The following is a 115,343-nucleotide window of genomic DNA, read 5'->3' as shown; positions in this document are numbered from 1 at the left end:
TTTGAGGAAGCCGGTGGACAGCCTCGGCCCGGCCTCCACCATCACGCGGGTGATGCCCCGCGCCGCCAGCAGCCGCAGCGCCGCCTCGAGATCGAGCGCCCCGGCGGCGGTCATGCCGACCCGCATCACCTCGACGCCCCGCGCCACCAGCGCCCGCTCGGCTTCCGCCGGCGCCACCTCCCCGGTGATCACCCACACCGGAGCGACGTCGAGATTGCCGAGCAGCCGCGCGGTTTGCGGCAGCCGCAGAGAGCTGTCGAGCACCACCCGCACCGGCGAGCGGCCCGCCATGCCGGGCAGGCGGCAGGTGAGGTCCGGGTCGTCGGCGAGCACGGTGCCGATGCCGGTGAGCACCGCGTCATGGGTGGCGCGCATCATATGCACCCGCGCCCGCGCCGCCTCGCCGGTGATGGCGGCCGGGCGGCGGCCTTCCAGCCCGGCCTTGCCGTCGGCGGAAATGGCGAGCTTCAGCATCACATGCGGGCGGCCGCGCAGGATGCGGCTGATATGGCCGGCATGGGCCAGCCGCGCCTCGTCGGCGCCCGGCCCCACCGTCACCTCGATGCCGGCCGCGCGCAGGATGGAAAAGCCCCGCCCGGCCACCCGCTCGTCGGGATCGCCGATCGCCGCCACCACGCGGGCAATGCCGGCGGCGCGGATGGCGTCGACGCAGGGCGGCGTGCGTCCGTGATGCGAGCAGGGCTCCAGGGTGACATAGAGCGTGGCCCCGCGCGCCGCCGCGCCGGCCTGGGCGATCGCCTGCGGCTCGGCATGCGGGCGCCCGCCGGGCGCGGTGGCGCCATGGCCGAGGATGAGCGGATGTCGAGCGCCGTCGAACCGGGCGACCACGGCGCCGACCGCCGGGTTCGGCCAGGTCTGGCCGAGATGCCGGCGGCCCATGGCCAGCGCCGAGTCCATCAGCGCCGCATCCACCGCCCCCATATCCGCCGCCCCCATATTCGCCTTCACGGGGTCGGGGCGCGGCGCCGGGGCCGTCCCGGACGGCTCGGGAGGCGTGGCACGGTCACTCTTTGTCGGCGTCGGCATCATCGGGCAAACCGATCGGCTCGCGGGTCTGCAATTCGCCGATCAGCGCGTGGAAATCCTTGGCCTCGCGGAAATTGCGGTACACCGAGGCGAAGCGCACATAGGCGACGTCGTCGAGCTGCTTCAGGCTCTCCATGACCAGTTCGCCGATCTGCTCCGAGGTGATCTCGCTCTCGCCCTGGCTTTCCAGCCGGCGCACCAGGCCGGAGACCAGCCGCTCCACCCGCTCGGGGTCGACCGGCCGCTTGCGCAGCGCCACCTCGATGGAGCGGGCCAGCTTGTCGCGGTCGAACGGCACCCGGCGGCCGGAGCGCTTCAGCACGGTCAGTTCGCGCAGCTGCACCCGCTCGAAGGTGGTGAAGCGGCCGCCGCAATCCGGACAGATGCGGCGGCGGCGAATGGCGGCGCTGTCCTCGGTGGGACGGGAGTCCTTCACCTGGGTGTCGAGGCTCCCGCAATAGGGACAGCGCATGTCGTGACCTCTTGCCGCGAAAACCCTCGGGGGCCGGCCTCAGTTGTAGATCGGGAAGCGGGCGAGCAGCCCCTTCACCTTCTCGCGCACCGCGGCCTCGACGAGGCTGTCCTCGTCGGTGCCCTTCTGCGACAGCACGTCCAGCACCTCGGCGATCATGTCGCCGATCTGCTGGAACTCGGCGACGCCGAAGCCGCGCGTGGTGCCGGCGGGGGTGCCGAGGCGGACGCCCGAGGTCACGAACGGCTTCTCGGGGTCGAACGGGATGCCGTTCTTGTTGGTGGTGATGTGGGCGCGGCCGAGCGCGATCTCCGACACCTTGCCGGTGAGCTTCTTCGGCCGCAGGTCCACCAGCATCAGATGCGTATCGGTGCCGCCGGAGACGATCTCGAACCCGTGGCCCTTGAGGTTTTCCGCAAGCGCCTTGGCGTTCTCCACCACGTTCTTCGCATAGACCTTGAAATCGGGGCGCAGCGCCTCGCCGAACGCCACCGCCTTGGCGGCGATCACATGCATCAGCGGGCCGCCCTGGATGCCGGGGAAGATCGCCGAGTTGATCTTCTTGGCGATGTCCTCGTCATTGGTGAGGATCATGCCGCCGCGCGGGCCGCGCAGGGTCTTGTGGGTGGTGGTGGTCACCACATGCGCGTGCGGCACCGGCGAGGGATGCACGCCGCCCGCCACGAGGCCGGCGAAATGCGCCATGTCGACCATGAGATAGGCGCCGACCTGGTCGGCGATCTCGCGCATCTTGGCGAAGTCGATATGGCGGGGATAGGCCGAGCCGCCGGCGACGATCAGCTTCGGCTTGTGCGCCTCGGCCAGCTTGGCAACTTCGGCATAGTCGATGCGCTGGTCGTCCTCGCGCACGCCATAGGGCACCGCCTTGAACCACTTGCCGGACATGTTCACCGGCGAGCCGTGGGTCAGGTGACCGCCGGCGGCGAGGTTGAGGCCGAGATAGGTGTCGCCCGGCTGCAGCAGCGCGAAGAACACGCCCTGGTTCGCCTGGCTGCCCGAGTTGGGCTGCACATTGGCGAAGCCGGCACCGAATAGTTTCTTGGCCCGCTCGATGGCGAGGTTCTCGGCGACATCGACAAACTGGCAGCCGCCATAATAGCGCCGGCCCGGATAGCCCTCGGCATATTTGTTGGTGAGCACCGAGCCCTGCGCTTCCAGCACCGCCCGCGAGACGATGTTCTCGGAGGCGATCAGCTCGATCTCGTCGCGCTGGCGACCGAGCTCGGCGGAGATCGCCGAGGCGAGTTCGGGATCGGTCTCGGCAAGGCTGGCGGAAAAGAACGCGTTCGCCGGCTGCGCGGCGGAAACGGGCGACGACATCAGGGGCCTCCGTGGCTCCGGGCGCGACAGGCTTGGCGGAGAGAAGCGTGGCCGCACGCGCCCGTGCGAACATGCCGGGTCGCTTACCACAGCGGCAGCGGCGATTCAAAGCATGCCGGCGCAGGGCTGGCATGAAGACGGCACGTTGGCCGCGCCCGGCGGCGGCCTCACGTCTGCAGCACCCGCACGTCGGCGCCTTCCAGCGCCACGCAGCTCAGCCGCCCGGTCTTGTAGGCGCCGGTATCGACGTCGATGCGGTTCGGCCGGATTTCGACCTGTGCCACAGGCGTATGCCCGTGCACCACCCGCTTGCCGAAATCCGCGGTGGAGTTGAGGAAGGCGCGCCGGATCCAGATCAGGTCCTCGTCCGTCTGCCGCTCCAGCGCTACGCTTGGCCGCACCCCGGCATGGCAGAAGAAATAGCCGCCGAAACTGGCGCTGACCTCGAGCGCCGCCAGGAACGCGGCGTGCCCGGCCGGAATCGCCGCCTGCGCCGCCCGGCGCAGTTCGGCCTCGCGGTCGCGGCCGGCGAAGTCTTCCGCCCGCACGCCATAGGAGGCCAGCGCCGCCGCGCCGCCATTGTCGAGCCACCGCTCGAGCGGGCCGCTGCCGTCCAGCGCCGCGCGCATCATCGCCTCGTGGTTGCCGGTGAGGCAGATGGCGCCGCGCGCCGCCTTCAGCCCGGCCAGCCGCTCGATCACCGCCCGGCTGTCCGGGCCGCGGTCGACATAGTCGCCGAGAAACACCAGCCGCAGATCCGCATGGCCGGCCGCGTCGCGCTCCACCGCCGCCAGCAATTGTTCCAGCAGATCGAGGCGGCCATGAATGTCGCCGAAGGCATAGACCCGCAGCCCGTCGGGGATACGGTAGGGGGTTGTCCCGCTGCCAGCTCCGTCCACCCTGTTCTCCCGCGCCCGCTTCACGGCGCCCCGAGCAGTTCCGCCAGCCGGGCGGCGGCGCGGAAATCCCGCCAGCGCGCCTGCCGGCGCAACTCGGCCTCGCGATCGGCGCCCCAGAGCTCTTCCTGCACTTCCTCGTCGATATGCGCGGCGCGCCAGCCTGCCTCGGCGGATAGCTGTCCTTCAAGCACCGCGAGGGCGATCAGCGCCGAGCCGCTCAGCGTGGTCATCAAATTCAGCGCGGCGAGGCGCAGCGGATCGCCGGGCAGCCGCGCCGCCACGGCATCGAGCGAAGCCTGCGGCTGGGTGACGTGCATGACCCCCTCGGCGAGCAGGAACCGTGCGTCGAACCGCGCCTTCGCCCAGTCGAGCACCGGGTCCCATAGCTCCGCCTGCAGGGCCACCAGCTTCGCCGGCCCGTCGGTGCGGTAGCAGACCAGGTCGCTGCCGGCATAGCGCACGATCTCCGCCCCCACCGCCTCCATCGCCGCGGCAACGCCGTCATGCGCCGAATTGACCAGGCGGGTGATCGGCATGGAGAGGGGATCGATGGTCTCGCCCTGCCCCGCCCATTCGGCGGCGATCTCCTGCGCCAGTGCCGCGCCGGGCACGCTGAGCATGTGCCGGCCGGGCGTGCGCACCGGGCGGCCGTCCAGTTGCACCTGGAACCCTTCCGGGCCTGGCACCACGCTCACGTCCTTGTAGAAGCGCTTGATCGGCGCGGCGGCGCTGCCGAGGCTCATCGGCGAGCCCCCAAACTTTCCGCACCCAAACCTTCGGCGCCCGCGCTTTCGGTCCCCGCGCTTTCAGCCTCCGCGTTTTCCTGGGCCAATTGCCGCCAGATCTCGTCGAGCCCCCGCGCCAGGTCGCCGGCGCCGTTCACCAGCAGGTGCGCCCCGCCCTCCTCCAGCATTTCCGGCGCGTGGTAGCCCCAGGTGACGCCGATGGCGCCGACCCCGGCGGCCCGCGCCATGATCATGTCGTAGCTGGTGTCGCCGATCAGCACCGTCTCGTGCCGGCGCGCTCCCACCGCCGCCATCGCCTGCTGCACCATGGCGGGATGCGGCTTGGAGGGCGCGTCGTCGGCGGTCTGGATGGTGACGAACCGGCCTTCCATGCCGTGATGCCTGAGCACCGAGGCGACGCCGCGCTGCGACTTGCCGGTGGCCATGCCGACCAGCACGTCGTCGCGGAGGTGCAGCATCTCGATGAGATCGCGCATGCCGGGAAACATCGGCTCGGTGAAGTCGCCCTCGTCGCGCAGCTCATGGAACGCCGTGCGGTAGAGGCCGGCCAGTTCCTCGGCGGGAAAATCCGGCGCATTGTCGCCGAGCTTGCGCATCGCCTCCACCAGCGACAGCCCGACAATGCCGAGGATCGCCTCGCGCGGTGGCCGCACGATGCCGGCGCGGTCGAAGGCGCGGGTCATGGCGGAGACGATGACATGCTGGCTGTCCACCAGGGTTCCGTCGCAGTCGAAGAGGGCGAGTTTCACGATCTTTCCATCCGGCATCGCGCCGGCTCCGGCCGGTCGCGACCGCTCGCGACAGGCGTCGATGGTATGAAGGAAAGCCGATGGCCCCTGGCCTGCGGTATCGGCTCGCCGCGCGGCGCGCTGCGGCCGGTGGTGGGCGGTGACGGGCTCGAACCGCCGACCCTCTCGGTGTAAACGAGATGCTCTACCAACTGAGCTAACCGCCCTCGCCGACCCGCGGCCATGCCGCTGCGTGTCCGGGCGCTGCCGATGGCCGCCGCATTGGCGGCCGAGGACAGCACCCCGCCGGCCATGGCCGGCTCATGGGCGAGATAATCGGAATCAGCGGCCGCGTAAACGGTCTTGCCGCATATTCCCGCCGGATCGGCCGCGAAGGCAGCGGCCCGATGCGCGCCCGGAAGCAGAATGCGGCGCACGGCGTCCCGCATTTCCGGCAGCGGAGCACGATGCCCCGGTGCGGGAGCCTCCGCCGGACCAGGCGTCCGGCCGGAGGCGAACCGGAAACCCGCGGACCGGCTTCCCGCCGGACAGCCGGGCATGATGCCGGCTGCGGCGGGGCGCGCCCATTTGCGTGGCTGGCGCGCCCCGGTCCGCGCGTCCGAACGGCGATCAGCCGTTGACGGTTTCCTTCAGGCCCTTGCCGGGCGTGAACTTCGGCGCCTTGGAGGCCTCGATCTTCACCGGGTTGCCGGTGCGGGGATTGCGGCCCTCGCGCGCGGCGCGGGTGACGACGGAAAAGCTGCCGAAACCGATGAGCTTCACTTCCTCGCCGGCCTTCAGCGAAGCGGCAATGGCATCGAAGGTCGCGTCGACCGCGGCGGCAGCCGCCGCCTTCGTCAGCTTGGCCTGCTCGGCCACGGCGGCGACGAGTTCGTTCTTCGTGGTCATGAGACCGTTCCTTCCCTTGATTGCACAAGAATCGTCAGTGGAGTGCACGGACGACGGGCGCGTACCTTTCCCTAAATTGCGGCGATTGCAAGCACGATCGGCCTCAAAACCCGCATGAATAAACGGTTTTATGCAGTTTGCGGTATCATGATACATCAAGCATGAGATGTTTTGCACGCCTCCAATTTGAGCGTGGCAGCGCGTCCATCCGCCGCGCCGACTCAAGGCCGGTCGCCGACGGCTGCCGGCTCAAACGAAAACGGCCCCGGATGTCCGGGGCCGTTCGCATTTCAGGCGGTGGATCGGTCAGTGGGCGGCGGCGGCGCCGCCCTCCTCCCGCGCGATCACCGGCTCGACCGGCGTCGGGGCGTCGATCGGCTTCTCTTCCCACACGATCGGTTCGAGCTGCCGCACCAGCGCATGACGGAGCACTTCGTCCATCCGCGACACCGGCACGATCTCCAGCGCGTTCTTCACATTGTCCGGGATGTCCGCCAAATCCTTGGCGTTCTCCTCGGGGATGAGCACCTTCTTGATGCCGGCGCGTAGCGCCGCCAGCAGCTTCTCCTTCAGGCCGCCGATCGGCAGCACCCGGCCGCGCAGCGTGATCTCGCCGGTCATGGCGATGTCGCGGCGGATCGGGATGCCGGTCAGCACCGAGGTCAGCACGGTCGCCATGGCGACGCCGGCCGACGGCCCGTCCTTCGGGGTCGCCCCCTCGGGAACATGGACATGGATGTCCCGGCGCTCGAACAGCGGCGGCTCGACGCCGAAATCGACGGCCCGCGAGCGGACATAGGAGGCCGCCGCCGAGATCGATTCCTTCATCACGTCGCGCAGATTGCCGGTGACCGTCATCTTGCCCTTGCCGGGCATCATAACGCCTTCGATGGTCAGGATCTCGCCGCCGACTTCCGTCCAGGCGAGACCGGTCACCACGCCGACCTGGTCCTCGAGCTCGGCCTCGCCGTAGCGGAACTTCGGCGGCCCGAGATATTCCTCCAGCTGCGCCACGGTGATCCTCACGCTCTTCTTCTTGGTGAGCATGAGTTCCTTCACCACCTTGCGCGCGAGGTTGGAGATCTCGCGCTCAAGGTTGCGCACGCCGGCTTCCCGCGTGTAGCGGCGCACCAGGGTGAGCAGCGCCTCGTCGTCGATCGACCACTCCTCGGTCTTCAGGCCGTGCTTGGACAGGGCCTGAGGAATGAGGTGCTTCTTGGCGATCTCCGCCTTCTCGTCCTCGGTGTAGCCGGCGATGCGGATCACTTCCATGCGGTCCAAGAGGGCCGGCGGGATGTTCAGCGTGTTCGCCGTCGTCACGAACATCACGTTCGACAGGTCGTAATCGACCTCGAGGTAATGATCGTTGAAGGTCGAGTTCTGCGCGGGGTCGAGCACCTCGAGCAGGGCGGCGGAGGGATCGCCGCGGAAATCGGCGCCCATCTTGTCGATCTCGTCCAGCAGGATCAGCGGGTTGGCCTTCTTGGCCTTGCGCATGGACTGGATGATCTTGCCGGGCATGGAGCCGATATAGGTGCGCCGGTGGCCGCGGATCTCGGCCTCGTCACGCACGCCGCCGAGCGACATGCGCACGAATTCGCGCCCCGTCGCCTTGGCGATCGACTTGCCGAGCGAGGTCTTGCCCACGCCGGGCGGGCCGACGAGGCACAGGATCGGGCCGGTGAGCTTGTTCTGCCGGCTCTGCACCGCGAGATATTCGACGATGCGCTCCTTCACCTTGTCGAGGCCGTAATGCTCGGCGTCGAGCAGGCCCTGCGCATAGGGCAGGTCCTTCTTGACCTTGGAGCGGTTGCCCCACGGGATCGACAGCAGCCAGTCGAGATAGTTGCGCACGACCGTGGCTTCCGCCGACATCGGCGACATCTGGCGCAGCTTCTTCAGCTCGTGCGTCGCCTTCTCGCGGGCTTCCTTCGACAGCTTGACGGTCTTGATGCGCTCTTCCAGTTCGGCAAGCTCGTCGCGGCCTTCCTCGCCGTCGCCGAGTTCCTTCTGGATCGCCTTCATCTGCTCGTTGAGATAGTACTCGCGCTGGGTCTTCTCCATCTGGCGCTTGACGCGCGTGCGGATGCGCTTCTCCACCTGGAGCACCGAGATCTCGGACTCCATCAGCGAGAGCACCTTCTCCAGCCGGGCGGGGACCTTGAGGATCTCCAGCACCGCCTGCTTCTCGGGAATCTTCACCGCGAGATGCGAGGCGACGGTGTCGGCCAGCTTCGAGTGGTCCTCGATCTGGGTGACGACGCCGACGACTTCCGGCGAGACCTTCTTGTTGAGCTTCACATAGCTCTCGAACTCGCTGAGCACCGAGCGCCCCAGCGCCTCGGCCTCGATCTTGTTGCCGGCATCCTCCTCCAAAGCCACCGCCTCGGCCTCATACAGGTCGACGCGGTCGGTGTAGTGGCTGACCTTGGCGCGCGAGATGCCCTCGACCAGCACCTTCACGGTGCCGTCGGGCAGCTTCAGCAGCTGCAGCACCGAGGCCAGCGTGCCGATCTTGTAGATGGCATCGGTGGCCGGGTCGTCGTCGGAGGCGTTCTCCTGCGTCGCCAGCAGGATGAAGGTGTCGTTCCGCATCACTTCCTCGAGCGCGCGGATCGACTTCTCGCGGCCGACGAAGAGCGGCACGATCATGTGCGGGAAGACGACGATGTCGCGCAGCGGCAGAACGGGGAAGGTCTGGGGAACGCCGGGCGTGAGCGCGGTGCGAGGCTTCGGGCTCGTCATGGCTCTTTACCTTTCTGTTGACGGCCGGCCGCCGGAGCTTTGCGCAGGATGAAATCCGCGCAGCTTGCCGTGGGACCGTGCCGCAATGCGGCCGGAACGCGAACGAACTTTTGCTTGCGATTGCGGAAGGTTAGGCCGCGTCGGGCAGGTCGTTCCGATCGAGGACCGGGGGTTGAAGCTCAGATGGAGATGCCGTCCGGCTCCGTCAAGGGCGCCCTCGCCCCGTGGCAGAACCGCCGCCGCGCCCCGCGCGGCAACGCTGGCTCGGCTCCCCTGGGAAGCCTCGGCCGGGCCTTGGCGCCCGGCCGTATCCGTCCTTCGCGCGCCGTCAGGCACTCGCGCCCGCGTCGCCGGCAGCGGCACGATCCGCGTAGATGTAGAGCGGACGCGCATTCTGCTCGACGACCTCCTTGGAGATCACCACCTCCTCGACGCCTTCGAGGCCGGGCAGGTCGAACATGGTGTCGAGCAGGATGCCCTCCATGATCGAGCGCAGGCCGCGGGCGCCGGTCTTGCGCTCGATGGCCTTGCGGGCGATGGCGCCCAGCGCCTCCTCATGGATGGTGAGCTCGACATTCTCCATCTCGAACAGCCGCTGATACTGCTTGACCAGCGCGTTCTTCGGCTCGGAGAGGATCTTCTTCAGCGCCGCCTCGTCGAGGTCCTCGAGCGTGGCGATCACCGGCAGGCGGCCGATGAATTCCGGGATGAGCCCGTATTTCAGCAGGTCCTCCGGCTCCACCTCGCGGAACACCTCGCCCGGGCGGCGGTCTTCCGGGGCATGCACGACGGCACCGAAGCCGATCGAGGTGCCCTTGCCGCGCGAGGAGATGATCTTGTCCAGCCCGGCGAAGGCGCCGCCGCAGATGAACAGGATGTTGGTGGTGTCCACCTGCAGGAACTCCTGCTGCGGATGCTTGCGCCCGCCCTGCGGCGGCACGGAGGCGACGGTGCCTTCCATGATCTTCAAGAGCGCCTGCTGCACGCCCTCGCCCGAGACGTCGCGGGTGATCGACGGGTTGTCGGACTTGCGGCTGATCTTGTCGATCTCGTCGATATAGACGATGCCGCGCTGCGCCCGCTCGACATTGTAGTCGGCCGACTGCAGCAGCTTGAGGATGATGTTCTCGACATCCTCGCCGACATAGCCCGCCTCGGTGAGCGTCGTCGCATCCGCCATGGTGAAGGGCACGTCGAGGATGCGGGCGAGCGTCTGCGCGAGCAGCGTCTTTCCCGAGCCGGTCGGCCCGATCAGCAGGATGTTCGACTTGGCGAGCTCGACGTCGCCATGCTTGGTGGCGTGGTTGAGCCGCTTATAGTGGTTGTGCACCGCCACGGAGAGCACGCGCTTGGCGTGGAACTGGCCGATCACGTAGTCGTCCAGGACCTTGCAGATCTCCTTGGGGGTGGGAATCCCGTCGCGGGACTTCACCAGCGAGGACTTGTTCTCCTCGCGGATGATGTCCATGCACAGCTCGACGCATTCATCGCAGATGAACACGGTCGGTCCCGCAATCAGCTTGCGGACCTCGTGCTGGCTTTTGCCGCAGAACGAGCAGTAGAGGGTGTTCTTGCTGTCGCTGCCGCCAACCTTGCTCATGCGTCTCTCCGTCCGCTCGGCGGACCGGGGATGCCCGGCCTCGCCTCAGTCTCGCAGGCCGCCGCGGGCCTCCAAGAGGGAGAAACGCGACGGCATCAGGGCCGTCTGTCAGAAAGTGACCCGAGGGTCCGATCCGCCGGCAAGCCGACCACGCCTAGCCAACGCTCCTAGCCAAGCATGGGTCCGCCGGACCGATCAAGAAGGCAATCGTGCCGTCCCCGCTTTCACATGGACCGAACGCTGCCTGTCGTCACCTCGTCACACCACCTGATCAACAATTACGCACGCTGCCGCATCATGCAAATCGTCGCGACGCATGTCACCCATGCAAGCGCGATGCCGCCTTGTGCGCAAGTGCCGGTTTCCCGGACAGCCCGCCCGCCCTTCATATAGGGAGCCGGCGTTGCCCGGAAAACACGTTGTCACACGATAGTCAGGTTACGCGGCTCAGCCTTTGGCGGATGCGTCATCAGGACGCTTGTCGATCACTTTGTCGATAATGCCGAACGCCTTGGCGGCATCGGCGGTCATGAAGTTGTCGCGCTCGAGCGCTTCCTCGACCTTCTTGAGCTCCTGTCCGGTGTGGTGGACATAGATCTCGTTCAGCCGCCGCTTCAGGCTCTCGACCTCGCGGGCGTGGATCAGGATGTCCGTCACCTGGCCCTGATAGCCGCCGGAGGGCTGATGCACCATGATTCGCGCATTCGGCAGGGCGAAGCGCATGTCCTTCTCGCCGGCGGCGAGCAGCAGCGAGCCCATCGAGGCCGCTTGGCCGATGCACAGCGTGGAAACCGCCGGCTTGATGAACTGCATGGTGTCGTAGATGGCGAGGCCCGACGTCACCACCCCGCCCGGGGAGTTGATGTACATCGAGATTTCCTTCTTGGGGTTCTCGGCTTCCAGGAACAGCAGCTGGGCGACCATCAGCGTCGACATGCCGTCCTCGACCGGCCCGGTCAGGAAGATGATGCGCTCCTTGAGCAGGCGCGAATAAATGTCGTAGGAGCGCTCGCCCCGGTTGGTCTGCTCGACCACCATCGGGACGAGATAATTCATGTAAGTATCGATCGGATCACGCATATTTTATCCTCGGCGGATCGGCGCCACAGGGCACCACGAATCTTGTCCCACCCCACAATAGTGGGAAACGGCGTGCCGACCAGCCCGCCCGGCCATTAAGCCGCGGGCATCCCCGCATAAGCGGAAGCCGCCGGCCGGGGGGCCGACGGCTTCGCGAGATCTCGACGATCTGTCGAAAGCGTCAGGCCTTCTCGGCCGGCTTCTCGTCAGCGTCCTCGGCGTAGAGCTCCTCGCGGGTGACGGGGATTTCCTTCACCTGGGCGAGCTCCAGCAGGAAGTCGACGACCTTCTCCTCGAAGATCGGCGCGCGCAGCGTGGCAAGCGCCTGGGCGTTCTTGCGGTAGAACTCCCACACCTGCTGCTCCTGGCCGGGGAACTGGCGGGCACGTTCGACGACGGCGCGGGTCACTTCGTCGTCGGTGACCTGAATGTTGTTCTTCTCACCGATTTCCGCAAGCACCAGGCCGAGGCGCACGCGGCGCTTGGCGATCTTGTCGTAGTCGGCGCGGGCCTCTTCCTCGGTGGTGCCCTCGTCGGCGAAGCTCTTCTTCTGGGCTTCCATCTCCTGGGTCACCGAGCCCCAGATGCCCTCGAATTCCTGCTCGGCGAGGGTCGGCGGCACGTCGAACTGGTGCAGGCCGTCGAGCGCGTCGAGCAGGCGGCGCTTCACCTTGGCGCGGCTGGCCGCGGTGTGCTCCTGCACGATCCGGCTCTTCACCTGCTCCTTCAGCGCCTCGAGGCTGTCCATGCCGAGGGTCTTGGCGAATTCGTCGTCGACGGTCAGCTCGCCGGGAGCCTCGATCTTCTTGGCGGTGGTCTCGAACTCGGCATCCTTGCCGGCAAGCTGCGCGGCCTGGTACTCGGCCGGGAAGGTCACCTTCACCGTGCGGGTCTCGTCGGCCTTGATGCCGACGAGTTGATCCTCGAAGCCGGGGATGAAGCTGCCGGAGCCGATCACCAGCGGCACGTCCTCGGCGCTGCCGCCGTCGAACTTCTCGCCGTCGATCGAGCCGACGAAGGAGATGGTGACGCGGTCGCCCTTCTCGGCGGCGCCGTCCTTGTCGGTGAACGGACGGTTGGCCTCGGCGATGCGTGACACCGCCTCGTCGACCTCGGCGTCGGTCACGGCGAGCACCGGCTTCTCGATGGCGATCGACTTGAAGTCGCCGAGTTCGATCTTGGGCAGCACCTCGATGCCGACGGTGTAGGAGAGGTCCGCCTTGCCTTCGATGACGTCCTGCACCGCCGCCTCGTCCTGCGGCAGCTCGACCTTCGGCTGCATGGCGAGCTTGAAGCCGCCATCCTCGACGATCTTGGAGTTGGCCTCGTTCACCGCCTGGTCGATCACCTCGGCGAGCACCGACTTGCCATACATGCGCTTCAGGTGCGCGACCGGCACCTTGCCGGGGCGGAAGCCGTTGAGGCGGACCTTGTCCTTCATCTCGGCGAGACGGGCATTCGCCTTGGCGTCCAGTTCGGTGGCCGGCAGCACCACGCGATATTCGCGCTTGAGACCTTCGGCGAGGAGTTCGGTGACCTGCATTGTCGTTCGGCCTTCGTCGTGAGCGCCGCGTCGTGGCGCATCTGATAGCGTCGGTTGCGAGGATGGCGCCGCGCGGAGCGGCCCCTGCCCTCGACGATGGGGTTGGCTCGGCGGCAACGGACGGGGGCAAACCCTGGTGCGGGCGGAGGGGCTCGAACCCCCACGACTTTCGTCACTGGAACCTAAATCCAGCGCGTCTACCAGTTCCGCCACGCCCGCTTTGCACGCCGCCGCTCCGGTCATCGGCAGATGCCATCGACCAAGGCGCACGGACGCGCGCACCCGAATAGGTGCCGCCAGCCGGGTGCGGGCTTATAGCACGGACCTGCCGCCGCGCCAGCCCAAAATGCGCGTGAGCTTTGGGTTCAGGCCAGCCCGCCGAGCCGGGCGAACAGCCGCCGATAGACCGGCCTGAGTGCCTCGACGAGATCGTCGGCGACGAGGCCGGGTCCGGCCTCCCTGCCCGCCTCGCCATGCAGCCAGACGCCGGCGCAGGCCGCCTCGAAGGCCGGCATGCCCTGCGCCAGCAGGCCGCCGACCATTCCCGCCAGCACGTCGCCGGCACCGGCGGTGGCGATATAGGGCGGGGCGTTGGCAGCGATGGCGGCGCGGCCGTCCGGGCTCGCCACCACGGTGTCGGGTCCCTTCAGCAGCAGCACGGCGCCGGTGAGCGCCGCCGCGGCCCGCGCCCGCTCCAGTTTCGAGGGGGCCGCCAGCACCGAGGCTTCGTTGGCGAACAGCCGCGCGAACTCGCCGTCATGCGGCGTCAGCACCGCGGCGGGCGAACGGGAGAGGGCCGCCGCCAATCCCCGCGCGTCGCCGGCGTAGGAGGTGATGAGGTCGGCATCGACGACGAGCCGCCGGTCGGCCGCCACCGCCAGCTTCTGCCGCGTCTCCGGCCCCACCCCGGCGCCGGGGCCGAGCACCACCGTGCCGAGCCGGTGGTCGGCGAGCAGCTGCGCCAGCCCGTCGGCATCCTCGACGGCGCGCACCATCACCGCCGAGAGCTTCGCCGCGTGGATCGCCAGCGCCGCCTCGGGACAGGCGACCGTCACCAGCCCGGCGCCGGCCCGCAGCGCCGCCTGCGCCGCCAGCCGCGTCGCCCCGGTGGCGGAGGCGGGGCCGGCGACCGCGACGAGATGGCCGCGGCTATATTTATGCCCGTCCATCCGCGGCAGCGGAAATCGCGCCGCCCACAGTTCCGGGACGTTGGCGAAGGCGCGCGGGCCGATCGCTTGCAGCACCCCGGCGTCGATGCCGATATCGGCGATCTCCAGCCGGCCGGCCAGCATCCGCCCCGGCATCAGCACATGTCCGGGCTTCGGACGAAAGAAGGTCACGCTCGCGCTCGCCCGTATCGCCGCCCCGCGCACCGCGCCGGTGGCCCCGTCGATGCCCGACGGCAGGTCCACCGCCACCACCGGCACGCCGGCGGCGTTCACCCGCTCGACCAGGGCGCGGGCCTCGCCGTCGAGGTCGCGGGCGAGCCCGGCGCCGAACAGCGCGTCGATGATCAGATCGGCCTGCCGGACATCGGTTTCGGCCGCATCGTACACCGCACCGGTCCACAGATCGGCCATGGCAGCGGCGTCGCCGCGCAGGCCCAAGCGCGCCCCGAGCAGCGCCAGCGTGACGCGATAGCCCTGCCCGGCCAGCCGCCGCGCCGCCACGAAGCCGTCGCCGCCATTATTGCCCGGCCCGCACAGCACCAGCACCCGCCCGCCGGGAAGGCACAGCCGTGCCGCCGCCTGCGCCACCGCCGTCCCGGCCCGCTCCATCAGCCGCGTCCCCGACGTGCCGGCGGCGATGGTCAGGGCATCCGCCCGCCCCATCTCGCCCGGCGTCAGCAACTCGAACCCGGCCCCGTCGCCGGCCGCCCCTCGTGAGGCTGTGGACATCTCGCCTCTCCTGCTTCGGCCATCGGAAGCGGCAAAGCGACACACTTTGCCTAATTAAAGCGCAGCACCCGCGGCGAATCCGGGCCGATTTCCGCTCATTTCTTAATCATATCGATGAAGAAACGAGCAATACGAGGTCGCCGCTCGCCACGCTCGTCATACGCCGCTTCGCAACAAGCTGATATCATGCGGCTTTCAGCGCTGCTATCGTGCTTGGCATGGGTTCTGCTTTGACGCGGGTGGCTCGGCGGCGGTGACGGCCGGGCCAGGGAGACGAGATCAGATGAAGAAGATTGAGGCCATCATCAAACCCTTCAAGCTCGACGAGGTGAAGGAAGCGCTGCAGGAAGTCGGCCTGCAGGGCATCACCGTGACCGAGGCCAAGGGTTTTGGCCGGCAGAAAGGCCACACGGAACTCTACCGTGGCGCCGAGTACGTGGTAGACTTCCTGCCTAAGGTGAAGATCGAGGTCGTCGTAGGCGACGAGATGGTGGAGACGGCGATCGATGCCATCCGGCGCGCGGCCCAGACCGGCCGCATCGGCGATGGCAAGATTTTCGTCTCCAACATCGAAGAGGCGATCCGCATCCGCACCGGGGAGTCCGGCGTCGACGCCATCTGATGGGGTTGTGCCGGGCTCTTGAATCACGCCCGGCAATCCCCGCTGCCTGAAAAGGCAGGGCACATCAGAGGCAAGATACTATGACGACGGCCAAGGACGTCCTGAAGCTCATCAAGGACAACGACGTCAAATACGTCGACCTGCGCTTCACCGATCCGCGCGGCAAGTGGCAGCATGTCACCTTCGACATCACGATGGTGGACGAGGATTTCTTCGCCGAGGGGCAAGCGTTCGACGGTTCGTCCATCGCCGGCTGGAAGGCGATCAACGAATCCGACATGCATCTGCAGCCGGACCTCGATTCGGTCTGCATCGACCCCTTCTTCGCCGAGACGACGCTGGTCGTCGTGTGCGACGTGCTGGAGCCGACCACCGGCGAGCCCTATGGGCGCGACCCGCGCGGCATCGCCAAGAAGGCTGAAGCCTATATGAAGAGCACCGGTGTCGGCGACACCGTCTATATCGGCCCCGAGGCCGAGTTCTTCATTTTCGACGACGTCCGCTTCAAGGCCGATCCCTACAATACCGGCTTCAAGCTCGATTCGAGCGAGCTGCCAACCAATGGCGACACCGACTATGAGGGTGGCAATCTCGGCCACCGCGTCCGCACCAAGGGCGGCTATTTTCCGGTTCCGCCGGTCGACAGCGCCCAGGACATGCGTGGCGAGATGCTGGCGGCGATGGCCCGCATGGGCGCCAAGGTCGAGAAGCACCACCACGAGGTGGCTTCCGCCCAGCACGAGCTGGGTCTGAAGTTCAACACCCTCGTCACGATGGCCGACCAGCTGCAGATCTACAAGTACTGCATCCACCAGGTCGCCAACGTCTACGGCAAGACCGCCACCTTCATGCCCAAGCCGGTCTATGGCGACAACGGCTCGGGCATGCATGTGCACCAGTCGATCTGGAAGGACGGCAAGCCGCAATTCGCCGGCAACAAATATGCCGACCTCAGCCAGGAATGCCTGTGGTACATCGGCGGCATCATCAAGCACGCCAAGGCGCTGAACGCCTTCACCAACCCGCTGACCAACTCCTACAAGCGCCTGGTCCCGGGCTATGAGGCGCCGGTGCTGCTCGCCTATTCGGCGCGCAACCGCTCGGCGTCCTGTCGCATCCCCTACACCACCTCGCCGAAGGCGAAGCGCGTCGAGACCCGATTCCCCGACCCCGGCGCGAACCCCTACCTCGCCTTCGCCGCGCTGCTGATGGCCGGCCTCGACGGCATCCAGAACAAGATCGATCCCGGCCCCGCGATGGACAAGGATCTCTATGACCTGCCGCCGCGCGAGCTGAAGAAGATCCCGACCGTCTGCGGCTCGCTGCGCGAGGCTCTGGTGTCGCTCGACAAGGACCGCGAGTTCCTGAAGAAGGGCGGCGTATTCGATGACGACTTCATCAACGCCTATATCGAGCTGAAGATGACCGAGGTGATGCGTTTCGAGATGACGCCGCACCCGGTCGAGTTCGAAATGTACTATTCGGTCTGATCCGATCGCGGGCTGCACGCCCCGGACGACTGCCGCGAAACGGAAAAGGGCGCCATTCGGCGCCCTTTTTCACACGGGTCTGTTCGGCCGCATGTTTGCCGGCGCGGCTGCCTCACGCCTCCGGACGGTTCGCCGCCGCGCTCAGCCCGGCGCCCGGCCGTTCCACGCCATGGTCAATGTGCAGCATCACCCGGTCGCGCCCTCCCTGCTTAGCGGCATAGAGCGCCATGTCCGCCTGCGCCTGCAGCGCCGCCAGCGCCTCGCCCGGCGCGAGGGTCGGCAATTGTCCGGCCGCGAGGCCGATGCTGGCCGACAGCCGCGTCTCGCGCATCGGCAGCCCCTCGCCCGAGCGGCGGAAGGCGATGCGGATGCGCTCGGCGATCTCGCGCGCCACCGCCGTCTCCGCTCCGGGCAGCACCACCCCGAACTCCTCGCCGCCGAGCCGCCCGACAATGTCGGTACCGCGCAGATTGTCGCGCAGCACCCTGGCGAACAGGCGCAGCACGTCGTCGCCGGCGGCATGGCCATAGACGTCGTTGATGGTCTTGAAGCGGTCGAGATCGAGAGCCAGCACCGCGACCGGCCCGCCACGGGCGACGGCGTCGCGGGTACGGGTCAGAAATCCGCGCCGGTTCAGCAGGCCGGTCAGGTCGTCGATCAGCGCCGCCTCTTCGAACTGGCGCTCCCGTCGCTCGCGCACGAGGCCGATGACGCAGAAGGCCATCAGCAACTGGAACGCCACGAGTTCGAAGGCATAGACGATAAGTCCTGGATCCCGCAGGATAGTGCCGCCGGCATCGATGGTGGTGAACCCGAACAGCAGCAGAGATGGCCGCGCCAGCAGCGCAAACAGATGCAGCGACAGTAGCCCGATCGCCAGCCAGCGCGCCACCAGCCCGTCGGCGCGGCGGCGATAAAGCTCACGCATGCTCAGCAGCACCAGCAGGCTGGTAAAGGCCAGCATCACCCACATGCGCGGCACCGCATCGTCCCGGAGCGAGGGCAACTGGCAGATGGCGAGCCAGATCGCGATCAACACTGCCGGCAGAAGAAACACCGGCCGGCGGCGGTCGAAGGCGCGAAAGCCGTTCCAGCCGAGCCCCCAGGCCAGCAGCAGACCCGCATTGGCGAGCTCGACGGAAATGAAGGCCGGCACCACGCCGCGCGCCGCGAGGCCGGCGAGGCTCATGGTCGTCACCACGAAGGCGATGCCCCAATAGCCGAGCGCGCTCTCTCCCGGCCACATGACCCAGGATACCAGCAGCACGCCGGCGATGAGCAGCGTCGAGAACGTTGTGAAGGACCAGATCGTCAACGGGTCGTAGAACATGCGTCCTGCACCGAACGGGGCGGTTCCCCTGCCCTCCGAGATAGCGGAACGGCGCCTTCCTGCCTAGCAACCTTCCGAGCCCGGTACCGTCTGGCGGCGGGGACGGCAAACAAAAAGGGCAGGCCGCGAGGCCTGCCCTTCGATGCGATGGCGGATGAAGACGCCGATCAGCGCTTCGAGAACTGGAAGCTGCGGCGGGCCTTGGCGCGGCCGTACTTCTTACGCTCGACGACGCGCGAGTCGCGGGTCAGAAATCCGCCCTTCTTCAGCGGGCCGCGCAGCTCGGGCTCGTAATAGGTGAGCGCGCGGGAGATGCCGTGACGCAGCGCGCCGGCCTGGCCGGAGAGGCCGCCGCCGGAGACAGTGCAGACCACGTCGTACTGGCCGGTGCGGGCCGCCGCGGTGAAGGGCTGCTGGATGATCAGCCGCAGCACCGGACGCGCGAAATAAACTTCGAGCGCGCGGTCGTTGACGATAATCTTGCCGGTGCCGGGACGCACCCACACGCGGGCGACGGCGTCCTTGCGCTTGCCGGTGGCATAGGCGCGGCCGAACTTGTCGAGCTTCTGGACGTGCTTGGGCGCCTCGGGAGCCTGCGGCTTCAGGGCGTCGAGGGCGTCGAGGGACTGGAGAACCTCGGCCATGATCAGTTCCTCACATTCTTGCGGTTCAGCGAGGCGACATCGAGCGCCACCGGCTGCTGGGCCTCATGCGGGTGAGCCGGGCCCTTATAGACGCGCAGATTGCCCATCAGCTTGCGGCCGAGAGGACCGCGGGCGAGCATGCGCTCTACCGCCTTCTCCACCACGCGCTCCGGGAAGCGGCCGTCGAGCAGGAACTTCGCGGTCCGCTCCTTGATGCCGCCGGGGAAGCCGGTGTGGTGGTAATAGACCTTGTCGTTGCGCTTGTTGCCGGTCAGCGCCACCTTCTCGGCGTTGATGACGACGACATTGTCGCCGCAATCGACGTGCGGGGTGTAGATCGCCTTGTGCTTGCCCTTCAGGCGCGTGGCGATGATGGTCGCGAGGCGGCCGACCACGAGGTCGGTCGCGTCGATCACCACCCACTTCTTCTCAATGTCGGCGGGTTTTGCCGAAAACGTCTTCATGGGATTGATCCATATACGTAAGGGTGCGGCCATGCGGCTGCACTTCACTTGGCGCGGCTTCTAACCGAGCGGCGCGTGCGCGTCAATCGCACGACGTTCAAATTAATACAGCGAAATCAGCTACTTACAAAATAGGTATAAAAATACCTCGAAATAAGCCCCTCAAATCCCACGCGGCGGGATGGAATAGGTGGTCACGGCATGGGCGCAGAGCTCGTCGTCCGCCTCTCCCGTCAGCGCCACCTCGCACACGGCAAGCCGCTTGCCGAGCTTCAGCAGGCTCGCCTGGGCGAGCATCGGCCCCGGCGCCGGCCGCCGCAGGAAATTGATGGAGAAGTTGGTCGTCACCGCCAGCGGCACCGGGCCGATGGCGGCGAGGATGGCCGCATAGGCGGCGATGTCGGCAAGGCCCATCATCGTCGGCCCGGAGACGGTGGCGCCGGGGCGCAGATGCTCGTCGCCGGCGACCAGCCGCACCGTCACCCCTTCCGGGCCGGCACCGGCCACCTCGTGCGGCCGGCCGGGACCGAAGGCCTGCGGGAACTCGGCGACGAGATAGGACTGGAGCTGCGTGGCCTCCAGGCCGGCATCCGGCTGGCGGCGGACCCCGGTGCCGACCTCGCGCTGCGTCACATCCATTGCATCCTCCCTTGCCTCGTTTGCCGCAGTATCGCCCCCGCCGGCGCTCCCGTCAGCCGGCGGTTCGAAGCATAGATTTCATGCCATCCATCACCATATGCGATCGGAACCCATCGGGAGCCGCCGCATGAACCACGACACCTATTCCGACGCCTATATTGCCGAGCAGCTCGGCCGGGTGCGCACCATCGCCGTGGTCGGCGCCAGCCCGAATCCGGCGCGGCCCAGCCACGGCGTCGCCCGCTATCTCGCCTCGCAAGGCTTCACGGTGTTCGCCATCAATCCCGGCCAGGCCGGCCGCGACATTGCCGGGCTGCCGACCTATGCCCGCCTCGCCGACGTGCCGGAGCCGATCGACATGGTCGACGTGTTCCGCGCCCCGGAATATCTGCCGAAGGTGGTGGAGGAGGCGCTGGCGCTCGTCCCGGTGCCGAAACTGATCTGGTCCCAGCTCGGCGTGCGCGACGATGCCGCGGCGGCCCGCGCCGAGAAAGCCGGCGTCGCCGTCATCATGGACCGTTGCCCGGCCATCGAGATTCCGCGCCTGCGCTTCGCGCGGACCGATAGCTGACGCGCAGCAGCACCGGCCAGCGCAGCCGGCTCAGCGATAGCTGTAGAAAAAGATCTCGAAGGTTCTGAACTGCGGATCCCGCCTGGGGAGAACCGCGCCCTGCAGAACCTGGCTGGCCGGCACCAGCGAAGCCTGGAGCTGGCAGGAGGACAGGAAGGCGTCGAGGATCGATTTCACGAAGTCGGCGCGCAGCTCGGGAAGGTCGTCATTGGCATAGCTGGGGCCGATCGGCCGCGCCAGCGGCTGGCGGTCATAGACCAGCATTGGCGGCGTCAGGGTCGGCAGATAGGCGAGCGTGCTCGGGCTGCCCGCCGGCACCGGCCGGCTGAAGCGATCCGATTGATCGGCGAAGCCCCGGACGAGAAGCCGGAACTGTCCGTAATCTTCGTTGAGCGCGAAGTCCCACAGCGAGAGCGCCACGTAGAAGATCGACGTCAGCAGTTCCGCGGCATTCTGCACGGGAATATCGATCCCTCCCGCACCGGCCGAGCCTCCGGGGCTGAACTGCGGCACAAGAAATCTGGCGTTCTGCTGGCGGCGCTCCCGCACGAATTCCTGCGCCATGCGGCAGAAATAGGCACCGAAGGCAAAGGTGTCGGTCGGGTAGTAGCGAAACTGATAGTGTTCGGAGGCGAAGAGCTCGCCGAACTGCGGTCGCCCGGACGGCGTGATCTTGAATATGAGAGGATCGGCATCGCCGCGGATGACGGGCGCGTCGACCGAGGTGACTGTCAGCGCAGGAAACAGGCGCGTGAGCGCGGCCGCCATGTCGAGCCGCTCCTGCTGCGTGAAGCTGCGCTGCGGCGAGGAAATGGTCTGCGCATCGGCAAAAATGATCGCGCCGACGAGCCAGAGCATCGTCGCCGACAGGCGAGAGAGCAGCACAGCAACCCGAAACGCCGCCATAGGTCGCACCCCCGTGCGATCCCGATCCAGCCTACGATTCCACCGCGTGTCACCAATGTCCAGCAGCAAACCGGGCGCCGTCACCCACCGCCATCCCGGCGCCTACCCCTGACCGGGCCCGGATTACCCATATTCACAGCATAAAAATGGCCTTACGACTGGTTCACGTCCATCTTGCGTTTTTTTGGGACCCGGCGTGAACTGGCGATCAACACGCCTTAACTCCGAGGAACGCCACGTGACCGATACATCCCAGCCACAGACTCCCGGCTTCGCCACCCTCGCCGTCCATGCCGGCGCCGCGCCGGACCCCACCACCAAGGCGCGCGCCACGCCGATCTATCAGACGACGTCCTTCGTCTTCGACGATGTCGACCACGCCGCCGCCCTGTTCGGGCTGAAGGCGTTCGGCAACATCTATACGCGCATCGGCAACCCGACCAACGCGGTGCTGGAGGAACGGGTGGCGGCGCTCGAAGGCGGCACCGCCGCGCTGGCGGTCGCCTCCGGCCATGCGGCGCAGTTGCTCACCTTCCAGACCCTGCTGTCTCCCGGCGACGAGTTCATCGCCGGCAACAAGCTCTATGGCGGTTCGATCAACCAGTTCAACCACGCCTTCAAGAGCTTCGGCTGGAACGTGGCGTGGGCCGATGTCGACGACGTCGCCTCGTTCGAGCGCGCCATTTCACCGAAGACCAAGGCGATCTTCATCGAATCGATCGCCAATCCCGGCGGCATCGTCACCGACATCGCCGCCATATCGAAGATCGCCAAGCGCGCCGGCGTGCCGCTGATCGTCGACAACACGCTGGCGACCCCCTATCTCATCCGGCCCTTCGAGCACGGCGCCGACATCATCATCCATTCCGCCACCAAATTCCTCGGCGGCCACGGCAATTCCATCGGCGGCCTGATCGTCGACGGCGGCAGCTTCAACTGGCTGCGCGAGGGGCGCTACCCGTTCCTTTCCCAGCCGCGGCCGGAATATGAGGGCATCGTTATCGGCGAGGCGTTCGGCAATTTCGCCTTCGCCATCGCCGCCCGCGTGCTCGGCCTGCGCGATCTCGGGCCGGCGCTGTCGCCGTTCAACGCCTTCCTGATTCTCACCGGCATCGAGACGCTGCCGCTGCGGCTCCAGCGCCACAGCGACAATGCGCTCGCCGTGGCCAAATTCCTCGCCGAACATCCGAAGGTGGAATGGGTCAGCTATCCCGGCCTGCCGGGCGACCGCTATTACAACCTCGCCCAGCGCTACACGCCGAAGGGCGCCGGTGCGGTGTTCACTTTCGGGCTGAAGGGCGGCTTCGATGCCGGCGTGGCGCTGGTGTCGAACGTCAAGCTGTTCTCCCACCTCGCCAATATCGGCGACACCCGTTCGCTGATCATCCATCCGGCCTCGACCACCCACCGCCAGCTTTCCGATGCGCAGAAAGTGGCGGCCGGCGCCGGCCCGGATGTGGTGCGGCTCTCGGTCGGCATCGAGGACGTGGCGGACATCATCGCCGATCTCGATCAGGCGCTGGCCGCAGCGTGAGTGCAGCGCAGCAAAGGCCAGCCGTGCAATTATGAATGAATTATGGGCGTCTTATGCACGCCGCGCATGGCTGGGATGCCACATACATCCTACTGGATAAGCATGCTGTCGAATATATAGGCAGGGAAATGATTACGGAGCGTGCAGCCAAACCCGGTGGCCGCTCCGCTTTCGCAACCTGATGGAGACTTAATATGCTGCTCTGGGGCTTTATTGCCAAGCAGATCCGCCGCTGGCAGGCGTATCGTCGTACCGTTGTCGAACTTTCTCAGCTCGACGACCGCACCCTCGCCGACATCAATGTGTCGCGTTCGGACATCTTCCGCGTGGCGCGTCAGGCCGCTGCTGCGGCCTGATGGCGGTTCACCCCGCCTGCGGATCTTCTGAGAACGCGGACTGAGCGGCCCCGGCCTTCCGGGGCCGTTTTCGTTTGTGCGGGAGCCTTGCCGGCCTCTGGCCTTGCCGGCCTCTGGCCTTGCCGGCCTCTCATGGGTCTCCGGCCAGCTGCCCGCCCCCGTTTCCTGCCGATATGCGCGTGCGATAGTCCTGCGCCCGGCCACGATCCGTGCTAAGGGGCCGCCCGGAAAAGCGGACCCGACCGAGCATGAGCCTGAACACCCCTATCCCTGTCCATATCGTCGGCGGCGGCCTTGCCGGCTCGGAAGCCGCCTGGCAACTCGCCCGCCGCGGCGTGCCGGTGGTGCTGCACGAGATGCGCCCCGTCCGCGGCACCGATGCCCACAAGGGCGACGGCCTCGCCGAGCTGGTCTGCTCCAACTCCTTCCGCTCGGACGACCACACCTCCAATGCGGTCGGCGTGCTGCATGCGGAGATGCGCCGGCTGGGCTCGCTGATCATGGCCTGTGCCGATCGTCACCAGCTGCCCGCCGGGGGCGCGCTGGCGGTGGATCGCGACGGCTTCTCGCAGGCGGTCACCGAGGCGGTCAGCTCGCATCCGCTGATCACCGTCGCCCGCGAGGAAATCGCCGGCCTGCCGCCGGCGGAGTGGGACAACGTCATCGTCGCCACCGGCCCCCTCACCTCTCCGGCGCTGGCGGAGGCGATCCGCGCCCGCACCGGCGAAGGCGCGCTGGCGTTTTTCGACGCCATCGCGCCCATCGTCCATTTCGATTCCATCAACATGGAAATCGCCTGGTTCCAGTCGCGCTACGACAAGCCAGGCCCCGGCGGCACCGGCGCCGACTACATCAACTGCCCGATGAACAAGGCGCAGTACGACGCCTTCGTCGCCGCGCTGATCGCCTCCGACACCGTGCCCTTCCGCGATTTCGAAGCCAACACGCCCTATTTCGATGGCTGCCTGCCGATCGAGGTGATGGCCGCGCGCGGCCCGGAAACGCTGCGCCACGGCCCGATGAAGCCGGTCGGCCTCACCAATCCGCGCAGCCCCGAGGTGAAGTCGCACGCCATCGTCCAGCTGCGGCAGGACAATGCGCTGGGCACGCTGTTCAACATGGTGGGCTTCCAGACCAAGGCCCGCCATGCCGAGCAGGTGCGCATCCTGCGCATGATCCCCGGGCTGGAAAACGCCGAATTCGCCCGCCTCGGCGGTTTGCACCGCAACACCTATCTCAATTCGCCGCGCGTCCTCGATGGCACGCTGCGGTTGGCGGTCGAGCCGCGCCTGCGCTTCGCCGGCCAGATCACCGGCTGCGAGGGCTATGTGGAAAGCGCCGCCATCGGGCTGATCGCCGGCCTGTTCACCGCCGCCGAGCGGCTGGGCCAGCCGCTTCCGCCGCCGCCGGTCACCACCGCCCATGGCGCGCTGCTCGCCCACATCACCGGCGGGCATATTGAAACAGTCGAACCCGGCCCGCGCTCCTTCCAGCCGATGAACGTCAATTTCGGCCTGTTCCCGCCGCTCGACGCCAATCCGACCCGCGACGCCGAGGGCAACCGCCTGCGCGGCACCCAGAAAACCGTCGCCAAGAAGCAGGAAATGGCCCGCCGCGCCCTGCGCGACATCGACGAATGGGCGCGCAGCGCCGTCCCCGGCGGTGGCGAGGTGGCCGCGTGACCCGCCGTTTCGCCGATCCGCCGATGCCGACCGCCCGTTCCTCGGGCGGCCGCTTCGAGCTCGACACCGTGCTCAAGCGGGACATCTTCTCCACCATCGAGCGTGGCGTCTGGCACGATGCCGCCGGCGAGCATCCCGCCGTGCGCCGGCACTATGCCGGCGTGAAATGGTGGGTGAAGCCGCTCGCCCGTCACTTCGCCCGCCGCGAGGCCCGTGCCCTGCGCCGGGCCACGGGCAGCGGCCACACCGTGCCGGTGTTCGCGCTGGAGGAAGGCTGGCTGGTGCGCGGCTTCGTCGATGGCCTGCCGCTGCAGATCGCCCGCCCGGTCGGCGATGCCGCCTGGTTCGCCGCCGCCCGCGAGGGGCTGCGCGCCATCCACCGCCGGGGCATCGCCCATAACGATCTCGCCAAGCCGCAGAACTGGCTCCATGCCGCCGATGGCGGCGCGGTGCTGATGGATTTCCAGCTCGCCGTCTGCTTCTCCCGGCGCACCAAGCTGTTCCGCATCGCAGCTTACGAGGACATCCGCCACCTCCTGAAGCACAAGCGCAGCTTCTGCCCGGAGGCGCTGACCGCGCGCGAAAGGAAGATTTTGGCCCGCAAGAGCCTGATCAACCGGGTGTGGATGGCGACCGGCAAGCAGATCTACATCTTCGTTACCCGCAAGCTCCTGAACTACCACGACACCGAAGGCCGCGGCCCGCGGGCGATGGAGGAAGGCCCGCGCATCGCCGCGGCGCTGGCCGCCGCGCCGGGAGTGAAGGCGGCGCATATCACCGACTTCCCCACCCCCGGCGGCAGTTTCGGCCTCTATGCCTTCGTCGAGGCGGGGCCGGAGGTCACCGAAACCGCGCTTCGCGCCCATCTCGCGAGCAGCCTTCCCGGCCACAATCCGCCCGAGCATGTCCAGCTGGCCGCCGAGCTGCCGCGCGACGAATCGGGCGAGGTGCGCGACGACCTGCTGCGCCTGGTCGCGCTCAATCAGCTCGACCAGATGGAGCAGCTGCCGCGCACGCCGGCGCAGCAGACGGCGCTCGACGCCATCATCCGCGACCGCAGGAACCTCAGCGACCGCGTGCGGCGCGGGATCTGAGCCTCGGCGCGCGTTCCGCACTTTCTGTCTTGTCCTCTCCCCGGTGGGGAGAGGTGGCCCGCCAAGCGGGTCGGTGAGGGGACGCGGCCGGGAAGCGAAGAGCCCCCTCGCCCCAGCCCTCTCTCCATTGGGGGAGAGGGAGCAGCCCACCTCCCGGATCCAGCTTCCGCGGCGGCCGGCCTCTAGCCCGCCGGCTCCGGCGGCACGCTTCCCGCCACCGCCCGCAATTCCCGCACGAAGGCGTCGATCAGCGGCCGCTCCCCCTTCAGCCGCCGCGTGGCGACGAAATGCGCCGATTCGAAGCCGTAGCTTTCCGGGCGGATCACCCGCATCTGCCCGCGCCGCACCCAGTCCTCGCCGATATGGCGCGGCAGGTAGCCGATGAAGTGGCCGGAGAGAATCAGCATCACCTGCGCTTCCATCTGCACGATCGAGGCGCTCGCGCGCGGATGGTTCACCCTGTAGAGATCGTCGAAATGGCGATAGCCGCGCACGCTGAACAGCGCCGCCTCGATGTCCGCCTGGCCGATTTCCCGCGCCGGCCGCTCGAACAGTTTATGGCCGCGCCCGCAATAGAGCGCCTGCGGCTCGCGATGCAGCGGGATATAGGCGATTCCCGGCACCTTCTGCGAGAAGGCGCCGATCACCACGTCGCGCTCGCCGTCGAGCAATGCCTGCTCCAGTTCCTGCGGCGTCCCGAGCACGAGATCGACGAACACATCCGCCGCATAGTCCATGTAGCGCGACAGCGCGGTCTGCAGGCCGAGATGCGGATTGGTCACCACCCCGTCGAGAATGCCGATGCGCAGCCGCCCGACCAGCCGGTGCCGGTCCTGGCCGATGCGGGCGTGAAAACCCTCGATGTCGTCGAACAGCCGCCGCGCCGCCGCCAGCGTCGCCTCGCCGAAAGGGGTGAGCCGGAACCCGGAACGGCCGCGCTCGCAGAGCTGGCCGCCGAGCTTGCGCTCCAGCGCCGCCAGATGGGTGGACAGCGTCGATTGCGAGAGGTTCAGCGCGATCTGAGCGTCGTGGAAGCCGCCCTCATCGGCCAGCACAACGAACACCCGCAGCAGCCGCAGATCGATATTGTCGAGGCGGCGCATCGGGGCTCCAGGCATCACATCGATGATTATCGATACAATCTTCCATTAAACGTGATTTCTGTGAATGTGAAACTGCGCCAGAATCGTCGGGGAGCTGGGAGAAACGCATGCCCGATATCGGCCTCTCCGGCCTTGCTGGCCGCACCGTCCTGGTGACCGGCTCCAGCCGTGGCATCGGCCTCGGCATCGCCCGCGGCTTCGCCGCCGCCGGCGCCCGGCTGCACATGCTCGCTGACGACCCGGCGGTCTTCGAGGCCGCCGAGCGGCTCGGCGCCACCGGACACCAGTGCGACATCACCGATTCCGGAGACGTCGCGGCGCTGGCAGCGCAGCTGCCGCGCCTCGATGTGCTCGTCAACAATGCCGGCCTCGAGCTGATCACGCCGCTCGACGATGCCAGCGAGGCGAACGAGGTCACCTTCCGCCGCGTCGTCGAGATCAATGTCGTCGGCACCTTCCTCGTCACCCGCGCCCTGCTGCCGGGCATGGGCGCGGGCGGGCGCATCGTCAACACCGCCTCGGTATGGTCGCGCGGGGCGGAAGCGCTGTTCGGCGCCTATGTCGCCTCCAAGCACGCGGTGATCGGCCTCACCAAGAGCTGGGCCAAGGAACTCGGCCCGCGCGGCATCACCGTCAATGCCGTCTGCCCGGGCTGGGTGCGGACGGAGGCCTCGCTGCGTTCGCTCGATCGCATGGCAGACGCCCGTGGCATTGCGCCGGACGACCTCCTCAAGGAGATCGTTTCGGCGCAGATTCTCCCCGGTTTCATGGAGCCGGACGATATGGCCGGCACCTACCTGTTCCTGGCGTCCGATCTCGCAGCCAACATCACCGGCCAGAGCCTCGGCGTCGATCGTGGAGAATTCCCATGGTAGCGCCGCACAAGGATTTGCGGGTCGTCATCACCGGCGCGGCAAGCGGCATCGGCCTTGCCAGCGCCAATGCGCTGGCCGCCGCCGGCGCCAAGGTGGTCGGTTTCGATCTGCACCCGCCGGAGGTGGCGAACTGGCCGACCATCCTCACCAATGTCGCCGACGAGGCGGCGGTCATCGGCAGCATGGAAGCCGCGGCCGCCCATCTCGGCGGGCTCGACGTCGTCGTGAACTGCGCCGGCATCTGCATCGAGACGCCGCTCGCCGGCTTCGATATCGCCGCCTATGAGCGCATGGCCAGCGTCAATATTCGCGGACCGATCCTGATGGCGCGCGAGGCTCTACGTTATTTTGCCGGCGAAGGATCAGCAAGGGGCCGCATCATCAACATCGCCTCCGAACTCGCCTTTCTCGGGCGGGCCGGCTATTCCGGTTATGCCGGCACCAAGGGCGCCCTTCTCACCCTCACCCGTTCCTGGGCGCGCGAGCTCGCCCCGCACATCCAGGTCAACGCCATCGCGCCCGGACCGGTTGATACGCCGCTGCTCGACTTCGAGAACCTGTCGGAGGAGCTGAAGCACATGGAGACCGCCAACCCGTTCGGCCGCGTCGGCCGGCCGGATGAGGTGGCACAGGCGGTGCTGTTCCTCGCCAGCCGCGCGACAGGTTTCATCACCGGCCAATGCATCAGCATCGATGGCGGCGCGGCAATGCACTGACCTCGACAGATCACGCCTGCCTTTTCCTCTCCCCGGTGGGGGAGGTGGCCCGCGCAGCGGGTCGGTGAGGAGGAACGAATTGGGAAGCGTTGCTCCCCCCTCACCCCATCCCTCTCCCCGCCGGGGAGAGGGAGTATCGTCCCTCTCTATGACAACAGCCGGAACACAGAGGAAATCATGGTCGACAGCGTCCGTCTCGACGAACTGAGCTGGCCGGAATTCGCGGCGAAGGTCGCGGCCGGCGCCCCGGTATTTCTGCCGCTCGGCTCCACCGAGCAGCACGGCCCGCATCTGCCGCTTGGCGTGGATGTGGTGCTGCCCACCGGCGTGTGCGAGCGGGTGGCGAAAGCGGTCGGCGGCATCGTCGCTCCCACCGTCAATTACGGTTGCAAGTCGATGCCGCGTTCCGGCGGCGGCGAGCACTTCCCCGGCACGCTCAGCCTCGATGCCAATACCTTCGCGCTGGTGCTGCGCGACGTCATCCGCAACCTCGGCCGGCAGGGCGTGCGGCGTCTAGTCATCGTCAACGGCCATTACGAGAACCTCTGGCCGTCGGTCGAAGGCCTCGACCTCGCGCTGCGCGAATTGAAGCGCGACGGCATCGACGACATGCAGGTGATGCGCCTGGAATATTGGGACTTCGCCACCCGCCCTACGCTGGACAAGCTGTTCCCGGACGGCTTCCCCGGTATCGAGCTCGAACATGCCAGCCTGTTGGAAACCTCGCTGATGCTGCTGTTCCGGCCCGATCTGGTGGAGATGGACAAGGTGCCCACCGACGGCCCCGCCACCTTCCCGACCTATGACCGCTTCCCGGTTCCCGCCGATTTCGGCCTGCCGCCCTCGGGCGTGCTGGCGGTCGCGGTCGGTTCCACCGTCGAGAAGGGCGAGTTGCTGATGGCCGACTACCTCACGCGCATCTCCGCCGTCATCACCAAGGAATTCGGGCTCTGAGGCCCGCGTCGAGGCAATCATGACCACGCAGTTCGAGCCGCTCGATTCCGGCGCCGTGCCCCGCTATGCCGGCATTCCCACCTTCATGCGGCTGCCGCAGGCCGAGCCGGCCGAGGTCGATATCGCCCTGCTCGGCATCCCCTATGACGGCGGCGCCACCAACCGCGTCGGCACCCGCCACGGCCCGCGCGAGATCCGCAACCAGTCGAGCCTGATGCGCCGCGTGCATCACGTCACCGGCCTGTCGCCCTATGACCGCGCCCGCATCGCCGATTGCGGCGACGTGGCGGTCGATCCGATGGACCTGATGCGCACGCTCGACCTCATCTCGGCGCATTATGCCGGGGTGAAGGCGGCCGGCACCCTGCCGCTCACCGCCGGCGGCGATCATCTCGTCACCCTGCCGATCCTGCGCGGGCTGGCCGCGGACGGCCCGGTCGGGCTGATCCAGTTCGACGCCCATTCCGACACCTATGACAGCTTCTTCGGCGGCAGCCGCTACAATCACGGCACGCCGTTCCGCCGCGCCATCGAAGAGGGGCTGGTCGACCCGACGCGCTTCGTCCAGATCGGCCTGCGCGGGGCGATCTCGGATGCGGCGAACTACGACTTTGCCAAGGCCGCCGGCATCCGCATGATCTTCATCGAGGAATTCGCCGAGCGCGGCGTCGCCGAGGTGATGGCCGAGGCCCGCGCGATCGTCGGCGACAAGCCGACCTATGTCACCTTCGACATCGACGGCATTGATCCCTCGCAGGCGCCGGGCACCGGCACGCCGGAGATCGGCGGCCTTTCTACCCGCGAGGCCCAGCTTCTGGTGCGCAGGCTCGATGGGCTGAACCTGATCGGCGCCGATGTTGTCGAGGTCGCCCCGCCGCTCGATCCGTCGGGCCTCACGGCGCTGACCGGCGCCACCATCCTGTTCGAGCTGCTCTGCGTGCTCGCCGGCGTCGTCGACGCGAAAGGAGACAAGTGATGGCCCATGGTTATGAAGGCGGCCGGCTCGACTTGCCCTTCGTCGGCATCTGCACCTTCGGCAAATACCCGCTCCAGCTCGACTGGGACACGATCGACGCCGACGTCGCGGTGCTCGGTGCGCCCTTCGATCTCGGCACCCAGTGGCGCACCGGCACCCGTACCGGGCCGCGCGCCATCCGCGAGGCCTCGACGCTGTTCTCCTTCGGGCACGCGGGTGCCTATGACCATGAGGACGACGTCACCTATCTCGCCGCCGAGAACACCCGCATCGTCGACATCGGCGACGCCGATATCATCCACACCGACACGGTCGGCAGCCACGCCAATATCGAGGCCGGCGTGCGCGCCATCCTGAAGGCGGGGGCGATCCCGGTGGTGCTGGGCGGCGATCACTCGATCAACATCCCCTGCATCAACGCCTTCTCGGACCAGGAGCCGATCCACATCGTCCAGTTCGACGCGCATCTCGACTTCGTCGACGAGCGGCACGGGGTGCGCTTCGGCCACGGCAACCCGCTGCGCCGCGCCGCCGAGAAGGACTACGTCACCGGCCTCACCCAGCTCGGCATCCGCAACGTGTCCTCCACCGCCCGCGAAGGCTACGAGGCGGCGCGCGCCATGGGCTCGGACATCCTCAGCGTAAGGCAGATCCGCAAGCTCGGCACCGAGGCGGTGCTGGCCCGCATTCCGGAGGGCAGGCGCTACTATGTCACCATCGACATCGATGGCTTCGATCCCTCCATCGCGCCGGGAACGGGCACGCCGAGCCATGGCGGCTTCGCCTATTACGAGGTGCTGGAACTGCTGGACGGGCTGACCAAGCGCGGCACGGTGGTGGGCGTCGACCTCGTCGAGGTGGCGCGCGAATACGATGCCGGCGGCATCACCGCCATCCTCGCCGCGCAGGTGCTGCTGAACTTCATCGGCCGCATCCTGCACAACCGCCGGGCCTGAGCTTCCTCGGGCGGGCCGCTGCGGCAGATCGTTGCGGCAGATCGTTGCGGCAGATCGTTACGGCAGATCGTTACGGCAAGCGCCTACCGCTTAAACCGCGCGCTGTCCGCCCGATTTCCTCTGTATCGAAGCCGGGCGGGGGTGGTCTCCCGCGCACCGGCGGTGCCAAGATGCGCCGCCGGGTTCGTCAGTGAGAGAGAGGCGACATGCATTCGCACAAAACCAGCAACGATCTTCCGTCCAACGCCAAGAACGTGGCCATCGACCTGCTCAACAGCAATGTCGCGGCCTCCATCGACCTTGCCCTCGCCACCAAGCAGGCGCACTGGAATCTCAAGGGACCGCAGTTCATCGCGGTGCATGAGATGCTGGACGGTTTCCGCACCCAGCTCGACGATCATGTGGATACCATGGCCGAGCGGGTGGTCCAGCTCGGCGGCACCGCGCTTGGCACCACCCAGACGGTGGCGAAGGCAACGTCGCTCGATCCCTACCCCACCGACATCTTCAAGGTGAAGGCGCATCTGGAGGCGCTGATCGCGCGCTACGCCAAGGTGGCGAACACCGTGCGCAAGGCGATCGACGAGGCCGACGAGGCCGGCGATCCGACCACGGCCGACATCTTCACCGCCGCCTCGCGTGATCTCGACAAGGCACTGTGGTTTCTCGAAGCCCACCTCCAGGAACCCGGCTGAGATTCCCCGCCGCCTCGGCCATCGCCGCGTCGATGGCCGAGATTGGAGCGGGCTCGTTGCATCCGGCCCCGCACGGCGGAACCCGCCGGCGGGAATGCTTCCGGGCAGGCGGGACACATCGGCAGCAAGAAACCGCTGCGATCTGCCCGCCACTGCTTGGCATCACTTGCCGGTGCGCAAGCAGCCGGGGACCCTCTCCTCACATTTGTCTTTTTCGCATCAGCATTTAGGATCCAACCGCTAAAGAATCGGTGCGGCACCTTGCGGGTGTGCTGGAAAACCGCTGTATTGCGTTGGCAAGAGGGGATGATACCGTATGGCTGGTAACGCGGCTTCGCCCGGCAAAACGCCGGAGAACGAGTTTGATCGCGACATCATCCCATCGGATCCGCAAGGGTCTCACGATGTGACGGGTGATTCTGTCATCACCCATCTGGAGATCGCGCGGCTGATCGAACGGGCGCACCGGCGCTTCCTCGATCTTTTGCGCATGGAACTCACGCGCCTGTCCACCGACGACATCAGCCCCTCGCAGGTCATGCTGCTGTTCACCATCGGGGCCGACGAACTGTCGGTGCGCGACCTGTTGGAGCGCGGCCATTATCTCGGCTCCAACGCCTCCTACAATCTCAAGCAGCTCGTGGATGCGGGCTATGTGAACCGCACGGCATCGCAGCGTGATCGCCGCTCGGCGCGGTTGAGGCTGACCCCCAAGGCGGTCGAGCTGTGCGACCGCATCCGCGCCATCCATGATTCGGTGCACCGGCAGAACGTGCGCGACGATGCCGACGCCCGTGACCTCGTCACCGCCTATAACGTGCTGCGCCGCCTCGAAATGTTGTGGACAGGTTCGCTGCGCTACGGCGAGGGCAACTGAGCCGCCCTCCGCGCAAGCCGGACAATAAAAGGGCGCCCGAGGCGCCCTTTTCTTTTCTCGAAGCGCGCATCGCCTTCAGGTGATCACGTCCGGCGCGCGGCGCCCGGTACGGCCTTCGATGTCCGGCAGGCTGCGCGAGATGGCGATCAGGTCGGCCAGCGCCGCCTGCGTTTCCAGCTCATGCCGGCCGGCGTCCGGCTCGAAACGCTCGATATAGACGCGCAGCGTTGCCCCGGCGGTGCCGGTGCCGGACAGCCGGTACACGATGCGCGACCCGTCGGTGAAGAACACCCGCACGCCCTGCTTCGTCGTCACCGAGCCGTCGACCGGGTCATGATAGGCGAAGTCGTCCGCCTTCTCCACGGTGAGCCCGCCGAGCACCTGCCCGGCCAGCCCGTCGAGCCGGCCGCGCAGGTCCGCCATCAGCCCGTCGGCGGCGGCGCTGTCGACCTCCTCATAATCGTGGCGCGTATAGTAGTTGCGGCCATAGGTCGCCCAATGCTCGCGGACGATCTCGGCCACGCTCTGCTTGCGGGCGGCGAGGATGTTGAGCCACATGAGCACCGCCCACAGCCCGTCCTTCTCGCGCACATGGTTGGAGCCGGTGCCGGCGCTCTCCTCGCCGCAGACGGTGGCGAGGCCGGCATCGAGCAGGTTGCCGAAGAACTTCCAGCCGGTCGGCGTCTCGTAGCAGGTGATGCCGAGCTTCTCGGCGACGCGGTCCGCCGCGCCCGAGGTCGGCATGGAACGGGCGATGCCGGCGATGCCCGCCTTGTAGCCCGGCGCCAGATGCGCGTTGGCGGCGATCATGGCGAGCGAGTCGGATGGCGTGACGAACTGGCCGCGGCCGATGATCAGGTTGCGATCGCCGTCGCCATCCGAGGCGGCGCCGAGATCGGGCGCCTTGTCGGACATCAGAAGGTCGTAGAGGTCCTTGGCGTGGACCAGATTCGGGTCGGGATGGTGGCCGCCGAAATCCGGCAGCGGCTCGCCATGCACCACCGTGCCTTCCGGCGCGCCGAGTTCGCCTTCCAGAATCGCCTTGGCATAGGGGCCGGTCACCGCGCTCATGGCGTCGAAGCGCATGGAAAAGCCGCCGGCGAACAGGTCGCGAATGGCGCCGAAGTCGAACAGCTGCGCCATCAGCTCGGCATAGTCTTCCACCGGATCGATGACATCGACCACCATGTCCTCGACGCGGGCAAGGCCCGGCACGTCGAGGTCGATGTCGTCGGCATCGGAGATCTTGTAGGCGGTGATGGTCTTGCTGCGCTCGAAGATGGCATCCGTGATGCGCTCGGGCGCCGGCCCGCCATTGCCGATATTGTACTTGATGCCGAAATCGCCGTGCGGACCGCCGGGATTGTGGCTCGCCGACAGCACGATGCCGCCGAAGGCCTCGTGCTTGCGGATCACGCAGGAGGCGGCCGGTGTCGACAGGATGCCGCCCTTGCCGACCAGCACGCGGCCGAACCCGGCGGCGGCGGCCATCTTGATCACCGTCTGGATCGCCTCGCGGTTGAAGTAGCGCCCGTCGCCGCCGATGACGAGCGTCTCTCCCTCATAGTTCTCCAGGCTGTCGAAGACCGACTGGATGAAATTCTCGACATAGTGCGGCTGCTGGAACACGGGCACCTTCTTGCGCAGGCCGGATGTACCCGGCTTCTGCCCGTCGAAGGGCGTGGTGGCGACGGTGCGGATCATTTTACCCCCAAAGGATACGCCAATGCATGGAACGCGAATGGGCGGAAAGATCAGGCGGCGGGCGCGCCCAACGCGCTGAGATGCTGCAAGAGTCCGGCCGAGGACCCGCTCAGCGAGGGTGGCGCGACACCGCTCTCCACGGCCGGCAGCAGCGTGTCGGCGAGTTCCTTGCCCAGCTCCACCCCCCATTGGTCGAAGCTGTTGATGTCCCAGATCGCCCCTTCGACGAAGACCCGGTGCTCGTAGAGCGCGATGATGCGCCCCAGCGCGTACGGATCGAGAGTGCCATAGGCCAACGTCACCGACGGCCGCGAGCCGGGGAACACCCGGTGCGGCGCCAGGCGATCCGCCTCTTCCGGCGCCACGCCCTTGGCGAGCAGCTGGCTCCGCGCCTCCTCCAGCGTGCGCCCGCGCATCAGCGCCTCGGACTGGGCGAGGCAGTTGGCCATCAGCATGGTGTGGTGGCGCTCCAGCCCCGGCTCGTGGCCGCGCGCGGCGACGAGGAACTCCACCGGGATCGGGCTGGTGCCCTGGTGGATCAGCTGGAAGAAGGCGTGCTGGCCGTTGGTGCCCGGTTCGCCCCAGACCACCGGTCCGGTGTCATGGGCGACCGGCTTGCCCTCGCGGGTGACGCGCTTGCCATTGCTCTCCATGTCGAGCTGCTGGAGATAGGCCGGCAGCCTTGCGAGATGCTGGTCATAGGGGATCACGGCACGGGTGGCGTAGCCGCAGATGTCGCGGTGCCAGATGCCGGTGAGCGCCAGCAGCACCGGCAGGTTCTCCTCCAGCGGCGCGCCGGCGAAATGCGCGTCGAGATCGGCGGCGCCATCGAGGAAGGAACGGAACGCCTCCGCCCCGATGGCGATCATCAGCGGCAGGCCGACCGCCGACCAGATCGAGTAACGCCCGCCGACCCAGTCCCAGAAGCCGAAGACGCGATCGGGAGCGATGCCGAACGCCGCCACCTTGTCGAGCGCGGTGGAGACGGCGGCGAAATGCGAGCCGACCGCCGCCTCGCCCAGCGCCCCGGCCAGCCAGGCGCGCGCCGAGCGGGCATTCGCCATGGTCTCCTGGGTGGTGAAGGTCTTGGAGGCGACGATAAACAGCGTCGTCTTCGGGTCGAGCGACTTCAGCGTGTCGTAGAGATGCGCGCCGTCGACATTGGAGACGAAATGCAGCCGCGGCCCGTCATGATAGGGAGCCAGCGCCAGCGTCGCCATGGCCGGTCCGAGGTCCGACCCGCCGATGCCGATATTCACCACGTCGGTGAAGCGTTCGCCACCCTCACCGGTCACCGTACCGGCCCGTACGCCCTCGGCGAAGACGCCCATGGCGGCGAGCACGCCGACGACCTCCGGCATGACGTCCTGCCCGTCGACGAGCACCACCTCGCCCGCCCGCCGGCGCAGCGCGGTGTGGAGCACGGCGCGGTTTTCGGTGATGTTGATGCGCGCGCCCGAGAGCATGGCGTCGCGCTTGGCCTCCACCCCGGCGGCACGGGCGAGGTCGAGCAGCAGCGCACGGCTAGCGTCTGTCAGCGAAGTCTTTGAATAATCAAGAAGAAGATCGTCGAGCCGCAGCGAGAACCGGCTGAAGCGATCGGGATCGGCGGCAAACAGGCTAGCAAGTGTGGCGCCCTTTTCCCGGGCATGGCTGTCGTTGAGGGCGTTGAAAATCCGGTCGAGGTCGGCGCTCATAAATATCTCCGGCTCTGGCAATCCATGGCAGCCTACGATGTCGGCGCGAGGCTGTCCTTTACCGCTTCGATCAATTGCTTCAGCGTAAATGGCTTCGGCAAAAAGCCGAAATCCGCACCTTCGGGCAGGTTTTTGGCGAAGGCCTCCTCGGCATAACCCGACATGAATATGACTTTTATGTCGGGATAGGAGACCCGCAACTCCCGCAAGAGGCTCGGCCCGTCCATTTCCGGCATCACCACGTCGGAAAGCACGAGTTGCACCGCGTTGCCATGGGCCTCCATCACTTCCAGCGCTTCAATGCCGGAGCCGGCTTCCAGTACCTGATAGCCGCGCGAGGCGAGTGCGCGCGCCGCGAAGGCGCGTACCGCTTCCTCATCCTCGACCAGCAGCAGCGTGCCGCGCCCGGTGAGGTCGGCCGGCTTGGCGGCCACCTCCGGTTCGGGCACTTTCGCCGGCGCGTCGTCCACCTCCGGCACATGGCGCGGCAGGAACACGCGGAACACCGTGCCGCGGCCCGGCACACTCTCGAGATCGATGGTGCCGCCGGTCTGCTTGACGATGCCATACACCGTCGACAGACCAAGGCCGGTCCCCTTGCCGACCTCCTTGGTGGAGAAGAACGGCTCGAAGATCTTGTCGATGATCTCGGAGGGAATGCCGGAGCCGGTGTCCATCACCTCCACCAGCACATGGTCGGCCGCCGGCAGGCCGGCGCGGGCGTAGGGCTCCGTCTCCGCCGCCGTGACGTTGGCGGTGCGAATGGTCAGCGTGCCGCCGTCCGGCATGGCGTCGCGGGCGTTCACCGCCAGGTTGACGATCACCTGCTCGAACTGGTTGAGGTCGGCCTTCACCGGCCAGAGGCCACGCCCCTCCTTCACTTCCAGCTTCACCCGCTCGCCGAGCAGGCGCCGCAGCAGCATGGAAAGGTCGCTCATCACGTCGCCGAGGTTCAGCACCTGCGGGCGCAGCGTCTGGCGGCGGGAGAAGGCGAGCAGCTGGCGCACCAGGCCGGCGGCACGATTGGCGTTCTGCTTGATCTGCATCACGTCCTGGAAGGACGGATCGGTCGGCCGCGCATTGGCGAGCAGAAGGTCGGAATAGCCGATGATGGCGGTGAGCACGTTGTTGAAGTCGTGCGCCACGCCGCCGGCCAGTTGGCCCACCGCCTGCATTTTCTGGCTCTGCGCGAACTGCGCCTCCAGCGTGCGCTGCTCGGTGGTCTCGATGGCATAGACGATGGCGGCCTCGGCCTCCTCGCCGCCATCCTCGACCGGTGCGAGGTAGAAGCGGGCGGAGCGGGCGCTGTCGCCGGCGAAGCCGACATCCACCGGGCCCGGTGGCGCATGGCCGGTGAGCACCTGTTCCAGCCCGGCGACGAGAGCCGGCCGAGAGTTCTCCGCCGCGGCCTCGACGAGCCGGCGCGCCTGCCCGGTGTCGCCGCCGCCGCCGAACTGGCGGGCGAACATGGCGTTGGCCCGCACGATCCGCCCCTTGCGGTCGATGGTGGCGATGGCGATCGGCGAATTGTGGAAGAACCGGGCGAAACGCACCTCCGCCGCCCGCAGCGGATCTGCCTCGTTGTCGGCGCGGGAGCGGTTCACCACCAGGGTGCGCGAGGCTCCCGGCGAGCCGTCGGCGGCAAAGGAGACGCGGTGCCACATGCGCACCGGCAGGCGCTGACCGTTCTTGCGCTTCAGGTCGAGGTCGAACACCTCGGTGCGCACCCCGCCGGGCGTCGGCGTCATGCCGGTCAGCAGCGCGGCGGAAGGGCCGGGCACGATATCGGCGACGGTCAGCCCGCCCGGCCCGAACTCGGCAAGGTCGTAGCCGAGCCAGTCCACCAGCGTGGCATTGATGTAGTGGATCGCTCCGCCGGCCGCCGAAAAGAACCCCGCCGGGGCGTGGTCGAGATAGTCGATGACGTGCTGGAGCTCGAGAAAGGCGGTCTCCTGCCGTTCCCTTTCGCGGGTGAGATCGGTCACCGTCCAGATGACCGCCCGGCCCGGCGCCGGACGGGCCCCGAGCCTCAGCCAGCGCACCGCCCCTCCCGGCAGGCTGGCAATGCGCACTTCCTCGGAGACCGCGCGGCCGTCGCGCACGCCCTGCGCCAGACGATAGACCGCTTCCGAGGCGTCGGGATCGGCGGTGAACAGCCGCTCGACCGGGCGGACATCATCCATGGAGCTGGCGCCGGTAATGGCGAGGTAACTGGCATTGGCGTGCAGCACGCGGCCAAGCGCATCGACGATGCTCATGCCTTCCGGCGCGCCATCGACGATGCGGCGGGCGAGTTCGTCGGAGGGGTCGGGCATGCCGAAGCGCAGCAGCCCGGCGGCATAGGCGAACAGGGCGAAGACGCCGATCACCGCCAGCGCGCTGAGCAGGCCGACGATCCAGGGGTCGGCATTCTCGCGTCCGAGCAGCAGCAGCGACACCACCGCGCCGACGAGCGCCAGCGCCACCGCCAGCACCAGGCGGATGCTGCCGCCGATTTCACGACGGTCGAGAAGGTGATCGTCGGGTCCGCTGTCCGCCATGTCCATGCCAGAAGCCGTCCTGCATCCGCCGGCGCGATAGAGCCTCCGCCGATGCCTCGGAAGGCGAGTCACTGATTCCCTTTGGTGCCCGAGCGCGCCCGCAGGGGCAAGGGCGGATTTGGCCCGGCACCAGATTTGCCCCAGTGGGGGCGTAGGACGGAAAGGCGCTTGAACGCGAGCCAGGGTTGCCGCAGCCCCGGTTCCGCTCCAAAAAGAGGCGAGCGATGCCGTCGGCGGCCGTCAGCCGGCCCCGCGGCACCAGGGAGACAAGCTTTATGTTCGACACGCTCTTCGCTAATGGCAGCCTCACCGGCACCGGCGTGCTGGCTGCCATAGGCATCGGCCTCATCCTTCTCGTCGTGCTGGTGATCCGGCTCGGCCGGCGCAACCGCCACCGTCCCGTCACCGTCGGCGGCCTTCGCCTGGCGGTGCTCGACCAGATACCCATCGACGAGACCCGGCGACTGGTGCTGATCCAGCGGGACGATGTCCAGCACCTCGTCATTCTCGGCGGCGGCAGCGATTTCCTGGTCGAGGCCGGCATCGGCCGTCCCCCGACCCGGCAGGCCGTTGCCCCGGCGGAACCGGCGCCCGTGGCCGAGCGCGCGCCGCCGGCCCCTTCCAAGCCGGTGCCGGCTCCCCGTCCGGTGGCCCCGGTGCGCGAGGCGACTCCGGTGCGCGAGATGGCCCCGCCTCCGACAGTCCCGGGCACGCCCGCGACCGGCGCGCCCAGGCCGGCGGTTACAGCGGCAGCGGCATCGGTGGTCGCCGCCGCGGCCACCGTCCCGGATGCCCGGCCCAAGCCGATCAAGCCGGCCGAGCCGCCGGTGCCGGTCTTCGACGCGACCGAAATCGTACCGGAGCCCGCCCCTGCCGAGCCGCCGGCCGCCGAAAACCGGCCCGCCGCGGCGCCCCCGACCGAAGAGACGCGCGCGCCCGGCGGCACCGGCCGCGTGGCGGTGAAGCTCGACCCGCATTTCGCCGGCATGGTCGATCAGCTGGAAGCGACGCTGCGCCGCCCGACGGCGGAGGCGACTTCCCGCGCCGCGCCGGCTATCGGGCCGGCGGAAGCTGCCGTCGAGAACCCGCGCGCCGAGGTACCGCCGGTGCAGCCGGCCGAGCGCCCCGGCGTCGTCGATCCGGATTTCGAGGCCGAAATGGCAAGCCTGCTCGGCCGCAACCGCCGTCCGTAAAGACGGCCATCGGAATATGAAAAGAGCGGCTCGCCGGCATGGCGGGCCGCTCTTTTCGTCTGATCGGATCGCGCGGCGTGCGGATCAATCGTCGCGATAGACGCGCTCGCGGCGCTCGTGACGCTCCTGTGCCTCGATCGACAGGGTAGCAATCGGCCGGGCTTCGAGACGCTTGAGCGAAATCGGATCGCCGGTCTCTTCGCAATAGCCGTAGCTGCCGTCGTCGATACGTTCCAGCGCGGCGTCGATCTTGGCGATCAGCTTGCGCTGGCGGTCGCGCGCCCGCAATTCGATGGCACGGTCGGTTTCGGAAGAAGCCCGGTCGGCGATGTCCGGGTGATTCTGATTTTCGTCCTGGAGATGCTGAAGGGTTTCCTTCGCCTCGCGCAGAATGTCATCCTTCCACTGCAGCAGCTTGAGGCGGAAATACTCCCGCTGCCGCTCATTCATGAAAGGCTCGTCCTCGCGGGGGCGATATTCCTCGTCGATGACTACCGACATCGGCCTTCGTCCTCGTGTTGCAGGGTATGCCCCTTTCGGGCGCAGCTTATAGCGTTCCGAACCGCGCCGTACAACCGTCCTCATTGTCATCCACATGACATGAAATGGCGGATTTTTCAGCAGCTTGCGCGGAAATTGCAGGCAAGCCCCCCGTCCCGCCCTCCCCGGCCGGAAACAACGCCGCCTTCGCATCGGGACGGCCGCGGCCGGTGAATGAAAAACCACGGCAACAAACCCGCGGCTCGGGTCGAGCGCGGCGCACCGGGCTCGGCGGCAAAGGCGCAGGCAAAGCGCCCCACTACCTCCACGCATAGGCGCCCGCAAGCGTCATCCTCGCGGAATGGCGGAACGGGGAACGACGATCCGGAAAAACGAAAGGCCCCACCCGGCACTGCACCGGGCGGGGCCTTGATCATGCTCGGCTACGCCTGGCGAGGCGCAGGCTCACTGGATGCCGAGGAAGAAGGTGTAGGACAGCGAGACGCCAGCCTGGAACTGGTTGCGGTCGCCGTTCTGCACCACAAGCGGGCTGTCGGCGGCATCGCCGGTCAGATACTCGTATTCGGCGAAGATCGAGCCGGTCCAGTTGGGGTTGAAGCGTTTCATGACCTGGCCGCCGACGCCCACCGAATAGACGCCGCCGCCAGCCTGATAGGGAGCGAGATCGTTGCCCAGCGAGATCGCCGTGGCCGACTGTTCCGGGGTGATGCCGAAATAGGTGTCGACGAAGCCGGAACTCGCCATCTTCAGGCGCGGACCGCCGGAGACGGTGAGGCCGCCCCAGTAATCGGCGAAATGGATGGCATCGAGCGCGAAATCCGCCACCACGCCCTCATAGCCGCCAAAGCCGTAGCGCACCTCGGTGCGGAAGCGCAGCCAGTCGAGCGGATAGAATTGCAGGTAGCCGCCGACCTCGAAGGCGTAATCGATGTCGCCGAGGCCGCGCAGGTCGGACGAATCACCCTCGTCGCGCTTCCACACCATGTTGGCCACCGGGCCAAGCTCGAAGGTGCCGACATTGAACAGCGCAATGCTCGGGCTGTCGTTGAAGCTGCTGAAGCGGCTCAGCTCATTGGCGCGGTCGATGCTGATGATCGGCATGAAGCCGACCTCGTAGTTGCCCGAGCCCAGATATTCGGGCTGGCCCGTGACATAACCGCCCAGCGTCAGCGTCCACTGCCGATCGGTCGGCGTCTCCGTCTGGATGGTCACCGGCTGGACGGCCGACATGTCGGCAGCCTGCGCCAGCGTCGCGAATCCCAGCACACTCGCCGCGACTGCCAGTCCCGTTACACCGATCGACCGCATCTACCCAACCCTATGCCCGCGTTACCGCTCGTTCATAGACCAGCCTAGCCGAACTTTGGTTGCGGAAAAGTCACTTAACGGAAGTCGTTTGTCACAATATCGCATCGGCGGGCAATCGACCGTGCCACGCCTATATAGGTCTGTGTCATTCCTCTGGTTCGAGTTCACGCCATGCTGCGCCTCATGCTGTTCCGCCACGCCAAATCCGACTGGCCCGCCGGTGTGGCCGATCGCGAGCGCCCGCTCGCGCCGCGCGGCCGCAAGGCGGCGCCGGTCATGGGCACCTACATGGTGCGCTCGGGCCTCACCCCGTCCCAGGTGCTGGTCTCGCCGGCCCGCCGCACGCTGGAAACCTGGGCTGCCGCGTGCGATTCCTGGGCCTCGCCGCCGCCCACCACCTATGAGGAGGCGATCTACGAGGCGGCGCCCGAGATGCTGCTCGACGTCATTCGCCGGCGCGGCACCGATTCCCCGCTCATGCTGGTCGGCCACAACCCGGGCCTCGAATCGCTCACCGCGCGCCTGGTGGCAGCGGCCGACCGCGCGCGGCTGCCGGTGAAATTCCCCACCGGCGGGCTGGCGGTGATCGATCTGCCGGCGAAAGGCTGGGCCGAGGTCGGCCCCGGCACCGGCACGCTGGAGCGCTTCGTCACGCCGCGCAGCCTCGAAGCCGAGGAGGATTGAGGCTTTGCCGTCCTGGTACGAATCGCTGGTGGAGGAGGCCCGGCTCGCCGCCTTCACCCTGCTCGACCGCGCCGAGGAACTCACCAATCCGACGCTGCGCCTGGGCATCACCGGCCTGTCGCGTGCCGGCAAGACGGTGTTCACCACCGCCCTCGTCCACGCGCTGATGCGCGGTGAGCGGATGCCGGTGTTCCGCGCTATGCATGAGGGCCGCATCGCCCGCGCCAATCTGGAGCCGCAACCCGACGACGCGGTGCCGCGCTTCGACTATGAAGGCCACCTCGCCACATTGGTGGATGAGCGCCGCTGGCCGGAATCCACCCGCCGCATCAGCGAGCTGCGCCTCGCCATCGACTATGCGCCCGCCCGCGGCGGCCGGCGCAGCCTCACCCTCGATATCGTCGATTATCCCGGCGAGTGGCTGCTCGATCTGCCGCTGCTCCACCAGTCCTATGCCGATTTTGCCGCGCAGAGCCTGTCGCTCGCCCGCGCCCCGGCTCGTGCTGCGCTCGCCGCCCCCTTCCTCGCCGGACTCGCGACCGCCCCGCCGGAAGTCCCGGCCGACGAGGCTCAGGCGCGCCAGTTGGCGGCGCTGTTCACCGATTATCTCGCCGCCTGCCGCGCCGAGGCGGTGTCGATGAGCCTGCTGCCGCCCGGCCGCTTCCTGATGCCCGGCGATCTCGAAGGCTCGCCCGCCCTCACCTTCGCCCCGCTCGACCTGCCCCCGGCCACCGAGGCTGCTCCCGGCTCGCTGCACGCCATGATGGAGCGGCGCTTCGAGGCCTATAAGGAGCGCATCGTCCGCCCCTTCTTCCGCGATCATTTCGCCCGGCTCGACCGGCAGATCGTGCTGATCGACGTGCTGGCCGCGCTCAATGCCGGCCCGGCGGCGCTGGCCGATCTGGAGGCCGCGCTCGACGGCATCCTCGCCGCCTTCCGCACCGGCCGCGATTCGTGGCTCACCGCGTTGTTCCGCCACCGCATCGATAAAGTGCTGTTCGCCGCCACCAAGGCGGATCATCTCCATCACGCCAGCCACGACCGGCTGGAAGCGATCCTGCGCCGCCTCGTCGAACGCGCGCTGGCCCGCACCGAAGGCACCGGCGCCGAGATCGACGTGGTGGCCCTCGCCGCGGTCCGCGCCACGCGCGAGGCCAGCGTCAAGCGCGGCCGCACCGCGCTGCCCGCCATCATAGGTGTGCCGGAAGCCGGCCAGCACGGCGCCGATGCCTTTGACGGCCTCGCCGAGGCCGCCGTCTTCCCGGGCGACCTGCCGGAAAACCCCGCCGCGCTGTTCGATCCCAGTCTCGGCTTTCGCGGGCTGGCCGACGCCGAGGGCGGCGATTTCCGCTTCCTGCGCTTCCGGCCACCGCTGGTGACGCGTAATGCCGAGGGACGCTCCCTCGCCCTGCCGCATATCCGGCTCGACCGCGCCCTCGACTTCCTGCTCGGCGACCGGCTGAGGTGATCATGAGCGACAAGAGCCCCCGCCGCCCGCAAGCCTTCCGCCTCGACGACCCGGATGTCGTACTCGCCGAGGACGGCCGCGCCGCCCCGCGCGGCGCCATCGTCGTCACCCCCAGCCTCGCCCTGCCGGAACCGGACGAGACGCAGCCGCTGCCGGCCCCGCCGCCGAGCGCCTCGCGCTGGAGCACGCTGTTCTGGACCGGCCTTGGCGGCCTCGTCTCGCTCGGGCTCGGCCTTGCCGTCTCCAAGCTGATCGAAGACCTGTTCGCCCGCGCCGACTGGCTCGGCTACACCGGCCTCGGCTTTGCGGCGCTGTTCGTCGCCGGCGCCCTCGCCCTGCTGGGGCGCGAGGTGTTCGGCCTGATGCGCCTGCGAACGCTCAACGCACTGCGCGAGCAGGCGGCGGAGGCCATCGCCAAGGACGACCGCAGACAGGCCGAAGCGGTGACCCACGAACTCATGGCGCTCGCCAAGACCTCCCCTCGCCTGTTTCGTGCCCGCACCGAGCTTGCCGGTCATCTCGACGCCATCATCGACGGCGCCGATCTGGTGCGCCTGACCGAGCGCCATCTGATGGCGCCGCTGGATGCCGAGGCGACGCGGCTGGTGTCGGATGCCGCCAAGCGCGTATCGGTGGTCACCGCCGTCTCGCCGCGGGCGGCCGTGGATCTCATCTTCGTGCTGCTGACCGCGGTCGGCCTCGTGCGCCGGCTGTCGCTGCTCTATGGCGGGCGCCCCGGCACGCTCGGCATGATCCGGCTATTCCGGCAGGTGGTTGCCCATCTCGCCGTCACCGGGGGCATGGCGGCCGGCGATTCCATCCTGCAGCAGTTGGTCGGCCACGGCATCGCCGCCAAGCTGTCGGCGCGGCTGGGCGAAGGGGTGGTGAACGGCCTGCTCACCGCGCGTCTCGGCCTTGCCGCCATCGAGGTGACGCGCCCGCTGCCCTTCGCCGCCCTGCCGGCGCCGGCGCTTTCCGACGTCGCCTCCGGGCTCATCGCACGAAACGCTAAGGAAGGCGAAAAAGACGAGCCGAAACAAGGCTGAGCCCGCGGCAGCTGAATCGGATCGCGAGCCATTCCGCTGGCGTGCCCCGCCTCAAGGCGGCCCATGCGCGCCACCAAAATTCGTGGAAATCCAGCGGGATCGCACGGCGAGCGGAATCACTTCCTCAGCCCGCCGCGCCGCACGATGCCGTCCATCGCCCATGCCTGGATCAGGAAGGGAGCGGATGAATCCGGCTGTGAAGCGGATGAATCACCGCATGCGGAACTGCGGATAAGCCGCTGAAACGACTCACATCTCCCGGCACGGCCGGTGAGTTTCAGCCGCCGGCGAGGACGTCAGGCTCCCGGCGCGCCTCATCACCACCGCCGATCCGTTTACGGCCGGGCGGGCAATGCGCGGCGCATTTCGGCGACGATGCGGGACCCTCAGCCCTGATGGGCGGGCGTGCGCACCACGAGACCGTCCAACGCCTCGGTGATCTTGATCTGGCAGGAGAGCCGCGAGTTCGGCTGAACGTCGGACGCGAAGTCGAGCATGTCCTCTTCCATCGGTCCCGGCTCGCCGACGGTGGCAACCCAGGTATCGTCGACATAGACATGGCAGGTAGCGCAGGCGCAGGCACCGCCGCATTCGGCGTCGATTCCCGGCACGCCGTTGCGGATCGCGGCCTCCATCACCGTGGAGCCGACAGGCGCATCCACCGCCCGCTCGGTGCCGGCGGCGTCGATAAAGGTAATCTTCGGCATGGCTGACCGTTCGTGGAAAAAGAACAAATTCAGGTTAGGGTGACTTGATAGACTCGCTCGCCGGCGAAAGCCAGCCGTCCCGACCCTAGCCCTCCGTAGGGCTGCCGCGACGCAATGCTTTGAAAACAAGGCGTTAACAGGCATGGTGAACAGCCCGTTAACGATAACCACAATCAGCCGATCAACCCCAGTTCCATTTTCTTGTCCCACAAGCGTAGGATACGGGTGCGGTGAACTGCCGTTCCGACAAGGCTTTCCGGCGATTTGCCGGTCCAGCGCATGACGTGCGCCGGAAAACCCTGAAGGGAAGGCGGGGACCGCATACCCCGGCACGGCGGCGCGAGCCGTTCGGAGTTGCGTAAGGACCGGAGGCGACCGCCTATGTCGACGAGCACGAAAAAGGTGCATCAGGATCCCGCCGAAGCGGCGCTTTCGGCGATCGAGGAGGCCCTGAGCCTTGACCTCGCCGAGGAAGAGGTGCGCGCCCAACGGGCAGATCCTCCGCACGTGACATCGGGCGCCGAGGAAGCGGATGAAGCACGGCAGGAGGCCGGCGAGGCCGGTGCCCTCCCCGAGGCCGAGGCTGCCGACCTGCTGCCGGCCCGCGATCCCGAGGGTCCGCGGATCGAGGTGCGCTCGCGCGACGATTTCGACACAGAGATGGACTTCGACGCCGATGGCTCGCCCACGCGCGATGTCGAGCTCGGCGATTTCGACGCCACGCTGTCGGAGGCCGACGACGAGCCGGTGGCCAACCGCCTCGGCCCGCCACCAATCCTCGATATTCCGCGCCCGGAATTCGCCGAGCCGGCGCCCGCCCCCCGCGCCGCGGGCCGCAACGAGCTGTCCCCGGGCGCCGCGGCCGGTCCGCGTGCCGCCAATGACGACCGCCAGTCCATCGGCCAGCTGCTGGCGGCGCTGCAGCGCCGTCCGTCCGCCGCGCCCTATTATCTCGCCAGCGGGGTCTCGGTGGCCTGGATCGCGGCGGGCAGCGCGCTGGCGGCCACCGCGTTCCGCGGCACCGGCTTTGACGTCTCGCAGATGTTGACCTCGCCGGCCGCACTCGCCGTGGCGGCGGGCCTCATCGTCCCGCCGGCCTTCTTCTTCACCCTGGCGGCGATGTCGCGCCGGATGCAGGAGATGCGCATCGTCGCCCAGTCCATGGCGCAGGTCGCCATGCGCCTCGCCGAGCCGGCGGCGGTGCCGGCCGCCGCCGTCGAGGCCGCCCCGCCCACCCGCCTCCAGTCCGCCGTGCCGGCGGTCGACGAGGAGATCCATCGCAATCTCAGCCGCGCCAGCGAGCTGGAAATGCTGGTACGCTCCGAAGTCTCCGAGCTCGAGCGCGCCTATGAGGTGAACGAGACGCGCATGCGCCAGCTCATCGAGCGGCTGCAGGGCGAGCGCGAGATGGTGCTGTCGCATGCGGAACACGTCCGCGAAGCGATCGCCGCGGCGCATTTCTCCTTCACCCATGAGGTGGACGGCGTCAGCGAGCGCATCAACTCCACCGTTTCCGAGGCGGCCGACCGTGTCACCGCCACGCTGTCGGACAAGGGCGAGCACATCACCCTGGCGCTTGGCCGCGTCGGCGATACCATCATCGACGCGCTGTCCGACAAGGGCGGCGACCTGATCAACCGCCTGCAATCGACCGGCGCCGACGTCAACACCAACCTGTCCAGCGCCAGCGACAAGCTGATTTCCACTCTCGGCAGCCAGTCCGAGGAGATCACCACACGCCTGTCCGGCATTACCGGCGAGCTCGCCACCACCCTGGCGAGCCGCACCGACGAGATCGGCGACCGGCTGATGCGCACCGCCAGCGAGCTCTCCGACGTGGTGACCAGCCGCACCGACGAACTCGGCGCCAAGCTGACCGCCGCGACGCTGAATTTGACGGAAACGCTGAGCAGTCGCTCCAGCGACATCACCGATGCGCTGGTCGCCACCGGCACCCGCCTCGCCGACGAGATCGCGGTGCGGGCGGGCGAGGTGAACCAGACGCTGAAGAGCACTGGCGACGGGCTGGTGCTCGACCTGTCGGTGCGCGGTGGCGAGGTGGTGCGCAAGCTGGAAGAGACCGGCGCGCGTGTTGCCGACACCATCACCGTGCGCGGCGACGACCTCGCCGACCGCATCGCCGACACCAGCAATCGCATCTACGAAACCATCGAGGGCCGCGGCGGCGATCTCGAGCGGCTGCTGGGTGAGACCGGCGAGCGCGTCGTTCACCAGATCACCCTGGCCAGCGCCGGCGTGCACGACACGCTTGCGGCGTCGGCGGAGCAGTTCGGCCAGGATCTCGCGCAGCGCGGCGGCGCGATGAGCGAGCAGCTCCTGGCAGTCGGCAACGGGGTGGCCCAGACCATCGCCCAGCGTAGCCAGCGCGCCGACCAGCAGTTCCGCGAGAGCGTGGAGACGGCCACCTCCTCCCTCGCCTCGCGCAGCGACGCGGTGCGCGAGTTGCTCACCACCCGCATCAAGGCGATCGAGGAGACCCTCTCGGTGCGCGGCAACGAGCTTGCCGACCGCATCGGCTCCGACACCGCCCTGCTCGGCCGCCAGATCACCGATGGTCTGCGCGATTTCGATACCGTTCTGCAGACCCATGGCTCCGACATCGTCGAGCGCATCACCGAGCGGGTCGAGACCATCTCCCGCGCGATGGACGTCAATCTTACCGGCTTCGACGACCAGGTCTCGGCCAAGACCGAGCAGGTCACCGCCGCGTTGGACCAGCGCCTCGCCAATATCGAGGGCGTGCTCGACCGTGGGCTCGAAGGCCTCAACGACACGCTGTCCGGCCGCACCGTCGAATTCGCCAAGACCCTGACGGAAGGCGCCCAGCTCGCCACCGAGGCGATGGACAAGTCGCTCGGCACGCTCGACAGCTTCTTTGCCGACCGCGCCCGCCAGGTCACGGAGTCGCTCACCGAGCGCATGGATCAGGCCGCCCGCACCCTCGCCGATGGCGCGCAGTCGGCCAATGACGCCATGAGCCAGTCGCTGGCGATGCTGGACGGCTTCTTCGAGGATCGCGCCCGCGGCGTGACCGAGGAGATCGGGCAGCGCATCGAGTTCGCCGACCGCACGCTCGCCGACCGCTCGCGCGACATCGCCGAAGTGCTGGACGCCCGGGTCAACCGCTTCGAGGAAACCGTCGTCGGGCGGCTGGAAAGCGTCGCCACCTCGGTGGAAGTGCGCGGCGCCGCCATGGCCGATCTGCTCGGCCAGCGCGTCGGCGCCGTCGCCGGCCAGCTGCGTGGCGAGGCGAACGACATCGAGCAGAACCTCACCGTCCTCATCGATAATGTCAGCCGCACCCTGGCCGACCGCGCGGGTGACGTCGCCTCGCTGTTCGACGCGCGTACCGAGGAGATCGGCCGGCTGTTCGACGAGCGCGGCAATGGCCTGCTCGCGGCGCTGGAGGATCGCAGCGTCGGCATCACCAGCGAGATCGGCCGCAGCTCGACCGAGATGCTCGCCGCCCTCGACGATCACCGCGACACGCTGGTGCAGGCGATCGACCGCACCCGCACCGGTGCGATGGAAGACATCCAGCGGGCCAGCGAAGAGCTGCTGCACACGCTGGAATCGCGTTCCGGCGTCATCGTCTCCGCCTTCGAGGCGACCACCAGCGAGCGCTCCGAGCAGCTGATGCGCGTCAGCGACGAGGTGCTGAGCGCCGTCGAAGCCCGCACCGTCGGCCTTCTCGATGCCTTCCAGCGCTCCACGGCCGGTGCCGCCGGCGACATGGCGCGGGTCGGCGACGATCTGATCTCCAACCTGCGGAGCCAGAGCGGCGAGGTTGTCGCCGCCATGCAGCAGGCCGGCGGCCAGCTCACCGAGGAACTCAGCCGCAACTCTGCCGCCCTGGTCAGCGACATTGACGGCCGCAGCGCCCAGCTGGTCGAGGTGTTGCGCCAGTCGAGCGACGTCACCTCTGCCGAATTCCTGCGGCTCACCGAGCAGTTCGTTCGCGAGCTCGACGAGCGCGGTGGCACCATCGTCGAGACCGCCCGCCAGACGGCCGAATTCGCCGCCGCCGAGCTCGCTCGCGTCAGCGAGGACTTCGCGGTTTCGCTCGATGGTCGCGGCGACGCCATGGTTGGCGCCGCTCGCCAGACCGCGGAAGCGGCCACCGCCGAGCTCGCCCGTGTCAGCGAGGAGTTCGTCGCCTCCCTCGACGGTCGCGGCGAAGCCATGGTCGGCGCCGCCCGCCAGACCGCTGAAGCCGCAACCGCCGAGCTCGCCCGCGTCAGCGACGAGTTCGTCGCCTCCCTTGACGGCCGTGGCGAAGCCATGGTCCAGGTGGCCCGCCAGACCGCCGAAGCCGCCGCTGTGGAACTTGCCCGCCTCAGCGACGAGCTGGTGCAGGCGCTCGACGGGCGCAGCGAGTCCATCGTCGATGCCGCCCGCCAGACCACCGATTACGCCGCCGCCGAACTGGCCCGTGTCAGCGAGGCCTTCCTCGGCTCGATCGATGGCCGCGGCGAGGCGATTGTCGGCGCCGCCCGCCAGACCACCGAATATGCCGCCGCCGAGCTGGCGCGCATCGGTGACGAGCTGACCGGCACCCTGGACGGGCGCGGCAACGCCATCGTCGACGCCGCCCGCCAGGCGGCCGAGTTCGCCTCATCCGAACTGGTGCGCATCGGCGAGGAATTGGCCGGCACCCTCGACGGACGTGGCAATGCCATCGTCGATGCCGCCCGCCTAACCGCGGAAACTGCTGCCGCCGAACTGGCGCGCATCAGCGAGCAGCTGGTGAGCGACCTCGACGGTCGCGGCGGCGCCATCGTCGACGCCGCCCGTCAGACCGCCGACTTCGCGTCCTCCGAGCTGGCCCGCCTCAGCGAGGAGATCACCGCCACCCTCGATGGACGCGGCACCAGCATCGTCGACGCGATCGCCGAGAGCGGCCGCGCCGCGGTGGCCGAGATCGCCCTCACCAATGAATCGCTGCGCGGGGATGTCGTCGGCCTGCTGGAGCGGCTCGGCGACGTCAACGTCCAGCTGCAGGACGTTCTCGCCGGCTCCACGGCCAATCTGGCGGAAATCGAAAACTCGATCTCCGCGCGGCTTGACAGCTTCCGCTCCACCGTCGCCAGCATCGAGGAGACGAGCCAGCTCGCCTCCGGCCGCCTGGACGAACAGATTCGCGAGCTGCGTTCGGTTTCGACCGATGTGCTGCAGGATGTCTCGACGCTCACCCGCAGCTTCAGCGAACAGGCCGGCCTCATCACCGATGTTGCCACCGCCCTCGGCTCGGCCCACGAGAATCTCGACGAGACGCTCGGCGGCCGCCACGAGGCGCTGCTGACCCTCGCCGACACGTTGAAGGCCCGCACCGGCGAGATCGACGGCAGGCTCGCCGACTATGCCCGCGCGCTCGACGACACCTTCGCCCGGGCCGAGACCCGCGCTGCCGAGCTGGCGCGCAGCATTGTCGAGAGCGCCAGCTCTTCGGCCGATGCCGTCGTCACCCAGCAGGAAAAGCTGCGCCAGTCGGTCGAGAGCGAGCGTGAGCGCACTATCGCCGATCTCCACCGCACCTATGAGCAGGCGGTGGACGAGGTGAGCGCCCTGATGGCCAAGGCCCAGGAGAGCTTCACCGGCACCGCCGACGAGCTGCGCCGGTCCGCCAACGACATCCAGGGCCTGCTGGAGAGCACCCGCGACGAGCTGAAGCGCGGCATTCTCGTGCTGCCGGAAGAGACCGAGGCCAGCGCCGCAGCGTTGCGCCGTACGGTCAGCGACCAGATCAAGGCGCTGGCCGAGCTCAACGACATCGTCGCCCGCCATGGCCGGGCGCTCGATATCGACACCGGCGCGCGCAACCGTCAGACCGCCCCTGCGCCGGCCCCTGCCCCCGCCCCCGCCCCCACGCGGGCGGCCGAGCCCGCTCGTCGCGCCGAGGCCCCGCGTCCGGCAATGCCGGCGCGCACCGAAGCCCCCCGCTACGAGCCCGCCCCCCGCCCCTCGACTCCGGCCCCCTCGACTCCGGCTTCCGCGGCGCGGCCCCAGGCGGCTCCCCCCCTGCCGGTCCGCCGGCCGGCACCGACCCCGCCGCCCGCGGCACCGGATGCCCAGAGCGGCTGGCTGTCCGAATTGCTGGCCCGCGCCGACACGGAGGCCGCCGCTCCCGCGCCCCGTACGGCGCGCACGCCGACGCCCGCTCGTCCGGCCGAACCCCGGCCGCCGGTCAATGAGCGCCCGGTGCAGCACACCATCGAATCGCTGGATTCGCTTTCGGTCGATATCGCCCGGATGATCGACCACGAAGCGGCGGTGGAGCTGTGGGAGCGCTACAAGCGCGGCGAGCGCAATGTTTTCACCCGCCGGCTCTACACCATGCAGGGTCAGCAGACCTTCGAGGAGATCCGCCGCAAATATCGCCGCGACCTCGAATTCCGCGACACGGTGGATCGCTACATCCTGGAATTCGAGCGGCTGCTCGAGCAGATCTCGCGCGACGAGCGCGGCCAGGCGCTGACCAACACCTATCTCACCTCGGACACCGGCAAGGTCTATACGCTCCTCGCCCACGCCGCCGGTCGCTTCGACTGAGCGGAAGATCCATCGCGCTACAGGACGGGCGCCCGCGTGGCGCCCGTTCCGTTTTCAGAGGTGCGGAGACAGCGAGGGCGGCAGCGCCCCGCCGGCAGCGGTTCCGCCAGCCCGGAAGGTGAGAACCGGCAGTCCCAAGCCTGAGCTCGACCAAGCCGTCATTGGCTCTCACGGGGCCACGCATCCGGCGCTCGCCGGACGCCTCCCAGCCGGCGACGCCCCTCACCTCAGGGTCACGACCTGTCCGCAATGAGGCGGGCGGAGAAGGCAAGCTCCCGCCGCCTGCCATGGGCGCAGGCGCGCCGTTCTGTCGGACGCAGCGAGGGCAAAGCCGCCAGCCGAAAGGCACAGAGCCGCAGCACCAGCGGCGCCGGGCCGGATGGGCCGCGGCCATCGGGGACACGCCGAGGAAAATGCAGGAACATTCAAGCGATGGGTCGCCGCGCGTGCAGCCGCGCCACGCCGCCGGCCAGCCCCGCCAACCTGCACGCCAACCAGGCCGCCCGGACCTGCCGCGTGCTCGGCGCCCGGATCACGTCGCGGATCTGCTCCGCCTCGGCAGCCGCCCGGCGGACCGTCGGATTTCTCCCGGCCGTTCAGGATCGTGCTTGTCGATGGGCGCCCGTCGGGGACGACGCCGTCGCGGAACTCCCGTGAGCCAAATATCGCCCGGGCGAGTCGCAGCGCCTCGGCCCGCCGGCTCAGCGCCGGGCCGAGGCCCAGGTCACCAGCTCGGTGAGCACCTGATTGGATGCCTCGTCCAGCGCCCGCGTCGCTTCCGGCCCGCTGGTGCCGGCCGCCGCCGCCCGGCCGGTGAACACCCGCGCCGCCACGATGCGCCCGCTGGTGCCGGCGACGATGCGGGCGGAAATCTCCACCACCGCCTCGGTGCCGTCATGGGTCCGCAACCCGAAGGTGCGGATGTCGGTGAGCAGCTGATAATCGGCCACCACCCCGTCGCCGGCCCGCGTCACCCACCGCCCGCCGGTGCCGTTCTCGAAGGTCTCGATCAGCCGGGCCTGCAGCAGCGCCGGCAGCCGGTCGCTCCACTGGGCATCGCCGAGATAGGTGATCTGGCCCGGACGCGGTTCGACGACGATCTGCTGGGTGTCGAGCACCTGCAGCGCCGCCGGCGTGCTCACCGACAGCACGCCCGGCATGCTGCGCGGCGCCGTGAAGCCGGCCGGCGCCGAAAGATCGAAAGTAGGTATCGGCTTGCTGCCGAGCAGGGAGGCACAACCACCCAGCGACATCGACATCGCCAGCGCTACCGCGGCGCGGCGCAGCCGACGCCGTCCGTCCAGAACTCCCACGCGCAGGCCCCCACCCGTTTTAAATTCACGCCCAGCCATCATTACCGTCCAGTGTAGCTGGGAACCGACGACCCGCCAAAGATGAACTGGCGCGGGTTGCGTTCGAGATTGCGGAAAACCCGCTCGATCTCGGCCAGGGTGCGACGGCCGTCGGCGGCCAGCGCCTCGTATTGCCGCAGGCCGGGTCCGGTGAACTGGTTGAGGTTCTTCGTCAGTTCGGCGGTGCGCACGTCGAGATTGGCCGCCAGCTTCCGCACTTCGGCGGCAGCAGAGGAAATCTCGTTGAACATACCCTTGCCTTCCTCGCTGGTGGTCAGTGCGTTGACGTTGTCGAGAATGCTGTCGACCTTGTCCGACATGGTGCCGAGCCGCGAGGTGAAGCCGCTGATGTCGTTCACCGTCGACCGCACCTTTTCCGGGTCCACCGCCTGCACCGTCTTGTCGAGATTGGCCGCCAGCTGATCGATCCGCCGCGCCGCCGCGCCGACATCGGCAATAACGCCGTTGATGTTGTCGGCATTGTTGCCGAGCACGGTGGTGAACTTGTCGACATTGTCGATCACCGAGCCGATCTTGCCCTCGTTCTCACGCAGGAGGTCATCGACGCGACGCACCACATCGTCGACCCGGCCCATGATCTGCTTGGCCCCCTGCACGAGATCCTGCACCGCCCCGGCATCCGCCTCGATGCGCGGCAACTGGCCCTCCGCCGGGGGCTGCAGCGGCTCGGCGGATGCCAGGCCACCGACCAGTCCCACCGAGGCGAGGCCGGTCAGCACCTGGGCGTTGAGCTCGGCGCGGGTGTCCGATTTCACCGGCGTCGACGGCTGCACGGCGATGGTCGCCACCACCCGGCGCGGGTCGAGCGCATCGAGCCGCAACCCGGTCACCTCGCCGACGGGTATGCCGTTGAAGGTGACGGCCGAGCCGGTCTGCAAGCCGCTCACCGGGCCGTTGAACACCACGTCGTAGAGGGCGCGCGGCCCGCGCGAGGCCGAGCCGTTGAACCACCACACGAAGGCGAAGCCCGCGGCAACCACCAGGAGGGTAAACAGGCCGATGATTGTATAATTGGCACGCGTTTCCATCGTCCGGTCTCACCGTCCCTCGTCGTGGCCGTTCTGCGGGCCGATACCTGCCGCCCGCGCCCGCTTGCCATGGAAATAGGCATGCACCCAGGGATGGTCGGACTTCAGCATCGCTTCGATTGGTCCCACCGCGATCACCTTGCCGTCGGCAAGGGCCGCGATTCGGTCGCAGACGCTGTGCAGGCTGTCGAGATCGTGCGTTACCATGAATACGGTCAGGCCCAAAGTCTGCTGCAGCGTGGCGATCAGATCGTCGAACTCGCCGGCGCCGATCGGGTCGAGGCCCGAGGTCGGCTCGTCGAGGAACAGGATTTCCGGGTCAAGCGCCAGCGCGCGGGCGAGCGCGACGCGCTTGATCATGCCGCCCGACAGCTCGGAGGGCATCTTTTCCAGGACGTCGGGCGGAAGCCCCACCATCTCCACCTTGGCGAGGGCCACCTCGTTCATCAGCCGATGCGACATGGTGAGGAATTCGCGCATCGGGAACTGGATGTTCTGCTTCACGGTGAGCGAAGAGAACAGCGCCCCCTGCTGGAACAGCACCCCCCAGCGCTGCTCGACCTTGCGACGCTCCTCGAAGGTCAATTCATCGAGATCCTCGCCGAACACCTGCACCGTGCCGGAGGCTTTCGGCACCAGGCCGAGAATGGTGCGGGTGAGCACCGACTTGCCGCCGCCGGAGGCGCCGACGAAGCCAAGGATCTCGCCGCGCCGCACATCCAGCGACAGGCCCTTGAGGATCTTGCGCTCGCCGAAGGCGACCACGAGGTCGCGGACGCGGATGATCGCCTCGTCATTCGTTTCGGCATGGGAAGGGACGCGATCGGTCTCGAGCTGCATCGCCGGCCCCTACATGTCGATCGCGGCGAAGAACATGGCAAACAGGCCGTCCACCACGATCACCAGGAAGATCGCCTTCACCACCGAGGCGGTGGTGTGGGTGCCGAGCGATTCCGACGAGCCGCCCACCCGCATGCCCTCCATGCAGGCGATCAGGCCGATGATGGCGGCCATGAACGGCGCCTTGATCATCCCGACCTCGAAGGTGTTCAGCGAGATCGCCTCGCGCAGCCGGTTGATGAAGATCTCCGGCGAGATGCCGCCATAAAGCCAGGCCACCAGCCCGCCGCCGAACAGCGCGCACATCGAACCGATGAAGGTGAGCAGCGGCACGGCGATGATCAGCGCCACCAGGCGCGGCAGCACCAGCACCTCGTTGGGATCGAAGCCCATCACCCGCAGCGCATCGACCTCCTCGCGCATCTTCATCGCGCCGAGCTCGGCGGTGAAGGCGCTGCCCGAGCGCCCCGCGACCATGATCGAGACGATCAGAACGCCGAGTTCGCGCAAGGTGAGGATGCCCACCATGTCGACCACATAGGTGGTGGCGCCGAAACGGCGGAAATGGAAGATGCCCTGCTGGGCAATGATGCAGCCGATCAGGAACGTCATCAGCGCGATGATCGGTACCGCTCGCAGGCCGGCCCGCTCCAGATGGAACACCATCGAGGTCCAGCGGAACGTCGTCGGCCGCACCACCACCCGCAGCAATGCCGCCGTCACCGCTCCGATGAAGGAGAGAAACAGCAGCGAATCCTTGACGGTCGCCACCACCGTGCGGCCGGTCACATCGAGCCCACCGATGATGGGGTTGAGATGGCGCCGCGCCGGCGGCACCTCGTGGCAGCCCTGAGTGATTTCGTTCAACAGCGGCTGGAAGCGACGCTCGAGACCGACGAGACCGATCTTCGTTCCGTTCTCGCCGAGGCTGCGCACCAGCCTGTCGACCATCACCGCGCCAACCGTATCGAGGCTGCGCACGCCGGAAAGGTCGATCCGCACCGTCCCGGTGGCACCGCTGCCGGCCTCGGCCAGCACCGCATCCACCGCGCCTTCGAGGGCGGCGCTCTGCGTTGCGACCCATCGGCCGTTTCCGACGACCACCAGCTCGCGCCCGTTGCGAGCCGCGGCGAGCAGCGGTGCTTCAGCGGCTCCCAATTCCGGTTCCCCTCTTCCACGCGCGGCGCGCGCCAAAATGGCATCGCAGGAATCGGGCGGTCAGCCGCAAATTCCTGCTAACCTCTTATCCGCGCGAAGGTCCCGCTGTCGAGGGTACGGGTGCGGCCGCCCGGCGATTGGAGGTAATACTGTACAGTTGAACGATGGACGGCGCGGCACTGTGCTTTCCCTGTGACGCCCTGACGCCACATTTGGCGGCACACTCGAGCCCACCTTTGCCATGCGCCGATTCGCGCCTCTCGCTTTGCCGTTGACCCATGCCCCAGTTGCTCGTCCGCACCGAACGATTTCCCATTGCCGGGCGCTTCACCATCGCCCGCGGCTCCAAGACCGAGGCGGCGGTCGTCGTGGCCGAGATACGGGATGGTGCCCATGTCGGGCGCGGCGAATGCGTGCCCTATCCGCGTTATGGCGAGAGCGTCGCGGCCACGGTCGCGACACTGGAAGCCCTCGCCGATGAGATCGCCGCCGGCCTGGATCGCCACGCCTTGCAGCGGCGGCTGCCGCCGGGCGCCGCCCGCAACGCCCTCGACTGTGCCCTGTGGGATCTCGAGGCCAAACGGAGCGGTCGGCGCGTCTTCGAGCTCGCCGGCCTGCCGGCGCCGCAGCGCGTCGTCACCGCCTACACGATCAGCCTCGATACGCCGGAAGCGATGGCCGAGGCCGCCCGCGCCGCCGCCCGCCCGCTGCTCAAGCTGAAGCTCGGCGCTCCCGGCGATGCCGAGCGGCTGGCCGCCATCCGTGCCGCGGCGCCGGCGAGCGAGTTGATCGTCGATGCCAATGAAGGCTGGCGCGCCGAGGAGCTGGCCCTGCATTTCGATGCCTGTGTCCGCGCCGGCGTCACCCTGATCGAGCAGCCGCTGCCCGCGGGTGCCGACGCGGCGCTGGCCGATCTCCCGCGCCCCGTGCCGGTCTGCGCCGATGAGAGCGCGCATGGCCGCGACAGTCTCGCCGGGCTGGTCGGCCGCTACGACGCCGTCAACGTCAAGCTCGACAAGACCGGCGGGCTCACCGAGGCGCTGGCCTTGGCGCGCGAGGCCCGCGCCGCCGGGCTCGACATCATGGTGGGCTGCATGGTGGCGACCTCGCTCGCCATGGCGCCGGCGCTGCTGCTCGCCGGCCTCGCCCGCATCGTCGATCTCGATGGCCCGCTGCTGCTGGCGCGCGACCGCGAGCCGGCGCTGCGCTATGAGGGCAGCCTCGTCTTTCCGCCGGCACCGGAGCTCTGGGGCTGAGCCGCCGGGCCGCACCTCATCCGTCGTCGCGGGACCGCAGGCGATGGGTGAGCAGTGCCAGCACCGCGCCGACCCCGCCCAGCCCGGCCGCGAGGAAGAAGGTTGCGGCACCGACGCGGCTCCATAGCGGTCCGGCCGCCAGCGTGGTCAGCGCCACGCCGATCGTCACCCCCCAGGTCGCCATCGCCTGCAGGCTCGCCCCGCGACCGGCGGGAGCATGGCGCGCCACCAGCTCCACCATGCCGAGATAGGTGCAGGCGAAAGTGCCGGCGTGCAGCGTCTGCAGCAGCGGCAGCAGCGCCGCCGGCGGATCGAGGCCCATCGCGGCGAAGCGGATCACCACGCAGCCCCCGCCCAGGGCGATCAGCAGCGCCGGCCCCAGCCGCGCGGTCAGCCGGGTGCCGAAATGGAACAGCAGCACCTCGGCCATCACCCCCACCGCCCACAGTGCGCCGATGGCGGCGCCGCTCAAGCCCTGGGCCTGCCAGTGCAGCGACGAGAAGGCGTAGAGCACGCCGTGCGAGCCCTGCACCAGCGCCGCCGCGCCGAGGCCGAGCACCAGCACGGGCGGGATGCGCCCGCCGGCAACCTCGCGCCTTGCGCCCGGGGTCGAAGCCTCCTCCAGCGGCAGCGCCAGCAGCGCGCAGGCGAGGCATCCCGCCACGATCAGCCAGAGGATGCCGTCGCCGGGAAACGCGCCAAGCACCGCTCCGCCCACGAGGCTGCCGCCGATGAAGCTGATCGAGCCCCAGAGCCGCGTGCGGCCATAATCGAGGCCGATCGCCCGGCGTCGCGCTACCGTATAGGCATCGAGCACCGGCAGCGTCGGCTGCCAGAACACCGAGGCGAGGCCGAGCGCCGCCAGCATGGTCCAGGGTCCCGGTGCCGCCAGCACCGCAAGGAAGCAGAGCGCCGAGGCGAGCGAGTACAGGATCACCGTCAGCCGCGGCCGTCCGGTACGGTCGGCGAGGAAGCCGCCGAGCGGCTGGGTACACAGCCGCGCCAGCAGCGGCACCGACAGCGCCACGGCGATGAAAGCGGCGTCATAGCCCCGACCGGCCAGCCAGACCGGGAAGAACGGCAGATAGATGCCGATGCCGAAGAACAGCCCGACATAGACGCTGGCGATGATGCGGCGCTGGACGATCACGACGGCACGGGCGCAGGAACCGACTCGCGCGGAATGCGCGGCAGGCGCTGCGATAGCACCACCCGCCACCGCTGCGAATGCCCGCCCGCCGCCAAGACCCTTAATGGCCGCCTTTGCCCCACCAGGCGTGGAAATGGTGCACCGGCCCATGGCCGTGCCCGATCTCCAGCTGGTCGGCAGCGCCGATGGCGCGGGTGAGATAGGCTTTGGCCGCTTCCACCGCCGGGCGGAGCGCCAGGCCCCGCGCCAGTCCGGCGGCGATGGCGGAGGAGAGCGTGCAGCCGGTGCCGTGGGTGTTGCGGGTGGCGAGCCGCGGCGCCGACAATTCCAGGAAACCGGCATCGTCGAGCAGCACGTCGACGCTGTCCGGTCCTTCGCCATGACCACCCTTGATCAGCACCGCGCGGGCGCCGAGCGCGCGCAGCTTCTCGGCCTGCCGGCGCGCATCGGCAAGTCCGGCCGCCGGGGCCTCGTCGAGCAGCGCCGCCGCTTCCGGCAGGTTGGGAGTGATCAGCAGCGCCCGCGGCAGTAATTGGCGGCGCAGGCTGTCAATGGCTTCCGGTACCAGCAGCCGGTCGCCGGAGGCCGCCACCATCACCGGGTCGAGCACCACGGTGCCGAGCCGGTGCCGGTCGAGCCCCTCCGCCACCGTCTCGATCACTTCGGGGCGCGAGAGCATGCCGATCTTCACCGCGTCGACCTTGAGGTCGGAAAACACCGCATCCAACTGCGCGGCGATGAAGCCGGGGGGCACGTCGTGAATGCCGGTTACGCCCAGCGTATTCTGTGCGGTCAGCGCGGTGATGACGCTGGCGCCGTAGACGCCGAGTGCCGAGAAGGTCTTGAGGTCGGCCTGGATTCCGGCGCCACCGCCGGAATCCGAGCCGGCTATGGTCACGGCGATGGCGGTGGGTACGGTGTCGGCGGTGGTCGTCTGCTCACTCATTCGGCGCCTCCTGGCCGCCGAAGGCCGGGCGCGTCCGTGCGGGGCGCGAATGCCCCGTTGCGCGCGACCCGTTTCCTCCGCCGGCATGACCCGGATCAGGTTCGTGGGTTGGCACCGGAATTCCTCCCGGCATCGCCTCTCAGCCCCGCAGCTCGCCTGCGGGACACCCCAACGCGATCGTCGCCAATGAGTTAAGCGATGCCGTCGCCCGGCGCAAGGCGGCGAACGCTTCCCCGCCGGGGGTTGCGCCGGCGGTGCCCTTCTGGTCCTGTGGCGGCACACGTTCAGGCTACCGGAATCCCGCCATGGTCCCCTTCTTCATGCAGATCAAATGCCATCTCGGCCGCTCCTACGAGGTGGCCAATGCCCTTGCCGATGCCGAGATCGCGTCGGAAATCTATTCCACGGCCGGGGATTTCGACCTTCTGGTGAAGTTCTACGTACCTTCGGAAACCGATATCGGCCATTTCGTGAACCAGAAGGTGCAGACCATTCCCGGCATCCAGGACACCCGCACCATCATCACCTTCAAGGCGTTCTGACCGTCGTCGACGGTCAAACGAAACCGGGCTGCCGGACCGCCGGGCGGCCCGCATGTGGCGTCAGGTTACCGGACCGCCGGGCGGCCCGCGAGTGAAGTCAAGTCGCCGGACCGCCGGGCGGTCCGGCTGCGGCATCCTCCTCCCGCCTCACCCCGAGCTGGCGCTCGCGCAGGATGACGAACAGCCCGGCGCCGATGACGATCAGGCCGCCGGCCACGACCAGCAGCGGCGGTATTTCGCCGAACAGCACGAAGCCGAGCAGCAGCGACCACAGCATCGCCGAATAGTTGAACGGCGCCACCACCGAGGCCGGCGCAAAGCGGTAGCTCTCGGTGAGCAGGATCTGGCCCACGCCGCCGAACAGGCCGATGGTGATCAGCAGTGCCGCGTCACCCCAGCCCGGCAGCACCCAGCCCCAGGCCGCGGTGGCGAGGCCGGCAACCGCCGCCAGCGACTGGAAATAGAACACGATCGCCGCCGTGCTCTCGGTGGCGGTCAGACGCCGCACCTGCACCATGGCGCCAGCGGTGCAGAAGGCGCCGACCAGCGCACAGGTGGCGCCGATGGCGCTTTCGCGTGTCTCGAACCCGCCGCCAATATGCGGCCACAGCATCACCACCACGCCGGCAAGGCCCACCGCCACTGCCGCCCAGCGATAGAACTGCACCCGCTCGCCCAGCGTCACCGCCGCCAGCGCCACGGTGATCAGCGGCGCGGTGAAACCGATGGCGGTGGCGTCGGCGAGCGGCAGAAAGGCAAGGGCGGTGAAGGACAGGCTCATGGCCAGAACGCCGATGATGCCGCGCAGCACATGCCCGAGCGGATGGGCGGTGCGCACCGCCGCGCCGATCTCGTTGCGCAGGGCCAGCAGCGCCATCAGCGGGAACAGCGCGAAGAAGGAACGCGCGAACACCACCTCGCCGGTCGGAATCCGTTCCGAGACGATGCGGACCATGGCAGCCATGATGGTGAAGACGAAGGTCGCGCCGATCTGCAGCGCGATCCCCTTGAGCGCGTTCATGCGCGCCATGGAGCATGAGTCCCGCCTTGCGACAAGATGATCTTCCGCAGGGCGGGAATGCGTCAGGGAAAAGGATTTCCACCCGCGAGCGCGATCCCGCCGAACACGATCGCCGCCGATGCCGCAAGGCAGGCCAGCGCCGCCGCGATCGACCCCGGCGTCGCCGCCGCGCGATCGGCATAGGCGCTCGCCGGCTTGTGCCCGGTGATCATCGCCTTGACGAGGTTGTCGCCGCCGAACAGCGAATAGGCGATGTTGGCCACCACATGCAGGCCGATCAGCCCCAGCAGGATCGGATAGATGCGTTGATGCAGCATGGAGCCGAGCGAGATCGCCTCGCCGCTCGCCGCCGCCACCATCGGCCCGTCCACCATGATGTCGTCGGTGGTGTAGAGCCCGGCGATCGCCTGCCCCCCCACCGCCGCGAGCAGGGCGATGGTCATCCAGCCGCCCAGCGGGTTGTGGCCGAGATAGGCCACCTTCCTGCCGGTCACCAGCCCCCGCACATAGGAAACCGCCGCGACGGGCCCGCGCAGGAAGCCGAGGAAGCGCGCCGTGCTGCCGCCGACGACGCCCCACAACAGCCGGAACACCAGCACGGTCAGAATGGCGAGGCCGTTCCACATGTGCCAGACCAGCCCGACATCGCCGTAATATTTACTGGCGAAGGCGAGCCCGACCAGCGCCGCCAGCGTCCATTTCGCCAGCCGCGTCGGCAAGTCCCAGGCCAGCACCGTCACCTGCCTGGCCTGCGCGCTCCGCGACCTGCCGGAGCGGGCCGCCTCCGCCGGATACATTTCGGTTTGAGACATCTCAGCTCTTGGCGCGGAACGTCTGGTGGCAGGTGCCGCAGGTGCGGACCACGTCGGGGAAGTTCGCCTTGAAGCTCGCCTCGTCGGTGATCGCCGCCCGGGCGGCGGCGGCGTCGGCGCCGAACTTGACGAACAGCGCATTGAACTCGGCATTCTGCGTCCACACCGCCGGCAGCGCCTCGGTGGTGCCGCCACCCGAGCCGGCGGGGAATAGCGAGGGCATCGTGGCCGCATGCTTGGCGTAGCTGTCCAGGGCCGCCTGCACCGCGGCGAGGTCGAAAGGCTGGCTTCCCTTCAGCATGGCGCCGACCGGACGCGTCGCCTGGCCCCACTCCTTCATCAGCTTCTCGCGCTCGGCAATCGGATCCTGGGCGAGGACGGACGTGGCGGCGACGGCGGAAATCACGGCGGCGACGGCAAAGGCCGCCTTACGGCTCATCATGAATGCGCTCCCTGCAACACCGGGCGAACTGGGTATCCCGGCGCGCGCCAGATTAGTGCGGCTCCAATCTGCTGCAACGCAATACAAGGTGCATCGCGCGCTCGTGATCGCCTTTTCCACCCGCGGCGACGGCGGCGTAGAGCGCGACGGCGACACAGGTTTTCGCCGATCGTGGTTTACCTAATATTTTCCGGCGCCGGCGTGACGTAGCGTCAAAACACTGCGTGGGAAACGCCGACCGAAAGAAAGTGGAACCATGTCCATCCGCACCGTCCTTCTCCATGCCGCTCCCGATAGCGGCTTCGACGACCGGCTCGCCTATGCCCTGGCCCTGGCAAAGCAGGCGGGCGCCCGGCTGCTTGCGCTCTACACCCTGTATCCGGCCGGTGTGCCGCGGGTCGGCCGCGCCTTGTCCATTTATGTGAACGAGCTGAAGCGCGAGGCGCGCGAGAAGGAAACAGCGATCCGGGCGCGCTTCGATGCCGCCGTCGCCGCCGCCGGCGTCGCCGCCGAGTGGAAAGTGGTGGATGGCGAGGTGACCGGCGAACTGCGCGGCGCCGCCGATTTCGCCGATATAACGGTGGTGAGCGAGACCGTCTCCGGCACCACCGATGACGAGCTCGCCGCCATCCTGCCGGAGCATCTGGCCCTCACCTCCACCGCGCCGGTGGTGGTCGTGCCGACCGGCAAGAAGCTTTCGGCCCGCATCGGCCGCGTGGTGGTGGCGTGGAAGCCCTCGCGCGAGGCCGGCCATGCCGTCCGCCTCGCCCTGCCGCTGCTCGCCGCCGCCGATCAGGTGCTGGTGCTGACCGTCGGCGAGAACGGCGCCGCGACGTCGCAGAGCGGCGCGCGCCTTGCCGATTTCCTCAAGACCCACGGCGTCAACGTCGAGCATAAGCATGTCGAGGGCGACGCCGCCAAAGTGATCGCCGCGGAGGCCGCCGCCTATCAGGCCGATCTGCTGGTGATGGGCGCCTATAGCCGGCCGCGCCTCACCGAGCTGGTGCTGGGCGGCGTCACCGCCTCGTTAATCGCCGATCCGCCGCTGCCGCTGCTCTGCGCCCATTGAAGGTCGACCGGCGCGCCACCGCCGGCCGCGCATGATCCGCCGGGCGGCCCCCGCCGCCCGGCCGGTTCTCTCATCCCTCGAAGGGCACCACCTTCTGGCGCTGCTCGCCCAGCCCCTCTATGCCGAGCGTCATCACGTCACCCGGCTTCAGGTAGAGCGGCGGCTTCATGCCGAGCCCGACGCCGGGCGGCGTGCCGGTGATGATGACGTCGCCGACATCGAGCACCATGAACTGGCTGATATAGGACACCAGGAAGTCGACGCCGAAGATCATGGTCGCGGTGGAGCCGCGCTGGCGCCGCTCGCCGTTCACGTCGCACCACATGGCAAGCTTCTGCACGTCGTCGATCTCGTCCGGGGTGGCGAGGAAGGGACCGAGCGGCCCGAAGGTCTCGCAGCTCTTGCCCTTGATCCACTGGCCGCCGCGCTCGATCTGGAAGGCGCGCTCGGAAACATCGTTGGCGAGGCAGAAGCCGGCGATATGCGCGCGCGCATCCTTCTCCTCGACATAGCGGGCGCGCGAACCGATGACGATGCCGAGCTCCACCTCCCAGTCGAGCTTGGTCGAGCCCCTGGGCTGGATGACGTCGTCATTCGGCCCGACGATGCAGTTCGGCGCTTTGGAGAACAGCACCGGCTCGGCCGGGATCGCCATGCCGGATTCCTCGGCATGATCGGCATAGTTGAGCCCGACGGCGATGAAGTGGCCCGGCCGGGCCACGCAGGCACCGAGCCGCACGCCCGGCGGCGCCGCCGGCAACGAGGCCGGCTCGATCGCCCTGAGCCGCGCAAGGCCGGCAGGGCTAAGCTTAGCGCCGCCAATATCGTCCACCACCCCGCTCAGGTCGCGCACCACGTCGTTGGCGTCGAGCAGGCCGGGCTTCTCCTGTCCGGGAGCGCCGAAACGCACCAGTCTCATTCCGTCATCCTCACTTTGATCGGGCGGGCGCGGATCATCGTCCGGCCGGCGGCGCGAGGCAACCCGGCGCGGCTCCCTCTTCGCGTCGCCGGATCACATCCCGCTTTCGCGGGTCCGAGGTCGATTTCGGGTTGCGGCACGGCCCCGGCGCCACTAGCTGTGGCGTCGGCGGGCATGGCGCCGCCATCCCCAAGGTGTTCCCGTGAGCGTGCCGATCCTCTCCCTCATCCTGTTCGGACTCGCTGGCGGCATCACGCCCGGGCCGAACAACATGATCTCGGCCGGTACCGGCGCCGCTTTCGGCTTTCGCCGCACCGTGCCGCAGATCCTCGGCGTCGCCGTCGGCTTCGCCGTCATGGTGATCGCGGTCGGGATGGGGCTGGGTGGCCTGTTCGTCGCCATGCCGCAGCTGCACTGGATGCTCAAGATCGCCGGCGGCGCTTATCTGCTGTTCCTCGCCTGGAAGATCGCCGGCGCGGCGGGCGGCATCGGCAGCACCGCCATGGAGCGGCCGCCGACCTTCCTGCAATCGGCGCTGTTCCAATGGGTGAACCCCAAGGCCTGGGCCTTGGCGCTCGGCGTCATCCCGGCCTTCACCACGCCGGGCGGCGACCTCATCGCCGAAGTGCTGCTCATCGCCCTGGTGCTGGGCCTGCTCAGCCTGCCCTGCCTTGCGGTGTGGGCCGGCTTCGGCGTGCTCATCGGCCGGCTGCTCTCGACGCCGCGGCAGCACCGCATCCTCAATATCGTCATGGGGTCGCTGGTGGCGCTCAGCGTGGTCACGCTGTTCCTCTGAATTCCGCGAGGCGGCAATCGTCATAAAAGCGTGATCCGAGTCGGGCTATCTGCCGCCATGACCCTATGGAGCGCTGGCCCGGCCTTGTCGTGGCGCGCAGCGGGGAGGTCCTTCGCAGTGAACGACGCACCCGACGCGCGCCGCTACCGCACCATCTTCCTGTCCGACGTGCATCTCGGTACCAAGGGCTGCCAGGCGGACATGCTGTTGGATTTCCTGCGCTGGCACGAGGCCGATACCATCTACCTCGTCGGCGATATCGTCGACGGCTGGCGGCTGCGTACCGGCTGGTATTGGCCGCAGGCCCATAACGATGTGGTGCAGAAGCTGCTGCGCAAGGGCCGCAAGGGCGCGCGCATCGTCTATCTGCCGGGCAATCACGACGAATTCCTGCGCGACTATTACGGCAGCCATTTCGGCGGCATCGAAGTGGTGGAGACCGCCATTCACGAGGCCGCCGACGGCCGGCGCTTCCTCATCATCCATGGCGACGTCTTCGACGTCGTGGTGCGCCACGCCAAATGGCTGGCCTTCCTCGGCGACGGCGCCTACACCGCCGCTCTCGGCGTCAACACCTATCTCAACTGGATCCGCCGCAAGCTGGGTTTCCCCTACTGGTCGCTGAGCCAGTGGGCCAAGCTCAAGGTGAAGAACGCGGTCAATTTCATCGGCCGCTTCGAGGAAGCGGTGGCGAACGAGGCGCGCCGGCACAAGGTGGATGGCGTCATCTGCGGCCACATCCACCACGCCGTCATGCACGACCGCTTCGGTGTCGACTATCTCAATTGCGGCGACTGGGTGGAGAGCTGCACCGCCATCGTCGAGCATCCCGACGGCCGCTTCGAGATGATCGACTGGGCGCGCCGGTCCCGCGAAGGCGTCAGCGAGCCGCTGGCGCTCCCCGCCCCGAAAGTCGCCGCCTGATGCACATCCTCATCGCCTCCGATGCCTGGGCGCCGCAGGTGAACGGCGTAGTCCGCTCGCTGGAGCACACCGCACGCGAGGCCTCCGCCTTCGGCGCGCGCGTCTCCTTCCTGACGCCGCAGGATTTCCGCACCGTGCCGATGCCGACCTATCCCGAGGTGCGGCTGGCGCTGGCCACCCGCGCCATGGTGGCGCGGCGGATGGACGATATCGGTGCCGATTTCGTGCACATCGCCACCGAAGGCCCGATCGGCGTGCTGGCCCGCCGGGTCTGCCTCTCGCGCGGCCGGGTGTTCACCACCAGCTATCACACCCGCTTCCCGGAATATCTCGCCGCCCGCGCCCCGGTGCCGCGCGCGCTGTCCTATGCGTGGCTGCGCCGCTTCCACAATGCCGGGGCCGGCATCATGGTCGCCACCGCCACTATCGAGGCGGAGCTGCGAAAGCGCGGCTTCCTGCGGCTGATGCACTGGTCGCGCGGCGTCGATTCCGAGCTGTTCCGGCCGCGCGACGAGGCCGAGCGTGCCGCCGACCGCGCGGCCGACCCGCTGCTCGATCTGCCGCGGCCGATCTTCCTCTATGTCGGCCGGGTGGCGGTGGAGAAGAACATCGGCGCGTTCCTCGATCTCGATCTGCCCGGCAGCAAGCTGGTGGTGGGTGACGGCCCGGCCCGCGCCGAATTGCAGGCCAAGCACCCGGATGCCCGCTTCCTCGGCCTGCGCGAAGGCGCCGCGCTCGCCCGCGCCTATGCGGCGGCGGACGTGTTCGTGTTTCCGAGCCTCACCGATACCTTCGGCATCGTGCTTCTGGAAGCGCTGGCGAGCGGACTGCCGGTCGCCGCCTTCCCGGTCGCCGGGCCGCTGGATGTCATCGGCTCGGCGCCGGCGGACGCTCCGGTCGGCGTACTCGACACCGACCTGCGCCGCGCGGCACTGGCCGCGCTGGAAATCGGGCGGGAGGCGCCCCGCGCCTTCGCGCTTCGCCACAGCTGGCAGGCCTGCACCAGGCAGTTCCTCGACAATGTCGAGCAGGCGCAGACCGCCGCCGACCACGCCCGCGCATTGGCGGGGTGATCGGCGACGCGGCCGAACTTCCAGCGGGATGTAATCCCAAGGACCCGCCGGGAATTCTCATCCCATGAGACCCGTCATCGTGAGCCTGGCCCAGAACTCAGGTTTCACCGACGGCAACCTCATCCCGAGTGTCCGGCTCGCAAGCCCTCTCCCCGTTGGGGAGAAGTGACCCGCGAAGCCGGTCGGTGAGGGGCGACGCCATCGGGAGGCGAAGCAGATCCCTCACCCCGGCCCTCTCCCCGACCGGAAAGAGGGCGCTTCTTCATTCATTTAGCGCTTCTGGGTCAGCCCCTCAGGATGAGGGGCACGAGAAACCAGCCCTCGAAGTCGACGGCTCGATGGCCCTCGCCTCACGCCGGCCGGCTCGCCGCGAAATCCAGGCAGCGCTGGAACATTGCGGCGTCGACATTGCCGCCGGACAGCACCACCGCCGCCACCTTGCCGTCGAGGTCGATCTTGCCGGCCAGGACGGCGGCGAGCGCCACCGCTCCGCCGGGTTCCACCACCAGCTTCAGCTCCTCGAAGGCGAAGGCCACTGCCCGCATCACCTCTTCGTCGGTGGCCGACACACCTTCGCCGACCAGTTGCGAGGAGATCTGGAAGGTCAGCTGTCCCGGCGTCGCCGCCAGCAGCGCGTCGCAGATCGAGCCGGCGACGCGGTTGTTGCGCTCGCGCCCGCCGGAGCGGAAGGAGCGTGCGTGATCGTCGAAGCCGGCCGGCTCGGCGGTCAGCACCCGCGCATCGGGAAACATCTCCTTGACCGCCAGCGCGATGCCGGAGATCAGCCCGCCGCCGGAGGCGTTGGAGAGCACCACATCCGGCTCGAGGTCGCGCCCCGACAGGTCCCGCACGATTTCCAGCCCCACCGTGCCCTGCCCGGCAATGACATGGAAATCGTCATAGGGCGGCACGAACACCGCGCCGCGCTCGGTGGCGATGGCATGGGCGATGGCGTCGCGGTCCTCGGTTTCACGGTCATATTCGACCACCTCGGCGCCGAAGGCGAGGGTACGCGCCTTCTTCATCGCCGGCGCGTCCTTGGGCATCACGATCACCGAGGGCATGCCCATCAGCGTCGCCGCCGCCGCCACGCCCTGCGCATGGTTGCCGGAGGAGCAGGCGACCACGCCGCCGGTCTTCTGGCTGTCGGGCAGCCGCGAGATGCGGTTATAGGCGCCGCGGAACTTGAACGATCCGGTGCGCTGCAACGGCTCGGCCTTGAGGAAAACCCGCCCGCCGGTGAGCGCGTCGAGGCGCGCCGAGTTCAGCAGCGGGGTACGCACCGCTACGCCGTGCAGGCGGTCGGCGGCGGAAACGACATCGTCGAAATTGGGGAGAAGCGGCTCGGTCATGCCGGCAACTTACCCTCCCCCGAACGATTGCGCACCGTCCAAGTCGTTGCACCATTGGCTGAGCACAACATTGTTCGCCCCCTTGCTTCCACCGTCCCCGCGCTTGCGCCGCCGGGGGCCGCCGCCGTAAAATTCGGCTCCATAGAGGAAGGAAATACTATGTCAGGCCGCACGCGCAGCTTGGATCGTGGCGGCATGGAAGCCGGCGCCTTGGCGATCACCGGCCAGCTCGGCCGCACCATCCAGCGGCTGCGCAAGACCTACAATCTGTCGCTTTCCGAGCTCTCCGAGCAGTCGGGCGTGGCCAAGTCGATCATCAGCCAGATCGAGCGCAACGAGACCAACCCGACGCTGGCCACGGTCTGGCGGCTGTCGCAGGCGCTGGACGTCTCCATCGAGCGCTTCCTCGCCGCCACCGATGACGAGCCCTTCGTCGAGCACCTCACCCGCGCCGATACGCCGATCCTGGTGTCGGAGGATGGCAAGTGCCGCCTCACCATCACCGGCTGGATCAAGACGGTGGAATGGCTGCAATGGTTCGACTTCGTCGCCGAACCTGGTGGCGAGCTGGTGTCGGACGGCCACCAGCGCGGTTCCATCGAATGCCTGTCGGTGCTCTCCGGCGAATTGCAGGTGGAATGCGCCGATGTCACCGAGCTCGCCCGCGCCGGCGAGACGCTGCGCTATCGCTGCGACCGCCGCCATGTGATCCGCAACACCGGCACCGAGCCGGCGCATGCCACCATGGTGTGCCTGTTGAAGGCTGCCGTGCTGGACTGAGCCCGCGAGCCGCCCCGGCATGAAAAAGGCCCCGCTGCCGACGGCGACGGGGCCTTTTCTTTTGTCTGGCGACCGGCGTCAGTGCGCGGCGTTCGCCGCGGCCGCCTTCGCCTCTTCCCTGCGGGCACGCCGCTTCTCGCCGAAGCTCGCCAGCCAGCGGCACACCACATAGAAGGTCGGCGTGAACAAGAGGCCGAAGAAGGTCACGCCGATCATGCCGGAGAACACCGCGGTGCCGAGGGCCTGGCGCAGCTCCGAGCCGGCGCCGGTGGCGATCACCAGCGGCACCACCCCGAGGATGAAGGCCAGCGAGGTCATGATGATCGGCCGCAGGCGTAGCTGGGCGGCCTGGGTCGCCGCCTCGAAGCGGCTGGATCCCCGGTCTTCCAGCTGCTTGGCGAACTCCACGATCAAGATCGCGTTCTTGGCCGCGAGGCCGATCAGCACGATGAAGCCCACCTGGCTGAGGATGTTGTTGTCCTGGCCGCGGATGAGAATGCCCGCCACGGCCGCGATCAGACACATCGGCACGATGAGGATGACCGCAAGGGGCAAGGTCAGGCTTTCATATTGCGCCGCCAGCACCAGGAAGACGAACACCACGCCGAGCCCGAAGGCAAAGATCGCCGTGTTGCCCGCCCGCACCTGCTGGTAGGCCAGCGCCGTCCACTCATAGGAGAAGCCGTCCGGCAGCGTCTCGGCGGCGATCTGCTGCATCAGCTGGATCGCCTGCCCCTGCGAGATGCCGGCGACGTCGCCGTCGAGTTCGGCCGCCGGATAGAGGTTGTAGCGCGGCACGCGATAGGGACCGGAGATGTCCCGCACCGTGGCGAAGGAGCCGAAGGGCACCGTCTCGCCATTGGCGTTCTTCACCCTCAGCTTCAGCACGTCTTCCGGTGTCAGGCGATGGGGCGCATCCGCCTGCGCCTGCACCCGGTAGGTGCGGCCGAACAGGTTGAAGTCGTTGACATAGGTGGAGCCGATATAGGTTTGCAGCGTGGCGAAGGCATCGGCCATGTTGATGCCGAGCATCTGCGCCTTGGTGCGGTCGATGTCGAGGAACAGCTGCGGCGTCGAGGTCTCGAACAGCGAATAGACCTGCTTCAGCCCCGGCGTCTGGTTCGCCCGCCCCATCATGGCGTAGACGGCGCCCTGCAGCGCGTCGTAGCCGCGCCCGCCCCGGTCCTCGATCATCATGCGGTAGCCGCCGGCATTGCCGATGCCGTTCACCGGCGGCGGCATGACCACGATCATGAAGGCTTCCTGGATGGCGGCCAGCTTGCCGAACAGCGCGCCCTGGATCGCCACCGCCGACTGGCCGGGATGCTTGGCCCGCTCGTCGGCCGGGCCGAGGATCACGAACATGGCGCCGGCATTCGGCGCGTTGGTGAAGGTGGCGCCGGAGAAGCCGACGATGTTCACCACATGGGCGACGCCGGGCGTGGCGAGCACTTCCTTGGCCGCGCGGGTCATCACCTCATTGGTGCGCGAGAGCGCGGCGCCGCCCGGCAGCTGGGAGGCGACGATCAGATAGCCGCGGTCCTGCGCCGGAATGAAGCCCTGCGGCGTCGAGCGGAACATCTCGAAACCGCCGGCGAGGATGGCGCCATAGACGATCAGCACCAGCACCGCGAAGCGCATCAGCCGGCCGGTCAGCCAGGCATAGCCGTGCGACAGGCCGTTGAAGCCCTTGTTGAAGTAATGGAAGAAGCCGGTGATCGGCCGGGCATACCAGGCCGGCTTGTGGTCGGGGTCGTGCGCCTTCAACAGCAGCGCGCACATCGCCGGCGACAGCGTCAGCGACACCAGCAGCGAGATCAGCGTCGAGCCGGCGATGGTGAGCGCGAATTGGCGGTAGAACTCGCCGGAGATGCCGGTGATGAAGGCCGAGGGAATGAACACCGAGGCCAGCACCAGCGAGATCGCGACCAGCGCGCCGCCCACCTCGTCCATGGTCTTGTAGGCGGCGTCGCGCGGCGACAGGCCGGTCGAGATATTGTGCTCGACGCTCTCCACCACCACGATCGCGTCGTCGACCACGATGCCGATGGCCAGCACGAGGCCGAACAGAGACAGGTTGTTCAGCGAGAAGCCGAACAGGCTCATGATGAAGAACGTGCCGATCAGCGACACCGGGATGGCGAGGATCGGGATGATCGCCGCGCGCCAGGATTGCAGGAACAGCACCACCACGATGACGACCAGTATGATCGCCTCGAAGATGGTGTGCTCCACCGCGCGCACGGATTCGGCGATGAACTGCGTCGGGTTGTAGGCGGTCGAATAGGTGATGCCGGCGGGGAAGCTCTCGGCGATGCGCTTGATCTCCGCCTCGATCGCCTGGCCGGTCGACAGCGCATTGGAGCCGGGCAGCTGGAAGATGCCGAGCGCTACCGAGGGCTTGGAGTCGAAATAGGAAATCGAGGAATTGTCCTGGCCCTCGATGTCGATGCGGGCGACGTCGCGCAGCCGCACCACGGCGGCGCCGGACTGGCGCACCACGATGTTGCCGAACTCCTCCGGCGTCGACAGGCGGCCGAGCGTGCGCACCGCCACCTGGAAGGCGAGTTGCTTCTCCACCGGCGGGGCGTTCAGCACGCCGGAGGCCACCTGCACGTTCTGCGCCTGCAAAGCGGCGATGATGTCGGTGGGGGCGAGGTTGAGCGCCTGCAGCTTCTGCGGGTCGAGCCAGATCTGCATCGCATAGTCGCGCGAGCCGAACACGGTGATCGAGCCGACGCCCGGCACGCGTTGCAGCTGGTCCTTGATCTGCAGATTGGCGTAGTTGGAGATGAACAGGCTGTCGCGGGTATCATCCGGCGAGAACAGGCTCACCACCATTAGGATGTCCGGCGACGACTTCGCCACCGTCACGCCGATCTGCTGCACCTCCTGCGGCAGGCGCGGCGTCGCGGTGGCGACGCGGTTCTGCACCTGCACCTGCGCGATATCGAGATCGGTGCCGATGTCGAAGGTCACGGCGATGGAGAAGCGGCCATCGGCTGTGGAGTTGGAGGAGATGTAGAGCATCCCCTCCACGCCGTTGATCTGCTGTTCGATCGGCGAGACCACGGTATCCGCCACCGTCTCGGCCGAGGCGCCGGGAAACTGGCCGGTGACGTTCACCACCGGCGGGGCGATGTCGGGATATTGCGCGACGGGAAGCGAGATATAGGCGACCGCGCCGAGGATCATCACCACGATGGAAACCACCGAGGCGAAGATCGGGCGATCGATGAAGAAGTGCGAGAATTTCATGACCGACGCTCCCGCGCTCAGTTGGCGGGCTTGGCGGTGGTGCCTTCGCCCGCCGGGGCGGTGGCCGGCTTGGCCGGCTCCGGCTGTCCGATCACCTTGGCGCCCGGACGAATGCGCACCAGCCCGTTCACCACCACCAGGTCGTCCTTGTCGAGACCGCTGGTGATGACGCGCAGCCCGTCTTCCTGCCGGCCGAGGGTGACGTATTTGATCTTTGGCACCTGCGGCTCGCTGCCCGGCGCCATCACATAGACGAATTTGCGGGTCTGTTCGGTGCCGATGGCGACGTCCGGCACCAGCAGCGCGTCATGCGGCAGCGAGGCCGGCACGCGGATGCGGCCGAACATGCCGGGCGTGAAGGAACCGTCGGGATTGGCGAACACCGCGCGACCGCGAATGGTGCCGGTGTTCTCGTTGATCACGTTGTCGACGAAGTTCATCTCGCCCTTGTGCGGAAAGCCGCTCTCGGAAATGAGGCCGAGGCTGACCGGGATGGAGGCGATGGAACCGGAGGTGCGGCTGATCTTCTCCATCTGCTGGTAGCGGATGTAGGAAGCCTCGTCGAAGGTGAACTCGAAATAGATCGGGTCGGTCGAAACGATGGTGGCGAGCAGCGTGTTGGTGCTGCCGCCCTGCCCGCCGGTGACAAGGTTGCCGATGGAGACCCGGCGATCGCCCATGCGGCCGTTGACCGGCGAGGTCAGCGTGGTGAATTCGAGGTCGAGCTGGGCGGCCTGCACCGCCGCCTGGTTCGCCGCCACCTGCGCGCGCGCCGAGCGTTCGGTCTGCTGGCGCTGGTCGAAGGTCTGCTTGGAAATCGCCGTCGAGACCCGATCCTCGATCAGCGTCTGCGCCCGCTGCAGATCGGAGATCGCGAAGTCGAGATCCGCCTGCGAGCGCGCGAGATTCGCCTTCGCCTGGTCCAGCGCCACCTGATAGGGGCGCGGGTCGATGCCGAAGAGCTGATCCCCCTTCTTCACCAGCTGGCCGTCGGTGAAGTTGATCTTGTCGAGATAGCCCGACACCCGCGCATAGACCTGCACCAGATCCACGGCGGTGAAGCGCCCGACATATTCGTCATAGTCGGTGATCTGCTTGACCTGCGGCTTGGCGACCGTCACCGGCGCCGCCTGCGGCGCACCGCCCCCCTGCTGCTTCTGATCCGAGCAGGCGGCAAGGCCGAAGCCGAGGGCGGCGAGCACGAGAACGGGGGCAAAACGGCGAAGCGCAGGAAACGTCATGAGTTCAACTCCGGAACGTGTATCGGCAACGCGCTCGACAAACGCGTCGCGCCGTCCGACGGGGGCCGCCATCCCTCATCGACCGGCATTCGGGCTAGGCTGGTACCACAGTTTTGCTGCACTGCGTAAGCAATAAAACGTAATAAAGCTTTTACCGGCTCACGGCCGCAGCAGCGCTTTCAGCCGCCGCGGCCCCACCAGAAGGGCCACCAGCACCCCATAGGCGGCGCCGCCCGCCGCGATGCACAAGGCCAGCGTCGCCTCGTCGCGCAGGCTGGGCAGCGCGGCAATCGGCGGCGCGCCGAACCGCGCTGCGGCGAACAGCGCCGCCGCGACACCGAGCCCGATCAGGGCAAGGCGCGGCAGCAGCGCGACCAGCGCCGCATCGCCGCAGCCATAGCCGCGACGCAGCGCGAAGGCGATCAGCAAGGCGAGGCTGATCCAACCGCCGACCGAGGTGGCGAAGGCGAGGCCCACCTGCGCGAAATCGTCCATCAGCCACACCTTCAGGGCGATGTTCACCATCGCCGCCCCCAGCGTGGCGATCACCGGCGTGCGGGTGTCGCCGCGGGCGTAGAAGGGCGACATGAAGGCGCGCATCACCACGAAGGGAATGAGCCCGATGGCATAGGCCGCCAGCGTCTGCGCCGCGGCCCGCGCTGCCTCGCCGGTGAAGGCGCCGCGCAGGAACAGCCCGCGCATGATCTCCTCCGGCACGATGAGGCAGGCGGCGAGGAAGGGCAGCACCAGCAGCAGGATGAGCTCCAGCGCCCGCGCCTGGGCGTGGCGGGCGCCGGCCTCGTCGCCGGCGGCGAGGCGACGCGACATTTCCGGCAGCAGCACGATGCCGGCGGCGATGCCGATCACCCCCACCGGCAGCTGGTAGATGCGCTCGGCATAGAACAGCGCCGCGACCGCTCCCTGCGGCAGGAAGGAGGCGACGATGGTGTCGGCGAAGATGGCGAGTTGCAGCCCGGCCGAGCCGAGGATCGCCGGCCCGAGCGCGATGAGGAAGCGCCGGGTCTCCGGGTCGAGCCGCGGCAGCGCGAAGCGCGGACCCAGCCCGTGCCGCTCGGCGTCGAACACCAGCAGCCCGACCTGGAGGAAGCCGGAGATCAGCACCCCCCAGGCGGCGGCGTCGCCGGCGGTCGGGAACCAGCCGGCGACGCTCAGCGTGCCGACCATGGCGACGTTGAGCAGGATCGAGGCCGCCGCCGCCGCCCAGAAGCGCTCATTGGCGTTGAGCACGCCGCCCACCAGCGTCACCACCGCGATCAGCCCGAGATAGGGAAAGGTGATGCGGGTATAGCCGACCGTCAGCGCAAAGCGCTCCGGGTCGTCGGCGAGGCCCGGCGCCAGCGTCGCCACCACCAGCGGCGTTGCCATCAGCGCGAAGGCGAGCACCGCCAGTTGCACCACCACCACGCCCGAGAGCACGCCGTCGGCGAAGCGCGCCGCCTTGGCGTCGCCCTCCTGCGTTTTCACCCGCGCATAGGCGGGAATGAAGGCGGTGTTGAAGGCCCCCTCGGCGAAGATGGCGCGAAAATGGTTGGGCAGCCGGAAGGCGAGGTAGAAGGCGTCCGCCACCGGGCCGGCGCCGAGCACCGCCGCCATCATGATGTCGCGCGCGAAGCCGGTAAGCCGGGACAGCAGCGTCCAGCCGCCGACCGAGAAAATGCTGCGAATCATAGAATGTCCGGCGTCGTTGAGCGTCGCGGGAACCTAACGGAGCCCGCCCTCGCCCGCCAGCGGATCGGGGAAGGCGATGTCTTCATAGACCTCGGACATGGCGAGTTCGGTGCCGATGGCGCCGAGATCGATCACGCCGTCGTAGCCGTCGAACTGCACGATTTCCCACGCGCTGCCCGGCGCTCGCCACCACAGCAGCGCCCGTGGCAGGTCCGGCTCGACCAGCAGGATATAGGCGAGCGACGGCAGCGCCTTGTACTCTTCCAGCTTGCGCACGAGATCGGTCTGGCGTGTGGAGGGCGAAAGCACTTCGACGACCAGACGGGGCGATGTCGCCTCATAGGCGGTATCGGGCATCTCGCCGCAATCGACCGACACATCCGGCCGCCGGATATTGCCGTTCATCGCCGCCACGGCGATGTCGTCGGTAGAGGGACGGCAGGGCGACCCGCGCAGCTTCGACGTAAGGCTGGTCAGCACATTCACGACGATCCGGTCATGACGGCGGCTCGCCCCCGTCATCGCCTTGACGGGGAAACCATCCACCAGCTCGTAGCGGACGCCCTCCTCGCCCGGCCAGCGATAGAACTCTTCCGGCGACATGCGCTTCAAGGCGGGCGGCACCATGGACCGGCTCCTTCGGGACACCGGCCCATTCTATCGAACCCGACGACGCAGGGCTATTTCCCCGTCCCTCGCCGGACGGCGTTGGGTTACTTCCCCAGCGCCCGCCGCACGGCGGCGATCACCCGGTCCTGCGAGGCATCGTCGAGATAGGCGTGCATCGGCAGGCTGATCACCTCGCCCGAGAGCTTCTCGCTAACCGGCAGGCCGTTGCCGGCGGCAGGGTACTGCGCATAGGCCGGCTGCCTGTGCATGGGGATACGGTAATAAACCGCCGTCGGCACGCCTTCCTTCTGCAAGGTGGCGGCGAGATCGTCGCGCACGCCGGCGGCCAAGCGGATCGTGTACTGCGCCCAGATCGACGTCGCGCGCGGATCGACCACCGGCACGGTGCACACATCGGCCAGCGCCGCATTGTAGCGCTTGGCGGCACGGTCGCGGGCGGCGATCTCTTCCTCGAAGATGGCGAGCTTTTCCAGGAGAATGGCCGCCTGGATGGTATCGAGCCGTCCGGTCATGCCGATGCGGACGTTCTCGTATTTGTCGACGCCCTGGCCGTGCTCGCGCACGCTTTTCAGCACCGGCACGAGATCGTCGTCATCGGTGAACATCGCGCCGCCATCGCCGAAGCAGCCGAGCGGCTTGGCCGGAAAGAAGCTGGTGGCGGTGGCATCGCCGAAGGAGCCGGTGCGCTTGCCGTTCCAGGTGGCACCGAAGCCCTGCGCGGTGTCGCACAGCACCTTGAGATTGCGGGCGCGGGCAATGGCGCCGATGGCGTCCATGTCGGCCGGCTGGCCGAAAAGGTCGACCGGGATCACCACCCGGGGGGTAAGCCCCTGCCGCTCGGCGACCGCGATGGCCGCCTCCAGGCTCGCCGGGTCCATGTTGAAGGTGTCCGGCAGCACGTCGACGAATACCGGCGTCGCCCCGACCCACGGCACCACCTCGGCGGTGGCGCAGAAGGTGAAGGACGGACAGAACACCGCATCGCCCGGCCCGACGCCCCAGGCCATCAGCAGCATGGCCAGCGCATCGGTGCCGCTGGAGCAGGAGATCGCGTGGCGAGCGCCGGCGAACTCGGCCAGTTGCTTTTCGAGCTCGATCACTTCCGGCCCGTTGACGAAGCGGCAATGGGTGAGGACGCGGGTCACCGCCTCGTCGACACGGGTGCCGAGGCGGGCGCGCTGCGCGGCGATGTCGATGAAGGGCAGCGGCGCGGCATTGGTGGTCACATGGCTGTTCATGTCGGTCCTCGAACTAGCCGGCGGCGCGAATGCGCGCGGACGGGAGGGAGACCGGGCGCGCGGCCTCGGGCCCCTCCAGGCAACGGATGGCAGTGGCGATGCTGGCGACGCCGTCCTCGCCGGTCACCGGCGGCGCGGCTTCCCCCCGCACGGCGGCAAGGAAGCGCGACAGCTCGACGCGCAGCGGCTCGGCATAGGCGACGGGGAGATGGCGCATCGAATAGCTGCCATCCGGCTTGTAGTCGAAGCACTCGGTCACCTGTCGGGTGAGCAGGTCGCCGATCACGTATTTCTTGCGGGTGGCGACATGCACCGTGCGCGCCTTGAACGGCGTCAGCCAATTGGTGTTGATATGCGCCAGCACGCCGTTGGCGGTGCGGAACTGCAGGAGCGCGATGTCCTCGCGCTCGGCCACCGCCGCCTTCACCTGGGGCTGGATCTCGGCGATTTCCGAGCCGGTGAAATGGCAGATCAGGTCGATGTCGTGCACCGCGAGGTCGATCACGACCCCGACATTCGACATGCGCGGCGGAAACGGGCCAACGCGGGTGATGCCGATGGACAGGATCTCCTCGCCCTCGATCGCCTTCTTCACCGCCTCGACGGCGGGATTGAAACGCTCGACATGGCCGACCATCAGCGCGACGCCGCGCGCCTTGGCGGCTGCGACGATGGCCTCGCCTTCCGCGACGCTGGGAGCGATCGGCTTCTCCACCAGCACATGCGCGCCGGCACCGATGGCAGCCAGGGCGATGTCGTGATGCAGATGCGTGGGAGCCGCGACCACCACCGCGTCGACGCCGAGGGCGGTGAGCGCCTCAGTATCCGCTACGGCGGCACAGCCGAGCAGCCCCGCCACCTTGCTCGCCTGGGCGGCGTCGGGATCGGCGATGCCGACCAGTTCGGCTCCGGGCAGGTCGGCCAGCACGCGGGCATGGTTCGCGCCCATGACCCCGACGCCCACCACCCCGACACGAACCGGGCGAGGCGCCTCTTTCAGGCTGTTCGACATGCGACGATTCCTTGACTGCCAGCGTGACAAGCGCCGTCTAACATGCGCGTACCGGGCTGACGAGGCGCCGGCCAGCCGGAAGGCATGGACGGCGCTTCACTAATTGATTCCGCATGTTACCGCGGAGGCCCGCGGCGAAGGCGCGGCTATTCGGCCACCGGGGTCGCGTCAGCTTCCCGGGGGGCGCCGGCATTGAGGAAGCTCTTATAGATGAAGCCGCGCTTGCCGTCGGCGACGATCTCGCACCAGCTGTCGCATGCCACCAGTTCGACCTGCTGACCGCTCTTCAGAGTCTGCATCGCCGCCGCCCCCTTGTTCGGGCCGGTGCGCATGGTCACCGGTGAGCGGATCGTCGCGCCGCCGGTCGGCTCGGCGCCGGCCTCGGACGGAGCCGCATCGGCGGCATCGGCCACCTCATCGGCCGGCTTGGCAGCAGCCGTTGCGGGCGCGACGGCGGCAACGACAGCGGCGCGGCGCGGCGGGGCCGGCGGCGGCAGCGGCGCCTGGCGCGGCAGCTTGGCCTCCGGTGCCGCGGCCAGCACCGAAGGCTCCGGCGCGGCGAAGGCTGTCAGTCCCGGCACCGCGGGTCCCGGCTCGACGGGATCCGGCGCAAGCAGGGTACGGGCAGAAATCGAGGGCATTGCCGGCGGCGCCTGCACCGCTTCGAGGGCGCGCAGAGCCGCGGGGGCCGAGGGCGCGGCAGGCTCCGCCACCACGACACGAGCCGGCTCGGGCGCCGGCACGGCCGCCGCCGGCGCCGAAGGCGCTACCGCGGCGATGGCGGCATTGCCGATGACTTCCGGCGCTACGCGGGCCTCGTCGCGTCCGACCACGGACTGCAGAGCCACAGCGGCCCCGCCGACCGCCACGAAGCATACCGCCAGCACCCCCAGCCGCCGCCAGGTGAATGCCTCGCCGGAAGCGGCACGACGACGACGCGCGGCGGGCTCGCTTTCCGCGCGGCTAGCAGCGCCGAACATGCGTCGGCGGCTGGCCTGCGTCACCGCCGCAGCGTCCGAGGATACGGTGGAAGCATTGACCGTCGCCTCTGCTGCACTCGCGGCAGCCGGACGACTCGAAGGCATGATATGGCGCGCGTCGCTCAGCGCCGAAAGCTTGCTGCGCAGTTCGGCGAAACCCAGCGGCGCGGGGCGGGATGGGGACGGCGCGGCGGGGCGTAGTGAACGGATCACCGGCTCGGCCATCGTCCGCTCGGACGAACCCGCGGCTTCGGGAGAGGGTGAGGCCTCAAAGGCGGAAGGCGGAAGCTGCGGCCCCTCCCCTTTGGTTTGCTCCAGCGAGCTGATCATGGCGCGATAGTCGCGCACCAGCGAAGCGGATAGCTCCGAAGCGGACCTTCCCTGCGAATTGGTCGTCATGGCGAATTCAGCCTTTCAACCGACGCAGGATACGAAGGACGGAAGCCTGAGACGGAAAACAGCGAGGCGAATCGGAAAGACCATCTTCACGATAGCCGCTTGCGGCCATTGCGCCCGTCTGCCCGAACCCGCGGTCAAAACCGTTCATCATGCGTTACGCTCAACTCTTTCCAACAGGGCTCACATGCCCCGCACTGATTCGTCCGCCCTGCATCGATTCGCCAGCCGGCCGCACAGTAGCGACAGAAGGTATCTTGATGCAAGAAAGACACACGACTGAATTTTCACCATGAAGACGGATTGCGGCAACTCTTGGCCAAGCTTTCTATGCACCCCCTTTAGTCGGTACCTAAAAACCTCCCTGCATCGGTTATCCTCAGCCCGCCTCACACCAGAATTTCGCGCTCGGTCTGCGCGGAGACGTGGAAGACCCGCTTGTAGCGGGCGATTTCCTCGGCCGGTCCCATCGCCTTGGTCGGGTTGTCGGAGAGCTTCACGGTGGGCCGCCCATCGGCCGAAATAACTTTGCAGACGATGGAAATCGGATCGAGGGCGCCATCGGCGACGAAGCCGCGGAAATCGTTGGTGAGCAGCGTTCCCCAGCCGAAGCCGAGCTTCACGCGCCCATGGAAGTGGCGATGGATGCGGACGATATCCTCGACGTCCAAAGCGTCGGAGAAGATGGCAAGCTTCTCCCTCGGATCCTGGCCACGGGCGCGCCACCAGGCGATCGCCTCCTCACCTCCGGCGATCGGCTCCTTGCTGTCGATTCGGATGCCCGTCCATTTGTCCGCCCAGTCCGGCGCTGCCCCGAGAAAGCCGGTGGTGCCGAAGGTGTCGGGCAATATGACGCGCAGATTGCCTTCGTAGTCCTGCTGCCAGTCGAGCAACACCCGATAAGGCGCCTGGGCGAGTTCCTCGTCGGTATCGGCCAGCGCTGCATAAACCATGGGCAGTTCGTGCGCGTTGGTGCCGGTCGCCTCCACCTCCCGCCGGAGAGCGATCAGGCAATTCGAAGTGCCGAGGAAACTATCGCCGATTCCTTCGATCATTGCCTGCACGCACCAGTCCTGCCACAGGAAGCCGTGACGACGGCGGGTGCCGAAATCGGCGACGTTCACCCCTTCGAGCGCGCGCAGCCGCTCCACCTTCTCCCACACGCGGGTCATGGCGCGGGCATAGAGCACCTGCAGCTCGAAGCGCCCCATGCCGCGCAGCACGGCCCGCGAGCGCAGCTCGTTGATGATGGCAAGCGCCGGCACCTCCCACATGGTGGTCTCGATCCACGGCCCCTCGAAGGTCAGCTCGAACTGACCGTCGCGCTTCTCGAGGTGATAGGGCGGGAAACGGAAACTCTCGAGCCAGGCGATGAAGTCCGGCGAGAACATCTGGCGCTTGCCGTAGAACATGTTGCCGCGCAACCAAGTGGACTCGCCGCGGGTCAGCTTCAGCGTCCGCACGTGATCGAGTTGCTCGCGTAACTCGCTCTCGTCGACGAAGTCGGCGATGCGCACGCAGCTGGTGCGGTTGATGATGCCGAAGGTGACGCGGGTATGAAAATGGCGGCGATAGATCGTCTGCGCCATCAACAGCTTGTAAAAATCCGTGTCGAGCACGGACCGGACGATCGGATCGATCTTCCAGGTATGATTGTAGACGCGCGATGCGATATCGATCATGAGCCCCGCCCGGTTCCGGCGAGCCTCTTCTAGAACACATTTGGCACAGATCGAAATGACCCCAACGGCAACAATATGCTCAAACCGTTGAAGTTGGAGTCCTTCCAATAATCGCCTGGAACAGAATGGTCGCCTGGCAAATCCGCGCAGAACCGCTTGTCGCCGCCCTGGAAGCCGGGAAGGCGATCAGTCGAGCACCTCGACATGGCCGTCGCCGGCCGATGCGCGCGACGGCGCCTTCATGATCAGCAGCAGCAGCGCGGTGGGCAGCGTCACAAGCATCATGAATTTGAAGTCGTCGACATAGGCGATGGCCGTGGCCTGCTTGGTGATCTCCGCATTGAGAGCCGCCAGCGTCGCCGGGTTGGCGATGTTCCAGAACTGGTAGGCGCCGCCGCTCTGCACCATCGGGTTGAACGGCGTAATGTGCTCGGCGATTTGCGCATGCATGATCTGGGTGTTCTGCGACAGCAGGAACGAGGTGATCGACACCCCAATGGCGCTGCCGACATTGCGCACCAGGCTGAACAATGCGGTGCCGTCGGTGCGCAACTCCGGCGGCAGCGTGGCGAAGGCGACCACGGTGAGCGGCGTGAACACCAGGCCGAGCCCCGCCCCTTGGGTGATGCTGTTGATGATCATCGAGCGGGTATCGATGTCCGGCGTCCAGCCGGTCATATCCCACAAGCTCCAGGCAATCAGCGCAAGGCCGCAGAACATGACGATCCGCGGGTCCATGCGCGACACCAGCCGGCCGCCGATCATCATCGCGACCATGGTGCCGAAGCCGCGCGGCGCCATCAGCAGGCCGGCGGTCTGCACCGGATAACCGCCGAGCCGCTGCAGATAGGGGGCGAGCAGTGCCGATGTGGCAAGCAGCACCATGCCGATGGCGAACATGATCACCAGCCCGGCGGCAAAATTTCGGTCACGAAACAGGCGCGGGCTGAGGAACGGCCTGTCGTGGGTCACCATGTGGACCGTGAAGAGATAGAGGCCGAGCCCGGCCAGCACCGTCTCCACCACGATCTCGGTCGAACCGAACCAGTCGAGTTGCTCGCCGCGATCGAGCATCATCTGCAGCGCCCCGATGCCGAGCGCCAGCACGGCGAAGCCGGTCCAGTCGAAGCGCAATGCGTCGTTGCGGCCCTCGTCCTTCATGAAGATCACGAGGCCGGCGGTGGCGATGATGCCGAATGGCAGGTTCACGTAGAAGACCCAGCGCCAGTTGTAGGCATCGGTCAGCCAGCCGCCGAGCGTGGGGCCGAGGATCGGCCCGAGCATCACCCCCATGCCCCACACGGCCATCGCCTGGCCGCGCTGGGAGGCCGGATAGATGTCCATCATGGTCGCCTGCGACAGCGGCACCAGCGCCGCCCCGAACACGCCCTGCGCAAGGCGGAAGATCACCATCTGCGTAAGCGATTGCGCCACGCCGCACAGCATGGAGGCGACGGTGAAGCCGATCAGGCTGGCGAGGAACACGCTCTTGCGGCCGAAACGCGCCGAGAGCCAGCCGACCGGCGCCGTCATGATGGCGGCGGCAACGATGTAGGAGGTCAGCACCCAGGTGATCTGGTCGGCGGTCGCCGACAGCGACCCCTGCATATAGGGCAGCGCCACATTGGCAATGGTGGCGTCGAGCGCCTGCATCAATGTCGCGGTCATCGCGCAGACGGTGATGATGGTTCGCGTGGCGCCGATGGGATGGGCGGCATCGGCCGGTGGCGTGGCGGTGGCGGAGGTTGCGGCGGACATGGCGTTGGCCTCGTGCTCCGGTCATCCGGGCCGGAATGCAGTGAGACGGGCGGGATCGTGGATCTGCGGATCCAGTTCCCGCCCGTCTCGGCCGGCTGCCTTGGGGGGCGGAAGCAGCCGGATTGGGAAAATCAAAGAATGTCGCGCAAGCGACGCGAATGCCCGGTGTCGATCTCGACATAGGCGCTCATGCCCGCCCGCAGGATCGGATCATTGTCTTGATGGTTCACCTGAATGCGGACCGGCACCCGCTGGACCACCTTCACCCAGTTGCCGCTCGCGTTCTGCGCCGGCAGCACCGAAAACTCGGCGCCGCTCGCCGGCGCGATGCTGCCGACGGTGCCGGTCCAGCGATGGTCGGGATAGGCGTCGATGGTCACGTCGACCGTATCCCCGGGCTTCAAATAGGTGAGATCGGTTTCCTTGACGTTGGCCTCGACCCACATGTCGTCATTGGAGATGAGGCCGACGGCGCCCTGATTGGTCAGCGCCGCGGTCGCGGCGACGAGGTAAAGTCCGGGCTGCAGGTTGTCGACCTCGGTGACCGTGCCGGAAAACGGTGCGCGCACCGTCGCATGGTCGAGCTGGCGCTTCGCTTCGTCCAGCGCCGCCTGCGCCTGGAGATAGAGCGGGTGCCGTTCGACCGCGAAGTCAGCGTCGCCACCTAGCTTGGCGAGCAGTACCGCCGCCTGCTGCTTGATGGAATCGAGCTTGGCCTTGTCGGTCTGGAGCGTGAAGCGCGCCTGGTCGTAGGTCGCCCGCGAGAGAGCGGCGGCGTCCTTCACCAGCACCTCGTAGCGGTCGAAGGTCGTCTGGTCATTCTCCACCGTCGCGGCGGCGGCCGCAATGTCGCTCGCCATGCGCTGGTAATCGACCTTCATCGATTCCAGCGTCAGCCGGGTCTGGTCGAGATTGGCCTGCGCGTTGCGCAGCGCGATCTCATACTGGCGCGGATCGACGCGGAACAGCACGTCGCCGGCCGCGACCTGCTGGCCTTCCTTGACATCGACGTCGCTGACAATCCCTGACACGTCGGTGGAAACCATGAGCTTGCCGGCGCGCACATAGGCGTCGTCGGTCGACACATAGCGCCCGCCGGTCAGCCACACATAGAAAGCGCCGATCGCCACCACGGCAATGCCGCCGAGCATCAGCGACGCCCGCAACCGGCTGCGCCGCTTCGGCACCGGGGCCGGCTTGGCCGCCGCCGGCGGTGCGGGCTTCGCGTCGGCATTTACGGTGGAGGGCTCTTTGGTTCGATCAAGCATGGCACGGTCTCACGAGGCGGCATCCGGCGGGCATGCCGCGCGGCTATCGCAGGACAGATTCGCCTTCATCAGGCCGAGGGTCGCCTCGATGCCGGCGAGCGCCTCCGGCGTCACGCTGGTCCCGATCAGCTGGCTCACCATCTCTTTGCGAGCACGGGCGATCTCTTCGAGGATCGGGTCTGCCGCCGGCAGAAGATGCAGACGCCAGACGCGTCGGTCCTGCGGATCATGCCGACGCTCGACAAACCCGCGCGCCTGCAGGCGATCGACCAGCCGCGCCACAGTGATCGGCTCGACCTCGATCAACTGAGCCAACTCGTTCTGGGTCATGCCCGGCGAACGCTCCAGCTTCAGCAGGATGACCCACTGTGCCCGCGTCATGTCAAAGGCGCGCGCCCGCTGGTCGAACTTGGTGCGCATCAGATGCGCCAGTTCGTGCAGCAGCGACAGAAAATCGTAATCGGGTTGGCACGTCATGTTTCACCTACGCTGCATAACATAACGTGCGTTATTATCACCTGCAATATGGTACGCCCTGCTACTAAAGCAGTAGCTGACTAGGCCCTTCGCATCTCTGGTGCGGTGCACACCGGTATCTATCTGAGCAGAGAAACCCTGTTCGAGGACCTCTCGCATGACTGCCTCGCTTTTCGACCCCTACCGCCTAGGCGACATCACGCTCACCAATCGCGTCGTCATGGCGCCGCTTACCCGCAACCGCGCGATCACCGGCACTGTGCCCAATCCGCTGTCGGTGAAATATTACGCCCAGCGCGCAACCGCCGGCCTCATCGTGACCGAGGCCACGCAGGTCTCCGACACTGCGCAGGGCTATCAGGACACGCCCGGCCTGCACACGGCGGCGCAGATCGAAGGCTGGAAGCCGATTACCGAGGCCGTGCACGCCAAGGGCGGCCACATCTTCGTGCAGCTCTGGCATGTCGGGCGGGTCTCGCACCGTTCGCTGCAGCCGGGCGGTGCGGCGCCGCTCGCCCCCTCCGCCATCCGCGCCGAGACCAAGACCTATGTGAACAACCAATTCCTGGAGGTCGACGAACCCCGCGCCCTGGAGACCCACGAGATTCCCGGCATCGTCGACGACTTCCGCAAGGCCGCCGCCAATGCCATCGCCGCCGGCTTCGACGGCGTCGAGATCCATGCCGCCAACGGCTATCTCATCGACCAGTTCCTGCGCGACGGCGCCAATCGGCGCACCGACCAGTATGGCGGCTCCATCGAGAACCGCACCCGCTTCCTCACGGAAGTGACGGAGGCCATCATCGGCGAGATCGGCGCCAAGCGCACCGGCATCCGCATCTCGCCGGTCACCCCGGCAAACGGCCTCACCGACAGCGACCCGGCCGCCCTGTTTTCCCATGTGGTGAATGTGCTGGAGAAACTCGGCCCGGTCTATGTGCACATGATCGAGGGCGCCACCGGCGGCCCGCGCGATATCGTGCCCGGCTTCGATTTCGAAGCGCTGCACAAGCGGTTCAGCGGCACCTGGATGGTGAACAACGGCTACGACAAAGCCTTGGCGGAACAGGTGGTGGCCGCCGGCAAGGCCGATCTGGTCGCCTTCGGCAAGCCGTTCATCTCCTCGCCCGACGCGGTGGAGCGGCTGAAGCGGAATGCCCCCTTCAACGATCTCGACCGCGATCATCTCTATGGCGGCGGCGAGAAGGGCTACACCGACTATCCGACGCTGGAAGCCGCCGGCGCCTGAGCGCCATCGACATAAAGGGCCGCCCGGAAGGGCGGCCCTTCAACTTTCGACGATTCGTAACTATTCAGGCCGCGGCAGGCTCGGACGGCGGCAGCCGAGGCTCCGACGGCTGAGATTCAGCTTCCACCAAATCGGACGCCAATGGCTCTGGCGCTGCGATATCAGGTTGCGGTGAGCGCACCGACACGTCGACGGTCATACCGAGATAATCACCGACCAATCCGGTGAAGCCCCCAGACACCGGCACCGCCTGGCTGGGGTCGCGGGTGACCGCCACCCGGATCAGGTTGTCCGCGGCGATCGATCCGTTGGTGGGATCGAATTCGATCCAGCCCGCGCCCGGCAGATAGATATCCGCCCAGGCATGGGTGGCACCGGCGCCGACAATGCCAACATTCTCGCCGTCGAGCGCCGGATCATACAGATAGCCGGTCACGAAACGCGCGCCGAAGCCGAGCGACCGCGCCGCCTCGATCAGCAACAGCGCGAAATCCCGGCACGATCCGGAGCCGAGCCGCAGCGTCTCCAGCGGCGGCTGAGTGCCCTGCTCATGCCGCACCTGATAGGCGAAACCGGTGTGGATGCCGGCATTAATGTCGGCCAGCAACGCCATGGTGTCGGTCGGCCGGCTGGCGATGAAGCTCTTGGCCCAGGCCTCCAGTTCGCCGTTCGGATCGGGATAATGGCATTCGAGCATACGGCCGAGATCGGTGCGGTCGTCGGTCGAATAAACGAAGGGGTAGATCTTCGCCCCCTCCTCCACTTCGAAATTCGGCGAACCCATGCCGTAGCGCTCGATGGTCAGCAGGCTCTCGATCTTCAATTCGTTCGACGGCTCGATAAAATCCACCACCGCGACCGAATTGCCGAACACATCGTGCATCCAGCGGACATTGCCATGCGGCCACAGCGTCAACTCGGCACCGACGAGACGCAGGTCATGGCTGTCACGGGGTCGCAACATCAGGCGATGCGGCTGGAACACCACCGGATTGGCGTAGGTGTAGTGCGTGACGTGACGCACGGTGAGAGTTTGCATGCAGGCATTTCCTTGCGGATCGACGATCAGCGTGACAGCAAACGACCGACCAAGAAACCGGTGATGCCGACGGCGATCAAGGCGTTGAAAGAGTATTTTCGTTCCGGCAGTCCGACAGCGCGCCGGCGCGGCGACGCATCAAGGATCGTCTCGTCGGGCACGGAAATATCCGGAAGCGCGGAGACGACATCATCGGCAGACCGGGGGGCCCGGGCGGTGACGGCACGGGAGCGCGGATTGCCCGAGAGCTGCCTGTTGTCTCCGGCATCGGATATGTTCGAGGTATCGGGCCTGGCCATCGCCGCTCTCCTGTGCTGAACAGATTCGACGCCACAACGCGCGAGACAATGTTTGGTTCGCCGTTCAGCGGCGGCCGGAAATGAAGGCAACCACTTCCGTCGGTCCTTGCGCATGGAAAAGTTCGATGCGCCGGCCACCACAAATATCGCAGCGCAGCTGGGTTCGCGTCGCGCCCGATGAGTCTGGGAGCGCATGCAATTGCTCGCTGCGCCCGAGGATGGACCGCCGCCCGCAGCGCAGGCAACGGGCACATAGAGTGACCGAATCGTTAATGGGCTGGATCTCCCGTGTCGTCAGCCGACGGAGCTTCAGAGGCGCGCATGGTAGTTGAGCAAGCAGCCTGCGCCTATCGCGCGGGTGCGGTGTAGCTGCAAAACATGCTGAAAGGCGGAGATCCCGAGTCAGGCCAACCGAAGCGGCATGGAGGGCTTGCGGTTGGTGGGCGCACAAGGACTCGAACCTTGGACCCGCTGATTAAGAGTCAGCTGCTCTACCAACTGAGCTATGCGCCCGACCGGGGTGCGTCGACGAGGAGGTTTCACTCGCGAGCGGCGGTCGTGTACCAAAGCTACCCGGGCCTGTCTACCGGCCCGGGTACTTTTTCACTCTTTAAATGCCTCTTCGCGCTTCTTGCGCACAGAAGGCAGCAACACCACCGCAAGAGCCAGCACGGCGATCGCCAGCATCACCGCCGAGAGCGGACGGGTGACGAACACCGTCGGATCGCCGCGCGAGATCAGCATGGCACGGCGCAGATACTCCTCCAGCATCGGCCCGATGATGAAGCCGAGCAGCAGCGGCGCGGGCTCGCAGTCCAACTTGACCAGCAGGTAGCCGAACACGCCGAAAGCGGCCATCGCGTAGACGTCGTAGACGTTGTTGTTCACGCTGTAGACGCCGATGCAGCAGAAGCCGATGATCAGCGGGAACAGGATGTGGTACGGCACCGTCAGCAGCCGCACCCAGATTCCGATCAGCGGCAGGTTCAGCACCACCAGCATGAAATTGCCGATCCACATGGAGGCGATGATGCCCCAGAACAGATTCGGCTGCTCGTTCACCACGTTGGGGCCTGGCACGATGCCCTGGATGATCAAGGCGCCGATCATCAGCGCCATCACCGGATTGGACGGAATGCCGAGCGTCAACATGGGGATGAAGGAGGTCTGCGCGCCGGCATTGTTGGCGCTCTCCGGCCCGGCGACGCCTTCGATCGCACCCCGGCCGAACTGCTGGGGATGCTTCGAGACCCGCTTCTCGATCGAGTAGGCGGCGAAGGAGGAGAGCATCGCGCCACCACCCGGCAGGATGCCCAGGAAGGAGCCGAGTACGGTGCCGCGCAGCACCGGGGCGATGATGCGCTTGACGTCGTCCTTGGACAGCATCAGGCCCTGTACCTTCTGCACCAGCACGCTGCGGCTGTGCTCGTCCTCGAGGTTGCGGACGATCTCGACGAGACCGAACAGACCCATGGCCAGCGCCACGAACTCGATGCCGTCGGCGAGTTCGACGATGTCGAAGGTGAAGCGCGGGGTGCCGGTGTAGACGTCCTGACCCGACAATCCGAACAGGATGCCGAGCACCACCATCGCCAGCGCCTTGATCACCGAGCCCGAGGCCAGCGACACCGAAGCCACAAGCCCCAGAACCATCAGGGAAAAATATTCCGGTGGCCCGAATTTCAGCGCGAGGTCGGCGAGCGGCGGCGCGAAGACGGCGAGCAGGAAAGTCGCGACCGAACCGGCGAAGAAGGAGCCGAGCGCCGCGGTGGCGAGCGCGGCCCCCGCCCGGCCCTGCCGCGCCATCTGGTAGCCGTCTATGGCGGTGACCACCGAGGAACTCTCGCCGGGCAGGTTGATCAGGATGGCGGTGGTCGAGCCGCCATACTGCGCGCCGTAATAGATGCCGGAGAGCATGATCAGCGCCGACACCGGCGGCAGGCCGAAGGTGATGGGCAGCAGCATGGCGATGGTCGGCACGGGGCCGAGGCCCGGCAGCACGCCGATCAAAGTGCCCAGCAACACGCCGATAAAGCAGTAGAAAAGGTTCTGGAACGTGAAGGCGACCGAGAAGCCTAGCGCCAAATGATCGAAGATTTCCATGGACTTAACTCTCCGATCAGTAGCCGCCGAGCCACGGGCCGAGCATGGGGAGCGGCAGGCCGAGACCCTTGATGAACACCGCCCAGGCGAAGGCAACCATGATCGCCGTCATGACCAAGCCATTGAAAATCGAGAACTTTCGGCTCGCCGTCGAGGAGATGAAGACGGCGAGGCCCATGGCCGGGCCAAGGCCCAGCGGGCGAACCGTGAGGCCGAACACCACCACCGACAGGGTGACGAGCACCAGCCCCTGCCACGGTATCGAGATCCGCCGGGCGTCCTCGTCGGCCTCCACATCCCCGCGAAAAGCGAGGCCGGTGAGGAGTACGATGAGGCCAAGTGCGGCCAGAATTCCGCACAGGACCAGCGGGAAGTAGCCCGGCCCCATCCTGATCGCCCGGCCGATCGGCAGATCGGACCCGAGCCAGGCGAACCAGGCGGCCAGGAAGATGAGCAACAACCCGGTGACGACGTCCTTCGGGCTTCGGACAAAGCGACCCATGCGGAACCTCGCGGTGATGTGAGGCGACACCCGTCCGGCCACCTGCCCCGGGGGCAGGCGGACGGACCGGGACGAAGGTCAGGAGATCCGGATCAGTCGGCGAACACGCCGGCCTGCTCGATGACCGGCTTCCACTTGGCGACCTCAGAGGCGACGAAGGCCTTGTGCACCTCCGGCGTGGCACGCTCCTGCGACACCGGCTCGGTGCCGAGATCGGCGAAGCGGGCGATGACCTTGGGGTCCTGCAACGCCTGCTTGAGCGCGGCGTTCAGCTTGGCGACCACCGCCGGCGGCGTGCCCTTGGGGGCGTACATGCCGTGCCACACGGCGATCTCGAAGTCCTTCACCCCGCCTTCCTGCATGGTGGGGACGTCGGGCAGCGCCTTGAGGCGGTCCTTGGTGGTCACCGCATAGGCCTTCACCTTGCCGGCCTTGATCTGGCCGGTGGTGTTGGTGGTCTGGTCGCACATAAGGTCGATCTGGCCGCCGACGAGGTCGTTCATCGCCGGGCCGGTGCCCTGATAAGGCACGGTGGTCATCGGGGTGCCCAGCGCCGACATGAACAGCATGCCGCACAGATGCGAGGCGGAGCCGACGCCGGCATTGCCGTAGATCACCTTGTCCTTGTTTTCCTTCACATAGGCGACAAGGGCGGAGATGTCCTTCGGCTCCAGGCCGGACTTCGCGATCATCGTCATCGGCACGTCGGTGACGAGGCCGACCTCCTCGAAATCGGTCAGCACATTGTAGGGCAGCTTGCGATAGAGCGTCGCCGAGGTCGCCTGGCCGATATGGTGCAGCAGGACGGTGTAGCCATCCGGCGTCGCCTTGGCGACCTGGCCGGCGCCACGGGTGCCGCCGGCACCGCCGACATTTTCCACAACGATCTGCTGGCCGAGGCTGCGCGACATGGATTCGGCGATCAGCCGGGCGACGGTGTCGGTCGGTCCGCCGGCCGCGAACGGCACGATCATCGAAATCGCGCGGGTCGGATACTCCTGCGCCTTGGCGCCTGCCAACGGCACCAGGCCGAGCGCGAGAGCCGCGAATCCGGCGGCGACTGTTTTCCATTTCATGCGGGTGTTCCTCCAGAAGCGGGTATTGGGTCGATTATTATTGCCGGCGCCGGCCTGCCCGGCAGGGCTTTTTTGGTTGCGGCTAGGCGAGCATTCGCCTGCCTCACCGTCAAGCCGCATTTTCGAACTAACCTCAATATGTTTGCGACACTGATGCATTAGCCCGCTGATTGTGACCAATGGGCCCTCCGATGCGGCACCGGCTAGGAAGTCGGCCGGCTTGGTCCCATATTCCGTGCATGATTCAGGAGCCGCCCCCCCTCGTCGTTTCGATCGACCATGCCGACCCCTGGCACGCTGCCCGGCGGCTGGCAGCGCGCTTTGGCGGCCTCGCCTTCCTCGACAGCGCCATGGCGCATCCGCAGCTGGGGCGCTGGTCCTTCGTGGCGGCGGATCCGTTCGGCCGGTTTCGCGTCACCGGCGGCACCGCCTTCTGGAACGATGCCGCCGAGGACGGCCCGCCACGCGAAGCGCTGCGCCGCCGGCTGGCGCTCTACGCGCAGGGCCCCCTGCCCTGCGACGCCCCGTTCCAGGGCGGCGCCATCGGCACCTTCGCCTATGAGGCCGGCCGGCTGTTCGACCGTTTTCCGACGCCGCAGCCCGAGCCCGGCGAGGGCCCGGAAATCGATCTCGGCTTCTACGACGTGGTGCTCGCCTTCGATATCGTCAGCCGGCGCGGCTTCCTGATCTCCACCGGCTGGCCGGAGACCGAGCCGCAGGCCCGGCTGGCCCGCGCCCGCAGCCGCATGGAGCAGATGAGCGCGGCCCTCGCGGCGCCGCTGCCGGCGCTCGACACCGAGCTGCCGGCCGTCGAGTGGACGTCGAACTTCGATGCCCCGCGCTACGAGGCGGCGGTAGCGAAGGTGATCGCCTATATCCGTGCCGGCGACATCTTCCAGGCGAATTTCACCCAGCAATTCCAGGCGCAGATCGGGGCGACCGACCCGCTCGCCATCTATGAGCGGCTGCGCAACGCCAACCCGGCCACTTTCGCGGCGCTGATCCTCAGTGAAGGCCGCGCCGTCGCCTCCTCCTCGCCGGAACGGTTCCTGACCCTGCGGGCGGTCGCCGGCAGGCTGGAGGTGGAGACCCGGCCGATCAAGGGCACGCTGCCGCGCTCGGTGGAACCGACGCTCGACGCCTTTCGCGGCCGCGAGCTGGTGGCCAGCGAGAAGGACCGCGCCGAAAACGTGATGATCGTCGACCTGCTGCGCAACGATCTCTCGCGGGTATGCCGGCCCGGCACGGTGAAGGTGCCGCGGCTATGCGGGCTGGAGACCTATGCCAATGTGCACCACCTCGTCTCGGTGGTGACCGGCACGCTGAAGCCCGGCCGCGACGGGCTCGACCTGATCGCCGCCTCCTTCCCCGGCGGCTCGATCACCGGGGCGCCGAAGATCCGCGCCATGGAGATCATCCGCGAACTGGAAGGCATTCCGCGCGGGGTCTATTGCGGCGCCATCGGCTATCTCGGCTTCGACGGCACCGCCGACCTCAACATCGCCATCCGCACCGTGACGCTGGAGGATGGCGTCGCCCGCTTCGGCGTCGGCGGCGGCATCACCCTGCTTTCCGACCCGGCGGCGGAGTATCGCGAGAGCCTGACCAAGGCCGAGCGCATCTTCCGCGCCTTCCGGCAGGAAGAACGATGACGTTGAGAAGGATGACGTTGGGAGCGACGGCATGATCGTCCTGATCGACAATTACGACAGCTTCGCCTTCAACGTGGCGCGCTATCTCGTCGAACTCGGCGCCGAGGTGGAGGTGCTGCGCAACGACGCGGTGGGCGCCGGGGCGCTGGCGGCGCGGGCCGATCTCGAGGCACTGGTGATCTCGCCCGGCCCCTGCGCGCCCGACGAGGCCGGGGTATCGCTGGAGGCGATCCGGCAGCTTTCCGGCAAGGTGCCGATCCTTGGCATCTGCCTCGGCCACCAATGCATCGCCCAGGCGCTGGGCGGCCGGGTCGTGGCCGCGAAGCAGCCGATGCACGGGCGCCCTTCGGCTATCCGCCATCTCGGCACCGACGTGTTCGCCGGCCTGCCCTCCCCCTTTGCCGCCGGGCGCTACCATTCGCTGGCGGTGGAGCTCGACCCGGCCGGGCCGCTTACGGCCACGGCCTGGAGCGACGATGGCGAGATCATGGGCCTCGCCCACTGCGCGCACCCGACCTATGGCGTGCAGTTCCACCCGGAATCGGTGCTGACCGAGCACGGCTACCGGCTGATGGAGAATTTCCTCACGCTGGCGGGCGCCAAGGTCGCGGCATGACCGAAAGCGTCAGCGTCGAGGATCGCGGCTTCACGCTCGGCGACGGGGTGTTCGACACCGCCCTGGCGCTGGGCGGCACGGTGTTCGCCCGCGGGCGGCACGTCGAACGGCTGCTGGCCGCCTGCGACGCCATCGGCATCGCCGTGGAGCGCGCCGGGATCGAGGCGGCGATCGAGGCGGCGCTGACGCCGGCGCCCAGCATCCTGCGCACCACGGTGACACGCGGCACCGCCGCCCGCGGCCTCTGGCCGGCCAGCGTCGGCGCGCCGACCGTGGTGGTGACGGCGGCGCCGTGGAGCCCGGCGCTGCTAGGCCAGAAGGTGCGCCTCGTCACCGCCAGCGGCCGGCGCAACGACCTCTCGCCCACCGCCACTCTCAAGGCGATCGGCTATCTCGACGCCATCCTCGCCGCCCGCGAGGCGGCGCAGGCCGGGGCGGACGACGCGCTGCTGCTGAACACCCGCGGACGGGTCGCCTGCACCACCATCGCCAATGTCTTCGCGGTGATCGGCGGCCGGCTGGTGACGCCCGGCCTCGCCGAGGGCTGCCTGCCGGGCATCGTGCGCGGGCTGGTGTGCGAGATCGCCCCCGAGCTCGGCCTCGCGGTGGAAGAGCGCCCGCTGGCGCCGGCCGAGCTCGGCGGCGCCGAGGCGGTGTTCCTCAGCAACAGCGTGCGCTTCCTGCGCCCGGCGACGGCGCTGGACGGCACCCCGCTGGCGGACGGCTCGGCGCTGATCGGAACGCTGATGGACGAGCTGGGGCGGCGCGTCGCCGCCGAATGCAGGGTGGCGCTGACGCCGCACTGAGGTTCAGTGTACCGCCGGCAAGGACAGTGCCGTCCAGTCCTGGCGCGGGATCGGCGCGCCGACCTTGAAGGCGAAGCCCACCACCTGGCGCAGGCTGCCGTCGAGCTCGCAGGAGAACGACACCTCGTACCATTTCAGGCCGCTGCGAAAGGCACCGCCGCCGGCGATCAGGCTGTTGCCGCGCCTGCGGGTGTCGGCACGGGCATAGTCGACCAGCCGGTCGGGCTGGTAGCCGGGCCGCCAGGCATGGATCTGCTCCATCGCCTCCAGATCGCAGAGCTGGGCGATGCGCTCCTCCTCCGCCAAGGTCGCCAGCGCCCGCCGCGTCGCCCGGCTGTGCGGATCGGCCAGCACCTGCGCCGACAGCATGCGGGTGGGGCGGATCATGTCGTCGGGCTTCGCCGGCACGGCGGCGGGAGGCGGCGGGCCGGCGGACGGCGTGGCCGGGACCTCCGGCGCGGCGGCGGCGGGCGGCGGACCGGAGGGCGCCGGCGCGACGCCGCGCAGGGCATCGAAATCGCGGGCGCTGATCACCTCGGTCTCGATTGCCGGTCCCTCCTGCCGATCGACGAACGGCGCGGCGGCAACCATCAGCGCCGCCGCGAGCGCCGCCAGATGCAGCGCCAGCGCACCGGCGAGGCGTGCCGCGCCCTCGCCGCGCCGCTTCCGCGCCGGGTGCGGGCGCAACGCATCCAGCGCGCTCAGCTCGACGCGCGGGGCCGACGTCATGCGGGCAGCGCCATGCAAATCTCCGATGCAGCCAGCCATTCCCGACCCGGCGGGCAGGATTATGGCAGGCAGCCGGAGCGGAGTTGGCCCGGCGCCAGCTCCGCCGACATTGGCGCTGCCGGACTATCGCGGCAACCTCCAGAATTTCGATCTGTCGGGCGCGCCGGGCGTCGACCATGAGAGCACCGACAGGCCCTCCCCGCCTGCGCACGGGCCCGGCAGCGCGCGGCAGCACCTTCGCGCCCAACTTGTTTTTCAATCTCCGGACCTTCGACGCAGCGAAACACGGCAGGCGTCGCCGCATAGCCAATTATTACACAGACATGTTTTCGACATTATCTTCACGCCAACAAGCACATCCCGATAGAAAACGTAGACACTTCTTTCTCAGTTGAAACCTTTTTGATCGGCCAGCGTTGAAACGTAACTTGAAGACCGAGTTTACGGGGTACCAACATGCTTCGTCTCCGCCGCCCTTTGCTCGCCATGGGCCTGGCCGCGAGCCTGCTCTCCACCGCCGCCGTGCCGTCGGCTATCGCCCAAACGCCCCCGCCGGCCGCCGCGCCGGCCGGACCGCCGCCGGGCGGGGCGAGCCTCGACGTCAATGTGTTCTATGACCAGCTGGGCGATTACGGCTCGTGGGTCGAGCACCCCGATTACCAGTACGTGTTCATTCCCTCCAATGTCGCCCCGGGCTGGCGCCCCTATCAGGAAGGGCGCTGGGTGTGGACCGATGCCTATGGCTGGTACTGGGAATCCTACGAGCCCTTCGGCTGGGCCACCTATCACTACGGCCGCTGGGGCTATGATCCCGCCTATGGCTGGTTTTGGGTGCCGGGCGACACCTGGGCGCCGGCCTGGGTAACCTGGCGCCGTGGCGGCGGACGCACCGGCTGGGCGCCGATCGCCCCCGATCGCCCCGGTTATGCCGTGGGACGCGCCACCCAGTACAGCGCGCCGGTCGCCGAGAGCTGGGTTTTCGTCGAGGACCGCTACATGGGCGAGGAGGACCTCTCGCCCTATGTCGCACCGATCCCCGCCATCGGCGTCTACCTGCAGGCCGCGCCGGATTATTACGAGCCGAGCTGGGACGACGGCTATTACGTCAATCGCGGCTTCGGCGCCGACGTGTACGGGCCGCCGATCCGCGAGCGCATCGTGTCGCGCGAGGTGATCTATGTCGATCGCCAGGACGAGCTGTTCTACGACGCCGGCCGGCTGGGCATCTTCGCGCCGTTCATCGCCTTTGGCGACCGGCTGGCCCCGCCGCCCCGCTATGAGCGCCGCATCGATCCGGACCGCCGGCCGCTGATCCGGCAATATGTCCGCGATGATCCCGGCGACCGCGGCCAGCCCGGGCTGTTTGCGCCTTCGGCAGCCCTTCTGGGTGCGCTGGAGCCGGAACAGCGGCGCGAGCTGCGCCAGCGCCGCTATGGCGACCCCGACGGTTACCGCCGCGATATCGACCGAATCGAGCGCGAACGCGCCGACCGGATCCGCGAGCTGCGCCGCGAGGCGGATTCACGCGCCGACACGCTGGAGCGGGAGCGGCGGCAGGCGGCGGAACAGCGCCGCCAGCAGGTGGATCGCATTCGCGCCGAGCAGCGCGCGCGGGCGGAACGGGTGAACGCACGCCCCGATGCCGGACCCGGCGCCCGTCCCGGCATGCCCCCTGGTGCCCGTCCGGCCATGCCGCCGGGCGCCGGTGGCGCGCCGCGGCCCGGCATGCCGCCGGACCCGCGGCCGGACGCGGCACGCGGCAACCAGCAGCAGCAGGAGATCGAGCGCCGGCGCGCCGAGCAGGACCGGCAGCGCCAGCAGATCGAGCAACGCCGCCAGCAGGCCGACCAGCAGCGCCAACGGCAGCAGGACCAGCAACGCCAGCAGATCGAGCAACGCCGGCAGCAAGCCGACCAGCAGAGGCAGCAGCAGGACCAGCGCCGTCAACAGATGGAGCAACGCCGCCAGCAGGCCGACCAGCAGAGGCAGCAGCAGGACCAGCGCCGCCAGCAGATGGAGCAACGCCGCCAGCAGGCCGACCAGCAGAGGCAGCAGCAGGACCAGCGCCGCCAGCAGATCGAGCAGCGCCGCCAGCAGGCCGACCAGCAGAGGCAGCAGCAGGACCAACGCCGCCAGCAGATGGAGCAGCGCCGCCAGCAGGCCGATCAGCAGCGCCAGCAGCAGGAGCAGCGGCGCGGGCCGCCGCCGCAGCAACAGGGCGGCGGGGGAGGCGGCGACGGCAAGCCGCAACGCAAGCTGCCGCAGCCCAACGAATAGACCGCGGCGGAGACCACGGCGCGCCACGAAAAACCCTGGCCCTCACGGAGGCTGTGTGGAAACTGATTTGAGGCTCCGGCAATGCCGGGGCCTGTTTGGTTTCAGGCTGTGGCGGTTTTGATGTTGATGGCTCGCAGGATGTTATAGGCGAGGATCGAAAGGGCCATTTCGGTTCTGGTTCCCTTAGGTTCCTGGTCAGGAAGCGCCCACCCGCCGTCATGCGCTTGATGGTGCCGAAGGGATGCTCGACGGCACATCGCCTGGCTTTCATCATCTGTGGCGTGGCACGGGCGTCCATGCGGTTGAGCGCATCGTCGTCGAGGTGGCGCTTGACGGTGCGCCGTCCGGCGGTGGTGCAGGCCGGCGGTGGTGCAGGCCGGCGGTGGTGCAGGCCGGCTTGAGCGCGCAACCGGAGCCGTCCTGCGAGACGTAAGTGACGTTGCGCTTCCTGCGATGAAGCTGCTTGCGCATGAGCGTGCGGCCCGCCGGGCAGGCAAGCGTATCGGTCGCGGGATCGTAGGCGAAAGCGGTGCGGTCAAGGAGCGCGCCGTCGCCCTGATTGGTGATCGAGCGCTGCGAGGGCACGCCGGCGACGATGCCGTCGCGCTCGCAGGCGCCGGCATGCTCGCCATTGTCGAAGCCTTTGTCGGCCACGACCGTCAGGGCGTCGAGGCCGAGGCTCTCTTTCGTGGCGCTGGCCATCGGATGAAGCTGGCGTCGGTCGGTCGGCGCGTCGGTGACCTCATGATGCACGATCAGGCCCGTATCGGCGTCGACGGCGGCCTGTACATTGTAGGACGGCGGCTTGGGACCGCCGGCATAGCCCATCGGCCGGGCATCCTCTTCGCCTTCGACCAGCGTGTTGCGTTCTTGCGCATCCAGCCTCGCGGCCATCCGGTCGAGTTCGCGACGGCGCGCATGGAGCGCGGCGAGCGCTGTTTCGACCGCCTCGGGTGCATCGTCGGGTTCGGCCGCGTCAGCTTCATCGAGACCTGCCAGATAGGCGGCGATCGTGCCGTCGAGGCGCGCCGCTTCATCCGCGATCTCCCGGCGGCCGATCACCCTCTTCGGGCTGGCGGCGGCGCGGAACTTCGAGCCGTCCGGCGCCACCAGCCGGGCCGCAAACAGGCCTGCTTCCCGGCACAAAGCACAAAGGCCCGGCACGCGCCGACGAGGGCGGGGCCGTTGTCGCGGCGGAAATCGGCGATCGTCTTGAAGTCGGGGGCGAGCCTTCGCGCCAGCCATATCGCCTCGACATCGCGCCGGCAGGCTCGCTCCAGTCGGCGCGACGAGCGGACCTCGTTGAAATAGCCCCAGACATAGAGCTTCAGAAGGTCACGCGGATCATAGCCGGGACGCCCCGTCGACGCCGGAGACGCACGCACAAAGCCCAGCGCCGCAAGAGCAAGACCGGCGACAAAGGCGTCAATCACCCGAACCGCAGCATCCGACGCCACGTAGTCCTCAACCCGCGACGGCAGAAGTGACGCCCGCTCCCGATCCTCGCCGACGATATAGCCCATGAAAATGGCCGCCCCGTTCCCGAGGCGGCCATCCTAGCTGAACCGCAAAGCTTTCCACACAGCCTGCAAACGGGCGGGGGCTTCCGCTATCGCACCGGCGGACGCTTCACTCCGCCGCCGGGCTGGCCTGCGCGTTCAGGCTCTGGCGCTTGGACTGCAGCTTGTTGAGCGCGATGATATAGGCCTGCGCCGAGGCGACCAGCGTATCGGGATCGGAGCCGCGCCCGGTGACCGCCTTGTCGCCGTCCTCCAGCCGCACCGACACCTCGGCCTGCGCGTCCGTGCCCTCGGTCACCGCGTGCACCTGGTAGAGCGCCAGCTTGGCCGAATGCGGCACGATCGCCTTGATGCAGTTGAAGGTGGCGTCGACCGGGCCGTTGCCCTCCACCTCCTCGGTGGTGACGCGGCCATCGACCTCCATCTTCATGGTGGCACGCTGCGGGCCGTGGCTGCCGGCGATCACCGACAGCGACACCAGCTTCATCCGGTCATGCGCCACCGCGATGCCCTGATCGACCAGCGCCTCGATGTCCTCGTCATAGACGACCTTCTTGCGGTCGGCCAAATCCTTGAACCGGGCGAAGGCGTCGTTCAGCGCGTTCTCGCCCAGCTCGTAGCCGAGCGCCTTCAGCTTGTCGCGGAAGGCGGCGCGGCCGGAATGCTTGCCCATCACCAGCGAGGTCTTGGAAACGCCGACGCTTTCCGGCGTCATGATCTCGTAGGTGGTGTTGTTCTTCAGCATGCCGTCCTGGTGGATGCCGCTCTCATGGGCAAAGGCGTTCCGGCCGACGATCGCCTTGTTGTACTGCACCGGGAACGAGGTCACCGCCGACACCATCTTGGAGGCGCGGGTCAGCATGCCCGCCTCGATGCCGGTCTCGAAGGGGAGCACGTCGCGGCGGGTGCGGATGGCCATGACCACCTCTTCCAGCGCCGCATTGCCGGCCCGCTCGCCGAGGCCGTTTATGGTGCATTCGATCTGCCGCGCGCCGCCGGCCAGCGCCGCCAGCGAATTGGCGACCGCGAGGCCGAGATCGTCGTGGCAATGGGCGGAGAACACGATGCGCTCCGCATCGGCGACGCGCTCCTGGATATAGGCGCGCACCTGCCGGAACATCGCCTCATATTCGGAGGGCGTGGCATAGCCGACCGTGTCGGGCAGGTTGATGGTGGTGGCGCCGGCCTTCACCGCCGTCTCGACGCAGCGGGACAGATAGTCGATCGGCGTGCGGGTGGCGTCCATCGCCGACCACTCGACATCCGCGACGAGGTTGCGGGCCTGCGTCACCGTGGCGGAGATGATGTCGATCACCTGATCCTGCGTCTTGCGCATCTGATGTTCCAGATGGATCGGCGAGGTGGAGACGAAGGTGTGGATGCGCGGGCGCTGCGCCGGCTTCACCGCCTCGCCGGCGCGGGCGATATCGGCGGGGATGGCGCGGGCGAGGCCGGCGACCACCGCGCGCTTGGTGCGGCGGGCGATCTCGGCGACGCTCTCGAAATCGCCGTTGGAGGCGATGGGAAAGCCCGCCTCGATGATGTCGACGCCCATCTCGTCGAGCAGATCGGCAACCTCCAGCTTCTCCTCGAAGGTCATCGAGGCGCCGGGGCACTGCTCGCCGTCGCGCAGCGTGGTGTCGAAGATGACGACGCGATCATGGGCGATATCGGACATGGCGTTCTTCCTTCTGGACGCACGAGCCGGCGGCCCCTCGGGGACACGGCGGCGGCTCGGAATTTCGGTGTCGAGGCGATTCGGGCGTCATCCCCTGAGCGCCCAGGCACGCAGCCCGGCCGGCCCTCAGGGGCGGCTAAGAAGAAGCAGGCCGGACAGAATCAGAGCGTTCCCCGCAAACCGCTTGGCGGCCGGGGTCGCGGAAGTGCAGCGGGCGGACGACATCGTCACGGCTCGGCTCTCGCGAGGTTGCTCTTGGGTTTCGTCATAATGGAAACAGGCCGGGGCTGGCAAGCCCTCTCTACCTCCCGCTCCCGCCGCTGCCGTCGCGTGGCTCATCGGGCAGGCGGCTGCCCCCTGGCGCCATAGAGCTCGCGCAGTGCCGCGATCAGCGTATCGCGGTCATAGGGCTTGGCGAGGACGCGGGCATGGCCGCTGTCCGGGGGGATCATCGAGCGGTCGCCATAGCCGGTGGCGAACACGAAGGGCACGCCGCGGCGTCCCAGCTCCTCCGCCACCGGCGCCGAGGTGCCCGAGCCGAGATTGACGTCGAGCACCGCAATGTCCGGCGTGGCGTCCTTCAGCTTGCGTAGCGCGTCCGCGGCCGAGGCGGCGGTGGTGATCCGGGTGATGCCGGCGTCGTTCATCATGAACTCGACGTCCATGGCGATGATCATCTGATCCTCGACCAGCAGCACCGCGGCGTCGGCGAGGGAAACCGGCTCCGCGGCCGCCGCGGCGGAACCGTCGCTCCAGTCCTCCGCGCCGATCTCGCTGGTGGCGATGTGGCGCGCCGGCAGCTTGAGCCGGGCGGAAAAGCCGCTCGCCTCGTAGCGCATCTCGCTCTCGCCGCCGAGATCATAGGGGATGCTGCGCTCGATCAGGGCGGTGCCGAAGCCGCTGCGTCCGGGGCGGGCGACCGGCGGGCCGCCGCGCTCGCGCCAGAGAATCTCGCAGTCGCCGGCGGCATCGACGCTCCAGCGCACCTCGACATGCCCGCCGGGGCGCGAAAAGGCGCCATACTTCGCCGCATTGGTGGACAGCTCATGCAGCACCAGCGCCATGACCGAGAAGGCGCGGGCGTCGAGCCAGATCATCGGCCCGCCCAGGCTGGTGCGGCTGGCGGCACCCTCATAGGGCGAGAGCTCGGCGCGCAGGAGATCGACCAGCGCGCCGCCGCCGGCGCCGCGCACCACCTGGTCATGCGCCAGAGCCAGCGCCTGGATGCGCCCGCGCAGCGAGGCGACATAATCCTGCACGGTGCGCCCGTCCTGCACCGAATGCTCCACCAGCGACTTGATCACCGCGAGAATGTTCTTCACCCGGTGGTTCAGTTCCTCGTTGAGCAGGCGCTGGCGGGTGTCGGCCTTGTCGCGTTCCTCCGCCATCAGCTCATTGTGGCGCAGCACGATCTCGACCAACGCCGAGCGCGCCGCCTCGGCGATCTCGCGGTCGGCGTCGGTCCACGGGCTGGCGCGACGGCGCACCGTCTCCTTCCAGATCGCGAAACTCTTGCGCGGGGTGAGCCGGTCGCCATGCGGCCCGGTCTCGTAGTGCTTCTCCGGCCGGCCGGCCCAGGCGAGGGTCTGCACGATCTCGCGGCGGAAGAACAGAAGATAGTCGCGCGGCAGCTGCGACAGCGGCAGGGCGAGCACGCCGACGGCCGTTTCCCAGAACGATTCCGCCGGCGGCCACAGCTCGACCAGAGAATCGCTGGACCACACCCGGCCCTGCACCTGCCCGCCGAGAAAGGCCGCCAGCTCCGGCATTGCCGAGGCGGGCGGGACCGAGCCATGCGCGGTCCACTCGCCGCCGAGCCACAGGCCGACGCCGTCGCAGGGCATCAGCGCGGCGAACTCCTCGATATTGGCGCGCAGCAGTTCGCCGACATCGGCATGATGCGAGGCCAGCCGCAGGAAGCGGTCGAGGGCGCCGCGCGCGGCGGTGGCGACCTCCAGCGTGCGCTTCTGCTTCAGCGCGTGCAGATGCAGCGCGAAGAACGCGCCGAACATCTCCGCTGCCGCGCGCTGCGCCATCGGCAGCACCCGCGGCGAATAGTGATGGCAGGCGATCAGCCCCCACAGCGCGCCATCGACCAGCACCGAGATCGACATGGAGGCAGCCACCCCCATATTGCGCAGATATTCAAGATGGATCGGCGACACCGAGCGCAGATGCGCGTGCGACAGGTCGAGCGGTCGTCCATGATCGTCATGCTCCGGCACCAGGCTGCAGCGCTCGCCCCCCGCATTGCCGATAACGCGGATGATGTTGCGCTTGTAGAGTTCGCGCGCCTGCTGCGGGATGTCGCTGGCGGGAAACCACTGGCCGAGAAAACTCTCCAGCTCCTCCGCCCTGGCCTCGCCGACCACCTGCCCGGCGCCGTCCTGCGCGAAGCGATAGACCATCACCCGGTCATAGCCGAGCGCCTCGCGCACTACGCGAGGGGTCTGCGTCAGCAGTTCCTCGACCGAGATCTCGTTGGCGATTTGGGCGATCATGGTGCGGGCGATGTCGAGCGCCGGCCCGTGCTCGTCGGAATGCCGCTCGAATTCCACCACGCCGGCACCGCCGGAACGATGCACCGCAACGTCGAAACGCGCGCCGGAGTCGGTCGCAACGCCGAACATCAGCCGTGGCGGCATTCCTTCCCGCGTATCGGCCAGCACCGCACCGATGCGCGCGGCGGCATCCTCGCCGACCAGTTCGGCCAGCCGGCGCCCCTGCATCGCCTCGCCGGAAACGAGGAAAGCCGGCGCATTGGACGACCAGCGCAGCAGCCGGCCGTCCTCCAATGCACTCACCACCAGACAGCCATGCGGCTGGGTGCTGCCGGGGATGTGGATCGGTTCGCGATCGCAATTGGTAAGATCGACCACCTCAGGCGACGACATCGACCGGCCTTTCGAAGGCAGCGCCGGCCGCCGCGAAAGCGGCGAGCGAAGCATTCACGGTGCGCTCCATCTCAAACGGCTCGAAGGCCTCAAGAATAACGAGGAATGCCGGCCAGCTGTTGCGATCCTCCGCCTGCGCGGCGAGATGGCGGGCTCCAAACCGGCCGTCAAAGCCGATGTCACGCGCCCGGCGATGCAGCACGCGAGCGCCTAGACTGGACCCTTCCAGCACATAGAGAACGCCGAGCAGATCAGCCGGCGCCACCACAAAGGCCGGCGGAACCGGCGGCGGCACGATGTCCAGATCGGCGAGATCGGCGCTCAGCAGCGGCGCCAGCGGCCGGCAGCGCCAATCGTCAAAGGCCGCCGGCCACGCCACCCGGGCAAGCCCGGCCTCGATGGCGTGCCGGAATAGATATTGTCCCTTGAGATAGCGGACATAATCGACCGGCGTATCGAAGCCGCCTACGCTGGCGTCAAGCTCGGCGTGGGCGTCTTTGGTCAGGGCGCGCAGCCTGTGCCGCCGGGATTCATGAAGCATCGGCAAACGCAATGTGAGGGCGGGCAGGACGGCCCGGGGGTGGGCATTCCCAAAAGAACGCCCCAGCCGTCAAACGGTTCCCGCTGCCGCCGGCAAATCCTCCGCCCTCGCCAGCGCGCGCTCGTCGTCGGTAATGAAATCGCGGATCACCGGCACCGCGTCGCGCTCATTGGCGAGCAGCAGCTGGTAGACCATGTTCGAGCCGTTGAGGAAGCCGAGCTCGACCGCCACCAGATAGAACTCCCACATCCGCGCGAAACGCTCGCCCATCATCGCCACCACCTCCGGCCGCTTGGCTTCGAAGTTCAGCCGCCAGTGGCGAATGGTCCAGTAATAGTGCAGGCGCAGCATCTCGCAGTCGCCCACCCACATATTGGTGCGCTCCAGCGAGGCGAACACTTCCGACATCGCCGGCACATAGCCGCCGGGGAAAATGTATTTGCGGATGAACGGCGCGGTGGAGCCGGGCGGCGACATGCGGCCGATGGCGTGGATCATCGCATAGCCGCCGGGCACCAGCAGGCGCTTCACCGTGTCGAAGTAGTCGTCGAAGTGATTGACGCCGACATGCTCCATCATGCCGACCGACACCACGCGGTCATAGGTGCCGGTCAGTTCGCGATAGTCGCGCTCGAAGAAGGTGATGCGGTCGAGCACACCCGCTTCCGCCGCGCGCTTCTTCGATTCGGCGAGCTGCTCGGTGGCGACGTTGATGGCGGTGACATGGGCGCCCAGCTTGGCCAGATAGATGGCGAGCGCCCCCCAGCCCGAGCCGATTTCCGCCACCCGCATGCCGGGCCGCAGCTGCAGCTTGGCGGCGATGTGGCGCAGCTTGGCCTGCTGCGCCTCTTCCAGCGACGCCTCGGGCGTCGGGAAATAGGCGCAGGAATAGATCATCTGGCTGTCGAGCCACAGCCGGTAGAACTCCGGCGGGTTGTCATAATGGCTTTGGGCGTTCTTCGCCGCCTTGCCGAGCGCATTGGCCTGATGCCAGCGCTTCAGCGCCCGCCAGGAGCGCCGCATCGCCTGCTGCACCGGATGGGCGGCGAGGCCCTTGCGGTTGATCGAGAACAGATAGAGGAAATCGTAGACGGTCGAACCGCTCTCGAAGGTGAGCCGGCCATCCATATAGGCCTCGGCCATCACCAGCTCGGGATTGAGGAACAGCTCGCGGTCGAGCTTGCCGTCGTGCAGGCGCATGGTGACGCTGGGCCCGTCCTTCCCCGAGCCGAAGCTGTGCTGGGTGCCCTTCTCGTCGATGACGACGAGCCGGCCCTTATCGACGAAACGCTTGAGGAGATGCGGAAGAAGGAACATGCGCGAGGCCCGACGGAGAAAACTGGCGGCATCGGGCATGGGCCGGCCGGGCCTGTCAAGCACAGCTTGCTGTCAGGTCAATGTCGCGCTGCCGGTTCGCACGCCCATGCGCGGGCGCAAAGCCGGGGCGGCAAACCGGCGAAACGTGTTCCTGCCCGCCGCCTTCGCCGCGTAAAGCGCATGGTCGGCCTGGGCGAACAATTGGGCGGCGCCGATATCGGCCGCCATGGCCCCGGCAATGCCGATCGAGGCGGTGACGGTGAGGGCCTCTCCCATCCACGCGATCGGCTGACTCACATGGACGATCGCCTCGGCGGCCCGGCTCTCGATGCACGCGACATCGCCGGCACCGAACGACAGCACCGCGAACTCGTCGCCGCCGATCCGTGCCGTCAGGCTGGCGGCCCCGAAGGCCGCCCCCAGCCGCCGCGCCGTCTGCCGCAGGCACTCGTCACCGGCCGCGTGACCGAGGGTGTCGTTGACGTGCTTGAAGCCGTCAATATCCACCAGCACCAGCGCCGTCAGCGCCTCCGGCCCCGGAGCCGCGGCAAGCGACGCGGCCAGACGCTCTTCGAACACCTTGCGGTTGGCGACGCCTGTCAGCGGATCGCACTCGGCGAGGGCCCGCATGCGGTCCCACAGCTCCTTCTCGAGCGTGATGTCCTGCTTGGTGCCGAAAATCCGTACCGGGCGGCCGTTCTCGCACTCGACATCGGCGGAAAGCCGGACCCAGCGCGACGCGCCGTCCAGGTTGCGCACCCTGATGTCGAGGGTGAAGCTGCCGGCCTCGCGGATCGCCTTCTCCCTGAGGCGCTCCATCTCCCGCCGCGAGTCGTCGGCATAGAGCGCCAGCACCATCTCGCGCGTGACCCGGCAGCCGCGCGGCAGGCCGAATATGTCGTAGACACCGTCGGTCCAGCTGAGTTCCTGGATGGCGAGATCGCATTCCCAGACCCCGATCTTGGCGAGGCTGGAGGAGCGTTCATACATCTTGCGGTAACGCGCCAGGGCGGAGTCACAATCGTGAAGGTGACGGGCACGCTCGGCCAGCAGCCGCTCCAGCCGCAGCAGAAGCCGCTCGGAGCCCGCTTCGGCGCCGGGGCCGAGACGGCGGCGCAACTCGGCAAGCAGAAGCGCACCTTCATCCATCGGTGACGAATTCTGTTGCTTCCGCATCGTCGATCCGACGTCCACAAGATGGTCACGATTCTCTAGCGGGAAATGGCTCCGTTGACAAACGTGGTCGACAATCGTGCCGGGCGCCGGCGCTAGCTCGCCGTCTCCCGCACCGCCAGCGCCTTTTGCTGGGCTTCGGCGCGCAGCGATTTGCGCACCGCCGGGCTCGCCACGATCTGCGCCTTGTCGAAGAAGGCCTCGTGATTGGCCTCGATGTCGTCGGCGATGTAGCGATAGTTCACCATCAGCCCGGCAGCCTGCCGCATTCCCTTCGCCGACAGGTCGCCGAACGGGTTGAGGCGCTCGAGCCTTGCGCCATTGCCGAGATGGAAGCGCGCCACCGGATCGAGCGGACGCCCCTTCGGCGAGCGGGCGATCAGCAAATAATGCGCGGCGAGCGCCGTCAGTACCGGCCGCAGCATCGCCTGGCGCGCCGGGTCCTCGGCCAGGCCGGGCGCATCGAGCGCCGCCAGCGCCGTCCGGTCCTCGGCGGTGAGCACGGCGGAGTGTTCGGCGGCCCGCTCGGCTTCCAGCCAGCCGCGGAAGGTCGGCACCGGCGACAGCGTGACGAAGGTCTTGAGGTTCGGCAACTCGCGCGAGATTTCCTCCACCACCTGCTTGATGAGGAAATTGCCGAAGCTCACCCCGCCGAGCCCGGCCTGGGTGTTGGAGATGGAATAGAACACCGCCACGCTGGCCTTGGCGGGATCGAGATGGGCGCGCTTCTCCGCCAGCACCGGCGCGATCCCCGCCGGGATATCCTTCATCAGCGCCACCTCGACGAAGATCAGCGGCTCGTCGATCAGGGTGGGATGGAAGAAGGCGTAGCAGCGCCGGTCCGGACTGTCGACGCGGGCACGCAGATCGTTCCAGTCGCGAATCTCGTGCACGGCTTCGTAGCGGATGATCTTTTCGAGCACATTGGCGGGTGTCGACCAGTCGATCCGGCGCAGCACGAGAAACCCCCGATTGAACCAGGACGCGAAGAGATGGGTGAAGTCGCGGTCGACCTCGGCGAGGTCGCGGCGCCGCGCCAGGCTGGCGAGGAGATCGGCCCGCATGCCGACCAGGCGCGCCGTGGCACCGGGCGCCAGATTCAGCCGGCGGATGAGTTCCTGCCGCCGGGGCTCGCTCGCCTGGTGCAGTTCGCTCGCCGTGGCGGTGGAAGGCTTGGCGGCATAGGCGGCGACGGCCTTTTCCAGCCGCGCCGCGTCCGGGCCGAAGGTGCCGGCCAGCGCCTCGAAAAAGGCGATGCGCTCGCCGCTCTTGAGGGCGCCATAGGCGATCAGGATTTCGCTGGCGAGCGCCACCCCCGACGCCTCGCCACGCCCGGACAGCAGCTGCTCGCACAGGGACACCACGCTGGCCGCCCGGACCGCACCGACCGGGCGACGCTCGCGCCCGAGGTCCAGTAGCGCCCGCCCGCGCTCGGCGATGGTGCCGAGCAGGTCACCGAAAAAGCTTGTCGTGTCGCTCATGGCTCCCCCACGGGACCCCCGCATCGCCCGGAGGCGACGCGGCTACCCTATCAGTTTTTCATGAGACGCTCACCTCGCGGCGGGCGCAAGACGGCCTTTCGGCGGGTCGATCACGAGCCCGTCACGAAATCGAACAGCAGCTTCATGTTGAGGGTGATGATCAGCGTCGCCGCCAGCACCGCCAGGATGATTTGCCAGCGCGGCGCCACCAGCGCGCCCATCTTGCGCCGATCGGCGGTGAACATGATCAGCGGCACGATGGCGAAGGGCAGTTGCAGGCTCAGCACCACCTGGCTGAGGATCAGCAGTGAGCCGGCGCCCTGCTCGCCATAGGCGATGGTGACGATGGAGGCGGGCACGATGGCGATGGCGCGGGTGATCAGCCGCCGCAGCCAGGGCGCGAGCCGGAAATTGAGGAAGCCCTCCATCACCGCCTGGCCGGCGATGGTGGCCGTCACCGTCGAATTGAGGCCGCAGCACAGGAGCGCCACGGCGAACAGCGTCGGCGCCAGCGCGCTGCCGAGCAGCGGGTTGAGCAGCTCGTGCGCCTTGCCGAGATCGGCCACCTCCTCCGCGCCGCCGGCATGGAAGGCGGAGGCGGCGAGGATGAGGATAGAGGCGTTGATGGTCAGCGCGAACATCAGCGCGATTGTCGAGTCCCAGGTGGCGTATCTGATCGCCTCGCGCTTGCCCTCCAGCGTGCCGTCGTGCCGGCGGGTCTGCACGATGGCCGAGTGCAGATACAGATTGTGCGGCATCACCGTGGCGCCGAGGATGCCGAGCGCCAGATAGAGCATCTCCGGATTGCGCACGATGTCGGCGGTGGGTGCGAAGCCGCGGATCACCTCGCCCCAGTTCGGATCGGCAAGCGCGATCTGCACGCCGAAGCAAGCGGCGATGACCGCCAGCATGCCGATCACCATCGCCTCCACCCAGCGGAAGCCGAGAGTCTGCAGCCACAGGATCAGGAACACGTCGAGCGCGGTGAGGATCACGCCGATTTCCAGCGGCAGGCCGAACAGCAGGTTGAGGCCGATGGCGGTGCCGATCACCTCGGCGAGATCGGTGGCGCAGATGGCCGCCTCGGCGAGGATCCACAGCACGAGGGCGACGGGACGGGGAAAGGCGTCGCGGCAGGCCTGGGCGAGATCGCGTCCCGAGGCGACACCGAGCCGCGAGCACAGGGCCTGCAGCAGGATGGCGATCATATTGGAAAGCAGCGCCACGGTGAGCAGCGCATAACCGAACTTGGAGCCGCCGGCGAGCGAAGTCGCCCAGTTGCCCGGATCCATATAGCCGGTGGCCACCAGATAGCCCGGCCCGATGAAGGCGAGCACACGGCGCAGCCCGACCCGCTTGGGCACCGCTATGGAGCCATGCACCTCCGACAGGGCGGGATCCCCGCGTTCGCGGCGCCACCCACCCGGGGAAAGGCTGTCCAACATGATTTCATCCGCTCTTGCAACTCAGTCGCAAGAAAAATGCGATTCATTCGCAACGCTGTCAACCGGCGCCGCGCCGAGCATCGTGCGAACACGATTTCGCCAGCAGCCTTGCCGGCTCTGGATTTTGCCCCCGGTCCGCGCACATTGTGCGCCATGTTGCGCGCTACCCGTTTCGTCCGCCTCGGCCTTTTGCTGTTCTTCGCCCTGCCGCTCGCCGCGCATGCGCTGGTGACATGGCAGACCTCCGATCTCTCGCTCGGCTGGCGCTCCGCCGATTGGTCGAGTACCGGCACCCTGCCCGCCGCGCCGCAAATGCCGGAAGCGATGGTGCGCGTCTATTGCGCCCCGGTCGGCGGCTGGCGCAGCATTTTCGCGGTGCATTGCTGGGTGGTTTACAAGGAAGCCGGCGCGGCCGCCTATCAGCGTTACGACGTGATGGGCTATTCCGGCGCGCCCGTTCGCCATAACCGTTTCCCGCCGGACGGAAAGTGGTACGGCAACACGCCGGAGCTGGTGGCCGAGGCCACTGGCGCGGCAGCCGCGGCGCTGATCCCGAAGGTGAAGGCGGCGATCGCCGACTATCCCTTTGCCGGCATGGGGGATTATGTGATCTGGCCGGGGCCGAACTCCAACACCTTCATTGCCCATGTGGTGCGGCAGGTGCCGGAGCTGCAGGCCGCCCTGCCCTCCAACGCCATCGGCAAGGACTTTCCGGTCGACGGACGCTGGCTCGACTGGGCGCCCTCGGGCACCGGCGTGACGGCGAGCCTCGGCGGTTATGCCGGGCTGACCCTGGCCTGGGTGGAGGGCGTGGAGATCAACGTGCTGGGTGCGGTCGCCGGGCTCGATCTGCGCCGGCCGGGCATCAAGCTGCCCGGCTTCGGGCGGATCGGGCTGTAGCGCCGGACATCCTCGACCGGCGCAAGCCCGCCGGCCGGGAAGAGCGGACGCCGGCCGTGCCGGCGCCCGCGAAGGCTCACGCGACCTTCTTCACCGTCTTGGCGACCTCGGCCACCTCGGCATCATATTTGCCGGCGAGTGCGGCGAAGGCGCCGGCGCCGTCCGACAGCGAGCGCTTCAGGTCTTCCGCCCAGGTGGTGTGGCGCAGGGTGAAGGTCGATGTCGCCGAGGAACCGTACTTCGCGGACAGGCGGACATTCACCTTGAAGGGAATCGGCTCGGAAGCGAGATAGCGGGTGGTGGGGTGCTCCTTCACGAAGGCGGCGAAAGCCTGGCCGACCTCCTCATACTTGTCGGCATTGATGAGGTCGGTCACCTGCTTCAGGAAGGCGGGCAGCGCGGAATGGGGGGCGGACATGGGTGTTTCCCTTTGCGAACGTCTTTGCATCCTCGTGGAATGCTGGTCTGCGGCATCTGGTATACAACACACCGGCCGAGTTCCAAAGCGCCAGATTTTCCGATTGCCGCGGCGTCGCATCGCGGGAATGAAAAACGCAGCGCTTCCACGCTCCGCCCGCGCGTGCTGTTGAAGGCCAAGCACCGGCGCCGGAAAGACGAGGCCGACATTGCCGTGCCCTGCCCCGGTTGGACGGGCGCGAACGCCAATCCCTGAATCGCCGGCTCGCCAGCGCGTATCCCGGCCATGACCGGGCCGACGCGCTGCAGCTGCAAAAGCAAAGGGGCGCGTCGCCGCGCCCCTCGCCGAATGTCGCATGCAACGGCCGTCAGTCGAGATGGAACTTCGACAGGTCGCGATGCTCGGCCGAGATCCAGCGCACCGTGCCGGAAGCGGAGCGCATGACCACGGTCTGGGTCTCCACAACGTCGCCGCGGTACTTCACGCCCTTGAGCAGGTTGCCGGTCGTCACGCCGGTCGCCGCGAACAGGCAGTCGCCCTGCACCATGTCGTGGATGGTGTAGATCTTCTTCGGGTCGGAGACGCCCATCTTCTTGGCGCGCTCACGCTTCTCCTCGGTGTCGAGGATGAGGCGGGTGAACATCTGGCCGCCGATGCAGCGCAGCGCCGCCGCCGCCAGCACCCCTTCCGGCGCTCCGCCGGTGCCGAGATAGATGTCGACGCCGGTCTCGTCCGGATCGGCGGTGTGGATGACGCCGGCCACGTCGCCGTCGGTGATCAGCTGCACCGAGGCGCCGGTCTTGCGCACCGCCTCGATGATCGCGGCATGGCGCGGACGATCGAGGATCAGCGCGTTGATCTCCGACGGCTTCACGCCCTTGGCCTTGGCCAGCGAGTGGATGTTGTCGACCGGGCTGGCATCGATGTCGATCGTGCCGGCGGCATAGCCGGGGCCGATGGCGATCTTGTCCATGTAGACGTCGGGCGCGTAGAGCATGGTACCGCCCTCGGCCATCGCCATCACCGCGATGGAGCCGGGCATGTTCTTGGCGCACAGCGTGGTGCCTTCCAGCGGGTCGACGGCGATGTCCACCGCCGGGCCCTTGCCGGTGCCCAGTTCCTCGCCGATGAACAGCATCGGCGCTTCGTCGCGCTCGCCCTCGCCGATGACGATACGGCCGGCGATCGGCAGGCGGTTGAGCTCGCGCCGCATGGCGTCGACCGCCGCCTTGTCGGCGGCCTTCTCGTCGCCGCGCCCGCGCAGGCTCGCGGAGGCGACCGCCGCCCGCTCGGTAACGCGCACCAGCTCCAGCGTCAGGATGCGCTCAAGCGCCTGATCCGGTTTGACCGTGATTTCCGCCATCGTCCCAGCCCTCAATCCTTCTCGATCCGAATAACCTGCGGCGGCGACGTGATCACGCCATCCGCCTCGATGGCGTCGATGGCGCGGCGCACCGCCTCTTCCGTCGTCGCATAGGTAATCAGCACCACCGGCGCAGGCCCCCCAGCGCTCTCGGCCCGGTCGCCGCCATGCGGTCGACCACGCCGATGCTGCATTATGGACTCGAGCGAAATATTCCGCTCGGCCATATGACGGGCAATGGCTGCCGCCGTTCCGGGCCGATCGACGGCGGCGAGGCGGATGTAGTAGCCGCCTTCATGGCGCTGTATGGCGGGCTTGCCGGCCGGACGCAACCGCGCGACCGGCCAGCCGAAGGGCCGGCTGACCCGCGCCGCCGCAAGATCGCAGAGGTCGCCGACCACCGCCGAGGCGGTGGCATCGCCGCCGGCGCCGGGACCGACCAGGGTGAGCGCCACCGCGTCGCCGTCCACCGCCACCGCATTGGTGACGCCGGAGACCTGCGCGATTGGCCAATGTTTGGGCACCATGGTCGGGTGGACCCGCAGCTCCACCTCGTCGCCGGCACGGGCGGCGACGCCGAGCAGCTTCACCCGATAGCCGAGCTCGTCGGCGGCATCGAGGTCGGCCAGGGTGATCGAGCGGATGCCCTCGACATGGATGGCGCCGGGATCCGGCTGCACGCCGAAGGCCAGCGTCGCCAGCAAGGCGAGCTTATGGGCGGTATCGAAGCCGTCGACGTCGAAGGTCGGGTCGGCCTCGGCGTAGCCGAGTTGCTGGGCCTCGTCGAGGCAGGCCTCGAAGGACAGCCCCTCCTCGTGCATCTTCGTGAGGATGTAGTTGCAGGTGCCGTTGAGGATGCCGGAGACGCGCGCCATGCGGTTGCCCAGCAACGCCTCGCGCAGCGTCTTGACGATCGGGATGCCGCCGGCGACCGCCGCCTCGAAATGGATGCCGGCGCCGTTCTGCTCGGCCAGCGCCGCGAGGGCGACGCCGTGATGGGCCAGAAGCGCCTTGTTGGCGGTGACCACCGGCTTGTCGGCTTCCAGCGCCGCGGCGACCGCCTCGCGGGCGGCGCCATCCGAGCCGCCGATCAACTCGACGAAGACGTCGATGCCGGGATCGCGAGCGAGCGCCACCGGGCTTTCCGCCCAGCGAACCGAGGAGAGATCGCACTCGCGGTTACGCGAGCGGTCACGCGCACTGACCGCCACGACCTCGACCGCGCGCCCACAGCGCGCGGCGATCTCGTCATTGCGACGGGCAAGCATACGCATGACGCCCGCTCCGACCGTACCCAGGCCGGCGATGCCAATTTTAAGCGGCGGCGCCATCAAACTATCCGAACATCAAAAACAAAAGAACAGCGCCGGCCCGCAATAAACGGGCACTCAACGCGCCGCGGCGAGCGGCACGACGTTGTGCAATGTTTCCGCGCCCGTTTCAAGGAAGCGGCGGACATTGCGCGCGGCCTGGCGGATGCGCTGCTCGTTCTCCACAAGCGCGATGCGGACATAGTCGTCGCCGTGTTCGCCGAAGCCGACGCCCGGCGCCACCGCGACATCCGCCTTCTCGATCAGCAGCTTGGAGAATTCCAGGCTACCGAGGTTGCGGAATTTTTCCGGAATCGGCGCCCAGGCGAACATCGAGGCGCTCGGCGAGGGAATCTCCCAGCCGGCCTTGCCGAAGCTGTCGACCAGCGCGTCGCGGCGCTTGCGGTACACCGAGCGCATCTCCGCGATGCACTCCTGCGGACCGTTGAGCGCCGCCGCGGCCGCGACCTGGATCGGCGTATAGGCGCCATAGTCGAGATAGGACTTCACGCGGGCGAGCGCGGCGATGAGGCGTTCATTGCCGACCGCGAAGCCCATGCGCCAGCCGGCCATGGAGAAGGTCTTCGACATGGAGGTGAATTCGACCGTCACATCCATCGCGCCCGGCACCTGCAGCACCGAGGGCGGCGGATCGCCGTCGAAATACACCTCGGAATAGGCGAGATCGGAGAGCACGATCAGGTCGTGCTTCTTCGCGAAGGCCACGACGTCGCGGTAGAAATCGAGATCGGCGACGCAGGCGGTCGGGTTCGAGGGATAGCAGAGCACCAGCGCCAGCGGCGAGGGAATCGAATGGGCCACCGCGCGCTCCAGCGCACGGAAGAATTCCGGCCCCGGCTCGCACGGCACCGAGCGGATCGCCGCCCCCGCCATCAGGAAGCCGAAGGCATGGATCGGATAGGACGGGTTCGGCA

The 115,343-nt window shown here is 68.0% G+C and carries 97 protein-coding genes, 3 tRNA genes and 1 riboswitch (2 of these 101 only partly in view); of the genes, 32 read left to right on the top strand and 68 right to left on the bottom strand.

Annotated features, from left to right (window positions below):
* From ribD to J2X65_RS18745, 14 genes are all read right to left on the bottom strand, one after another.
* Positions 1-957 carry the 5' portion of a bifunctional diaminohydroxyphosphoribosylaminopyrimidine deaminase/5-amino-6-(5-phosphoribosylamino)uracil reductase RibD gene (ribD, locus tag J2X65_RS18810; protein WP_310204063.1) on the bottom strand. 168 nt of this gene lie to the left of the window's left edge, so the window shows 957 of its 1,125 coding nt (coding positions 1-957); its start codon is at positions 955-957; the stop codon falls past the left edge of the window.
* A 67-nt stretch (positions 958-1,024) separates the two neighbouring features.
* Complete coding sequence (gene nrdR / locus J2X65_RS18805) at positions 1,025-1,519, bottom strand: transcriptional regulator NrdR (protein WP_310204060.1); 495 nt, start codon at positions 1,517-1,519, stop codon at positions 1,025-1,027.
* A gap of 39 nt (positions 1,520-1,558) precedes the next feature.
* The gene (glyA, locus tag J2X65_RS18800) at positions 1,559-2,860 is read right to left on the bottom strand and encodes a serine hydroxymethyltransferase (RefSeq protein WP_310204058.1); all 1,302 of its coding nucleotides are present in this window, start codon (positions 2,858-2,860) and stop codon (positions 1,559-1,561) included.
* Between the two features lie 167 nt (positions 2,861-3,027).
* Positions 3,028-3,759 carry a metallophosphoesterase family protein gene (locus J2X65_RS18795; RefSeq protein WP_310204055.1) on the bottom strand — a complete coding sequence of 244 codons (732 nt, stop codon included), beginning with the start codon at positions 3,757-3,759 and terminating at the stop codon, positions 3,028-3,030.
* Positions 3,760-3,779: 20 nt separating this feature from the next.
* Positions 3,780-4,502, bottom strand: coding sequence for an ATP12 family protein (locus J2X65_RS18790; RefSeq protein ID WP_310204053.1), 723 nt, complete (start codon positions 4,500-4,502; stop codon positions 3,780-3,782).
* Positions 4,499-5,254, bottom strand: a complete 756-nt coding sequence (locus tag J2X65_RS18785; RefSeq protein ID WP_310204050.1) for an HAD-IA family hydrolase — start codon at positions 5,252-5,254, stop codon at positions 4,499-4,501. Before J2X65_RS18785 ends, J2X65_RS18790 begins: the two co-directional genes overlap by 4 nt.
* A 130-nt stretch (positions 5,255-5,384) precedes the next feature.
* A tRNA-Val gene (locus J2X65_RS18780) sits at positions 5,385-5,460 on the bottom strand.
* A 403-nt stretch (positions 5,461-5,863) separates the two neighbouring features.
* A complete protein-coding gene (locus J2X65_RS18775; RefSeq protein WP_018386927.1) occupies positions 5,864-6,142 on the bottom strand; it encodes an HU family DNA-binding protein in 279 nt (92 codons plus the stop codon).
* Positions 6,143-6,448: 306 nt separating this feature from the next.
* Entirely contained in the window at positions 6,449-8,887 is a 2,439-nt protein-coding gene (gene lon / locus J2X65_RS18770; RefSeq protein ID WP_310204039.1) for an endopeptidase La, read from the bottom strand.
* Between the two features lie 328 nt (positions 8,888-9,215).
* Positions 9,216-10,487, bottom strand: a complete 1,272-nt coding sequence (gene clpX / locus J2X65_RS18765; protein ID WP_213363152.1) for an ATP-dependent Clp protease ATP-binding subunit ClpX — start codon at positions 10,485-10,487, stop codon at positions 9,216-9,218.
* 447 nt (positions 10,488-10,934) lie between these two features.
* Entirely contained in the window at positions 10,935-11,567 is a 633-nt protein-coding gene (locus J2X65_RS18760; RefSeq protein WP_310204035.1) for an ATP-dependent Clp protease proteolytic subunit, read from the bottom strand.
* A 181-nt stretch (positions 11,568-11,748) separates the two neighbouring features.
* Positions 11,749-13,110 (bottom strand): trigger factor, encoded by a 1,362-nt coding sequence (gene tig / locus J2X65_RS18755; protein ID WP_310204032.1) that lies wholly within the window; start codon positions 13,108-13,110, stop codon positions 11,749-11,751.
* 134 nt (positions 13,111-13,244) lie between these two features.
* Positions 13,245-13,329: transfer RNA gene (locus J2X65_RS18750), tRNA-Leu, on the bottom strand.
* A 146-nt stretch (positions 13,330-13,475) separates the two neighbouring features.
* Positions 13,476-15,008 (bottom strand): NAD(P)H-hydrate dehydratase, encoded by a 1,533-nt coding sequence (locus J2X65_RS18745; protein WP_310204029.1) that lies wholly within the window; start codon positions 15,006-15,008, stop codon positions 13,476-13,478.
* 283 nt (positions 15,009-15,291) lie between these two features.
* Between J2X65_RS18745 and J2X65_RS18740 the strand changes: the two genes are divergently transcribed.
* Together J2X65_RS18740 and glnA are read left to right on the top strand one after the other, a co-directional pair.
* A complete protein-coding gene (locus J2X65_RS18740) occupies positions 15,292-15,630 on the top strand; it encodes a P-II family nitrogen regulator (protein ID WP_213355983.1) in 339 nt (112 codons plus the stop codon).
* A gap of 80 nt (positions 15,631-15,710) precedes the next feature.
* Positions 15,711-17,120, top strand: coding sequence for a type I glutamate--ammonia ligase (gene glnA / locus J2X65_RS18735; RefSeq protein WP_310204023.1), 1,410 nt, complete (start codon positions 15,711-15,713; stop codon positions 17,118-17,120).
* 112 nt (positions 17,121-17,232) lie between these two features.
* Here the strand turns inward: glnA and J2X65_RS18730 are convergent, their stop codons facing one another.
* The 4 genes from J2X65_RS18730 to J2X65_RS18715 all read right to left on the bottom strand — a co-directional run bounded on the left by J2X65_RS18730 (position 17,233) and on the right by J2X65_RS18715 (position 20,197).
* Entirely contained in the window at positions 17,233-18,450 is a 1,218-nt protein-coding gene (locus J2X65_RS18730) for a GGDEF domain-containing protein (protein ID WP_310204020.1), read from the bottom strand.
* A gap of 167 nt (positions 18,451-18,617) precedes the next feature.
* A complete protein-coding gene (gene rpsI, locus J2X65_RS18725) occupies positions 18,618-19,094 on the bottom strand; it encodes a 30S ribosomal protein S9 (RefSeq protein ID WP_310204018.1) in 477 nt (158 codons plus the stop codon).
* Positions 19,095-19,096: 2 nt separating this feature from the next.
* Positions 19,097-19,558, bottom strand: coding sequence for a 50S ribosomal protein L13 (gene rplM / locus J2X65_RS18720; RefSeq protein WP_310204015.1), 462 nt, complete (start codon positions 19,556-19,558; stop codon positions 19,097-19,099).
* Between the two features lie 162 nt (positions 19,559-19,720).
* On the bottom strand, positions 19,721-20,197 hold the full coding sequence (locus tag J2X65_RS18715; RefSeq protein ID WP_310204011.1) for a PaaI family thioesterase: 477 nt from the start codon (positions 20,195-20,197) through the stop codon (positions 19,721-19,723).
* Positions 20,198-20,324: 127 nt separating this feature from the next.
* Here J2X65_RS18715 and J2X65_RS18710 point away from each other — a divergent pair, with 127 nt between their 5' ends.
* Positions 20,325-20,768, top strand: a complete 444-nt coding sequence (locus tag J2X65_RS18710) for a CoA-binding protein (protein ID WP_310204008.1) — start codon at positions 20,325-20,327, stop codon at positions 20,766-20,768.
* Positions 20,769-20,798: 30 nt separating this feature from the next.
* On the opposite strand, the gene J2X65_RS18705 is transcribed toward J2X65_RS18710, so the two are convergent.
* Positions 20,799-21,674, bottom strand: coding sequence for a hypothetical protein (locus J2X65_RS18705; protein WP_310204005.1), 876 nt, complete (start codon positions 21,672-21,674; stop codon positions 20,799-20,801).
* 238 nt (positions 21,675-21,912) lie between these two features.
* Here J2X65_RS18705 and J2X65_RS18700 point away from each other — a divergent pair, with 238 nt between their 5' ends.
* The 4 genes from J2X65_RS18700 to J2X65_RS18685 all read left to right on the top strand — a co-directional run bounded on the left by J2X65_RS18700 (position 21,913) and on the right by J2X65_RS18685 (position 26,340).
* Complete coding sequence (locus J2X65_RS18700; protein WP_310204002.1) at positions 21,913-23,208, top strand: O-acetylhomoserine aminocarboxypropyltransferase; 1,296 nt, start codon at positions 21,913-21,915, stop codon at positions 23,206-23,208.
* 194 nt (positions 23,209-23,402) lie between these two features.
* The gene (locus J2X65_RS18695) at positions 23,403-23,564 is read left to right on the top strand and encodes a DUF1127 domain-containing protein (RefSeq protein WP_310204000.1); all 162 of its coding nucleotides are present in this window, start codon (positions 23,403-23,405) and stop codon (positions 23,562-23,564) included.
* Positions 23,565-23,812: 248 nt separating this feature from the next.
* On the top strand, positions 23,813-25,246 hold the full coding sequence (trmFO, locus tag J2X65_RS18690) for a methylenetetrahydrofolate--tRNA-(uracil(54)-C(5))-methyltransferase (FADH(2)-oxidizing) TrmFO (protein ID WP_310203997.1): 1,434 nt from the start codon (positions 23,813-23,815) through the stop codon (positions 25,244-25,246).
* Entirely contained in the window at positions 25,243-26,340 is a 1,098-nt protein-coding gene (locus J2X65_RS18685; protein WP_310203994.1) for a serine/threonine protein kinase, read from the top strand. Before trmFO ends, J2X65_RS18685 begins: the two co-directional genes overlap by 4 nt.
* 182 nt (positions 26,341-26,522) lie before the next feature.
* Here J2X65_RS18685 and J2X65_RS18680 read toward each other — a convergent pair whose 3' ends face one another.
* Positions 26,523-27,443, bottom strand: coding sequence for a LysR family transcriptional regulator (locus tag J2X65_RS18680; protein ID WP_310203991.1), 921 nt, complete (start codon positions 27,441-27,443; stop codon positions 26,523-26,525).
* Positions 27,444-27,550: 107 nt separating this feature from the next.
* On the opposite strand from J2X65_RS18680, the gene J2X65_RS18675 reads away from it, so the two are divergent.
* The 7 genes from J2X65_RS18675 (at position 27,551) to J2X65_RS18645 (ending at position 33,492) form a co-directional block, all read left to right on the top strand.
* On the top strand, positions 27,551-28,318 hold the full coding sequence (locus J2X65_RS18675) for an SDR family oxidoreductase (RefSeq protein ID WP_310203988.1): 768 nt from the start codon (positions 27,551-27,553) through the stop codon (positions 28,316-28,318).
* On the top strand, positions 28,312-29,034 hold the full coding sequence (locus J2X65_RS18670; protein WP_310203985.1) for an SDR family oxidoreductase: 723 nt from the start codon (positions 28,312-28,314) through the stop codon (positions 29,032-29,034). Before J2X65_RS18675 ends, J2X65_RS18670 begins: the two co-directional genes overlap by 7 nt.
* 177 nt (positions 29,035-29,211) lie before the next feature.
* Positions 29,212-29,988, top strand: a complete 777-nt coding sequence (locus J2X65_RS18665; RefSeq protein ID WP_310203982.1) for a creatininase — start codon at positions 29,212-29,214, stop codon at positions 29,986-29,988.
* A 19-nt stretch (positions 29,989-30,007) separates the two neighbouring features.
* Complete coding sequence (speB, locus tag J2X65_RS18660; protein ID WP_310203979.1) at positions 30,008-30,964, top strand: agmatinase; 957 nt, start codon at positions 30,008-30,010, stop codon at positions 30,962-30,964.
* Positions 30,964-31,920 carry an agmatinase gene (speB, locus tag J2X65_RS18655; protein ID WP_310203976.1) on the top strand — a complete coding sequence of 319 codons (957 nt, stop codon included), beginning with the start codon at positions 30,964-30,966 and terminating at the stop codon, positions 31,918-31,920. Before speB (J2X65_RS18660) ends, speB (J2X65_RS18655) begins: the two co-directional genes overlap by 1 nt.
* Before the next feature lie 206 nt (positions 31,921-32,126).
* Positions 32,127-32,615, top strand: a complete 489-nt coding sequence (gene dps, locus J2X65_RS18650; protein WP_310203974.1) for a DNA starvation/stationary phase protection protein Dps — start codon at positions 32,127-32,129, stop codon at positions 32,613-32,615.
* A 406-nt stretch (positions 32,616-33,021) separates the two neighbouring features.
* Entirely contained in the window at positions 33,022-33,492 is a 471-nt protein-coding gene (locus J2X65_RS18645; RefSeq protein ID WP_310203972.1) for a MarR family transcriptional regulator, read from the top strand.
* Between the two features lie 75 nt (positions 33,493-33,567).
* Here the strand turns inward: J2X65_RS18645 and J2X65_RS18640 are convergent, their stop codons facing one another.
* From J2X65_RS18640 to cckA, 3 genes are read right to left on the bottom strand one after another with little or no spacing between them, the layout of a single operon-like run.
* Entirely contained in the window at positions 33,568-35,196 is a 1,629-nt protein-coding gene (locus J2X65_RS18640) for an alpha-D-glucose phosphate-specific phosphoglucomutase (RefSeq protein WP_310203967.1), read from the bottom strand.
* Between the two features lie 50 nt (positions 35,197-35,246).
* Complete coding sequence (gene pgi, locus J2X65_RS18635; RefSeq protein WP_310203965.1) at positions 35,247-36,893, bottom strand: glucose-6-phosphate isomerase; 1,647 nt, start codon at positions 36,891-36,893, stop codon at positions 35,247-35,249.
* A gap of 32 nt (positions 36,894-36,925) precedes the next feature.
* The gene (gene cckA, locus J2X65_RS18630) at positions 36,926-39,433 is read right to left on the bottom strand and encodes a cell cycle histidine kinase CckA (protein WP_404977752.1); all 2,508 of its coding nucleotides are present in this window, start codon (positions 39,431-39,433) and stop codon (positions 36,926-36,928) included.
* A gap of 275 nt (positions 39,434-39,708) precedes the next feature.
* On the opposite strand from cckA, the gene J2X65_RS18625 reads away from it, so the two are divergent.
* Positions 39,709-40,626, top strand: coding sequence for a hypothetical protein (locus J2X65_RS18625; protein WP_310203959.1), 918 nt, complete (start codon positions 39,709-39,711; stop codon positions 40,624-40,626).
* A gap of 84 nt (positions 40,627-40,710) precedes the next feature.
* Here J2X65_RS18625 and dksA read toward each other — a convergent pair whose 3' ends face one another.
* Positions 40,711-41,127, bottom strand: coding sequence for an RNA polymerase-binding protein DksA (dksA, locus tag J2X65_RS18620; protein WP_213363173.1), 417 nt, complete (start codon positions 41,125-41,127; stop codon positions 40,711-40,713).
* Between the two features lie 444 nt (positions 41,128-41,571).
* On the bottom strand, positions 41,572-42,435 hold the full coding sequence (locus J2X65_RS18615; RefSeq protein WP_310203955.1) for a MipA/OmpV family protein: 864 nt from the start codon (positions 42,433-42,435) through the stop codon (positions 41,572-41,574).
* A 171-nt stretch (positions 42,436-42,606) separates the two neighbouring features.
* On the opposite strand from J2X65_RS18615, the gene J2X65_RS18610 reads away from it, so the two are divergent.
* The 3 genes from J2X65_RS18610 to J2X65_RS18600 are packed head-to-tail and all read left to right on the top strand — an operon-like array spanning position 42,607 to position 45,633.
* The gene (locus J2X65_RS18610) at positions 42,607-43,119 is read left to right on the top strand and encodes a histidine phosphatase family protein (protein ID WP_310203952.1); all 513 of its coding nucleotides are present in this window, start codon (positions 42,607-42,609) and stop codon (positions 43,117-43,119) included.
* A 4-nt stretch (positions 43,120-43,123) separates the two neighbouring features.
* Positions 43,124-44,587, top strand: coding sequence for a YcjX family protein (locus J2X65_RS18605; protein WP_310203949.1), 1,464 nt, complete (start codon positions 43,124-43,126; stop codon positions 44,585-44,587).
* Between the two features lie 2 nt (positions 44,588-44,589).
* Positions 44,590-45,633, top strand: coding sequence for a TIGR01620 family protein (locus tag J2X65_RS18600; RefSeq protein WP_310203947.1), 1,044 nt, complete (start codon positions 44,590-44,592; stop codon positions 45,631-45,633).
* Between the two features lie 386 nt (positions 45,634-46,019).
* Here J2X65_RS18600 and J2X65_RS18595 read toward each other — a convergent pair whose 3' ends face one another.
* Positions 46,020-46,340 (bottom strand): 2Fe-2S iron-sulfur cluster-binding protein, encoded by a 321-nt coding sequence (locus J2X65_RS18595; RefSeq protein WP_310203944.1) that lies wholly within the window; start codon positions 46,338-46,340, stop codon positions 46,020-46,022.
* A 381-nt stretch (positions 46,341-46,721) separates the two neighbouring features.
* Here J2X65_RS18595 and J2X65_RS18590 point away from each other — a divergent pair, with 381 nt between their 5' ends.
* Entirely contained in the window at positions 46,722-52,910 is a 6,189-nt protein-coding gene (locus J2X65_RS18590; protein ID WP_310203942.1) for an apolipoprotein acyltransferase, read from the top strand.
* A 701-nt stretch (positions 52,911-53,611) separates the two neighbouring features.
* Here J2X65_RS18590 and J2X65_RS18585 read toward each other — a convergent pair.
* The 4 genes from J2X65_RS18585 to J2X65_RS18570 are packed head-to-tail and all read right to left on the bottom strand — an operon-like array spanning position 53,612 to position 57,309.
* Positions 53,612-54,223: an ABC-type transport auxiliary lipoprotein family protein gene (locus tag J2X65_RS18585; protein ID WP_310203940.1), complete on the bottom strand. Its 612-nt coding sequence runs from the start codon at positions 54,221-54,223 to the stop codon at positions 53,612-53,614.
* Positions 54,224-54,264: 41 nt separating this feature from the next.
* Complete coding sequence (locus tag J2X65_RS18580; RefSeq protein WP_310203938.1) at positions 54,265-55,311, bottom strand: MlaD family protein; 1,047 nt, start codon at positions 55,309-55,311, stop codon at positions 54,265-54,267.
* Positions 55,312-55,320: 9 nt separating this feature from the next.
* Complete coding sequence (locus J2X65_RS18575) at positions 55,321-56,151, bottom strand: ABC transporter ATP-binding protein (RefSeq protein ID WP_310203936.1); 831 nt, start codon at positions 56,149-56,151, stop codon at positions 55,321-55,323.
* A 9-nt stretch (positions 56,152-56,160) separates the two neighbouring features.
* Complete coding sequence (locus J2X65_RS18570; protein WP_310203933.1) at positions 56,161-57,309, bottom strand: ABC transporter permease; 1,149 nt, start codon at positions 57,307-57,309, stop codon at positions 56,161-56,163.
* Positions 57,310-57,587: 278 nt separating this feature from the next.
* Between J2X65_RS18570 and dgcA the strand changes: the two genes are divergently transcribed.
* Entirely contained in the window at positions 57,588-58,565 is a 978-nt protein-coding gene (dgcA, locus tag J2X65_RS18565) for an N-acetyl-D-Glu racemase DgcA (protein ID WP_310203928.1), read from the top strand.
* 16 nt (positions 58,566-58,581) lie between these two features.
* Here dgcA and J2X65_RS18560 read toward each other — a convergent pair whose 3' ends face one another.
* Both J2X65_RS18560 and thiD read right to left on the bottom strand, forming a co-directional pair.
* The gene (locus J2X65_RS18560) at positions 58,582-59,715 is read right to left on the bottom strand and encodes an MFS transporter (RefSeq protein ID WP_310203924.1); all 1,134 of its coding nucleotides are present in this window, start codon (positions 59,713-59,715) and stop codon (positions 58,582-58,584) included.
* 100 nt (positions 59,716-59,815) lie between these two features.
* The gene (thiD, locus tag J2X65_RS18555) at positions 59,816-60,661 is read right to left on the bottom strand and encodes a bifunctional hydroxymethylpyrimidine kinase/phosphomethylpyrimidine kinase (protein WP_310203920.1); all 846 of its coding nucleotides are present in this window, start codon (positions 60,659-60,661) and stop codon (positions 59,816-59,818) included.
* Positions 60,662-60,716: 55 nt separating this feature from the next.
* Positions 60,717-60,842: riboswitch (TPP riboswitch) on the bottom strand.
* Between the two features lie 124 nt (positions 60,843-60,966).
* On the opposite strand from thiD, the gene J2X65_RS18550 reads away from it, so the two are divergent.
* Positions 60,967-61,203, top strand: a complete 237-nt coding sequence (locus tag J2X65_RS18550) for an Lrp/AsnC ligand binding domain-containing protein (protein WP_310203917.1) — start codon at positions 60,967-60,969, stop codon at positions 61,201-61,203.
* A gap of 97 nt (positions 61,204-61,300) precedes the next feature.
* Here J2X65_RS18550 and J2X65_RS18545 read toward each other — a convergent pair whose 3' ends face one another.
* The 3 genes from J2X65_RS18545 to J2X65_RS18535 are packed head-to-tail and all read right to left on the bottom strand — an operon-like array spanning position 61,301 to position 63,478.
* A complete protein-coding gene (locus tag J2X65_RS18545; protein ID WP_310203914.1) occupies positions 61,301-62,233 on the bottom strand; it encodes a DMT family transporter in 933 nt (310 codons plus the stop codon).
* A 53-nt stretch (positions 62,234-62,286) separates the two neighbouring features.
* The gene (locus J2X65_RS18540; protein WP_310203911.1) at positions 62,287-63,036 is read right to left on the bottom strand and encodes a cytochrome b/b6 domain-containing protein; all 750 of its coding nucleotides are present in this window, start codon (positions 63,034-63,036) and stop codon (positions 62,287-62,289) included.
* A gap of 1 nt (position 63,037) precedes the next feature.
* A complete protein-coding gene (locus tag J2X65_RS18535; protein WP_310203909.1) occupies positions 63,038-63,478 on the bottom strand; it encodes a cytochrome c in 441 nt (146 codons plus the stop codon).
* Between the two features lie 256 nt (positions 63,479-63,734).
* Between J2X65_RS18535 and J2X65_RS18530 the strand changes: the two genes are divergently transcribed.
* On the top strand, positions 63,735-64,547 hold the full coding sequence (locus J2X65_RS18530; RefSeq protein WP_310203908.1) for a universal stress protein: 813 nt from the start codon (positions 63,735-63,737) through the stop codon (positions 64,545-64,547).
* A gap of 70 nt (positions 64,548-64,617) precedes the next feature.
* Here the strand turns inward: J2X65_RS18530 and J2X65_RS18525 are convergent, their stop codons facing one another.
* Complete coding sequence (locus tag J2X65_RS18525; RefSeq protein WP_310203906.1) at positions 64,618-65,466, bottom strand: fumarylacetoacetate hydrolase family protein; 849 nt, start codon at positions 65,464-65,466, stop codon at positions 64,618-64,620.
* Positions 65,467-65,668: 202 nt separating this feature from the next.
* On the opposite strand from J2X65_RS18525, the gene J2X65_RS18520 reads away from it, so the two are divergent.
* The 3 genes from J2X65_RS18520 (at position 65,669) to J2X65_RS18510 (ending at position 68,259) form a co-directional block, all read left to right on the top strand.
* Positions 65,669-66,262: a LysE family translocator gene (locus tag J2X65_RS18520; RefSeq protein WP_310203903.1), complete on the top strand. Its 594-nt coding sequence runs from the start codon at positions 65,669-65,671 to the stop codon at positions 66,260-66,262.
* 117 nt (positions 66,263-66,379) lie between these two features.
* Positions 66,380-67,186, top strand: a complete 807-nt coding sequence (locus J2X65_RS18515; RefSeq protein WP_310203901.1) for a UDP-2,3-diacylglucosamine diphosphatase — start codon at positions 66,380-66,382, stop codon at positions 67,184-67,186.
* Entirely contained in the window at positions 67,186-68,259 is a 1,074-nt protein-coding gene (locus J2X65_RS18510) for a glycosyltransferase family 1 protein (protein WP_310203898.1), read from the top strand. The genes J2X65_RS18515 and J2X65_RS18510 overlap by 1 nt, the downstream gene beginning before the upstream one ends.
* A 350-nt stretch (positions 68,260-68,609) precedes the next feature.
* Here J2X65_RS18510 and J2X65_RS18505 read toward each other — a convergent pair whose 3' ends face one another.
* A complete protein-coding gene (locus tag J2X65_RS18505) occupies positions 68,610-69,611 on the bottom strand; it encodes a threonine/serine dehydratase (RefSeq protein WP_310203895.1) in 1,002 nt (333 codons plus the stop codon).
* A gap of 159 nt (positions 69,612-69,770) precedes the next feature.
* On the opposite strand from J2X65_RS18505, the gene J2X65_RS18500 reads away from it, so the two are divergent.
* Entirely contained in the window at positions 69,771-70,391 is a 621-nt protein-coding gene (locus J2X65_RS18500; protein ID WP_213363196.1) for a helix-turn-helix domain-containing protein, read from the top strand.
* A gap of 78 nt (positions 70,392-70,469) precedes the next feature.
* On the opposite strand, the gene J2X65_RS18495 is transcribed toward J2X65_RS18500, so the two are convergent.
* The 11 genes from J2X65_RS18495 to J2X65_RS18445 form a co-directional block, all read right to left on the bottom strand.
* Positions 70,470-73,649 (bottom strand): multidrug efflux RND transporter permease subunit, encoded by a 3,180-nt coding sequence (locus J2X65_RS18495; RefSeq protein WP_310203892.1) that lies wholly within the window; start codon positions 73,647-73,649, stop codon positions 70,470-70,472.
* A gap of 17 nt (positions 73,650-73,666) precedes the next feature.
* Positions 73,667-74,890: an efflux RND transporter periplasmic adaptor subunit gene (locus tag J2X65_RS18490; RefSeq protein ID WP_310203889.1), complete on the bottom strand. Its 1,224-nt coding sequence runs from the start codon at positions 74,888-74,890 to the stop codon at positions 73,667-73,669.
* Positions 74,891-75,049: 159 nt separating this feature from the next.
* A complete protein-coding gene (gene murJ, locus J2X65_RS18485; protein WP_310203886.1) occupies positions 75,050-76,579 on the bottom strand; it encodes a murein biosynthesis integral membrane protein MurJ in 1,530 nt (509 codons plus the stop codon).
* Between the two features lie 33 nt (positions 76,580-76,612).
* Positions 76,613-77,206: a Uma2 family endonuclease gene (locus J2X65_RS18480; RefSeq protein ID WP_310203883.1), complete on the bottom strand. Its 594-nt coding sequence runs from the start codon at positions 77,204-77,206 to the stop codon at positions 76,613-76,615.
* 86 nt (positions 77,207-77,292) lie between these two features.
* On the bottom strand, positions 77,293-78,447 hold the full coding sequence (locus J2X65_RS18475) for a DegT/DnrJ/EryC1/StrS aminotransferase family protein (protein WP_310203881.1): 1,155 nt from the start codon (positions 78,445-78,447) through the stop codon (positions 77,293-77,295).
* A gap of 13 nt (positions 78,448-78,460) precedes the next feature.
* Positions 78,461-79,459 carry a Gfo/Idh/MocA family oxidoreductase gene (locus J2X65_RS18470; RefSeq protein WP_310203879.1) on the bottom strand — a complete coding sequence of 333 codons (999 nt, stop codon included), beginning with the start codon at positions 79,457-79,459 and terminating at the stop codon, positions 78,461-78,463.
* Between the two features lie 146 nt (positions 79,460-79,605).
* Positions 79,606-80,787 carry an SH3 domain-containing protein gene (locus J2X65_RS18465; protein WP_310203877.1) on the bottom strand — a complete coding sequence of 394 codons (1,182 nt, stop codon included), beginning with the start codon at positions 80,785-80,787 and terminating at the stop codon, positions 79,606-79,608.
* A 437-nt stretch (positions 80,788-81,224) separates the two neighbouring features.
* Entirely contained in the window at positions 81,225-82,517 is a 1,293-nt protein-coding gene (gene pncB / locus J2X65_RS18460) for a nicotinate phosphoribosyltransferase (protein ID WP_310203872.1), read from the bottom strand.
* 186 nt (positions 82,518-82,703) lie between these two features.
* Positions 82,704-84,275: a DHA2 family efflux MFS transporter permease subunit gene (locus J2X65_RS18455; protein ID WP_310203868.1), complete on the bottom strand. Its 1,572-nt coding sequence runs from the start codon at positions 84,273-84,275 to the stop codon at positions 82,704-82,706.
* A gap of 131 nt (positions 84,276-84,406) precedes the next feature.
* Positions 84,407-85,543, bottom strand: coding sequence for an HlyD family secretion protein (locus tag J2X65_RS18450; protein ID WP_310203865.1), 1,137 nt, complete (start codon positions 85,541-85,543; stop codon positions 84,407-84,409).
* 9 nt (positions 85,544-85,552) lie between these two features.
* Positions 85,553-86,020 carry a MarR family transcriptional regulator gene (locus J2X65_RS18445; protein ID WP_310203862.1) on the bottom strand — a complete coding sequence of 156 codons (468 nt, stop codon included), beginning with the start codon at positions 86,018-86,020 and terminating at the stop codon, positions 85,553-85,555.
* 157 nt (positions 86,021-86,177) lie between these two features.
* Here J2X65_RS18445 and J2X65_RS18440 point away from each other — a divergent pair, with 157 nt between their 5' ends.
* Complete coding sequence (locus J2X65_RS18440) at positions 86,178-87,269, top strand: alkene reductase (protein ID WP_310203859.1); 1,092 nt, start codon at positions 86,178-86,180, stop codon at positions 87,267-87,269.
* Positions 87,270-87,333: 64 nt separating this feature from the next.
* Here J2X65_RS18440 and J2X65_RS18435 read toward each other — a convergent pair whose 3' ends face one another.
* The 6 genes from J2X65_RS18435 to J2X65_RS18410 form a co-directional block, all read right to left on the bottom strand.
* Positions 87,334-88,308, bottom strand: a complete 975-nt coding sequence (locus J2X65_RS18435) for a transglutaminase family protein (RefSeq protein WP_310203856.1) — start codon at positions 88,306-88,308, stop codon at positions 87,334-87,336.
* A gap of 26 nt (positions 88,309-88,334) precedes the next feature.
* Positions 88,335-88,607 carry a hypothetical protein gene (locus J2X65_RS18430; RefSeq protein WP_310203854.1) on the bottom strand — a complete coding sequence of 91 codons (273 nt, stop codon included), beginning with the start codon at positions 88,605-88,607 and terminating at the stop codon, positions 88,335-88,337.
* 437 nt (positions 88,608-89,044) lie between these two features.
* Positions 89,045-89,120 (bottom strand) — tRNA-Lys (locus J2X65_RS18425).
* Positions 89,121-89,210: 90 nt separating this feature from the next.
* The gene (locus J2X65_RS18420; protein ID WP_310203851.1) at positions 89,211-90,710 is read right to left on the bottom strand and encodes a tripartite tricarboxylate transporter permease; all 1,500 of its coding nucleotides are present in this window, start codon (positions 90,708-90,710) and stop codon (positions 89,211-89,213) included.
* 16 nt (positions 90,711-90,726) lie between these two features.
* Positions 90,727-91,212, bottom strand: a complete 486-nt coding sequence (locus J2X65_RS18415) for a tripartite tricarboxylate transporter TctB family protein (protein WP_310203848.1) — start codon at positions 91,210-91,212, stop codon at positions 90,727-90,729.
* A 92-nt stretch (positions 91,213-91,304) separates the two neighbouring features.
* Positions 91,305-92,288 carry a tripartite tricarboxylate transporter substrate binding protein BugD gene (locus J2X65_RS18410; RefSeq protein ID WP_310203845.1) on the bottom strand — a complete coding sequence of 328 codons (984 nt, stop codon included), beginning with the start codon at positions 92,286-92,288 and terminating at the stop codon, positions 91,305-91,307.
* Positions 92,289-92,527: 239 nt separating this feature from the next.
* Here J2X65_RS18410 and pabB point away from each other — a divergent pair, with 239 nt between their 5' ends.
* The 3 genes from pabB to J2X65_RS18395 are packed head-to-tail and all read left to right on the top strand — an operon-like array spanning position 92,528 to position 95,362.
* Positions 92,528-93,940 carry an aminodeoxychorismate synthase component I gene (gene pabB / locus J2X65_RS18405; protein ID WP_310203842.1) on the top strand — a complete coding sequence of 471 codons (1,413 nt, stop codon included), beginning with the start codon at positions 92,528-92,530 and terminating at the stop codon, positions 93,938-93,940.
* Positions 93,941-93,971: 31 nt separating this feature from the next.
* Positions 93,972-94,556, top strand: coding sequence for an aminodeoxychorismate/anthranilate synthase component II (locus tag J2X65_RS18400; protein WP_310203839.1), 585 nt, complete (start codon positions 93,972-93,974; stop codon positions 94,554-94,556).
* Entirely contained in the window at positions 94,553-95,362 is an 810-nt protein-coding gene (locus tag J2X65_RS18395) for an aminotransferase class IV (protein ID WP_310203836.1), read from the top strand. The genes J2X65_RS18400 and J2X65_RS18395 overlap by 4 nt, the downstream gene beginning before the upstream one ends.
* Positions 95,363-95,365: 3 nt before the next feature.
* Here the strand turns inward: J2X65_RS18395 and J2X65_RS18390 are convergent, their stop codons facing one another.
* Positions 95,366-96,091: a DUF930 domain-containing protein gene (locus J2X65_RS18390; protein ID WP_310203834.1), complete on the bottom strand. Its 726-nt coding sequence runs from the start codon at positions 96,089-96,091 to the stop codon at positions 95,366-95,368.
* 456 nt (positions 96,092-96,547) lie between these two features.
* Between J2X65_RS18390 and J2X65_RS18385 the strand changes: the two genes are divergently transcribed.
* The gene (locus J2X65_RS18385; protein ID WP_310203830.1) at positions 96,548-98,368 is read left to right on the top strand and encodes a DUF6600 domain-containing protein; all 1,821 of its coding nucleotides are present in this window, start codon (positions 96,548-96,550) and stop codon (positions 98,366-98,368) included.
* A 270-nt stretch (positions 98,369-98,638) separates the two neighbouring features.
* Here J2X65_RS18385 and J2X65_RS18375 read toward each other — a convergent pair whose 3' ends face one another.
* The 9 genes from J2X65_RS18375 to J2X65_RS18335 all read right to left on the bottom strand — a co-directional run bounded on the left by J2X65_RS18375 (position 98,639) and on the right by J2X65_RS18335 (position 110,417).
* A complete protein-coding gene (locus J2X65_RS18375) occupies positions 98,639-99,478 on the bottom strand; it encodes a transposase (RefSeq protein ID WP_310203828.1) in 840 nt (279 codons plus the stop codon).
* Positions 99,427-99,891 (bottom strand): transposase, encoded by a 465-nt coding sequence (locus J2X65_RS18370; RefSeq protein WP_310203825.1) that lies wholly within the window; start codon positions 99,889-99,891, stop codon positions 99,427-99,429. The genes J2X65_RS18375 and J2X65_RS18370 overlap by 52 nt, the downstream gene beginning before the upstream one ends.
* Before the next feature lie 106 nt (positions 99,892-99,997).
* A complete protein-coding gene (locus tag J2X65_RS18365) occupies positions 99,998-101,566 on the bottom strand; it encodes a 2-isopropylmalate synthase (protein WP_310203822.1) in 1,569 nt (522 codons plus the stop codon).
* Positions 101,567-101,901: 335 nt separating this feature from the next.
* Entirely contained in the window at positions 101,902-104,460 is a 2,559-nt protein-coding gene (locus J2X65_RS18360) for an HWE histidine kinase domain-containing protein (protein ID WP_310203819.1), read from the bottom strand.
* The gene (locus tag J2X65_RS18355) at positions 104,447-105,001 is read right to left on the bottom strand and encodes a biliverdin-producing heme oxygenase (protein WP_310203817.1); all 555 of its coding nucleotides are present in this window, start codon (positions 104,999-105,001) and stop codon (positions 104,447-104,449) included. Before J2X65_RS18355 ends, J2X65_RS18360 begins: the two co-directional genes overlap by 14 nt.
* Before the next feature lie 69 nt (positions 105,002-105,070).
* A complete protein-coding gene (locus tag J2X65_RS18350) occupies positions 105,071-106,318 on the bottom strand; it encodes a cyclopropane-fatty-acyl-phospholipid synthase family protein (protein ID WP_310203815.1) in 1,248 nt (415 codons plus the stop codon).
* 72 nt (positions 106,319-106,390) lie between these two features.
* On the bottom strand, positions 106,391-107,467 hold the full coding sequence (locus J2X65_RS18345; RefSeq protein WP_310203812.1) for a sensor domain-containing diguanylate cyclase: 1,077 nt from the start codon (positions 107,465-107,467) through the stop codon (positions 106,391-106,393).
* A gap of 119 nt (positions 107,468-107,586) precedes the next feature.
* Positions 107,587-108,972, bottom strand: coding sequence for a malonyl-CoA decarboxylase (locus J2X65_RS18340; protein ID WP_310203809.1), 1,386 nt, complete (start codon positions 108,970-108,972; stop codon positions 107,587-107,589).
* A 110-nt stretch (positions 108,973-109,082) separates the two neighbouring features.
* Positions 109,083-110,417, bottom strand: coding sequence for an Nramp family divalent metal transporter (locus J2X65_RS18335; RefSeq protein WP_310203806.1), 1,335 nt, complete (start codon positions 110,415-110,417; stop codon positions 109,083-109,085).
* 153 nt (positions 110,418-110,570) lie between these two features.
* On the opposite strand from J2X65_RS18335, the gene J2X65_RS18330 reads away from it, so the two are divergent.
* A complete protein-coding gene (locus tag J2X65_RS18330) occupies positions 110,571-111,317 on the top strand; it encodes a DUF3750 domain-containing protein (RefSeq protein ID WP_310203803.1) in 747 nt (248 codons plus the stop codon).
* Positions 111,318-111,393: 76 nt separating this feature from the next.
* On the opposite strand, the gene J2X65_RS18325 is transcribed toward J2X65_RS18330, so the two are convergent.
* The 4 genes from J2X65_RS18325 to J2X65_RS18310 form a co-directional block, all read right to left on the bottom strand.
* Complete coding sequence (locus tag J2X65_RS18325; protein WP_310203800.1) at positions 111,394-111,735, bottom strand: hypothetical protein; 342 nt, start codon at positions 111,733-111,735, stop codon at positions 111,394-111,396.
* 367 nt (positions 111,736-112,102) lie between these two features.
* Complete coding sequence (gene glpX, locus J2X65_RS18320) at positions 112,103-113,098, bottom strand: class II fructose-bisphosphatase (protein WP_310203797.1); 996 nt, start codon at positions 113,096-113,098, stop codon at positions 112,103-112,105.
* Between the two features lie 11 nt (positions 113,099-113,109).
* The gene (locus tag J2X65_RS18315) at positions 113,110-114,429 is read right to left on the bottom strand and encodes a homoserine dehydrogenase (protein WP_310203794.1); all 1,320 of its coding nucleotides are present in this window, start codon (positions 114,427-114,429) and stop codon (positions 113,110-113,112) included.
* A 57-nt stretch (positions 114,430-114,486) separates the two neighbouring features.
* Positions 114,487-115,343, bottom strand: partial view of an LL-diaminopimelate aminotransferase gene (locus tag J2X65_RS18310; protein ID WP_310203791.1) — the 3' portion only. 361 nt of this gene lie beyond the right edge of the window; 857 of the gene's 1,218 nt are visible here — the last part of the coding sequence; its start codon lies beyond the right edge, outside the window — the gene reads right to left on this strand; the stop codon is at positions 114,487-114,489.

Source organism: Ancylobacter sp. 3268 (assembly GCF_031456575.1).
Taxonomy (GTDB): Bacteria; Pseudomonadota; Alphaproteobacteria; order Rhizobiales; family Xanthobacteraceae; genus Ancylobacter.
Note: the sequence above shows the minus strand (reverse complement) of the source record. Positions and strands in the feature narration are given on the sequence as shown.

Coding starts and splice junctions, on each gene's coding strand:
- nrdR (WP_310204060.1), bottom strand. CDS start 1,519: ATGCGCTGTCCCTATTGCGGGAGCCTCGACACCCAGGTGAAGGACTCC.
- glyA (WP_310204058.1), bottom strand. CDS start 2,860: ATGTCGTCGCCCGTTTCCGCCGCGCAGCCGGCGAACGCGTTCTTTTCC.
- J2X65_RS18790 (WP_310204053.1), bottom strand. CDS start 4,502: ATGAGCCTCGGCAGCGCCGCCGCGCCGATCAAGCGCTTCTACAAGGAC.
- J2X65_RS18775 (WP_018386927.1), bottom strand. CDS start 6,142: ATGACCACGAAGAACGAACTCGTCGCCGCCGTGGCCGAGCAGGCCAAG.
- lon (WP_310204039.1), bottom strand. CDS start 8,887: ATGACGAGCCCGAAGCCTCGCACCGCGCTCACGCCCGGCGTTCCCCAG.
- clpX (WP_213363152.1), bottom strand. CDS start 10,487: ATGAGCAAGGTTGGCGGCAGCGACAGCAAGAACACCCTCTACTGCTCG.
- J2X65_RS18760 (WP_310204035.1), bottom strand. CDS start 11,567: ATGCGTGATCCGATCGATACTTACATGAATTATCTCGTCCCGATGGTG.
- tig (WP_310204032.1), bottom strand. CDS start 13,110: ATGCAGGTCACCGAACTCCTCGCCGAAGGTCTCAAGCGCGAATATCGC.
- J2X65_RS18745 (WP_310204029.1), bottom strand. CDS start 15,008: ATGTCCACAGCCTCACGAGGGGCGGCCGGCGACGGGGCCGGGTTCGAG.
- J2X65_RS18740 (WP_213355983.1), top strand. CDS start 15,292: ATGAAGAAGATTGAGGCCATCATCAAACCCTTCAAGCTCGACGAGGTG.
- glnA (WP_310204023.1), top strand. CDS start 15,711: ATGACGACGGCCAAGGACGTCCTGAAGCTCATCAAGGACAACGACGTC.
- J2X65_RS18730 (WP_310204020.1), bottom strand. CDS start 18,450: ATGTTCTACGACCCGTTGACGATCTGGTCCTTCACAACGTTCTCGACG.
- rpsI (WP_310204018.1), bottom strand. CDS start 19,094: ATGGCCGAGGTTCTCCAGTCCCTCGACGCCCTCGACGCCCTGAAGCCG.
- rplM (WP_310204015.1), bottom strand. CDS start 19,558: ATGAAGACGTTTTCGGCAAAACCCGCCGACATTGAGAAGAAGTGGGTG.
- J2X65_RS18715 (WP_310204011.1), bottom strand. CDS start 20,197: ATGGATGTGACGCAGCGCGAGGTCGGCACCGGGGTCCGCCGCCAGCCG.
- J2X65_RS18710 (WP_310204008.1), top strand. CDS start 20,325: ATGAACCACGACACCTATTCCGACGCCTATATTGCCGAGCAGCTCGGC.
- J2X65_RS18705 (WP_310204005.1), bottom strand. CDS start 21,674: ATGGCGGCGTTTCGGGTTGCTGTGCTGCTCTCTCGCCTGTCGGCGACG.
- J2X65_RS18695 (WP_310204000.1), top strand. CDS start 23,403: ATGCTGCTCTGGGGCTTTATTGCCAAGCAGATCCGCCGCTGGCAGGCG.
- trmFO (WP_310203997.1), top strand. CDS start 23,813: ATGAGCCTGAACACCCCTATCCCTGTCCATATCGTCGGCGGCGGCCTT.
- J2X65_RS18680 (WP_310203991.1), bottom strand. CDS start 27,443: ATGCGCCGCCTCGACAATATCGATCTGCGGCTGCTGCGGGTGTTCGTT.
- J2X65_RS18675 (WP_310203988.1), top strand. CDS start 27,551: ATGCCCGATATCGGCCTCTCCGGCCTTGCTGGCCGCACCGTCCTGGTG.
- J2X65_RS18670 (WP_310203985.1), top strand. CDS start 28,312: ATGGTAGCGCCGCACAAGGATTTGCGGGTCGTCATCACCGGCGCGGCA.
- J2X65_RS18665 (WP_310203982.1), top strand. CDS start 29,212: ATGGTCGACAGCGTCCGTCTCGACGAACTGAGCTGGCCGGAATTCGCG.
- speB (WP_310203979.1), top strand. CDS start 30,008: ATGACCACGCAGTTCGAGCCGCTCGATTCCGGCGCCGTGCCCCGCTAT.
- speB (WP_310203976.1), top strand. CDS start 30,964: ATGGCCCATGGTTATGAAGGCGGCCGGCTCGACTTGCCCTTCGTCGGC.
- dps (WP_310203974.1), top strand. CDS start 32,127: ATGCATTCGCACAAAACCAGCAACGATCTTCCGTCCAACGCCAAGAAC.
- J2X65_RS18640 (WP_310203967.1), bottom strand. CDS start 35,196: ATGATCCGCACCGTCGCCACCACGCCCTTCGACGGGCAGAAGCCGGGT.
- pgi (WP_310203965.1), bottom strand. CDS start 36,893: ATGAGCGCCGACCTCGACCGGATTTTCAACGCCCTCAACGACAGCCAT.
- cckA (WP_404977752.1), bottom strand. CDS start 39,433: ATGGCGGACAGCGGACCCGACGATCACCTTCTCGACCGTCGTGAAATC.
- J2X65_RS18625 (WP_310203959.1), top strand. CDS start 39,709: ATGTTCGACACGCTCTTCGCTAATGGCAGCCTCACCGGCACCGGCGTG.
- dksA (WP_213363173.1), bottom strand. CDS start 41,127: ATGTCGGTAGTCATCGACGAGGAATATCGCCCCCGCGAGGACGAGCCT.
- J2X65_RS18615 (WP_310203955.1), bottom strand. CDS start 42,435: ATGCGGTCGATCGGTGTAACGGGACTGGCAGTCGCGGCGAGTGTGCTG.
- J2X65_RS18610 (WP_310203952.1), top strand. CDS start 42,607: ATGCTGCGCCTCATGCTGTTCCGCCACGCCAAATCCGACTGGCCCGCC.
- J2X65_RS18600 (WP_310203947.1), top strand. CDS start 44,590: ATGAGCGACAAGAGCCCCCGCCGCCCGCAAGCCTTCCGCCTCGACGAC.
- J2X65_RS18595 (WP_310203944.1), bottom strand. CDS start 46,340: ATGCCGAAGATTACCTTTATCGACGCCGCCGGCACCGAGCGGGCGGTG.
- J2X65_RS18590 (WP_310203942.1), top strand. CDS start 46,722: ATGTCGACGAGCACGAAAAAGGTGCATCAGGATCCCGCCGAAGCGGCG.
- J2X65_RS18580 (WP_310203938.1), bottom strand. CDS start 55,311: ATGGAAACGCGTGCCAATTATACAATCATCGGCCTGTTTACCCTCCTG.
- J2X65_RS18575 (WP_310203936.1), bottom strand. CDS start 56,151: ATGCAGCTCGAGACCGATCGCGTCCCTTCCCATGCCGAAACGAATGAC.
- dgcA (WP_310203928.1), top strand. CDS start 57,588: ATGCCCCAGTTGCTCGTCCGCACCGAACGATTTCCCATTGCCGGGCGC.
- thiD (WP_310203920.1), bottom strand. CDS start 60,661: ATGAGTGAGCAGACGACCACCGCCGACACCGTACCCACCGCCATCGCC.
- J2X65_RS18550 (WP_310203917.1), top strand. CDS start 60,967: ATGGTCCCCTTCTTCATGCAGATCAAATGCCATCTCGGCCGCTCCTAC.
- J2X65_RS18545 (WP_310203914.1), bottom strand. CDS start 62,233: ATGGCGCGCATGAACGCGCTCAAGGGGATCGCGCTGCAGATCGGCGCG.
- J2X65_RS18540 (WP_310203911.1), bottom strand. CDS start 63,036: ATGTCTCAAACCGAAATGTATCCGGCGGAGGCGGCCCGCTCCGGCAGG.
- J2X65_RS18535 (WP_310203909.1), bottom strand. CDS start 63,478: ATGATGAGCCGTAAGGCGGCCTTTGCCGTCGCCGCCGTGATTTCCGCC.
- J2X65_RS18530 (WP_310203908.1), top strand. CDS start 63,735: ATGTCCATCCGCACCGTCCTTCTCCATGCCGCTCCCGATAGCGGCTTC.
- J2X65_RS18525 (WP_310203906.1), bottom strand. CDS start 65,466: ATGAGACTGGTGCGTTTCGGCGCTCCCGGACAGGAGAAGCCCGGCCTG.
- J2X65_RS18510 (WP_310203898.1), top strand. CDS start 67,186: ATGCACATCCTCATCGCCTCCGATGCCTGGGCGCCGCAGGTGAACGGC.
- J2X65_RS18505 (WP_310203895.1), bottom strand. CDS start 69,611: ATGACCGAGCCGCTTCTCCCCAATTTCGACGATGTCGTTTCCGCCGCC.
- J2X65_RS18500 (WP_213363196.1), top strand. CDS start 69,771: ATGTCAGGCCGCACGCGCAGCTTGGATCGTGGCGGCATGGAAGCCGGC.
- J2X65_RS18495 (WP_310203892.1), bottom strand. CDS start 73,649: ATGAAATTCTCGCACTTCTTCATCGATCGCCCGATCTTCGCCTCGGTG.
- J2X65_RS18490 (WP_310203889.1), bottom strand. CDS start 74,890: ATGACGTTTCCTGCGCTTCGCCGTTTTGCCCCCGTTCTCGTGCTCGCC.
- murJ (WP_310203886.1), bottom strand. CDS start 76,579: ATGATTCGCAGCATTTTCTCGGTCGGCGGCTGGACGCTGCTGTCCCGG.
- J2X65_RS18480 (WP_310203883.1), bottom strand. CDS start 77,206: ATGGTGCCGCCCGCCTTGAAGCGCATGTCGCCGGAAGAGTTCTATCGC.
- J2X65_RS18475 (WP_310203881.1), bottom strand. CDS start 78,447: ATGAACAGCCATGTGACCACCAATGCCGCGCCGCTGCCCTTCATCGAC.
- J2X65_RS18470 (WP_310203879.1), bottom strand. CDS start 79,459: ATGTCGAACAGCCTGAAAGAGGCGCCTCGCCCGGTTCGTGTCGGGGTG.
- pncB (WP_310203872.1), bottom strand. CDS start 82,517: ATGATCGATATCGCATCGCGCGTCTACAATCATACCTGGAAGATCGAT.
- J2X65_RS18455 (WP_310203868.1), bottom strand. CDS start 84,275: ATGTCCGCCGCAACCTCCGCCACCGCCACGCCACCGGCCGATGCCGCC.
- J2X65_RS18450 (WP_310203865.1), bottom strand. CDS start 85,543: ATGCTTGATCGAACCAAAGAGCCCTCCACCGTAAATGCCGACGCGAAG.
- J2X65_RS18445 (WP_310203862.1), bottom strand. CDS start 86,020: ATGACGTGCCAACCCGATTACGATTTTCTGTCGCTGCTGCACGAACTG.
- J2X65_RS18440 (WP_310203859.1), top strand. CDS start 86,178: ATGACTGCCTCGCTTTTCGACCCCTACCGCCTAGGCGACATCACGCTC.
- J2X65_RS18435 (WP_310203856.1), bottom strand. CDS start 88,308: ATGCAAACTCTCACCGTGCGTCACGTCACGCACTACACCTACGCCAAT.
- J2X65_RS18430 (WP_310203854.1), bottom strand. CDS start 88,607: ATGGCCAGGCCCGATACCTCGAACATATCCGATGCCGGAGACAACAGG.
- J2X65_RS18420 (WP_310203851.1), bottom strand. CDS start 90,710: ATGGAAATCTTCGATCATTTGGCGCTAGGCTTCTCGGTCGCCTTCACG.
- J2X65_RS18415 (WP_310203848.1), bottom strand. CDS start 91,212: ATGGGTCGCTTTGTCCGAAGCCCGAAGGACGTCGTCACCGGGTTGTTG.
- J2X65_RS18410 (WP_310203845.1), bottom strand. CDS start 92,288: ATGAAATGGAAAACAGTCGCCGCCGGATTCGCGGCTCTCGCGCTCGGC.
- pabB (WP_310203842.1), top strand. CDS start 92,528: ATGATTCAGGAGCCGCCCCCCCTCGTCGTTTCGATCGACCATGCCGAC.
- J2X65_RS18400 (WP_310203839.1), top strand. CDS start 93,972: ATGATCGTCCTGATCGACAATTACGACAGCTTCGCCTTCAACGTGGCG.
- J2X65_RS18395 (WP_310203836.1), top strand. CDS start 94,553: ATGACCGAAAGCGTCAGCGTCGAGGATCGCGGCTTCACGCTCGGCGAC.
- J2X65_RS18390 (WP_310203834.1), bottom strand. CDS start 96,091: ATGACGTCGGCCCCGCGCGTCGAGCTGAGCGCGCTGGATGCGTTGCGC.
- J2X65_RS18385 (WP_310203830.1), top strand. CDS start 96,548: ATGCTTCGTCTCCGCCGCCCTTTGCTCGCCATGGGCCTGGCCGCGAGC.
- J2X65_RS18370 (WP_310203825.1), bottom strand. CDS start 99,891: ATGGGCTATATCGTCGGCGAGGATCGGGAGCGGGCGTCACTTCTGCCG.
- J2X65_RS18365 (WP_310203822.1), bottom strand. CDS start 101,566: ATGTCCGATATCGCCCATGATCGCGTCGTCATCTTCGACACCACGCTG.
- J2X65_RS18360 (WP_310203819.1), bottom strand. CDS start 104,460: ATGTCGTCGCCTGAGGTGGTCGATCTTACCAATTGCGATCGCGAACCG.
- J2X65_RS18355 (WP_310203817.1), bottom strand. CDS start 105,001: ATGCTTCATGAATCCCGGCGGCACAGGCTGCGCGCCCTGACCAAAGAC.
- J2X65_RS18350 (WP_310203815.1), bottom strand. CDS start 106,318: ATGTTCCTTCTTCCGCATCTCCTCAAGCGTTTCGTCGATAAGGGCCGG.
- J2X65_RS18345 (WP_310203812.1), bottom strand. CDS start 107,467: ATGGATGAAGGTGCGCTTCTGCTTGCCGAGTTGCGCCGCCGTCTCGGC.
- J2X65_RS18340 (WP_310203809.1), bottom strand. CDS start 108,972: ATGAGCGACACGACAAGCTTTTTCGGTGACCTGCTCGGCACCATCGCC.
- J2X65_RS18335 (WP_310203806.1), bottom strand. CDS start 110,417: ATGTTGGACAGCCTTTCCCCGGGTGGGTGGCGCCGCGAACGCGGGGAT.
- J2X65_RS18330 (WP_310203803.1), top strand. CDS start 110,571: ATGTTGCGCGCTACCCGTTTCGTCCGCCTCGGCCTTTTGCTGTTCTTC.
- J2X65_RS18325 (WP_310203800.1), bottom strand. CDS start 111,735: ATGTCCGCCCCCCATTCCGCGCTGCCCGCCTTCCTGAAGCAGGTGACC.
- glpX (WP_310203797.1), bottom strand. CDS start 113,098: ATGGCGGAAATCACGGTCAAACCGGATCAGGCGCTTGAGCGCATCCTG.
- J2X65_RS18315 (WP_310203794.1), bottom strand. CDS start 114,429: ATGGCGCCGCCGCTTAAAATTGGCATCGCCGGCCTGGGTACGGTCGGA.